The 113,347-nt window shown below is 72.5% G+C and carries 104 protein-coding genes, 2 tRNA genes and 2 pseudogenes (1 of these 108 cut by a window edge); 55 read left to right on the forward strand and 53 right to left on the reverse strand.

Translation table 11 applies throughout. From position 1 onward, the window contains the following. Window positions 1-129: 129 nt before the first annotated feature. From ACYVP9_RS14570 to ACYVP9_RS14625, 12 genes are all read right to left on the reverse strand, one after another. Complete coding sequence (locus ACYVP9_RS14570) at window positions 130-1,083, reverse strand: Gfo/Idh/MocA family protein (RefSeq protein WP_460605627.1); 954 nt, start codon at window positions 1,081-1,083, stop codon at window positions 130-132. A 10-nt stretch (window positions 1,084-1,093) separates the two neighbouring features. Next, entirely contained in the window at window positions 1,094-1,795 is a 702-nt protein-coding gene (locus ACYVP9_RS14575; protein WP_460605628.1) for a hypothetical protein, read from the reverse strand. Window positions 1,796-1,918: 123 nt separating this feature from the next. Further along, window positions 1,919-2,938, reverse strand: a complete 1,020-nt coding sequence (locus tag ACYVP9_RS14580; protein WP_460605629.1) for a hypothetical protein — start codon at window positions 2,936-2,938, stop codon at window positions 1,919-1,921. Between the two features lie 34 nt (window positions 2,939-2,972). Further along, window positions 2,973-4,100 (reverse strand): ABC transporter substrate-binding protein, encoded by a 1,128-nt coding sequence (locus ACYVP9_RS14585; protein WP_460605631.1) that lies wholly within the window; start codon window positions 4,098-4,100, stop codon window positions 2,973-2,975. Between the two features lie 91 nt (window positions 4,101-4,191). Continuing rightward, entirely contained in the window at window positions 4,192-4,968 is a 777-nt protein-coding gene (locus ACYVP9_RS14590) for an ABC transporter permease (RefSeq protein ID WP_460605633.1), read from the reverse strand. Beyond that, window positions 4,965-5,819, reverse strand: a complete 855-nt coding sequence (locus ACYVP9_RS14595) for an ABC transporter ATP-binding protein (RefSeq protein WP_460605634.1) — start codon at window positions 5,817-5,819, stop codon at window positions 4,965-4,967. The genes ACYVP9_RS14590 and ACYVP9_RS14595 overlap by 4 nt, the downstream gene beginning before the upstream one ends. Beyond that, entirely contained in the window at window positions 5,816-6,718 is a 903-nt protein-coding gene (locus ACYVP9_RS14600) for an ABC transporter permease (protein WP_460605635.1), read from the reverse strand. Before ACYVP9_RS14600 ends, ACYVP9_RS14595 begins: the two co-directional genes overlap by 4 nt. A 59-nt stretch (window positions 6,719-6,777) precedes the next feature. After that, the gene (locus ACYVP9_RS14605; protein ID WP_460605637.1) at window positions 6,778-7,809 is read right to left on the reverse strand and encodes an LLM class F420-dependent oxidoreductase; all 1,032 of its coding nucleotides are present in this window, start codon (window positions 7,807-7,809) and stop codon (window positions 6,778-6,780) included. 8 nt (window positions 7,810-7,817) lie between these two features. Further along, window positions 7,818-9,224: a dihydropyrimidinase gene (hydA, locus tag ACYVP9_RS14610; protein WP_460605638.1), complete on the reverse strand. Its 1,407-nt coding sequence runs from the start codon at window positions 9,222-9,224 to the stop codon at window positions 7,818-7,820. A gap of 64 nt (window positions 9,225-9,288) precedes the next feature. Beyond that, window positions 9,289-10,137, reverse strand: a complete 849-nt coding sequence (locus tag ACYVP9_RS14615) for a carbon-nitrogen hydrolase family protein (RefSeq protein ID WP_460605640.1) — start codon at window positions 10,135-10,137, stop codon at window positions 9,289-9,291. Window positions 10,138-10,205: 68 nt separating this feature from the next. Then, entirely contained in the window at window positions 10,206-11,567 is a 1,362-nt protein-coding gene (locus ACYVP9_RS14620) for an aspartate aminotransferase family protein (RefSeq protein WP_460605641.1), read from the reverse strand. Then, on the reverse strand, window positions 11,567-13,054 hold the full coding sequence (locus ACYVP9_RS14625; RefSeq protein WP_460605642.1) for a CoA-acylating methylmalonate-semialdehyde dehydrogenase: 1,488 nt from the start codon (window positions 13,052-13,054) through the stop codon (window positions 11,567-11,569). Before ACYVP9_RS14625 ends, ACYVP9_RS14620 begins: the two co-directional genes overlap by 1 nt. 90 nt (window positions 13,055-13,144) lie before the next feature. On the opposite strand from ACYVP9_RS14625, the gene ACYVP9_RS14630 reads away from it, so the two are divergent. Continuing rightward, entirely contained in the window at window positions 13,145-14,254 is a 1,110-nt protein-coding gene (locus tag ACYVP9_RS14630; RefSeq protein WP_460605643.1) for a PucR family transcriptional regulator, read from the forward strand. A gap of 33 nt (window positions 14,255-14,287) precedes the next feature. On the opposite strand, the gene ACYVP9_RS14635 is transcribed toward ACYVP9_RS14630, so the two are convergent. Further along, window positions 14,288-15,781: a phospholipase D-like domain-containing protein gene (locus ACYVP9_RS14635; protein ID WP_460605644.1), complete on the reverse strand. Its 1,494-nt coding sequence runs from the start codon at window positions 15,779-15,781 to the stop codon at window positions 14,288-14,290. A gap of 82 nt (window positions 15,782-15,863) precedes the next feature. Here ACYVP9_RS14635 and ACYVP9_RS14640 point away from each other — a divergent pair, with 82 nt between their 5' ends. Continuing rightward, window positions 15,864-16,046 (forward strand): hypothetical protein, encoded by a 183-nt coding sequence (locus tag ACYVP9_RS14640; RefSeq protein WP_460605645.1) that lies wholly within the window; start codon window positions 15,864-15,866, stop codon window positions 16,044-16,046. Window positions 16,047-16,091: 45 nt separating this feature from the next. Then, the gene (locus ACYVP9_RS14645; protein WP_460605646.1) at window positions 16,092-16,808 is read left to right on the forward strand and encodes an NrtR DNA-binding winged helix domain-containing protein; all 717 of its coding nucleotides are present in this window, start codon (window positions 16,092-16,094) and stop codon (window positions 16,806-16,808) included. A gap of 97 nt (window positions 16,809-16,905) precedes the next feature. Here ACYVP9_RS14645 and cspE read toward each other — a convergent pair whose 3' ends face one another. Further along, entirely contained in the window at window positions 16,906-17,109 is a 204-nt protein-coding gene (gene cspE / locus ACYVP9_RS14650; RefSeq protein WP_460605647.1) for a cold-shock protein, read from the reverse strand. A gap of 300 nt (window positions 17,110-17,409) precedes the next feature. Between cspE and ACYVP9_RS14655 the strand changes: the two genes are divergently transcribed. Together ACYVP9_RS14655 and ACYVP9_RS14660 are read left to right on the forward strand one after the other, a co-directional pair. Next, the gene (locus ACYVP9_RS14655; RefSeq protein WP_460605648.1) at window positions 17,410-18,396 is read left to right on the forward strand and encodes a hypothetical protein; all 987 of its coding nucleotides are present in this window, start codon (window positions 17,410-17,412) and stop codon (window positions 18,394-18,396) included. A 38-nt stretch (window positions 18,397-18,434) separates the two neighbouring features. Further along, entirely contained in the window at window positions 18,435-20,513 is a 2,079-nt protein-coding gene (locus ACYVP9_RS14660) for a RecQ family ATP-dependent DNA helicase (protein WP_460605649.1), read from the forward strand. Window position 20,514: 1 nt separating this feature from the next. Here the strand turns inward: ACYVP9_RS14660 and ACYVP9_RS14665 are convergent, their stop codons facing one another. Beyond that, window positions 20,515-20,943, reverse strand: coding sequence for a PPOX class F420-dependent oxidoreductase (locus ACYVP9_RS14665; RefSeq protein WP_460605650.1), 429 nt, complete (start codon window positions 20,941-20,943; stop codon window positions 20,515-20,517). Window positions 20,944-21,117: 174 nt separating this feature from the next. Here ACYVP9_RS14665 and ACYVP9_RS14670 point away from each other — a divergent pair, with 174 nt between their 5' ends. Then, window positions 21,118-22,302 carry an MFS transporter gene (locus ACYVP9_RS14670; RefSeq protein WP_460605651.1) on the forward strand — a complete coding sequence of 395 codons (1,185 nt, stop codon included), beginning with the start codon at window positions 21,118-21,120 and terminating at the stop codon, window positions 22,300-22,302. Between the two features lie 38 nt (window positions 22,303-22,340). Then, on the forward strand, window positions 22,341-23,324 hold the full coding sequence (locus ACYVP9_RS14675) for a YihY/virulence factor BrkB family protein (RefSeq protein ID WP_460605915.1): 984 nt from the start codon (window positions 22,341-22,343) through the stop codon (window positions 23,322-23,324). On the opposite strand, the gene ACYVP9_RS14680 is transcribed toward ACYVP9_RS14675, so the two are convergent. Both ACYVP9_RS14680 and ACYVP9_RS14685 read right to left on the reverse strand, forming a co-directional pair. Continuing rightward, complete coding sequence (locus ACYVP9_RS14680; RefSeq protein ID WP_460605652.1) at window positions 23,312-24,082, reverse strand: lysostaphin resistance A-like protein; 771 nt, start codon at window positions 24,080-24,082, stop codon at window positions 23,312-23,314. The two genes, ACYVP9_RS14675 and ACYVP9_RS14680, sit on opposite strands and share 13 nt — an antisense overlap. Window positions 24,083-24,087: 5 nt before the next feature. After that, window positions 24,088-24,984 carry a Rossmann-fold NAD(P)-binding domain-containing protein gene (locus tag ACYVP9_RS14685; protein WP_460605653.1) on the reverse strand — a complete coding sequence of 299 codons (897 nt, stop codon included), beginning with the start codon at window positions 24,982-24,984 and terminating at the stop codon, window positions 24,088-24,090. Between the two features lie 85 nt (window positions 24,985-25,069). Between ACYVP9_RS14685 and ACYVP9_RS14690 the strand changes: the two genes are divergently transcribed. The 4 genes from ACYVP9_RS14690 to ACYVP9_RS14705 all read left to right on the forward strand — a co-directional run bounded on the left by ACYVP9_RS14690 (window position 25,070) and on the right by ACYVP9_RS14705 (window position 28,704). Then, window positions 25,070-26,305: an acyl-CoA dehydrogenase family protein gene (locus tag ACYVP9_RS14690; protein ID WP_460605654.1), complete on the forward strand. Its 1,236-nt coding sequence runs from the start codon at window positions 25,070-25,072 to the stop codon at window positions 26,303-26,305. 34 nt (window positions 26,306-26,339) lie between these two features. After that, window positions 26,340-26,594, forward strand: coding sequence for a hypothetical protein (locus ACYVP9_RS14695; protein ID WP_460605655.1), 255 nt, complete (start codon window positions 26,340-26,342; stop codon window positions 26,592-26,594). A gap of 132 nt (window positions 26,595-26,726) precedes the next feature. Continuing rightward, the gene (locus ACYVP9_RS14700) at window positions 26,727-28,385 is read left to right on the forward strand and encodes a sodium:solute symporter family protein (protein ID WP_460605656.1); all 1,659 of its coding nucleotides are present in this window, start codon (window positions 26,727-26,729) and stop codon (window positions 28,383-28,385) included. A 13-nt stretch (window positions 28,386-28,398) separates the two neighbouring features. Continuing rightward, entirely contained in the window at window positions 28,399-28,704 is a 306-nt protein-coding gene (locus ACYVP9_RS14705) for a hypothetical protein (RefSeq protein WP_460605657.1), read from the forward strand. Window positions 28,705-28,713: 9 nt separating this feature from the next. On the opposite strand, the gene ACYVP9_RS14710 is transcribed toward ACYVP9_RS14705, so the two are convergent. The 4 genes from ACYVP9_RS14710 to ACYVP9_RS14725 are packed head-to-tail and all read right to left on the reverse strand — an operon-like array spanning window position 28,714 to window position 32,510. Then, a complete protein-coding gene (locus ACYVP9_RS14710) occupies window positions 28,714-29,130 on the reverse strand; it encodes a rhodanese-like domain-containing protein (protein WP_460605658.1) in 417 nt (138 codons plus the stop codon). Continuing rightward, a complete protein-coding gene (locus ACYVP9_RS14715; protein WP_460605659.1) occupies window positions 29,127-29,657 on the reverse strand; it encodes a cysteine dioxygenase in 531 nt (176 codons plus the stop codon). Before ACYVP9_RS14715 ends, ACYVP9_RS14710 begins: the two co-directional genes overlap by 4 nt. Window positions 29,658-29,710: 53 nt before the next feature. After that, window positions 29,711-31,594 carry a prolyl oligopeptidase family serine peptidase gene (locus tag ACYVP9_RS14720; RefSeq protein ID WP_460605660.1) on the reverse strand — a complete coding sequence of 628 codons (1,884 nt, stop codon included), beginning with the start codon at window positions 31,592-31,594 and terminating at the stop codon, window positions 29,711-29,713. A gap of 37 nt (window positions 31,595-31,631) precedes the next feature. Continuing rightward, window positions 31,632-32,510: a serine/threonine-protein kinase gene (locus ACYVP9_RS14725; protein ID WP_460605661.1), complete on the reverse strand. Its 879-nt coding sequence runs from the start codon at window positions 32,508-32,510 to the stop codon at window positions 31,632-31,634. Window positions 32,511-32,527: 17 nt separating this feature from the next. On the opposite strand from ACYVP9_RS14725, the pseudogene ACYVP9_RS14730 reads away from it, so the two are divergent. Next, window positions 32,528-32,572 (forward strand): annotated as a pseudogene (locus tag ACYVP9_RS14730) (hypothetical protein); the annotation flags it as partial. Here ACYVP9_RS14730 and ACYVP9_RS14735 read toward each other — a convergent pair. Continuing rightward, the gene (locus tag ACYVP9_RS14735) at window positions 32,560-33,036 is read right to left on the reverse strand and encodes a universal stress protein (protein WP_460605662.1); all 477 of its coding nucleotides are present in this window, start codon (window positions 33,034-33,036) and stop codon (window positions 32,560-32,562) included. The pseudogene ACYVP9_RS14730 and the gene ACYVP9_RS14735 overlap by 13 nt on opposite strands. A gap of 7 nt (window positions 33,037-33,043) precedes the next feature. After that, window positions 33,044-35,539, reverse strand: coding sequence for a LamG-like jellyroll fold domain-containing protein (locus ACYVP9_RS14740; RefSeq protein WP_460605663.1), 2,496 nt, complete (start codon window positions 35,537-35,539; stop codon window positions 33,044-33,046). Window positions 35,540-35,724: 185 nt separating this feature from the next. On the opposite strand from ACYVP9_RS14740, the pseudogene ACYVP9_RS14745 reads away from it, so the two are divergent. The 20 genes and pseudogenes from ACYVP9_RS14745 to lat all read left to right on the forward strand — a co-directional run. Then, window positions 35,725-36,480: pseudogene (locus ACYVP9_RS14745) on the forward strand (DeoR/GlpR family DNA-binding transcription regulator); the annotation flags it as partial. Window positions 36,481-36,587: 107 nt separating this feature from the next. Next, complete coding sequence (locus ACYVP9_RS14750) at window positions 36,588-37,676, forward strand: ABC transporter substrate-binding protein (RefSeq protein WP_460605664.1); 1,089 nt, start codon at window positions 36,588-36,590, stop codon at window positions 37,674-37,676. Next, window positions 37,676-39,286, forward strand: a complete 1,611-nt coding sequence (locus ACYVP9_RS14755; RefSeq protein WP_460605665.1) for a sugar ABC transporter ATP-binding protein — start codon at window positions 37,676-37,678, stop codon at window positions 39,284-39,286. Before ACYVP9_RS14750 ends, ACYVP9_RS14755 begins: the two co-directional genes overlap by 1 nt. Continuing rightward, the gene (locus ACYVP9_RS14760; protein ID WP_460605666.1) at window positions 39,279-40,247 is read left to right on the forward strand and encodes an ABC transporter permease; all 969 of its coding nucleotides are present in this window, start codon (window positions 39,279-39,281) and stop codon (window positions 40,245-40,247) included. The genes ACYVP9_RS14755 and ACYVP9_RS14760 overlap by 8 nt, the downstream gene beginning before the upstream one ends. Further along, on the forward strand, window positions 40,244-41,269 hold the full coding sequence (locus ACYVP9_RS14765) for an ABC transporter permease (RefSeq protein ID WP_460605667.1): 1,026 nt from the start codon (window positions 40,244-40,246) through the stop codon (window positions 41,267-41,269). Before ACYVP9_RS14760 ends, ACYVP9_RS14765 begins: the two co-directional genes overlap by 4 nt. An 11-nt stretch (window positions 41,270-41,280) precedes the next feature. Then, window positions 41,281-42,309: a galactose-1-phosphate uridylyltransferase gene (galT, locus tag ACYVP9_RS14770; RefSeq protein WP_460605916.1), complete on the forward strand. Its 1,029-nt coding sequence runs from the start codon at window positions 41,281-41,283 to the stop codon at window positions 42,307-42,309. After that, window positions 42,306-43,373 (forward strand): galactokinase, encoded by a 1,068-nt coding sequence (gene galK / locus ACYVP9_RS14775; protein WP_460605668.1) that lies wholly within the window; start codon window positions 42,306-42,308, stop codon window positions 43,371-43,373. Before galT ends, galK begins: the two co-directional genes overlap by 4 nt. A gap of 146 nt (window positions 43,374-43,519) precedes the next feature. Beyond that, on the forward strand, window positions 43,520-44,479 hold the full coding sequence (locus ACYVP9_RS14780) for an alpha/beta fold hydrolase (RefSeq protein WP_460605669.1): 960 nt from the start codon (window positions 43,520-43,522) through the stop codon (window positions 44,477-44,479). Continuing rightward, window positions 44,479-44,910, forward strand: coding sequence for an SRPBCC family protein (locus tag ACYVP9_RS14785; protein WP_460605670.1), 432 nt, complete (start codon window positions 44,479-44,481; stop codon window positions 44,908-44,910). The genes ACYVP9_RS14780 and ACYVP9_RS14785 overlap by 1 nt, the downstream gene beginning before the upstream one ends. A gap of 141 nt (window positions 44,911-45,051) precedes the next feature. Beyond that, window positions 45,052-45,852: a PP2C family protein-serine/threonine phosphatase gene (locus ACYVP9_RS14790; protein WP_460605671.1), complete on the forward strand. Its 801-nt coding sequence runs from the start codon at window positions 45,052-45,054 to the stop codon at window positions 45,850-45,852. A gap of 25 nt (window positions 45,853-45,877) precedes the next feature. Next, the gene (locus tag ACYVP9_RS14795; protein ID WP_460605672.1) at window positions 45,878-47,347 is read left to right on the forward strand and encodes an FHA domain-containing protein; all 1,470 of its coding nucleotides are present in this window, start codon (window positions 45,878-45,880) and stop codon (window positions 47,345-47,347) included. 1 nt (window position 47,348) lies between these two features. Further along, complete coding sequence (locus ACYVP9_RS14800) at window positions 47,349-48,836, forward strand: serine/threonine-protein kinase (protein ID WP_460605673.1); 1,488 nt, start codon at window positions 47,349-47,351, stop codon at window positions 48,834-48,836. Beyond that, complete coding sequence (locus tag ACYVP9_RS14805) at window positions 48,833-49,627, forward strand: hypothetical protein (RefSeq protein ID WP_460605674.1); 795 nt, start codon at window positions 48,833-48,835, stop codon at window positions 49,625-49,627. Before ACYVP9_RS14800 ends, ACYVP9_RS14805 begins: the two co-directional genes overlap by 4 nt. 164 nt (window positions 49,628-49,791) lie before the next feature. Next, complete coding sequence (locus ACYVP9_RS14810; protein ID WP_460605675.1) at window positions 49,792-56,013, forward strand: Ig-like domain-containing protein; 6,222 nt, start codon at window positions 49,792-49,794, stop codon at window positions 56,011-56,013. Continuing rightward, window positions 56,004-56,975 carry an AAA family ATPase gene (locus ACYVP9_RS14815; RefSeq protein ID WP_460605676.1) on the forward strand — a complete coding sequence of 324 codons (972 nt, stop codon included), beginning with the start codon at window positions 56,004-56,006 and terminating at the stop codon, window positions 56,973-56,975. Before ACYVP9_RS14810 ends, ACYVP9_RS14815 begins: the two co-directional genes overlap by 10 nt. Window positions 56,976-56,979: 4 nt before the next feature. Continuing rightward, on the forward strand, window positions 56,980-58,224 hold the full coding sequence (locus ACYVP9_RS14820) for a DUF58 domain-containing protein (RefSeq protein ID WP_460605677.1): 1,245 nt from the start codon (window positions 56,980-56,982) through the stop codon (window positions 58,222-58,224). Then, window positions 58,221-60,590, forward strand: coding sequence for a transglutaminase domain-containing protein (locus ACYVP9_RS14825; RefSeq protein ID WP_460605678.1), 2,370 nt, complete (start codon window positions 58,221-58,223; stop codon window positions 60,588-60,590). Before ACYVP9_RS14820 ends, ACYVP9_RS14825 begins: the two co-directional genes overlap by 4 nt. A 75-nt stretch (window positions 60,591-60,665) precedes the next feature. Further along, window positions 60,666-61,355, forward strand: coding sequence for an SGNH/GDSL hydrolase family protein (locus ACYVP9_RS14830; protein ID WP_460605679.1), 690 nt, complete (start codon window positions 60,666-60,668; stop codon window positions 61,353-61,355). 9 nt (window positions 61,356-61,364) lie between these two features. Then, window positions 61,365-61,820 carry an Lrp/AsnC family transcriptional regulator gene (locus ACYVP9_RS14835; protein WP_460605680.1) on the forward strand — a complete coding sequence of 152 codons (456 nt, stop codon included), beginning with the start codon at window positions 61,365-61,367 and terminating at the stop codon, window positions 61,818-61,820. A gap of 56 nt (window positions 61,821-61,876) precedes the next feature. Continuing rightward, window positions 61,877-63,190 carry an L-lysine 6-transaminase gene (gene lat, locus ACYVP9_RS14840; protein WP_460605917.1) on the forward strand — a complete coding sequence of 438 codons (1,314 nt, stop codon included), beginning with the start codon at window positions 61,877-61,879 and terminating at the stop codon, window positions 63,188-63,190. Window positions 63,191-63,248: 58 nt separating this feature from the next. Here the strand turns inward: lat and ACYVP9_RS14845 are convergent, their stop codons facing one another. Beyond that, window positions 63,249-63,482: a hypothetical protein gene (locus tag ACYVP9_RS14845; protein ID WP_460605681.1), complete on the reverse strand. Its 234-nt coding sequence runs from the start codon at window positions 63,480-63,482 to the stop codon at window positions 63,249-63,251. Window positions 63,483-63,569: 87 nt separating this feature from the next. Between ACYVP9_RS14845 and ACYVP9_RS14850 the strand changes: the two genes are divergently transcribed. Further along, window positions 63,570-64,076, forward strand: coding sequence for a pyridoxamine 5'-phosphate oxidase family protein (locus ACYVP9_RS14850; RefSeq protein ID WP_460605682.1), 507 nt, complete (start codon window positions 63,570-63,572; stop codon window positions 64,074-64,076). An 11-nt stretch (window positions 64,077-64,087) separates the two neighbouring features. Here the strand turns inward: ACYVP9_RS14850 and ACYVP9_RS14855 are convergent, their stop codons facing one another. After that, window positions 64,088-64,564, reverse strand: coding sequence for a DUF3253 domain-containing protein (locus ACYVP9_RS14855; RefSeq protein WP_460605683.1), 477 nt, complete (start codon window positions 64,562-64,564; stop codon window positions 64,088-64,090). A 92-nt stretch (window positions 64,565-64,656) separates the two neighbouring features. Between ACYVP9_RS14855 and ACYVP9_RS14860 the strand changes: the two genes are divergently transcribed. Both ACYVP9_RS14860 and ACYVP9_RS14865 read left to right on the forward strand, forming a co-directional pair. Further along, window positions 64,657-65,229 carry a DinB family protein gene (locus tag ACYVP9_RS14860; protein WP_460605684.1) on the forward strand — a complete coding sequence of 191 codons (573 nt, stop codon included), beginning with the start codon at window positions 64,657-64,659 and terminating at the stop codon, window positions 65,227-65,229. 39 nt (window positions 65,230-65,268) lie between these two features. Continuing rightward, entirely contained in the window at window positions 65,269-66,501 is a 1,233-nt protein-coding gene (locus ACYVP9_RS14865; RefSeq protein ID WP_460605685.1) for a NupC/NupG family nucleoside CNT transporter, read from the forward strand. Window positions 66,502-66,702: 201 nt separating this feature from the next. Here ACYVP9_RS14865 and ACYVP9_RS14870 read toward each other — a convergent pair whose 3' ends face one another. After that, a complete protein-coding gene (locus ACYVP9_RS14870; protein WP_460605918.1) occupies window positions 66,703-68,874 on the reverse strand; it encodes a thiamine pyrophosphate-dependent enzyme in 2,172 nt (723 codons plus the stop codon). Window positions 68,875-68,915: 41 nt separating this feature from the next. On the opposite strand from ACYVP9_RS14870, the gene ACYVP9_RS14875 reads away from it, so the two are divergent. Then, window positions 68,916-69,362, forward strand: coding sequence for a MarR family transcriptional regulator (locus ACYVP9_RS14875; protein WP_460605686.1), 447 nt, complete (start codon window positions 68,916-68,918; stop codon window positions 69,360-69,362). Next, window positions 69,363-70,628: an MFS transporter gene (locus ACYVP9_RS14880; protein ID WP_460605687.1), complete on the forward strand. Its 1,266-nt coding sequence runs from the start codon at window positions 69,363-69,365 to the stop codon at window positions 70,626-70,628. 3 nt (window positions 70,629-70,631) lie between these two features. Here the strand turns inward: ACYVP9_RS14880 and ACYVP9_RS14885 are convergent, their stop codons facing one another. Further along, window positions 70,632-71,003 (reverse strand): DoxX family protein, encoded by a 372-nt coding sequence (locus ACYVP9_RS14885; protein WP_460605688.1) that lies wholly within the window; start codon window positions 71,001-71,003, stop codon window positions 70,632-70,634. Between the two features lie 98 nt (window positions 71,004-71,101). Here ACYVP9_RS14885 and ACYVP9_RS14890 point away from each other — a divergent pair, with 98 nt between their 5' ends. Next, window positions 71,102-73,096: a serine/threonine protein kinase gene (locus ACYVP9_RS14890; RefSeq protein WP_460605689.1), complete on the forward strand. Its 1,995-nt coding sequence runs from the start codon at window positions 71,102-71,104 to the stop codon at window positions 73,094-73,096. On the opposite strand, the gene ACYVP9_RS14895 is transcribed toward ACYVP9_RS14890, so the two are convergent. From ACYVP9_RS14895 to ACYVP9_RS14915, 5 genes are read right to left on the reverse strand one after another with little or no spacing between them, the layout of a single operon-like run. Next, window positions 73,081-73,905, reverse strand: coding sequence for an ankyrin repeat domain-containing protein (locus tag ACYVP9_RS14895; protein WP_460605690.1), 825 nt, complete (start codon window positions 73,903-73,905; stop codon window positions 73,081-73,083). The genes ACYVP9_RS14890 and ACYVP9_RS14895 overlap by 16 nt on opposite strands. A gap of 45 nt (window positions 73,906-73,950) precedes the next feature. Further along, window positions 73,951-76,353: a transglutaminase-like domain-containing protein gene (locus ACYVP9_RS14900; RefSeq protein ID WP_460605691.1), complete on the reverse strand. Its 2,403-nt coding sequence runs from the start codon at window positions 76,351-76,353 to the stop codon at window positions 73,951-73,953. Continuing rightward, entirely contained in the window at window positions 76,350-77,489 is a 1,140-nt protein-coding gene (locus ACYVP9_RS14905; protein ID WP_460605692.1) for a DUF58 domain-containing protein, read from the reverse strand. The genes ACYVP9_RS14900 and ACYVP9_RS14905 overlap by 4 nt, the downstream gene beginning before the upstream one ends. 7 nt (window positions 77,490-77,496) lie before the next feature. Further along, window positions 77,497-78,468, reverse strand: a complete 972-nt coding sequence (locus tag ACYVP9_RS14910; protein ID WP_460605693.1) for an AAA family ATPase — start codon at window positions 78,466-78,468, stop codon at window positions 77,497-77,499. Between the two features lie 18 nt (window positions 78,469-78,486). Further along, window positions 78,487-81,870: a fibronectin type III domain-containing protein gene (locus ACYVP9_RS14915; protein WP_460605694.1), complete on the reverse strand. Its 3,384-nt coding sequence runs from the start codon at window positions 81,868-81,870 to the stop codon at window positions 78,487-78,489. Window positions 81,871-82,387: 517 nt separating this feature from the next. Here ACYVP9_RS14915 and ctaD point away from each other — a divergent pair. Together ctaD and serB are read left to right on the forward strand one after the other, a co-directional pair. After that, window positions 82,388-84,058, forward strand: a complete 1,671-nt coding sequence (ctaD, locus tag ACYVP9_RS14920; protein WP_460605919.1) for an aa3-type cytochrome oxidase subunit I — start codon at window positions 82,388-82,390, stop codon at window positions 84,056-84,058. Between the two features lie 48 nt (window positions 84,059-84,106). After that, complete coding sequence (gene serB, locus ACYVP9_RS14925) at window positions 84,107-85,309, forward strand: phosphoserine phosphatase SerB (RefSeq protein WP_460605695.1); 1,203 nt, start codon at window positions 84,107-84,109, stop codon at window positions 85,307-85,309. On the opposite strand, the gene ACYVP9_RS14930 is transcribed toward serB, so the two are convergent. From ACYVP9_RS14930 to ACYVP9_RS14955, 6 genes are all read right to left on the reverse strand, one after another. After that, entirely contained in the window at window positions 85,303-85,923 is a 621-nt protein-coding gene (locus ACYVP9_RS14930) for a hypothetical protein (protein WP_460605696.1), read from the reverse strand. The genes serB and ACYVP9_RS14930 overlap by 7 nt on opposite strands. Window positions 85,924-85,979: 56 nt before the next feature. Beyond that, complete coding sequence (locus tag ACYVP9_RS14935; RefSeq protein ID WP_460605697.1) at window positions 85,980-86,675, reverse strand: hypothetical protein; 696 nt, start codon at window positions 86,673-86,675, stop codon at window positions 85,980-85,982. An 82-nt stretch (window positions 86,676-86,757) separates the two neighbouring features. After that, complete coding sequence (locus tag ACYVP9_RS14940; RefSeq protein WP_460605698.1) at window positions 86,758-87,333, reverse strand: hypothetical protein; 576 nt, start codon at window positions 87,331-87,333, stop codon at window positions 86,758-86,760. Between the two features lie 10 nt (window positions 87,334-87,343). Then, window positions 87,344-87,910, reverse strand: coding sequence for a nicotinamidase (locus tag ACYVP9_RS14945; RefSeq protein ID WP_460605699.1), 567 nt, complete (start codon window positions 87,908-87,910; stop codon window positions 87,344-87,346). 18 nt (window positions 87,911-87,928) lie between these two features. Continuing rightward, complete coding sequence (locus ACYVP9_RS14950; protein ID WP_460605700.1) at window positions 87,929-89,200, reverse strand: nicotinate phosphoribosyltransferase; 1,272 nt, start codon at window positions 89,198-89,200, stop codon at window positions 87,929-87,931. Window positions 89,201-89,231: 31 nt separating this feature from the next. Continuing rightward, window positions 89,232-89,792 (reverse strand): hypothetical protein, encoded by a 561-nt coding sequence (locus tag ACYVP9_RS14955; protein WP_460605701.1) that lies wholly within the window; start codon window positions 89,790-89,792, stop codon window positions 89,232-89,234. Between ACYVP9_RS14955 and clpS the strand changes: the two genes are divergently transcribed. The 8 genes from clpS to ACYVP9_RS14995 all read left to right on the forward strand — a co-directional run bounded on the left by clpS (window position 89,791) and on the right by ACYVP9_RS14995 (window position 94,679). Further along, on the forward strand, window positions 89,791-90,099 hold the full coding sequence (gene clpS, locus ACYVP9_RS14960; protein ID WP_460605702.1) for an ATP-dependent Clp protease adaptor ClpS: 309 nt from the start codon (window positions 89,791-89,793) through the stop codon (window positions 90,097-90,099). The two genes, ACYVP9_RS14955 and clpS, sit on opposite strands and share 2 nt — an antisense overlap. Then, complete coding sequence (locus tag ACYVP9_RS14965) at window positions 90,096-90,557, forward strand: DUF2017 family protein (RefSeq protein WP_460605703.1); 462 nt, start codon at window positions 90,096-90,098, stop codon at window positions 90,555-90,557. Before clpS ends, ACYVP9_RS14965 begins: the two co-directional genes overlap by 4 nt. Window positions 90,558-90,615: 58 nt before the next feature. Next, window positions 90,616-91,023, forward strand: coding sequence for a M67 family metallopeptidase (locus ACYVP9_RS14970; protein WP_460605704.1), 408 nt, complete (start codon window positions 90,616-90,618; stop codon window positions 91,021-91,023). Between the two features lie 70 nt (window positions 91,024-91,093). Further along, entirely contained in the window at window positions 91,094-91,369 is a 276-nt protein-coding gene (locus ACYVP9_RS14975; RefSeq protein WP_460605705.1) for a ubiquitin family protein, read from the forward strand. Window positions 91,370-91,403: 34 nt separating this feature from the next. Beyond that, window positions 91,404-92,363 carry a PLP-dependent cysteine synthase family protein gene (locus ACYVP9_RS14980; RefSeq protein WP_460605706.1) on the forward strand — a complete coding sequence of 320 codons (960 nt, stop codon included), beginning with the start codon at window positions 91,404-91,406 and terminating at the stop codon, window positions 92,361-92,363. A 23-nt stretch (window positions 92,364-92,386) separates the two neighbouring features. Next, a complete protein-coding gene (locus ACYVP9_RS14985) occupies window positions 92,387-93,058 on the forward strand; it encodes a rhomboid family intramembrane serine protease (RefSeq protein WP_460605707.1) in 672 nt (223 codons plus the stop codon). A gap of 29 nt (window positions 93,059-93,087) precedes the next feature. Continuing rightward, window positions 93,088-93,861, forward strand: a complete 774-nt coding sequence (gene murI, locus ACYVP9_RS14990; protein ID WP_460605920.1) for a glutamate racemase — start codon at window positions 93,088-93,090, stop codon at window positions 93,859-93,861. 65 nt (window positions 93,862-93,926) lie between these two features. Next, on the forward strand, window positions 93,927-94,679 hold the full coding sequence (locus tag ACYVP9_RS14995; RefSeq protein WP_460605708.1) for an MBL fold metallo-hydrolase: 753 nt from the start codon (window positions 93,927-93,929) through the stop codon (window positions 94,677-94,679). 9 nt (window positions 94,680-94,688) lie between these two features. On the opposite strand, the gene ACYVP9_RS15000 is transcribed toward ACYVP9_RS14995, so the two are convergent. Both ACYVP9_RS15000 and ACYVP9_RS15005 read right to left on the reverse strand, forming a co-directional pair. After that, on the reverse strand, window positions 94,689-95,093 hold the full coding sequence (locus tag ACYVP9_RS15000; RefSeq protein WP_460605709.1) for a YjbQ family protein: 405 nt from the start codon (window positions 95,091-95,093) through the stop codon (window positions 94,689-94,691). 34 nt (window positions 95,094-95,127) lie between these two features. After that, entirely contained in the window at window positions 95,128-95,304 is a 177-nt protein-coding gene (locus ACYVP9_RS15005) for a hypothetical protein (RefSeq protein WP_460605710.1), read from the reverse strand. 97 nt (window positions 95,305-95,401) lie between these two features. Between ACYVP9_RS15005 and ACYVP9_RS15010 the strand changes: the two genes are divergently transcribed. After that, on the forward strand, window positions 95,402-96,310 hold the full coding sequence (locus ACYVP9_RS15010) for a LysR family transcriptional regulator (protein WP_460605711.1): 909 nt from the start codon (window positions 95,402-95,404) through the stop codon (window positions 96,308-96,310). A 42-nt stretch (window positions 96,311-96,352) separates the two neighbouring features. After that, entirely contained in the window at window positions 96,353-99,577 is a 3,225-nt protein-coding gene (locus ACYVP9_RS15015) for a BTAD domain-containing putative transcriptional regulator (protein ID WP_460605712.1), read from the forward strand. On the opposite strand, the gene ACYVP9_RS15020 is transcribed toward ACYVP9_RS15015, so the two are convergent. The 8 genes from ACYVP9_RS15020 to ACYVP9_RS15055 form a co-directional block, all read right to left on the reverse strand. Continuing rightward, the gene (locus ACYVP9_RS15020) at window positions 99,559-100,389 is read right to left on the reverse strand and encodes an ABC transporter permease (RefSeq protein WP_460605713.1); all 831 of its coding nucleotides are present in this window, start codon (window positions 100,387-100,389) and stop codon (window positions 99,559-99,561) included. The genes ACYVP9_RS15015 and ACYVP9_RS15020 overlap by 19 nt on opposite strands. Continuing rightward, the gene (locus ACYVP9_RS15025) at window positions 100,386-101,378 is read right to left on the reverse strand and encodes a DrrA family ABC transporter ATP-binding protein (protein WP_460605714.1); all 993 of its coding nucleotides are present in this window, start codon (window positions 101,376-101,378) and stop codon (window positions 100,386-100,388) included. Before ACYVP9_RS15025 ends, ACYVP9_RS15020 begins: the two co-directional genes overlap by 4 nt. A 121-nt stretch (window positions 101,379-101,499) precedes the next feature. Continuing rightward, entirely contained in the window at window positions 101,500-102,897 is a 1,398-nt protein-coding gene (locus ACYVP9_RS15030; RefSeq protein WP_460605715.1) for an FtsX-like permease family protein, read from the reverse strand. After that, entirely contained in the window at window positions 102,894-103,631 is a 738-nt protein-coding gene (locus tag ACYVP9_RS15035) for an ABC transporter ATP-binding protein (RefSeq protein ID WP_460605716.1), read from the reverse strand. The genes ACYVP9_RS15030 and ACYVP9_RS15035 overlap by 4 nt, the downstream gene beginning before the upstream one ends. A 75-nt stretch (window positions 103,632-103,706) precedes the next feature. Then, window positions 103,707-104,360, reverse strand: a complete 654-nt coding sequence (locus tag ACYVP9_RS15040; RefSeq protein ID WP_460605717.1) for a transcriptional regulator — start codon at window positions 104,358-104,360, stop codon at window positions 103,707-103,709. Continuing rightward, window positions 104,357-105,544 (reverse strand): sensor histidine kinase, encoded by a 1,188-nt coding sequence (locus ACYVP9_RS15045; protein ID WP_460605718.1) that lies wholly within the window; start codon window positions 105,542-105,544, stop codon window positions 104,357-104,359. Before ACYVP9_RS15045 ends, ACYVP9_RS15040 begins: the two co-directional genes overlap by 4 nt. 42 nt (window positions 105,545-105,586) lie before the next feature. Further along, window positions 105,587-106,333 carry a YqjF family protein gene (locus ACYVP9_RS15050; protein ID WP_460605719.1) on the reverse strand — a complete coding sequence of 249 codons (747 nt, stop codon included), beginning with the start codon at window positions 106,331-106,333 and terminating at the stop codon, window positions 105,587-105,589. Beyond that, window positions 106,330-107,559 carry an NAD(P)/FAD-dependent oxidoreductase gene (locus ACYVP9_RS15055; RefSeq protein ID WP_460605720.1) on the reverse strand — a complete coding sequence of 410 codons (1,230 nt, stop codon included), beginning with the start codon at window positions 107,557-107,559 and terminating at the stop codon, window positions 106,330-106,332. The genes ACYVP9_RS15050 and ACYVP9_RS15055 overlap by 4 nt, the downstream gene beginning before the upstream one ends. Before the next feature lie 67 nt (window positions 107,560-107,626). On the opposite strand from ACYVP9_RS15055, the gene rph reads away from it, so the two are divergent. Further along, window positions 107,627-108,349: a ribonuclease PH gene (gene rph / locus ACYVP9_RS15060; RefSeq protein WP_460605721.1), complete on the forward strand. Its 723-nt coding sequence runs from the start codon at window positions 107,627-107,629 to the stop codon at window positions 108,347-108,349. After that, window positions 108,346-108,951 (forward strand): non-canonical purine NTP pyrophosphatase, encoded by a 606-nt coding sequence (rdgB, locus tag ACYVP9_RS15065; RefSeq protein WP_460605722.1) that lies wholly within the window; start codon window positions 108,346-108,348, stop codon window positions 108,949-108,951. Before rph ends, rdgB begins: the two co-directional genes overlap by 4 nt. A gap of 49 nt (window positions 108,952-109,000) precedes the next feature. On the opposite strand, the gene ACYVP9_RS15070 is transcribed toward rdgB, so the two are convergent. Both ACYVP9_RS15070 and ACYVP9_RS15075 read right to left on the reverse strand, forming a co-directional pair. Then, window positions 109,001-109,076, reverse strand: a tRNA-Lys gene (locus tag ACYVP9_RS15070). 112 nt (window positions 109,077-109,188) lie between these two features. Next, window positions 109,189-109,383 carry a hypothetical protein gene (locus tag ACYVP9_RS15075; RefSeq protein WP_460605723.1) on the reverse strand — a complete coding sequence of 65 codons (195 nt, stop codon included), beginning with the start codon at window positions 109,381-109,383 and terminating at the stop codon, window positions 109,189-109,191. Between the two features lie 68 nt (window positions 109,384-109,451). On the opposite strand from ACYVP9_RS15075, the gene ACYVP9_RS15080 reads away from it, so the two are divergent. Next, window positions 109,452-110,384: a LysR family transcriptional regulator gene (locus ACYVP9_RS15080; protein WP_460605724.1), complete on the forward strand. Its 933-nt coding sequence runs from the start codon at window positions 109,452-109,454 to the stop codon at window positions 110,382-110,384. Between the two features lie 37 nt (window positions 110,385-110,421). On the opposite strand, the gene ACYVP9_RS15085 is transcribed toward ACYVP9_RS15080, so the two are convergent. Continuing rightward, a tRNA-His gene (locus ACYVP9_RS15085) sits at window positions 110,422-110,494 on the reverse strand. A gap of 49 nt (window positions 110,495-110,543) precedes the next feature. After that, window positions 110,544-111,188, reverse strand: coding sequence for an oligoribonuclease (gene orn / locus ACYVP9_RS15090; RefSeq protein WP_460605725.1), 645 nt, complete (start codon window positions 111,186-111,188; stop codon window positions 110,544-110,546). Window positions 111,189-111,264: 76 nt separating this feature from the next. Between orn and ACYVP9_RS15095 the strand changes: the two genes are divergently transcribed. Continuing rightward, the gene (locus ACYVP9_RS15095) at window positions 111,265-111,570 is read left to right on the forward strand and encodes a 4a-hydroxytetrahydrobiopterin dehydratase (protein ID WP_460605726.1); all 306 of its coding nucleotides are present in this window, start codon (window positions 111,265-111,267) and stop codon (window positions 111,568-111,570) included. Here ACYVP9_RS15095 and ACYVP9_RS15100 read toward each other — a convergent pair. Next, window positions 111,567-112,196: a TetR family transcriptional regulator gene (locus ACYVP9_RS15100; RefSeq protein ID WP_460605727.1), complete on the reverse strand. Its 630-nt coding sequence runs from the start codon at window positions 112,194-112,196 to the stop codon at window positions 111,567-111,569. The two genes, ACYVP9_RS15095 and ACYVP9_RS15100, sit on opposite strands and share 4 nt — an antisense overlap. Before the next feature lie 180 nt (window positions 112,197-112,376). On the opposite strand from ACYVP9_RS15100, the gene ACYVP9_RS15105 reads away from it, so the two are divergent. After that, window positions 112,377-113,347, forward strand: partial view of a ferredoxin reductase gene (locus tag ACYVP9_RS15105; RefSeq protein WP_460605728.1) — the 5' portion only. Its footprint extends 139 nt past the window's final position; 971 of the gene's 1,110 nt are visible here — the first part of the coding sequence; its start codon is at window positions 112,377-112,379; the stop codon falls past the right edge of the window.

Here is a 113,347-nt window from a genome sequence, read left to right on the forward strand (position 1 = left end):
GCCGACGGGCCGAGCGCCGACGGGCCGAGCGCCGACGGGCCGAGCGCCGACGGGCCGAGCGCCGACGGGCCGAGCGCCGACGGGCCGAGCGCCGACGGGCCGAGCGCCGACGGATCAGAGGCCGACGGGTCAGAGGCCGACCGCGCGCCGCACGAGGTCGAGCGCGACCGACTGTGCGAGCCCGTCGACGGGAACGGTGTGACGCGGCTCGGCGGCGCCGCGGACGACGTCCTGGACGTGGGTGACGGCGTGGGTGAACGCGGTGCGCTCGTCGGCGGGGATCGTCTCGACGACCTCACCGCGGCGCACCAGCCGGACGGCGTCGCCGGGCTTCGGGTGGAACGGGTTGTCGATCTCCAACGTCGCCGCCGAGCCGATGATGCGGGTCGCGGTCGAGGCGGGTCGCTGCAGGCTGCACGACAGCACGAGGCGGCGGTCGCCAGGGAAGTCGAGCACGGCCGTCGTCGACAGGTCGATGCCGTTGTCGGCGAGCACGGCGCTGCCGTGGGCGGCCGTCGGCTCGGACCCGAGCAGCAGTCGGCCGAGTCGCACCGGGTAGCAGCCGACGTCGTACAGCGCGCCGCCGCCGGTGTCGTTGAGCCTGATGTTGGTGTCGCCGGAGACGGTGAAGTGGAACTCCGAGACCACCTGCAGCGGCTCCCCGAGTTCGGTGAGCAGCGCGGCGACGCGCTCGGACTGCGGGTGGAACGGGAAGACGAAGGCCTCCCACACCCGGGCGGCGGGTTCGAGGGTGTCGACGAGACGCGTCACGTCGGCGGCGTCGAGCCCGAGAGGCTTCTCGCACAGCACGGCCTTGCCCGCGGCTGCGGCCTTGAGGGCCCACTCGACGTGCTGGTCGTTCGGCAACGCGACGTAGACGACGTCGACGTCGGGGTCGGCGAGGACGCCCTCGTAGTCGGTACCCCCGCCGACGCCGCTCTCGCGCGCCCACTGCTGGGCGCGTTCCGGCGACCGGCTGCCCACCACGTGCGCCACCCCGCCCGCCGCCGCGACCGCCGGGAGCAACGAACTACGGGCGATCTTGGCGGTGCCGAGGACGCCCCAGCGCACGGGTGAGCTCACCCGATCGACGCTACTTGACGACGCTGCGGGAGTTGGCGCCGAAGGTGGAGCCGACCTCTCTCTGCACGATCCGGTAGCGGTATTTCTTGGTGCGGTTGAACGTCCAGGTGTAGCCGCGCGACGCCGTCGCGGTCGCCCGGCGCAACGTCACCCACTTGCCCTTCGCGTTCAGCTGCTGCAGCGCGACAGGGGCGGTGACGGCTTTCGTGTCGTCGAAGTCGTCGAAGCGGGCCGCACGGGCATGGAGCTTGACCTTGGAACCGGACCGGCTGGCCGTCAGGCGGGGCTTGCCGCCGAACTTGATGACGGTCGAGGCGGCAGTCATGGTGCAGGACAGCGCGTTGTAGTCGGCGTCGTAGGCACTGCACGTACTCGCGGTGGTGCGGTAGGTGCCCGGGACGATCGTGAAGGCGTAGACGGATTGCGTGTCGGGCGCGGTGCTGAACAGCCACGACAAGAAGTAGGAGTCCTTGCCACGGACGAGTTGGGTCGAGGCGGACATGTTGTCGTTGCGACAGGCCGCCGGGCCGACGACCGACAGCGGGACCCGCAAGCCGACGACGGTCTGGCCGACGACCACCCGCTTCGGCAGCACGGGCTTGTAGGTGCAGGTCGCGGCCGCGGCGGCGTCCGTCGCGGTGGCGAGAGTCAGTCCGGCCGCGGCCGTGACCAGAGACGTGAGGAGTGAGATCGGGGTGAGGTGTCTGCGCACCCGACGATCATGCGGGCGGGGTCCGACAGAAACCGCCGGAACCGAACGCAGCAGGACGACCGTCCGGACGAATCGGGGCGACGGTCCCGATCTTCGCGAAGCGCCCGGCCGATTTCCGGCGCGCTACCCGGCCACGGCCGCCGCGTAGGCGTCCGACTCGAAGAACGGGGCGAGACGGGACCGGACGAGATGCTCGAGGTCGCCGGTGTCGCGCAGCGTCTCGAGCAGCATGGGCGCGATCTGCTCGAGGGTCTGGCGCAGCTCGTCGGGCGTGAGTCCGAGGTCGCCCAGCAGGTCGGCCACGTCCCGTCCGCCGTAGGTCTCGAACACAGCGTCGACGACGCCGTCGATCAACTGGCCGGTGTACTCGGAGTCGCGGGCGTCGGCGACGATCAGGCGGACGATCTGCGCGAGCTCCCGGAGGTCGCCGGCCGAGGCGTACTCCCGCAGGGCCGCCACGGTCTCGGCGGCCTGCAGGTCCCACAGTTCGAGCGCGGCCTCACGCAGCCGCGCGTCCTGCAGCAGGTCGCGGGTGGCGGCGTTGGTGCGCTTGATGGCGAACTGCGCGCCCTTGCCCGCGGCGTCGCCGATGAAGGTGTCCTGCGTCGCCGTCCGCACCTTGTTCGCCGCGCCGAGACCGATGCCGATGAGCGACTTCGCGCCGGGCAGCTTCTCCATGCGCTCGCGGTTGGCGTTCACGAAATCGGACACGATGCGCCCGACGAACTGCGAGGCGATGTCGCCGACGGCCGGACTCTCGAACATGCGGGCCATGACCTGCTCGTGCAACTGCCGCATCGAGAGGACCTTGGTGACCAGGGCGTCCACGTGCTCGCGCGCGACGACGGCACCGAGTTCGTGGTCGTCGGCGGTGCGCAGGTCGTACACCGCGTCGACCGCGGTGTCGACGATCGACTCGACGAGCGGGCTGCCCGCCGACCCGGCGAGCGCGCGGCGGACGACCGACTTGATCGCGTCCGGGTCGGCGATCGACTCGAGCGGCACACGCGCGCCGATCTCGAAGAGGTCGTCGACGGCCTCGCCGATCAGCGTGGCGAACTCGTCACCGGTGAGGCGGTCGACGATCCAGGCGACCTGGGCGTCGAGCAGCCGGGCGGCGAGATCGGGTGCGGACTCTGGCATCCGCCCAGCATCCCGCACGCCCGGCGCGCGACGGTCAGCTGCCCCCGGCCTTGAGCGTGACCGTGATCGGCTTGTAGTCCTTGCCGGTCACGTCCTCGCCGTCCTTCTTGAGCTCGGCCAGCGCCTTCTCGGTGTACTCGTTCGTGTACGCCAGGCCCTTCGGCGCCCCGGTGAGCACCGTGTCGCCGTCGATGTTCTTCGTGCCCGACGCGATCGTGACGGTCCGGTCCCACGCTGTCTTGTCGACCATGCCGATGCCGTTCGGCGACGGCCAGATCAGCTTGTTGACCTCGTTGGTCTGCCACAGCTGGTGGCTGGCGCCGAGCTTCGAGCCGGCGGCCACGACCAGGTCACGGCACTCCGTGGCGTTCTTGGCGCAGTAGATCCAGCCCTTGTAGCTCGCCTTGAGGAACTTGACCGTCGTGTCCTGGTACTTCTTGTCCTTCAGCTTGGTCGTGTTCGCCCAGATGGCGTCCTGGAGCATCGCGGTGCCCTCGTCGTTCCAGTTGATCGTGTTGAAGTCCGACTGGGTGTAGAGCTTGCCCGTCTTCGGGTTCTTCGCCTCGAGCACCTGCGCGTACTCGTTGTAGATCATCGCCTGCGCGGCGTCGATGTCACCGGACAGCAGGGCGTTCATGTCGAACTGCTGCTGCACGATCTTCACGCCGCTGCCCGGGTCGATGCCCGCCTTCGTCATGCCGGCGAACAGCTCGTACTCGTTGCCGAAGCCCCAGTCGCCCACGGTCTTGCCCTTGAGGTCGGCGGCGGTGGTGATGTTCTTGTTCTTGAACGACACCTGCAGCGTGCCGGAGCGCTGGAAGACCTGACCGACGTCGGTGATCTGCGCGCCCTTCTCGCGCGACTGCAGCGCCTTCGGCACCCACGCGATCGCGTAGTCGGCCTGACCCTTGGCGAGCACGGTCTGCGGCACGATGTCGACGCCGCCCTGCAGGATCGACACGTCGAGCCCGGCGTCCTTGTAGAAGCCCTTCTTCAGCGCGGCGATGTAGCCGGCGAACTGCGCCTGCGTGAACCACTGCAGCTGCAGCTTGACCTTGGTCAGGTCGCCGCCTCCACCTCCGCCGCCTCCGCCGTCACTGTCGCTGCCGCACGCGGCAGTGACGCCGCCGACCGTGAGCACGGCGGCGCCGGTCGCGATCATCTTCCGGATCGAACTGCCCATTGCGTCCCCCAATAGGAGCTGTGATGTGAGTGGTGATGATGGCCGGGCGGCGCTGCCCGCGAAAGGTCTGTCAGCCCGTCACGTCGGCGCGTCCACGCATCGCGACGCGTTCGAGACCGAGCGCGACGACGTAGAACAGCAGACCGAGCAGCACGGCACCCAGCACGGACGCCCACGCGGCGGGATAGTCGGTCGCCGACACCGACGACGTGATGCGCGACCCGAGCCCGTCCTTGAGCCCGCCGAAGTACTCGGTGACCACCGACGCGATCACCGCGAGCGAGGCGGCGATGCGCAGGCCGGTGAAGAAGTACGGCAGCGCGGTGGGGATGCGGATGGTGCGCAACACGTCGGTGCCCGACGCCGCGTAGCTGGCCATGAGCTCGGCGTGCACCGGCCGCAGCCGTTTCAAGCCGCGGGCCACGTTCGTGAAGATCGGGACGAACGCAGCGACGGCGACGACGATGCGCCGCGGCATGGCCGAGGTCGACGAGTACATATTGTTCAGCAGCGGGGCCAGCGCGACGATCGGCATCGCGGCCAGAGCGGCGACCAGCGGCGTCACCAGTTCGTCGACCACGCGGATGCGGGTCGCGAGCGCCGCGGCGAGCACCGCGACGGCGCCACCCAGTACGAGCCCGACGAGCGCGTTCGTGCCCGAGCGCTCGGCGGCCTCGAGAATGCGGGAGAAGTTGCGGGTGAAGGCGCTCCAGATGTCCGTCGGCGCGGGCAGCACGAACGACTCGATGTCGCGCCAGCGCACGAGCGCCTGCCAGGCGAGCAGGAACAGCACGCCGAACGCCAGCGGCGGCGCGACGTTGGACGCCACGCGCCGCGCGGCGGTCACAAGGCACCCTTCGCGAGGTCGGGGACGGCGTCGGACGTCTCGCGGCCGCGCAGCGCCTCGCGCACCTTCGTGATCGCGGCGTAGAACTCGGGCGCCTCGCGGATCTCGGTGCCGGTGCGCGCCGATCCGTCCGCCCGGTGCCGCAGGCCGACGGGCACGATCGAGGCGATCCGTCCGGGGCGCGGGGACATGACGACCACGCGGTCGGACAGGTAGACGGCCTCGGGGATCGAGTGGGTCACGAACACCACCGCCGCCGACGTCTCGCCGGCGATGCGGACCAGTTCGTCCTGCATGCGCTCGCGGGTCATCTCGTCCAGGGCGCCGAAGGGCTCGTCCATCAGCAGCAGCGCGGGCTTCTCGGCCAGCGCGCGGGCGATGGCGACGCGCTGCTGCATGCCGCCGGACAACTGCGGCGGACGCTGTCGCGCGAAGTCGGACAGGCCGACCATCTCGAGCAGCTCCTGCGCGCGCGCCCGCCGCTTGCCCTTGTCGACCCCGTGCAGCTCGAGCGGCAGCTCGACGTTCGCCTGCACGGTGCGCCAGTCGAGCAGGCCCGCCTGCTGGAACGCGAAGCCGTACTCGCGTCCGAGCCGGGCGGCCTTGGCCGTCCGCCCGTTGACGGTGACCGCACCGGATGTCGGCGGCAACAGATCGGCGATCACCCGCAGCAGCGTCGACTTGCCGCATCCGGACGGTCCGATGAGCGACACGAACTCGCCCGCGCGGACGGTCAGGTCGATGTCGGACAGCGCCTGCACCGTCCCCGACTTCGTGGTGAAGGTCTTGGCGACGTCCCGCAGGACGACAGCGTCGGTGCCGGTGGCGGTGTCGCCCCGGGTATCGGTCATGACGACTCCGTCTTGAAGCGGCGCAGGCCGAGGTCGAACAGGCTGACGATGGCGGCGGCGACGAGGCCGAGCACGGCCGCGCCGATGACCGCGGTGTAGACGCGGGACGGGTCGCCCGTGGCGCCGGTCGAGTAGCTGATGATCAGGCGACCGATGCCCCCCTCGAGGCCGATGGAGATCTCGGCGACGACCTGGCCGACGACGGCGCCGGCCGCGGCCAGCCGCAGCGCGGGCACGAGGTAGGAGACCGAGGCCGGCAGCTTGAGCCGTACCAGCGTCGGCCACCAGCCCGCGTTCGCGGCGCGGAAGTACTCGCGGTGCACGGCGGCCGGCGACTTCAGGCCGCGCACCATGCCGACCGCGACCGGGAAGAACGCGAGGTAGGCGGCGATCAACGACGCCGACATCCAGGTGCGCCAGGGGATGGGCCCGAAGCTCGACCCGTCGCCCCAGTTCGTGACCAGCGGGGCGAGCGCGATGAGGGGAACGGTCTGGCTGAGGACCACGTAGGGCAGCAGGGCCTTCTCGAACAGCCCGACGGCGTCCATGAGCAGGGCCAGCAGCAATCCGACGGCGACGCCGAGCACGAACCCGGCGCCCGCCCACGCGAGCGAGTGCCACGCGGCCGAGAACACCGAGTCGAACACCGTCGGCGGGGCGTCGAGCGACAGCACGGACCCGCCGACCTCGGGTGCCCCGAACGCGTCCCAGATGCGGCCCAGGCTGGGCATGGCGGCGTCGGTGGTGCGCGGCAGCAGGCGCACGCCGCCGACGCTCACGCCGTCGGCCGGCCCGAACGACTTGTACAGCTCCCAGATCGCGAGCACGAGCACGAAGCCCAGCACCGCGAACGCCGCGCGCCGCAACCAGCCGAGGCCGGTGGCCCGGGTGGGCCGCATCCGGCGTGCCGCTGCCGGCGCCGGCGGCGCGTCGCGCGTGGGTCGTGACGTCACCGACGTCAACTCCTGGCCGCCTTGCGCACGTTGACCGCGGGCATGACCTTGTCGCCGTACGCGGCGAGGGTCTCGTTCTTCGCGTCGTGCTGCAGGTAGACGGCGAACTGGTCGACCCCCAGCGCCCGCAGCTCCTCGAGCCGAGCGACCTGATGCTCGACCGGGCCGACCAGGCAGAACCGGTCGACGATCTCGTCCGGCACGAAATCGGTGTGCGTGTTGCCGGCCTTGCCGTGCGAGTTGTAGTCGTAACCCTGCCGGCCGGCGATGTAGTCGCTCAGCGCGCGGGGGATGGCGGCACCGTCGGCCCCGTACCGCCCGACGATGTCGGCGACGTGGTTGCCCACCATGCCGCCGAACCACCGGCACTGGTCGCGGCCGTGCTGCAGGCCGTCCTCGGTGCCGTCGGTGACGTACGCCGGCGCCGCGACGCAGATGGTGATCGACTCGGGGTCGCGTCCGGCGTCGGCGGCCGCCTTGCGGACGGCCGCGATCGACCAGGCGGTGATGTCGGGGTCGGCGAGCTGCAGGATGAACCCGTCACCGACCTCGCCGGTGAGCGCGAGCGCCTTGGGCCCGTACGCGGCCACCCACACCGGCAGGTGCGACCCCTCGGACCACGGGAACTGCAGCGTGTTGCCCTTGTACTCGACCGCCTCGCCGTTGGCGAGACCGCGGATGACGCCGATCGACTCGCGCAGCGTCTTCAGCGTGACCGGGGCGCCGTTGATGACGCGAACGGCCGAGTCGCCGCGGCCGATGCCGCAGACGGTGCGGTTGCCGAACATCTCGTTGAGCGTGGCGAACAGGGACGCGGTGACCGTCCAGTCGCGGGTGGCCGGGTTCGTCACCATCGGGCCGACGACGATTTTGCGCGTCGACGCGAGAATCTGGCTGTAGACGACGTACGGCTCCTGCCACAGCAGGTGCGAGTCGAACGTCCACGCGTGCGAGAAGCCGTACGTCTCCGCCTGCCGCACGAGCTCGATCACCCGTGCGGCGGGCGGATCGTTCTGCAGGACGACGCCGAAGTCCATCTATCGCCTCAGATCAGGTTCTGGGACAGGCCGCGCTTCACGAACGCGCCGTGGCCCTTGCGTCCGACGTAACCGGTCTCGTCCTTGACCACCTCGCCGCGCGAGAGCACGAGGTCGACGTGGCCGTCGATCTCCCAGCCCTCCCAGGCGGAGTAGTCGATGTTCATGTGGTGCGTCTTGTCCAGTCCGATGGAGGTGTGGCCGTTCGGGTCGTAGACGACGATGTCGGCGTCGGCGCCCGCGGCGATGACACCCTTCTTGCCGTACATCCCGAACATGCGGGCCGGGGACGTCGAGGTGACGTCGACCCACCGCTCGAGGCTGATGCGGCCGTCCTTGACGCCCTGGAACAGCAGGTCCATGCGGTGCTCGACGGTGCCCATGCCGTTCGGGATCTTCGAGAAGTCCTGCAGGCCCAGTTCCTTCTGGTCCTTCATGCAGAAAGGACAGTGGTCGGTCGAGACGGACGTGACGTCGCCGGTGCGGATGAACTTCCAGAGCTCGTCCTGGTGGCCCTCGGACCGCTTGCGCAGCGGCGGCGAGCACACCCACTTCGCGCCCTCGAAGCCCTCGGCACCGAGCTGTTCCTCGAGCGAGAGGTACAGGTACTGCGGGCACGTCTCGCCGAACACGTTCTGCCCGGCGTTGCGGGCCTCGGCGATGCGGGCGAGCGCCTGCCCGGCCGACACGTGGACGATGTAGAGCGGCGTGCCGACGACCTCGGACAGCATGATCGCGCGGTGCGTGGCCTCCTGCTCCATCTGCCACGGGCGCGTCAGCCCGTGGTTCACCGGCGAGGTCTCACCCCGCTCGATCGCCTGCTGCACGAAGACGTCGATGGCCGAGCCGTTCTCCGCGTGCATCATGATCAGCGCGCCGTTGCCGGCGGCCGTCTGCATGGCCCGCACGATCTGGCCGTCGCTCGACAGGAACACGCCCGGGTAGGCCATGAACAGCTTGAAGCTGGTCACGCCCTCGTCGACGAGCTCGTCCATCGCCTTCAGCGACTCGTCGTTCACGTCGCCGATGATCTGGTGGAACGCGTAGTCGATCGCGCAGTTGCCGGCGGCTTTCTCGTGCCACACCTGCAGGCGGTCCTGCACGCGCTGGCCGACCGTCTGCACGGCCATGTCGATGATCGTGGTCGTGCCGCCCCACGCGGCCGCGCGGGTGCCGGTCTCGAACGTGTCGCACGCCTCGGTGCCGCCGAACGGCATCTCCATGTGGGTGTGCGCGTCGATGCCGCCGGGGATGACGTACTTGCCGGTGGCGTCGATCGTCCGGTCGGGCTGCAGGTCGGGCAACGCGCCCGGCGCGAGCACGGCGGCGATGGTCTCGCCGTCGACGAGGACGTCCTGGTGGGCGGTGCCGGTGGACGAGACGACCGTCCCGCCGGTGATCAGTGTTCTGCTCATGGCTTGACCTCGCTTCGCTCGGCCAGCGAAGCACGACACTGTGACATCGATCCGTTCACTGCGTTCACGGCTGAGCAATCCTGGTGTAGGAGTCGGGACGGCGGTCACGGTAGAACTGCCAGTCGTCGCGCATCTGCTGCACGAGGTCCATGTCGAGCTCGCGGACGAGCAGCTCCTCCTTGTCGGCCGAGCCGCGCTCGCCGACGAAGTTGCCGCGCGGGTCGATCACCTGGCTGGTGCCGTAGAAGTCGACGGCCAGGTCGCCGTACTCGTTGTCCTCACGGCCGACCCGGTTGGGCTGCAGCACGAAGTAGCCGTTGGCCACCGCGGCGCACGGGCCCTCGACCTCCCACAACCGGTTGGACAGTCCCGGCTTGGTGGCGTTGGGGTTGAACACGATGTGCGCGCCGTTGAGGCCCAGCTCGCGCCAGCCCTCGGGGAAGTGCCGGTCGTAGCAGATGTAGGTGCCGACCTTGCCGACGGCGGTGTCGAACACCGGGTAGCCGAGGTTGCCGGGGCGGAAGTAGAACTTCTCCCAGAACCGGTCCAGGTGAGGCAGGTGGTGCTTGCGGTACTTGCCGAGGATCGTGCCGTCGGCGTCGACCACGACGGTGGTGTTGTAGTAGACGCCGGTCTGCTCCTCCTCGTAGATCGGCAGCACCATGACCTGGCCGAGCTCCTCGGCGAGCGCGGCGAAGCGCTGCACGATCGGACCGTCCGCCGGCTCCGCGTAGCGGTAGTACTTCTGGTCCTGCGTGATGCCGAAGTACGGGCCGTAGAACAGCTCCTGGAAGCACATGACCTGCGCTCCCTGCTCGGCGGCGTCGCGGGCGAACTGCTCGTGCCGGTCGAGCATCGACTCCTTGTCGCCGGTCCAGGTGGTCTGCGAGATCGCAGCGATCACCTTCGTCATCCGTGCCTCCTCGGCGGGTTCGTGTGCAGTGTGGTGCGGCGAGATTTCAGCCAGGTGTCGCTGACGTCCTATGCGCCGTAGTACGAGTCGGCCACCTCGAGCGCGTCGTCGAGCATCGCCAGCCCGTCGCGCACCTCCTGCTCGGTGATCGTGCAGGGCGGCACGACGTGGGTGCGGTTGAAGTGGGTCATCGGCCACAATCCGCGCTTCTTGCACGCGGCCGCGAACTCGTTCATCGGCTTGGCGTCGCCGCCGCTCGCGTTGTACGGCACCAGTGGCGCGTGCGTGTCGGCGTCGCGGACGAGCTCGACGGCCCAGAAGACGCCCAGGCCGCGCACCTCGCCGACGGACGGGTGCTTCTCGGCGATCTTCGCCAGCTCCGGTCCGATGACGTCGGCGCCCAGCGCGCGGACGTGCTCGAGGATGCCCTCGTCCTCGAAGATGCGGATGGACGCGACCGCGGTCGCGCACGCCAGCGGGTGTCCGGAGTACGTGAGCCCGCCGGGGTAGACGCGCTCGTCGAACGTGCGCGCGATGCGCTCGCTGATCGCGACGCCGCCGAGGGGGACGTAGCCGGAGTTGACGCCCTTCGCGAACGCGATGAGGTCGGGGACGACGCCCCAGTGGTCGACGGCGAACCACTCGCCGCAGCGGCCGAAGCCGGCCATGACCTCGTCGGCGATGTAGACGATGCCGAACTCGTCGCAGATGGCGCGGACGCCCTCGAGGTAGCCGTCCGGCGGCACGAGGATGCCGTTCGTCCCCACGACCGTCTCGAGGATGATCGCGGCGACCGTGTGCGCCCCCTCGACCATGAGCGTGTCGCGCAGGTGCTGCAGCGCGCGCTCGCACTCCTGCTCGGGCGTCTCGCTGTGGAACGCCGAGCGGTACGGGTACGGACCCCAGAAGTGGACGATGCCCGGCATCGCCGGCTCGGCGCCCCAGCGCCGCGGGTCGCCGGTGAGCGTGATCGCCCCGGCGGTGGCGCCGTGGTAGCTGCGATAGGTGGCGAGCACCTTCTGCCGTCCGGTGTGCAGCTTCGCCATGCGCATCGCGTTCTCGACGGCCTCCGCGCCGCCGTTGGTGAAGAACACCCGGTTCAGGTCGCCGGGGGCGCGCTCGGCGATCAACCGCGCCGCCTCGCTGCGGGCGTCGTTCGCGAACGTGGGCGCGATGGTCGTGAGCTTCCCGGCGTACTCGCGGATGGCCTCGATCATCCGCGGGTGGCTGTAACCGAGGTTGGCGTTGATCAGCTGGCTCGAGAAGTCGAGATAGCGCGTTCCCGCGTAATCCTCGAAGTACGCGCCCTCGGCGCTCTTGATCGGCAGCGGGTCGATCAACGCCTGCGCCGACCACGAGTGGAACACGTGCGCGCGGTCGAGCTCGCGCACCCGCGCCTCGTCGGTGGGCAGTCCGTCCAGCGCGCTCATCAGCGCGTCCTCGGGAAGCCGAGGTCGACGGTGGACGTCGCCGGGTCGGGCCACCGCTGGGTGACCACCTTGCCGCGGGTATAGAAGTCGACGCCCTCGGGCCCGTACATGTGGTGGTCGCCGAACAGCGAGCCCTTCCAACCCCCGAAGGAGTAGTACGCCACCGGGACGGGGATGGGCACGTTGATGCCGACCATGCCGACCTCGACGTCGAACTGGAACTGCCGGGCGGCACCGCCGTCACGGGTGAAGATCGCGACACCGTTGCCGTACTCGTGCTCGTTCACCAGCTTCAGTGCCTCGTCGTACGTCCCGGCGCGCACGACCGACAGCACCGGGCCGAAGATCTCGTCGGTGTAGACGGTCATGTCGGCGGTGACGTTGTCGAGCAGCGTCGTGCCCAGGTAGAAGCCGTCGGACGGCACGTCCGCCTCGCGACCGTCGACGACGACCGTCGCGCCCGCGTCGGCGCCCGCGCCGATGTAGCCGGCGACCTTGTCGCGGTGCTCGGCGGTGATGAGCGGACCCATCTGCGAGTCGGGGTCGGCGCCGTCGCCGATGCGCAGCTTGGGCAGCCTCGCCGCGATGGCGTCGACCAGCTTGTCGCCGGCGTCGCCGACCGCGACGGCCACCGAGATCGCCATGCAGCGCTCGCCCGCGGCGCCGTAGGCCGCCGAGACCGCCGAGTCGGCGGCCAGGTCGATGTCGGCGTCGGGCAGCACGATCATGTGGTTCTTGGCGCCACCGAGCGCCTGCACGCGCTTGCCGTTGCGGGTGCCGGTCTCGTAGATGTACTTCGCGATGGGCGTCGAGCCGACGAAGCTGACGGCCGCGACGTCGGGGTGCGACAGCAGGCCGTCGACCGCCTCCTTGTCGCCCTGGACGACGGTGAAGACGCCGTCGGGCAGGCCGGCCTCCTTCCACGTCTCGGCCAGCCACAGCGAGGCGGACGGGTCCTTCTCGGACGGCTTGAGCACGAACGCGTTGCCGGTGGCGATCGCGTTGGCGGCCATCCACAGCGGCACCATCGCGGGGAAGTTGAAGGGCGTGATGCCGGCGACCACGCCGAGCGGCTGGCGGATCGAGTAGACGTCGACGCCGGCCGCCGCCTGCTCGCTGAACCCGCCCTTCATCAGCTCCGGCACGCCGCAGGCGTACTCGACGTTCTCGAGCGCCCGGGCGATCTCACCCTCGGCGTCCGACAGCACCTTGCCGTGCTCGGCGGTGACGATCTTGGCCAGCTCGCCGGTGCGGGCGTGCAGCAGCTCGCGGAACGCGAACAGCACCGCCGAGCGGCGCGACAGCGACGCCTGGCGCCATTCGGCGGCCGCCGCCTTCGCGCTCGCGACCGCGGCCTGCAGCTCGGACGCCGAGGCGAGGTCGACCTCGCCGGTCTGCTCGCCGGTGGCGGGGTTGAACACCGGCCCGGTGCGGCCGGAGGTGCCGGCGACGCGCGCGCCGTCGATCCAGTGGGTGATGCGATCCATGCGAGCACGCTAGGCCCGTCACCCGGTCAGCGGAACCGGACATGTCGTCGGATCGTCCGCGCGTCGCCGACGTTCTGTAAGGTCCGCTGCGTGCTGCCGACGCTGCGCCGCGTGCTCGAGCTGCCCGAACTGCGCGACGGTGCCCCGGTCCTGCGGGCCGGGGCGGCCGGGCTCGACCAGCCCGTCCGCTGGGTCCACGTCGCCGAGGTCACCGACATCGCGCCGCTGCTCGAGGGCGGCGAGCTCATCCTCACCACGGGCATCGCGCTGCCGGCCGCCGCGCGCGCCCAGCGGCAGTACGTGCGCGACCTCGCCGGGGCCGGCGTCCGCGGGGTGGTGGTCGAACTCGGGCGGCGGTTCCGCGGCTCGCTGCCCGACCCGCTCGTCGGGGCCGCCGAGGACGCCGACCTCCCGCTCGTCGAGCTGCACCGCGAGGTGCGCTTCGTGGCCGTCACGCAGGCCGTCCACGCCGTGATCCTGGACGTCCGGATGCGCGAGATCGCCGCCCAGGACGACCGGCAGCGGCACCGCACCGTCCTCACCGGCCTGCTCCACGGCCGGACGCCGCCGCTGTCCGGCGAGCGATGGACCGCCGCGGTCCTGCGCGGACCGGCCCCGCTCGCCCCCGCGGCGCTGCGCGAGCTGGCCGACGCCGCCGCCGACACGCTGGGGGCGGACGCCGTCGTCGCCCTGCTCGACGACGCGCACGTCGGGGTGCTGCTGTCCGGCGACCCGTCCGCCCTCGACGGCCTGGACCGGCTCGCCGACCCGGGCCTCGTCGTCGGCATCGGGTTCACCGTGACCGACGCATCGCGCGCCGGCGCGTCGCTGCGCGAGGCGGTGCGGGTGGCCGACCTCGCGCCCGCCGCCGGCTGCCACCGGGCGCCCGACCTGCGGCTCGCCGGCCTGCTGCACCAGCTGCGCGACCACCCGGCGGTGGCCGAGTACGTCGAGCGAGAACTCGGCGCGCTGCTCGCCCGTCCGGACGTCGACACGCTGTTGCCGACCCTGGCCGCGTACTGCCGCTGCGGGGGCAGCAAGACCGACGCCGCCGCCGAGCTGTTCATCTCGCGGGCCGCGCTCTACGACCGGCTGCGCCGCCTCGAGGCCGTGCTCGGTGTCGACCTCGCCGAGGCCGGCGCCGTCGTCGGCCTGCACGTCGCGCTGCTGGCCCGCGAGGCACGTGCGGACGGCGGATAGCCGACCCCGCCCGTCCGCCCGGACGGGCACCCGTCAGCGGCCGTCGACCCGGCTGAGCACCCACTCGGCCGGCGCGAACGAGGCCGGCTCGCCGGCGACGCGCCACGTCGTCGCGGGGACGTCGGCCGGCAGCCACGCGGCGTTCCACACGCCCAGCGAGCGGTCGAGGTCGCCGAGGTCCAGCGCGAGCTCGGGGGTGAGCTCGCAGCGCAGGTGCTCGGCCCACACCTTCACCCGCAGGTCGCGCACGAGCGTGGTGGCCGTCTCGACCGAAGAACTGATCTCGCAGTCGACGCCGGCCATCGAGCGGCTGAACAGGTTCGCCGAGCCGATGTTGGCGTAGACGTCGTCGACGAGCAGCAGTTTGGCGTGAACGGTGCAGTGCTCGACGCGGTAGACGACCACGTTGCCGCGCCGCTCGGGGTCGAGACGGTCGATCAGCTTGGTGCGCAGGTCCTTGTTGACGACCTTGTTGATGGCGAGCTGCGAGGGCCCGGGGTCCTCGGGGTCGCGGCGTCCGGACCCGACGAGCATCACCTTGACCCCGCGGGCGGCGGCGTCGCGCAGGTACGGGTAGAGCTCGAAGCCGTCCCGTCCGCCGGTGTACTCGTGCAGGTACTGGTCCTCGAGATAGACGTAGCGCCGGGCCCGCGAGATCGCGTGGCTGACGGTGTCGAAGATCTCCTGCACGCCACGGGCGGGCAGGGCGTCCCAGCTCGCGCCGCGGCCGGGGACGATCGAGGCCAGCTTGGTGTCCGAGATCGAGCGCAGCACCCGCACCGATGTCTGCGCGGCCACCTCGGCCGGCGCCGGCTTCTGCTCGCGGGCGACGTCGGGAGTGGGCGCCGCCGGGGGGTTGATGGGCGGCAGCGGGTGCCGGGACAGCCGCAGTGACGGGCGGACGGGCAGGGTGGCCGCCTCGTGCCAGCGCCGCACGAGCACGTCGTGGGCGCGGGCGGCCGCCGGCCCGCGCAGCCGGACGACGATGTCGTGCCAGCCCCAGCGGTTGCCCTTGAGCCGCAACGTGTCGTGCGGGGCGGCGTCCTTGCGGGGCACCTCGAGGTCGATGCCACCCACGAAGGCGGTGACCTCGCCGCCGCGGGTGATCACGACGGTCTTCTGGTGGTTGGACCCCAGGCGGGGCCCGGAGTAGTCGATGAGCGCGTGCCCGGCCTGCCCCGGCAGCGCGTTGAACTCCCGGCACACCTTCGCGTTGCTGCGGAACCCGGCCAGGCCGGGGAACGGCGCGAAGAACGCCGAGACCTTTCCGGCCAGCAGCAGGCGGACGTCGACGCCGTCGGCCGCCAGCGCGGCCAGCTGCTCGGGCAGGTGCGGCGAACCGTCGACCAGCCGCAGGTCCGGATCGAGGCCGAGGCCGCCGATGAGCACCTCGTCCCCGGCTCCGAGGCCCGTCAGCTGCTCGTGCAGGGCCGCGAAGTACGGGGCTCCGTCGATGATCGGGTGCCACTCGCTGTCGGCATCGAAGGTGGGGCAGTCCGCCGTGGGCGGGGGGAAGTACTCCGGCACTGTTCCATTGTCCCGGCTCGGAGCCCGCTGTGGCGAGTCGGAGGGATGTGGACGGCGCGCCGGAGCTGGGTAGGCCCTCGGCATGACCGAGTACCCCACCCCCGCCCGCGGCGAACCGTCCGAGCCGCCGGACGAGACCCGGGTCGAGAACCGGGCCGCAGAACTGCTCCCCGAGGAGCTGGCCGCCGGCACCGATGATCCCGTCGACGAGGCCCGCATCCTGCTCGAGGACTCCGACCGGCGCACCGAGGAGGCGTCGGGCTGAGCGCGCCGGGTTTCCGTCCGGCCATATTTGCGTGATACTGCGCTAATGGCACGGACGAACGCTTCCCAGGGATCACGGTCGAGCAGCGGACGCCGGCCGGCCGCCAGGACCCCGAAGAACGCCGGGTCCGGCGGGTTCGCGGGCGCCGCCCGCCCCTATCTGACGGTCGACGTGGCCATGCTGGGGCTGATCGACGACGGGTCCGGCGGATGGGCGCTGAGTGTGCTCGAGGTGAAGCGGGACGGCGGCGGGTGGATCCTGCCGGGCGTTCTCGTCGGCGAGGGCGAGCGGCTGGCCGCCGCGGCGAGCCGGGCCCTGGCCGAGGCCGCGGGGCTGCCGGGTGTGCCGCCCGCCTCGGCGCGTCAGCTGCGGGTGCTCGACGCCCCCGACCGGGACGACCGGGGGTGGGTCATGTCGGTCGGACACGTCGTGGTCGCCACGGACGAGCAGTGGGAGGGCCGCGGCCCGTCGACCCGCGTCGTCGCGGCGTCGTCGCCCGGGCGGCTGCCCTACGGCCACGGCGAGATCGTCGCCGCCGCCGTCGCCGACCTGCAGGCCCGCTACGCCGCCGCTCCCGACCCGGACGGCCTGCTGGGCGACTCGTTCACGCTGCGCGACCTGCGCCTGGTGCACGAGGCGATCGCCGGCCACGAGCTGCAGCGCGACACCTTCCGCCGCTCGATGGAGCCGATGCTGGCCAGCACCGGTGACGTGCTCGTGGGCGGCCGCGGCCGTCCGGCGGAGCTGTTCACCCGCGCCTGAGCCGCGCACCGCGGCCCGGTCGCCCCGCGCACCGTGGCCCGGATACGACGAACGCCCCGCACCGTGAGGTGCGGGGCGCTCGTGATGCGCGTGCAAATCAGACGGCGCGCACGTTCTGGGCCTGCGGGCCCTTCTGGCCCTGGGTGACCTCGAACTCGACGCGCTGGTTGTCCTCGAGGCTCTTGTAGCCGTCACCACCGATGCCGGAGTAGTGGACGAAGACGTCCGCTCCGCCGTCGTCGGGGGCGATGAAGCCGAACCCCTTCTCGGAGTTGAACCACTTGACCGTGCCCTGCGTCATGCTTTGGTGCCTTTCACCGATCTACGGAAAGGACGCCGCACCTCGCGGCGCCCCCGGTCCGCCCCACTTGCCTTGCCCGTGGATCAGGTGAAGACATGAAGTGCTGGAGACCGCGGGGAGCATAACAGCCGACACAGGCCGTCCCGCTACATTCGCGACCAACGAATCCGGGGCCGGGCAGGCGCCTCCGGGACGCCGATGAGGAAGGACGTGGGAACGGTGGGGCTGCGAAGCTCGGGCAGAGGCAGCCGGCAGACGGTCTTCCTGCACGTCGGCTCGCCGCAGGCAGGGACCGCGCTGGTGCAGACGACGCTCTGGGAGCGGCGGGACGAGCTGGCGGCCGCAGGGATCCGGTATCCGCTCGAACACCCGGGCGAGCACGTCGACGTCGCCATGGACGTGCGTCGCGCGCCGTTGGGCGGACGGTGGGACCCGGCCTGGGACGACGCCTGGGGCAGGGTCGCCGCGCGCATCACCGCCGGCCCGCAGTCGCGGGCCGTCCTGTCGACCGAGCTGCTCGGCGGGGCCGCCCGTCCGCAGATCACCGGCATGGTGGCGGCGGTGGCGCCCGCCGACGTCCACGTGGTCTTCACCGCCCGGGACGTCGCCCGCGCGCTCGCGTCCGACTGGCAGCAGCAGCTCACGCGCGCCCACACGGTCACCTTCGACCGGTTCGTGGACGATCTCGTGCGCCTCGGCCGCGACGCCCCGGCGCCGTTCGGCGAGATGTTCTGGGGCCTGCACGACCCGGTCGAGGTCCTGGCGCCGTGGGCGGACGTCCTCGGCGCCGACCACGTGCACGTGGTGACGGTGCCGCACGCGGACGACCGGGACGAGCTGTGGCGGCGGTTCGCGTCCGTCGTCGGCATCGACGCGTCGATCGCCCACGAATCGGGCGAGGCCGACACGCCGCTGGGGGTCGTCGAGGCCGAGTTGCTGCGGCGGCTCAACGAGCAGGGCCCGCTCGAGAAGCGCCTGACCTGGATGTACGACGGGCTGGCCCGGCTCGAGCTGGCCGAGTGGATCCTGGCCCGGCGGACGTCCGCCCGGCCCCTCACGCTGCCGCAGCGGCACCACGCGTGGGCGCGCGAGCACGGCGAGCGGACGGTCGCGGCGATCGGGAAGGCGGGTTACGACGTCGTCGGCTCGCCGGACGACCTGCGCCCGCAGCTCACCTCCGGCGACCAGCCCGCGGAGCTGTCGGACGCCGAACTGCTCGACGCCTCGGTGGAGACGGTCGCCGCGCTGCTGCTGCGGCTCGGCGTGGTCCAGAACCCGCCGTCCTGACGGGCCTGGGCCCGGAACTGTCGGTGGCGGTCGGCACCATGGGGGACGTGACCGCCACCGTCGATCTCCGTGCCGCCGCCCAGACCCATCTCGAGCGGCTCGCCGGGCCGTCCGCCGCGCTGCGCGACGACCAGTGGCGTGCCATCGAGGCGCTGGTGGCCGAGCGGCGCAAGGCCGTCGTCATCCAGCGCACCGGATGGGGCAAGTCGGCCGTGTACTGGATCGCGGCCGGGTTGCGGCGCTCGCAGGGGTTCGGCCCGACACTCGTCATCTCGCCGCTGCTGGCCCTGATGCGCGACCAGGTGGCGGCCGCCGAGCGCTCGGGGTTGCGGGCGGTCACGCTCAACTCGGCCAACATCGACGACTGGTCCTCGATCGAGGCCGAGATCGCCGCCGATGCCGTCGACGTGCTGCTCATCTCGCCCGAGCGGCTCAACTCCTTCGGTTTCCGGCAGCGCGTGCTGCCGCACCTGGCCCCCCGCATCGGCATGCTCGTCGTCGACGAGGCGCACTGCGTCAGCGACTGGGGTTCCGACTTCCGCGCCGACTACCGCCGCATCAAGGACGTCCTGGCGGGCCTGCCCGAGGGCACGCCGGTGCTGGCGACCACCGCCACCGCCAACGACCGCGTCACCGCCGACGTCGCCGCCCAGCTCGGCACCGACACCCTCACGCTGCGCGGCTCGCTCGATCGCGAGAGCCTCGCGCTGTCGGTCGTCGACACCCCGGACGTGCCGACCGCCTACGCGTGGATCGCCGACGCGCTGGCCGGCGACGGCCTGCCTGGCTCGGGGCTGATCTACACGCTCACCGTCGCCGAGACGACGCGGCTGGCCGACTTCCTGCGCCGGCAGGGCCACGAGGTCGCGCCCTACTCGTCGGCCACCCCGCCCGACGACCGCGCGGCCATCGAGCGGCGGCTGCTCGCGCACGAGCTGCGGGCGGTGGTCGCGACCTCGTCGCTCGGCATGGGCCTCGACCACCCGACGCTCGGGTTCGTGGTGAACCTCGGCGCCCCGGCGTCGCCGATCTCGTACTACCAGCAGGTCGGCCGTGCCGGGCGTGCGCTCGACGTCGCGCAGGCGGTCCTGCTGCCGACCGCCGCCGATGCCCGCATCTGGGCCTACTTCGACTCGACGGCGTTCCCGTCCGAGGACCGCGTGCGCCGGGTGCTGGCGGTGCTCGGCGACGGTCCGGTCAGCCTGCCCCGCATCGAGGCCGACTCCGGCCTGCGGCGCGGCCGGCTCGAGACCCTGCTGAAGGTGCTCGACGTCGAGGGCGCCGTCCAGCGGGTCGACGGCGGGTACGTCGCCACCGGCCGCGAGTGGGTGTACGACGCCGAGCGCTACGCCGGCATCGCCGCGGCCCGCAAGAAGGAACAGGCCGCGATGCTGCGTTACGAGCGGTCCGAGACGTGCCTGATGCAGCAGCTGCGGCACGAGCTCGACGACACGTCCGGCGCGGACTGCGGTCGCTGCGCGGTGTGCACCGGCCGGTTGCCGGCTCCGGGCGGTTCGCCGTCACCCGACACGGTCAAGGCCGCGTTCGCGCACCTGCGGGCGCAGACCACCGTGCTCGAGCCCCGCAAGATGTGGCCCTCGGGCGCTCCCCGGCGCGGCAAGATCGCCGAGTCGGCGCGGGCCGAACCGGGCCGCGCACTCGCGGTGGCCGAGGACCCCGCCTGGTCGGCGTGCGTCGAGGCCGCGTTCGCCCGCGACGAGCCGATCGGGCAGGAGCTGTTCGACGGCGTCGTCGCCACCCTGTCGCGGTGGGGGTGGCCCGCCGGCCGCCCGGCCTGGGTCACCTGGGTGCCGTCGCGCACCCGTCCGACGTTGCTGGCCGATCTCGCCGCCCGGCTCGCCGAGCTGGGCCGCATGACCGTCGCGACCCCGCTGGCGGCCACGGGCCCCGGCTTCCAGTCCGACACCACCACCAACGTCGACGCCGCGGCCCGCGCGCTCACCCGGCTGTCCGTCGACGGTGAGGTGCCGCCGGGGCCGGTGCTGCTGCTCGACGACGTCACCCGCAGCGGGTTCAGCTTCACCGTCGCCGCGGCCCTGCTGCGCGAGAACGGCGCGGGTCCGGTCTACCCGCTCGCGCTGCACAAGACCTTCTGAGTCAGCGGCCGCCCGGGGCCCAGGGTCCGACGCCGCCGATGCGCTCGATGTCGTAGTGCACGAGGAACCCGTCCTGCGGCGGGGCGGGGAAGCCGGCGTCCGGTCCGACGTAGAGCTTGGCGAGCCGGTCGAGCAGCGGCCAGGCGCGGTCGGTGTGCTCCACCCGGGCGCGGGCGTTGACCACGGCGTACGGATGCATGAACTCGCCCGGCGTCGCCGGCGCTAGGAACGAGAGCACCGCTCGCGGCTCGCGTTCGAGATTGCGGATCTTGGCGTAGCGGCCCAGGTGGGCGGTGACGAGGTGGTCGTCCTCGATGCCGACCCAGACGACCGTGACCTGGGGGCTGCCGTCCGGGTTGACGGTGCTGAGGTGCACGTAGGGACCGGACTCGACGAGTTCCCGCAGCTCGGCGGGCAGCGCGATGGTCATGGTCGGACGAACGCACGACGCGGCCGTCCGCTTCCCGTCACCGGCGTCGGCGGCCGACGCGGTCGGATCGGCCGGCGCGCCGTGCACAGGTCGGGCTCCCGCGGACGCGTGGCGAGGTCCACGGAATACGCCACCCGCGGGTGGGGCTCACAGCGCGCACCTACCGTTGATCGCGTGACCACCACCGTCGAACGGACCACACCCAACCTGCGCGTGCTCGGGTTCGTGATGGCCGTCGCGTGCGGTGTGACGGTGGCCAACCTCTACTACGCGCAGCCGCTGCTCGACCTGATCTCGCGTGACCTCGGCGTCGGGCAGGGCACGGCCACCACGGTCGTCACCCTCACCCAGATCGGCTACGTGCTCGGGCTCGTGCTGGTGCTGCCGACCGGTGACCTCGTCGAGAACCGCCGCCTGATCACCCGGACGCTCGTGGGCACCGCCGCCGCGCTCGTGCTGGCCGGGGTGTCGCCGGTGTTCGGCGTGTTCCTGGCCGCCTCGGTCCTGGTGGGCCTGACGTCGGTGGTCGCGCAGATCGTCGTGCCACTGGCCGCGCACCTCGCGCCGGAGGCCGAGCGCGGCCGCTTCGTCGGACGGGTCATGAGCGGCCTGCTGCTCGGCATCCTGCTCGCACGGACGTTCTCGAGCCTGCTGGCCGAGGCGTGGGGGTGGCGGTCGGTGTTCTTCGTGTCGGCCGGGCTGACGGTGGTGCTCGCCGCGGTGCTGCTGCGGATGCTGCCCGAGCGGACCCCCGAGCACCAGGACGGCTACGCGTCGCTGCTGCGCTCGGTCGGCAGCATCGTGCGCGAGGAACCGGTGCTGCGCCGGCTGGCACTGAGCCAGGCGTGTCAGTTCGGGGCGTTCACCGCGTTCTGGACCGCGATTGCCTACGAGCTCATCGACGATCACGGGTTCGGGCAGACCGGCGTCGGACTGTTCGCGCTCGCGGGCGCGGCCGGCGTGCTGGCCGCCCCGATCGCCGGCCGCCTCGCCGACCGCGGCCACGGGCGGACGGGACGGCTGGTCGCGCTGGTGCTCGCGGCCGGGGCCATGGTGCTGGCGGGCCTCGGCGACGCCAGCGTCGTGCTGCTGCTCGTCGCGGCCGTCCTGCTCGACCTCGCCGTGCAGGGACACCAGGTGATGAGCCAGCAGGTCGTGTACTCGCTGCGCGCCGACGCGCGCTCGCGCATCAACACCGTCTACATGAGCACGGTCTTCGTGGGCGGCGCCGTCGCGTCGACCGTGACCGGGGTGCTGCACGACACCGCGGGCTGGACGGGTGTGACGGTGTTCGCCGCCGTCCTGCCGCTGCTCGGTGTCGTGCTCTGGCTGACGGGCCGCACGACCGTCGACGGGTAGCGTCGCCTGCAACACGGCGGACGGACGGGCGGGTGGCGGTGTCGATCGTCGAACGGCTCGACCGGTTCCAGCGCACGCACCCGCGGGCCGGCCTGGCGATCGCCGTCTTCTACAAGTTCGCCGACGACCAGGGCAACTACCTCGCGGCGCTGATCACCTACTACGGTTTCCTGTCGATCGTGCCGCTGCTGCTGCTGTCGTCCACGATCCTGAACTTCGTGCTCGAGGGGCATCCCGAGCTGCAACGGGAACTCGTCGACTCGGTGGTCGGGCAGTTCCCGGTGGTGGGCACCCAGCTGTCGGACCCGAACGGGGTCAGCGGCAGCGGCATCGGCATCGCGATCGGCCTGCTCGGCACGCTCTACGGCGGCCTCGGCGCGGCGCAGGCCATCCAGAACGCCATGAACACGATCTGGCGGGTGCCGCGCAACGAGCGTCCGAACCCGCTCACCGGACGGGTGCGGTCGTTGCTGCTGATGGCCCTGCTCGGCCTGTCGATCCTGGGGACCACCGCACTCGCCGCGCTCGGCAGCACCATCGACCTGTTCGGGCCGGTCACCAAGGTGCTCGTCGGCGTCGGGACGCTGGCGATCAACTTCGGGGTGTTCACGGTCGGGTTCCGGCTGGCGACCGCGCGTGGCATCACGCTGCGCCAGACGGTGCCCGGTGCGTTCGTCGCCGCCCTGGTCTGGCAGGTGCTGCAGTACGTCGGCGCGGTCTACATCGGCTCGGTCGTCAGCACGGCGGACGCCGTCAACAGCGTGTTCGCGCTCGTGCTCGGGCTCGTCGCGTGGATCTACCTCGAGGCGCTCGTGGTCGTGCTCGCGGTGGAGTACAACACCGTGCGCTCGCTGAAGCTGTACCCCCGCGCGCTGCTGACGCCGTTCACCGACGAGGTCGAGCTGACCCCCGCCGACGAGCGCAGCTACACCCAGCAGGCCCGGGCGCAGCGCGCCAAGGGCTTCGAACAGATCACCGTCCGCTTCGACCCGCCCGAGACACGGGAGGGTCAGGACGGGTGACCGATGATCGGCGGCAGCGCGAGCAGCATGACCGCCGACCAGGTCAGGTGCGTCAGCATCGAGGCGAGGATGCCCCCGGACGCGCGGCGCTGCAGGCCGAACAGCACCCCCATGACCAGGGCCGCGAACACCAGCATCGGGTTGCCGGTGGCGATGGTGACGATCGCGTAGACGACCACCGAGATGACGATCGGGTGCCTGCGGCCGATGGCGGCGAACAGGGCGCCCCGGAAGAACACCTCCTCGGCCGCACCGTTGAGCAGGGCGACGAACGCGACCAGCGCGAGGTTGCCCTGGTTGGCGTGCTCGAGCACGCCGGCGACGAAGTCACGCAGCGGTTCGATGTACCGGATCACGAAGGCGCCGATCACGAACACGGCCGACGCGGCGAGGCCCAGGAGGATCGGCGTCACGATCGGACGGCGCAGCGACTCGCGGAACGGGATGTAGCCGAGGTGCAGCGGGCCCGACAGGAACCCGCCGACGAACCAGACCAGGGCCACCGCGATGGTGAGCGGATAGAACGCGGGATCGCCGGGGTCGGTGGCGAGCGAGAGGCCGAGCAGCACCGACCCGATCACGAGCGAGACCACCACCACGACGCGGCGGCGCCGGAACGCGCTGTCGGGCTGGTCGTGGTCGCGCGGAACGCGATCGATGAGGGCCGGTGCGATGAGGCCGCGGGCCCGTTGCTGCCACGCCCGTGAACCCGGGACGGGCGGCGCGCCCGGCGGCGTCGGGGTCGGCTCGGACGGCACGGGAGTCACCGTAGGGCCTTCTCGCGCTCCCGGATGGCCCGGCGGACGGCCTCGTCGTAGCCGATGGTGTCGCCGGGCACGACGCGGAGGATGGAGTCGTCGCGGACGATCACCTCGTTGGTCATCGAGTCGACGAGGTTGCGGGCGGTCGGGTAGTCGACGTCGGTGACCAGGGCGAGCCACCGTCCGGACAGGCCCGGCGACAGCAGCGGCACGCTCACCGAGCGCACCTTCTTGCCCATCTGCCGGCCCGCACGGGTGAGCATGTCGATGTACTGCAGCACGTCCGGGCCGCCGATCTCGAACGTCCGGCCGCGGGCGTCCGGGTGCTCGAGCACGCCGACGAGGTAGCGGACGACGTCGTCGAGCGCGATCGGCTGGGTGCGGGTGCGCACCCAGTTCGGCGTGACCATCAGCGGCAGGTGCGCGACGAGCTGGCGGGTGATCTCCCACGAGATGCCACCGTGGCCGACGACGACGGCGGCGCGCAGCACCGTCACCGGCACGCCGCCCTCGCCGAGCACGCTCTCGACCTCGCGCCGCGACCTCAGGTGGTCCGACAGCTCCTCGCGGTCGTCGCCGAGTCCGCCGAGGTACACGATGCGGTCGATGCCGGCCTCGCCCGCCGCCTTGCCGAAGGCGCGGGCCGCCTCGGCGTCCTTCTGCACGAAGTCGGCGCTGCCCAGCGAGTGCACGAGGTAGTACGCCGCGTCGACGCCGTCGAGCGCCCGGCGCAGGCTCTCGGGGTCCTCGACGTCGCCGTGCACCGGCGTGCCGGCCCCCTCGTACTTCTCCGGGTGGCGCGTCATCGCCCGCACCTCGTGCCCGGCGTCGACGAGGGCGGTGGCGAGATGGGAGCCCACGAATCCGGACGCACCGGTGAGCAGAACCTTGCTGGTCATTCCGGCATCGTTCCCGTCCGGCCGTCACGGCTACTGTCCCGGCGCGTGAGAGGTGCCACCGGCCCCGGTACGCCAAGCTGAGGCAGTGACGACCCACTCCCGGCCCGACGAGCAGTCCGACGCTCCCGTCCCGGCGCCGCCGCCCGAGCTGCCCCGCATCTTCCACACCCCGGAGCGGGAGGACCTGCAGCGGCGCGCGCGGGAGTTCGCCGCCACCGAGGTCAAGCCGATCGCCGACGAGTACGACCCGCAGAAGCGCGAGATGCCGCGCTCGCTCGTCGAGGCGATGGGACGCGAGGGTTACTTCGGGATCATGGTCGACGCCGAGCACGGGGGCCTCGGCCTCGGCGTGTTCGAGTACTGCACGGTCGCCGAGGAACTGGCCCGCGCCTGGATGAGCGTCGCGAGCATCATCGCCCGGGCGCAGGGCCTCGGCACCGACCTCAGCGACACCTCGCGGCGCGGGGAGTTGCTGCGCCGCAGCGCCCGTGGCGAGTGGATCGGCGCCGCCGGCTTCTCCGAGCCGGACGCCGGCTCCGACCTCGCCGCCGTCAGCACCCGCGCCGAGCTCGACGGCGACGAGTACGTGATCACCGGGGAGAAGCGCTGGATCGGCAACGCGAAGGCCGCGCACTTCATCCAGCTGCTGTGCCGCACCCACGACCCCGAGCCCGGGGAGAAGCGCGCCGCCGGTCTGGCGACGGTCATCGTCGAGAAGACGCCGGACGAGTTCCCGCCCGGCCTCACCGGCACGACCATCGACAAGATCGGCTATCACGGCTTCACGACGTGGAACCTCGTCTTCGACGGGCTGCGGGTGCCGGCGGCCAACAAGGTCGACGGGCAGGGCACGGCCGCGTTCCGCGACACGCAGAAGTGGCTGAACATCGCCCGGGTCCACACGGCCGCCCGCGCCGTCGGGCTCGCGCGGGCCGCCGTCGAGGACAGCGTGCTCTACCTGCAGGAGCGCGAGCAGTTCGGACGGCCGATCGCCGACTTCCAGGCGCTGCGGTTCATGCTCGCCACCATGGCGTCGCGCGTCGAGCAGGCTCGGGCGTTCTACCAGCAGGTCGCCGACCGGCTCGACCGCGGCGAACCGTGCGAGCGCGAGTCGGCGATGGTCAAGCTGGTGGCGACCGAGATGGCCGTCGAGGTCACCGGCGACGCGATGCAGCTGCACGGCGGCAACGGCTACACCACCGAGCGGCAGGTCGAGCGCTACTGGCGCGACGCGAGGCTCACCACCATCTTCGAGGGCACCAGCCAGATCCAGCAGAAGATCGTGGCCGACTCGCTGCTGCCGCGCAGCGAACTCGGCTGACGACCGTCCGCGCCGGGCATGGCAGGGTGAGCGCATGTCCCTCTCCCGCAAGCTCGGCGTCGTGCTCGCCGCGACCGGTGCCGCCCACTTCGTCAAGCCCGACCTCTTCCGCGAGGTCACCGCCATGGCGTTCCCCGACAACACCGACCAGGCCATCCAGCAGAACGGCGGCATCGAGACCGCGATCGGCCTCGGCCTGCTGCTGCCGGGGCTGAACAAGGCGGCCAAGCTCGGGCTCGTCGGCTACCTCGGCTGGCTGGGATACAACGCGGCGCAGGCCCAGAAGTAACCCGGAGCCGCCTCGCAGCGGGTGAGGCGGCGGCTGTGCATCGGCTCGGCGACCTGGGTAGGACAGCCCGTCAGGGCGCTTGATCATCAGCGGGCCGCCGGTCCGCGCCGTGCGCCGGTACGGAGACGGCCTGTGCTGCGGCTGCACCCGAGCGTGCTCGACATCGTCCTGCTGGCGATCTACTTCGTGGCCGTTCTCGGCATCGGCTTCGCCGCCCGCCGCTCGGTCGGCACCAGCGCCGACTTCCTGCTCGCCGGACGGGCCCTGCCGGCCTGGGTCACCGGTCTGGCGTTCGTCAGCGCCAACCTCGGCGCGACCGAGATCCTCGGCATGGCCGCGAACGGCGCCCAGTACGGCGTCGCAACGGTGCACTACTACTGGATCGGCGCCGTGCCGGCGATGGTGTTCCTCGGCATCGTGATGATGCCGTTCTACTTCCGGTCCAAGGTGCGCTCCGTGCCGGAGTTCCTCAAGGTCCGGTACAACAGCTCGACCCACGTGCTCAACGCCGTGACCTTCGCGGTGTCGGCCGTGCTCATCGCCGGCGTCAACCTCTTCGCGCTGGCCATCGTGCTGCAGAGCCTGCTCGGCGTGAACCTCTACGTCGGCATCGTGGTCTCGGCCGTGTTCGTGCTCGCCTACATCGGCGCGGGTGGCCTGTCGTCGGCGATCTACGGCGAGGTGCTGCAGTTCTTCGTCATCCTCGCCGGACTCATCCCGCTCACCATCGCCGCCGTCGTGCACGTGGGTGGCTTCAACGACCTCGGTGACAAGGTCATCAAGGCGTTCGCGGGCAACGACACCGCCCTGCACGCCTGGGCGGGCACCGGCATCGGCGCCGACCCCCAGAACCCCATCGGGTCGAACTTCATCGGCATCGTGCTCGGGCTCGGGTTCGTGCTGTCGTTCGGCTACTGGACCACCAACTTCGCCGAGGTGCAGCGCGCGCTCGCCGCCAAGGACGAGTCGGCCGGACGGCGCACCCCGCTCATCGCCGCCTACCCCAAGCTGTTCATCCCCGCGGTCACGATCATCCCGGGCATGGTCGCCGTGGCGTTGAACCCGAAGTTCGGCACCGGCGGCGACAATCTCACCTACAACGACGCCATCCCGGCGCTGATGGGCGACCTGCTGCCCAGCGGCGTGCTCGGCATCGCCATCACCGGCCTGTTCGCGTCGTTCATGGCGGGGGTCGCGGCGAACGTCAGCTCGCTGAACACCGTGGTCACCTACGACCTGCTCGAGCCCTACCTGGCGAAGGGCCGCAGCGACCAGTGGTACCTGCGCGCGGGGCGTCTGGTGACGTTCGTCGGCATCGTGATCGCGGTGTTCACGGCGATCCTGGCGTCGCACTTCAACAACATCATGACCTACCTGCAGTCGCTGTTCAGCATCTTCAACGCGCCGATCTTCGCGACGTTCGTCCTGGGCATGTTCTGGCGCCGGACGTCGGCGTGGGGTGGCTTCTGGGGCCTGCTCGCCGGGGTGGTCAGCGGCGCGACGACCTTCCTGCTCTACCAGACCGACGTGTTCACGGCGTCGTCCGACATCTACGCCACGTTCGTCCAGGCCGGCGTGGCGTTCGCCGTCGACATCGTGGTGACGCTGGCCGTCACCGCGGTCACGACCCGTCCCGACCCGGCCGCCCTGGGCGACATCGTCTACTCGCGCGAGACCGGGCGCCGCGAACGCAGTGAGAAGCGGGCCCGCCAGAAGTGGTGGGAGCGACCGGCCCTGCTCGGCGGTGGCGCGCTCGCCATCGGCCTCGTCCTCAACATCGTGTTCGCGTGACAGGAGCCCGGCGATGACCGACATGACGAAGAAGCCGGACGGCGGAGACGCGAGCCGCATCTCCAAGCTGTTCGACATCCGCCTCGTGGTGGGCGGGCTGCTCGCGATCTACGGGGTGATCCTGCTCGTCAAGGGACTGTTCGACACCGATGCCGAGATCGAGAAGGCGGCCGGCCTGCACCTGAACCTGTGGACGGGGGCCGGCATGCTCGCCGTCGGGCTGCTCATGCTGCTGTGGATGCGCCTTCGTCCGCTGCAGCCGCCGGACCCGGACGAGCTGACCGAGGAGTCCGGACCGGGGGAGTCGCGCGCCGAGTGAGCTCGGGCGTCAGTGCGAGAAGTAGGCCGGCGGTTCGCCGCCGGGCTGGGTGGGCAGGCCGGCTGCGGCCCAGGCGCGGAACCCGCCGACCACGTCGGTCGCCGGCACCCCGATCGAGTTGAGCGCGTCGGCGGCGAGCGACGAGGTGTAGCCCTCCTCGCAGATGACGACCCAGCGACGCCCGGGGACGGCCTCGTCGAGGCGCGCGTCCGACTCGGGGTGCAGCCGCCATTCGAGGTGGTTGCGCTCGACGACCTGCGCGCCGGGCACCTCGCCGTCGCGCCGGCGTTGCCACATCGGACGGATGTCGACGAGGCCGGCCCCGTCGGCGACGGCGGCCGCCGCCTGGCGCGGGTCGAGTCGGTCGAGACGGGAACGGGCGTCGGCGAGCAGGTCGTCGACGGAGCGGAATCGGGCGGACGTCACGATGCCTGTCGTACCACGCCCGGGTCGAACTCGGCCTCGGGGTCGTCCGTCGCCAGCGTGGCGATGCGCTCGAGGCGGCCCTCGGCGAGGTCGTAGAAGTTCATCGCCGTCAACGGCGCGGAGTAGGCGTGCACGCTGATCGCGGGCTCGTCACCGAGGTTGCGGACGTCGTGCACGTAGCGCGGGCCGAACCGGGTGGCGGAGCCGGCCGTCCGCCGGTGGTCGACCAGGCCGCCGTGGGCGGCGACGGTCTCGGTCAGTTCGCCCTGCAGCACCGTGAACGCCCCGGACGACCCGCCGTGGTCGTGCAGCTGCGTGCCCTGGGTGGGCAGCCAGCTGATGAGCCACACGTCGACCCGCCGGTCGCGGTAGATGCGCTGGTGCCAGCGCTGCTCGGCGTCGTAGTCGATGTGCGGGTGGTACTTGCCCGCGACCACCTCGTCGGCCCAGTAGCGGGCGAAGGCGGCGAGCTCGGCGGGCGGCAGGATGCGTCCCGCGGCGCTGCGGGACGGCATGCGGACGGTCACCGGGCCATCGTGACCCAGCAATCCCCACTTTGTCCAGTTCGTAGGTCGGGAAACTATACGTAGCGTCCGAACCAGTCGAGGATCGCGTCGAAGCGGGCGACGCGGTGGCTCGGCAGGCCGCTGCGGGACAGCTCGTGACCCTCGCCCGGGAACAGCAGGAACTCCACCGTGGCCCCGCGCTTGCGCAGCGAGACGTACAGCCGCTGCGCCTGCTCGACGGGACAGCGCCAGTCGTGCTCGGAGTGCACGATCAGCAGCGGGGTGCCGATGTGCTCGGCGTAGGTGAACGGGCTCTGCCGGCGACGCTGCTCGGGGTCGGTGCCGTACAGCGCGTCGGCGAACTCCCAGCCGATGTCGCTCGAGCCCTCGAAACTGTCGATGGCGTTGACGGCGCGCTCGCTGACCGCCGCACGGAACCGGTCGGTGTGTCCCACCAGCCACGTGGTCATGAACCCGCCGTGCGAGCCGCCGAGCACGCCCACCCGGTCGGCGTCGAGGTCGGGCCGCTCGAGCGCGGCGTCGAGCAGGGCCAGCAGGTCGGCGGCCGACTTCTCGCCGACGTCGCCCACGATGTACGACCCGTACGCCTGGCCGTAGCCGGACGAGCCGCGCGGGTTCGTGTACACGACCGCGTAGCCGGCGCGCGCGTAGACCTGCGCCTCGTCGAGCAGCGTCCAGCCGTAGGCGGCGAAGGGGCCGCCGTGGATCATCAGCAGCACCGGGTGCGGGCCGTCGCCCTCGGGCGTCACGACGAACCCGTGCAGCTCGGTACCGTCCGCGGCCGTGGCGGTGAAATCGTCCAGCGGTCGGACGAGCCCGTCCGTCGCGAACGAGGTGAGCGGTACGACACGGTCGCCGTCGACCCGTGCGAGTTCGCCTGCCGTCGCCGGGTCGGCGTAGGTGACCACGGTGGTGCCACCCTCGTGCGCCACGCCCTGGACGGTGCGGTGGCCACCGCTGACGGTGGTGAGGCCCCCGGCCGACCACTGCAGCAGCTCGACGGCGCCGCGGTTCTCGGCCGGCGCGAGCACGCCGTCGTCGGTGACGACGGGCGCGCCGACGATGTGCACCGTCTCGGCGTCGGTCAGCCGCTCGACGCTGCCGCCGGCGACCCGGAACAGCCCCTCGTTGTTGGCCACCCAGCCGCTGACGCCCATCTCGACGCCGGTCGTCACGAGCGTCGTGTCGTCGAGCCAGGCCGGCGCGTCGAGCCAGCGGGTGCCATCGCTGACGCGGGTGGCCTCACCGCCGTCGGGGGACACCGTGAACACGTCGTGCACCCAGTCGGTCTCGCGGTCGTCGTGCCGCCGGGACACGAACGCGATGCGGCTGCCGTCGGGCGACCAGGCGGGTGCGGTGTCGTCCCACTCGCCCTCGGTGATCTGCCGGGCCTCGGGCTCGTCGGCGGTGACGTCGACGACGAACACGTGGTGGCGGCGGTCGAGCACGAAGCCGACGTTGTCGGTGCGGTACTGCAGGCCGGTGATGCGGCGCGGCGGCTCCTTCTCCGGCGGGATCTTCTCGCCCTGAGCGTCCTCGCCGGTGCCGTAGCGGCCGTCGGCCGGCACGCGGACGGCGAACGCGACGCGCGTGGAATCGGGTGACCAGCGCGGCGCGCCCGCGCCACCGGGCAGGTCCGTGAGTTCGCGGGCATCGCCGCCGCCGGCGTTCAGGACGTGCAGCTGGGGCTTGTCGCGGCTGCCCTTGCGCAGGAAGGCGATCAGCCGGCCGTCCGGTGACCACTCGGGCGCGCTGTCGTGGTCGCCGTGCGTCAGCCGGCGGACGTCCGAGCCGTCGGTGGCGACGAGCCAGAGCGAGCTGCGGTACTCGTCGGCGTCGAGGTCGGGCCGGGTGACCGCGACGACGGCCCGGGCGCCGTCGGGGGAGAGGGTCGGCGGGCCGAGAGTGACGAGCTTCGCGATGTCGGCAGGGAGCATTCCGTCACGCTATGCCCCCGGTCGGACGGTTCGGTGCTCAGCCGGTGGCGACGCGGGTGCGGGGCCAGCCCTCGCTGCGTTCGATGCGGCCGAGCTCCTCGGCCAGCCACGCCGGGGTCGGTGGACGGTGGGCGGGGTCGGGCGACATCGCCCACGTCAGCAGGTCCGACATCGCCAGCGGAACGCCCGGCCCGACGATCGGCCGCACCTGGCCGCTCAGCACGCGGACGATGACCGTGGCCGGCGACTCGCCGACGTACTCGCGGAACGCGGCCTGTCCGGCGATGACCTCGTAGAGGGTCGCCGCCAACCCGTAGACGTCGCTGGCCGGCGTCGGCTCGCGGCCCTCGAGCAACTCCGGCGCCGTGTGCGCGGTGGTGGCGAGCTGCGCGGCACGGGCGCGGTCGGTGGCGACCGGCGTCGCCTCGTCGAAACCGGTGAGAACGGGCTCGCCCGCCGCGGTCAGCAGGACGGTGCTCGGACGCACGTCGCAGTGCAGCACGCCCGCGCGATGGACCGCGTCGAGTGCGCCGGCGAGCTTGATGCCGGTGGCGACGGCCTCCTGGACCGGGGTGAGCGCGCCCTGCGCCACGCGTTCGGCGAGCGACCCGGCGCACAGGTCGAGCACCAGTGCCGGCCGCCCGTCACCGAGCACGACCGTCTCGTAGAGCGTGACCACGTGCGGGTGACCTGCCAGGGCCGTCAGCAACCGGGCCTGGTCGCGCAGGGCGTCGGAGACCCACGCGGGGGTGCCGTCGGCCGGCAGCTTGACCGCGACCGGCGTACCGGTCGTGCGCTCGCGACCGCCGAGCACGGTGAAGCGCTCGCCGGCGCGCAGCACCGTCAGCGAGTCGAAGCGTTCGGACAGGTCACCGATGCGTGTCCTGCTCCGCGCGCCACTGGTCGCGAATGCCATAAGGTCCCCACCTCTCGGTGAGCTCATCTTACGTACATTTCACCCGCTGTCACGGCACGACGGTGACCGGCCAGGCGGCGTCCTTCACCAGCCGAGCGGCCAGCGAGCCGACGAAGCGGTGACCGGCCTGTGTCGAGGCGCCGACCACGATCGCGTCGACGCGCAGCTGCTCGGCGACGGTGATGATCTCCTTGTACGGGTTGCCCGAACGTTCGACGAACTCCGGCTCGATGCCGACGTAGGTCGCGCCCTCGGTGACGAGGTCCCGCACCTCGCGGGCGAGGTCCTCCTGGGCCTCGATCGCGGCACCGGCGGTGGCGGCGACGCCGCCGGCGAACCCCGCCGTGCGGACGAAGACCGTCACGAGACGGGCACCCTGCCGGCGCGCCAGGCCGGCCGCGTACGCGCCGGCCCGCAACGACGTGTCGGAGCCGTCGATGCCGACGAGGATGCGGGTCGGGCCGTCGGTGCCGAGCTCGAATCCCGAGGTCACGGGTCGATTCTGCTCCCGGCGGCCCGACCGCATCAGGCGGTCACCCCAGGTCGGCGACGTCGGACGCGGAGAGCGCCCGGTTCCAGACCCGCACGTCGTCGAGCGCGCCGGGCCAGTAGTCGGCGGGATTGCCGCCGTACTGGCCCCGCCCGATCGTCAGCGGGCCGGTGGCGGAGTCGCCGATGCACTGCTGGTGCACCTGCTGCTGCGCCTTGCCGTCGACGTAGAGCGTGTACGTACCTGCGCTCGCGTCGTGCACGCCGACCAGGTGGTACCAGCGGCCGGTCTCGGGGGCGGTGTCGGACAGCGCGCGTCCGCCGACGGTCGAGAACGCGAACCGGTTGTCGGCCTGCGAGTACTGCAGGAAGAACGCGCTCGCGCCGTTGCCGTCCTCGCCGACCGCGGTGGCGAAATGGCCGGTGCTGTCGAGCTTCACCCACGCGCCGACGCTGAAGTTGCCGGACGTGTCGACGACGGTGCCCTGCGTCTGCGCGGACTGCGTGCTGCCGTCCAGCTGCAGGGCCGTGCCCGCGTGACCGGGTACCCAGGACGGATCGCCGGTGACGGTGGCGTCGTGGTCGCCGGCGTCGTCGTGGGCGACGGTGCCGCTGCCCTCGTCGAGCTCGTACGACGCGACCGGGGCCTGCTGCCCGGCCGGGTACGTCGGGCCGTTCGGGTCGGAGTAGGCGGACGGCGCCGCCGCGATCACGGCTCGGTTGGCTTTCCGGACCTGCGCGCCGTCCATCTTCAGGACCCGCCGGTCGTAGGTCCAGAGCCCGTTGACCTCGTTCTCGACATCGGTGATCTGGGTGTAGATGCCCGCGCTCACGCCGCACTGCTGTTCGACCTTCAACAGCCGTTGCTGCGCCTGGACGTACTTCTCGGTCAGCGTCGCGGAATCGGGCTCCATCTCGTAGGCGCCGGGCGGTCCGGGCCACACGTGACCGTCGACGACGAGGCCGAAACCGCCGTACTCGCCGTCGATCGAGATGCGGTCCGCGAAGCTCGGCGGTGTCCCGGGACCCACGTAGGTGTGGTCGTCGTAGACGTCGCCGGCACCGCTGTCGGGGGCGGAATAGCAGCAGTTGACGCCGCTCTGGGCGTCGACGAGCCGGGTCGGGTCCCACGCCTTGACCTGCTGGGCGATCGGCTTGGGGTCGAACTCGCCCCAGCCCTCGTTGAACGGAACCCACGCGATGATCGACGTCTCGCTGCGGTGCTGGTCGATCATCCGCTTGAGCTCGCGCCGGTACTCGGCCTTCGCCGCGTCGGACGGGGTCTTGATGTCCATCGCGGGCATGTCCTGCCACACCATGAGCCCCAGCTTGTCTGCCCAGTAGTACCAGCGGGCGGGCTCGACCTTGATGTGCTTGCGGACGGAGTTGAAACCGAGCTGCTTGTGCTGGGCGAGGTCGAACTCGAGTGCCGCGTCGGTCGGGGCGGTGTAGATCCCGTCGGGCCAGAACCCCTGGTCGAGCGTGGCCATCGCGAACACGGGCTTGCCGTTGAGCATGAGGTGCGCCCGTCCGCGGGCGTCCTTGTGCATGCTCACCGACCGCAGACCTGCGTACGAGCCGACGGTGTCGACGGCCTTGCCGCGGTGCTTCACCACGACGCTCAGGTCGTAGAGGAACGGGTCGTTCGGTGACCAGAGGTGGGGCTTCGCGAACGCGACCGTGACCGTGCTGCCCGCGGCACCGCTCGCCCGGGCGATCCGCTTGCCCTTCGACGAGGCCGTCACGACGACGGTGTCGCCGCTGCGGGCGCCGACGACGACGGGCCTGACGCGCAGCGTCTTGCGGGCGACGTCCGGGGTGATGACGAGCGAGTCGACGTGCGTGTACCCGACCGGTTCCATCCATACCGTCTGCCAGATGCCCGAGGTCGGTGTGTAGAAGATGCCGCCCGGATCGTTGCGCTGCTTGCCGATCGGCTGGCCGCCGGCGTCGGTGGGATCGCTGACGCCGACCAGGATCTCCTGCGTGCCGCCCTTGTGGACGGCGCTGGTGATGTCGGCACTGAACGCGTCGTAGCCGCCGAGGTGGTGGGCGACCTTGACGCCGTTGACCCACACCGTGGTGTCGTAGTCGACCGCGCCGAAGTGCAGCAGCAGGTGCTTGCCGTTCCAGCTCTTCGGGACGGTGACCGTCCGGCGGTACCACATGCGGTCCTCGTGCCGCATGATCCCGGACAGCGCCGACTCGACCGGGTAGGGCACGAGGATGCGCTCGGCCAGCTTCTGGCCGACCGGCGGTTTCTCACCGGCCTCGGCGCCGGCGAACTGCCACACGCCGTTCAGGTTCTGCCAGGCCTTGCGGGTCAGCTGCGGACGCGGGTACTCGGGCAGGGCGTTGTCAGGACCGACCTGCGACGTCCACGGCGTGGAGATGGGAGGGGTCTTCGCGTGCCACTGGGGCGCTGCCGCGGCGGGGGCCGCGCCGAGCGCCGCGGGCGCGGCAGCGGCGACGAGCGCGGCTGCGGCGGCGAGCGCCGCTCTCGCCGACAGGCGTCGGCGGCGAGAATGGGAGGAGGTCACGAGCTTCGCCAATCGTTCCGAATCGGACAGGGGGATGGCTCCGTAACCAACTCGCCCCGATCGGTCGTGTCAAGAGTTGATCGATTGCTGATCGATGGCCGCAGGGTTACGCTCGCGCCGATCATCCGATGGTCCGGTCGCCCGGACGGTCGGCGGGAACCTTCCACGACCCCTGGCGGTGCCCCATGTTCACGGCCGAGCGCCGGCAGGCGATCGTCGAACTCGTCCGCGCCAACGGCGCGGTCTCGCTGCGCGAGCTGGCGGACGCGGTCGACACCTCCGAGGTCACCGTCCGGCGCGACGTCCGTGCCCTCGAGGAGCAGGGCGTCCTCGACCGGCGCCGGGGCGGGGCCGTGTGGCCCGGCGGGCTGTCGCACGAACAGAGCTACCGCCAGAAGCGCTCGGTCGCGTCCGAGGAGAAGGCGGCGATCGGGGCCCACGCGGCGCGCCTGGTGCAGGAGGGCGACGCGATCGTCGTCGGCGGCGGCAGTACGACGCAGGAGTTCGCGCGCTGCCTCGCCCGCATCGCCGACCTGACGGTCGTGACGAACTCGCTGCTGGTCGCGCAGGCGCTCATCGACGCGAAGGCGGAGGTGGTGCTGACCGGCGGTTCGGTGCGCAAGTCGACCCACGCCCTGATCGGCAGCGCGGCCGAGAAGGCGCTGGCCGGGCTGCGGGTGCGATGCGCCTTCCTCAGCGGCAACGGGCTGACGCCCGAGCGCGGGCTCTCGACGCCGAACATGCACGTGGCCAGCGTCGACCAGGCGATCGTCCGATCGGCGCAGCAGGTGGTCGTGCTCGCCGACCACACCAAGCTCGGCGTCGACACGATGTTCGAGACGGTGCCGACCGACCAGATCGCCGTTCTCGTGACGGACGGCGGTGCCGACCAGGAGTCGCTGGACCAGTTCACGGCCGCGGGCGTGGATGTCCAGGTCGCGACCGTGATCTGATCGAAACACTGTCGTCTATTGACCGAAACTGATCGGAAGCGTTCACTGACCCCACCAACGGTGGGACGACGAGGAGTGAACGACGGATGGTCTCCATGCGGATGCGGAGCGGGGGGTCGGCCGTGGCCGTCCTCGCCGCGGCGGCGGTGACGCTGGCCGGTTGCGCGAAGAGCGCTGACCAGGGCGGCGGCCCCGACAACACGGACGTGAACAACAGCGCGGCCGCGCAGCAGGTGCAGTCGACCGGCGCCGCGGGCCCGGGCTGCACCTACACCAAGTACGGCGCCCCGAAGCTGGACCTCAAGAACGTGACGGTCGGCTTCTCGCAGTCGGAGTCGACGAGCAACCCCTTCCGCGCGACCGAGACCAAATCGATCACCGACGAGGCCAAGCGGCTGGGCATCAAGCTCATCCAGCGCAACGCGAACGCCAACGTCGCGCAGCAGAACACCGACATCCAGGGCATGATCGCGCAGGGCGCCAAGGTGCTCATCGTGGCGCCCGAGAACTCCGACGGTCTCGCGCCGGCGCTCAACCAGGCCAAGGCCAAGAAGATCCCGGTGCTGACCATCGACCGCACCGTGCAGGGAACGGCCTGCAAGGACTTCGTCGGCTTCATCGGCTCGGACTTCTACGGGCAGGCGAAGATCGCCGCCGACGACCTCGCCGCTGCCATCGGCGGCAAGGGCGACGTCGCCGTCCTGCAGGGCACCTCGGGCAACAACGTCGCGCAGGAACGCACCAAGGGTTTCGAGGACCAGATCAAGGCGAAGTACTCGGGCGTCAAGATCGTGGCCTCGCAGACCGCCAACTTCGACCAGGCCACCGGTCAGAAGGTCACCGCACAGATCCTGCAGAGCAACCCCGGCATCAAGGGGATCTACGCGCAGAACGACACCATGGCGCTCGGCGCGATCCAGGCCATCCGCGCGGCCGGCAAGAAGCCCGGAACCGACATCAAGGTGGTCGGCATCGACGGCATCCGGCAGGCCGTCCAATACGTCGCGAACGGCACGATGTACAGCGACGTCGAGACCAACCCGCGCTTCGGCCCGCTCGCCTTCAAGGCCCTGCAGGACTTCTACGCGGGCGGCGACGGCGTCTCGACCAAGGTGATCATCAAGGACCAGCACTTCACCAAGGACAACGCCGCGGACGCCCTCAAGGAGGGCCGGGTCTACTGATGGACCTCGCGAAGCCGGACCAGCAGGCCCCGGCAGCGCGCGAGAACGTTCTCGAGGTCGTGGACGTCGACAAGCACTTCGTCGGCGTCCACGCCCTGCGAGGGGTGTCGTTCGCGCTGCGCGCGGGTGAGGTGCACGCGCTCGTCGGTGAGAACGGCGCGGGCAAGTCGACCCTGATCAAGGTCATGACGGGCGTCTACCGCCCCGACGGCGGCGCGGTGCGCTTCGCCGGCCGGGACGTCGACTTCCACAGCCCGCTCGACGCCCAGGACGCGGGCCTCTCGACCATCTACCAGGAGGTCAACCTCGTCCCGCTGATGAGCGTGGCCCGCAACCTGTTCCTCAACCGGGAACCGCGGCGCTTCGGGGTCGTCGACTCCGGACGGATGAAGCGCGAGGCACGTCGCGTCCTGCTGGACTTCGGCATCGACGTGAACGTGTCCCGTCCGCTGCGGACGCTGGGGCTCGGCGCCCAGCAGATGGTGGCGATCGCGCGGGCCGTCCAGCTCGAGGCCCGCGTGGTCATCATGGACGAGCCCACGTCGTCGCTCGAGGCCCGCGAGGTCGAGACGCTGTTCCGCGTCATCGAGCGGTTGAAGGCCCAGGGCATCGCCATCGTCTACGTGAGCCACCGTCTGGACGAGCTGTACCGCATCTGCGACCGCGCCACGATCATGCGCGACGGCCGCGTCGTCCACGTCGGCGAGATCGCCGACCTCGACCGGATGCGTCTCGTCGCGCTGATGCTCGGCCGGGACGTCGCCGAGGTGAAGCGCGGCGGCGCCACCGCATTCGGCGAGGGCCACGACGCCGGTGAGCAGCCGGTGCTGCGGGCCACCGGGTTGACGCGCCGGCACGACCTGCACGACGTGAGCCTCGAGATCCGTCCGGGTGAGGTCGTCGGGCTGGGCGGTCTGCTCGGCTCAGGGCGCAGCGAGACGGCGAAGGCCATCGCCGGGGCGCTGCCCGTCGACTCGGGCAGTGTCGAGGTCGCCGGACGCCGGGTCACGGCCCGCTCGACCGCGCGGGCGATCAAGGACGGCGTCGTGATGCTGCCCGAGGACCGCAAAAGCGAGGGCATCATCCCGAACCTGTCGGTGCGCGAGAACATCGTGCTCGCCGCGTTGCCGCGCATCTCCCGCCTCGGGCTGATCAACCGGGCGAAACAGGACGAGATCGTCGACCTGTTCATGGATCGGCTCAAGATCAAGGCGTCGAGCCCCGACCAGAAGGTCGCGGAGCTGTCCGGCGGGAACCAGCAGAAGGTCATGCTCGCGCGGTGGCTGTGCCTGCGACCGAAGGTGCTGCTGCTGGACGAGCCCACCCGGGGCATCGACGTGGGCGCCAAGGCCGAGGTGCAGGCAGTGATCGACGAGCTCGCTGCGGACGGCCTCGGCGTCATGCTCATCTCGTCCGAGCTGGACGAACTGCTCGAGGGCTCCGACCGCATCGTCGTCCTGAAGGACGGCCGCGTGATCGACCGGCTCGAGGGCGACGACGTCAACGAGACCTCCCTGATGAACGCGCTGGCCGTCGAGTCCGGTGACACGGCCGATGGCACCGCCGGTGACAGGGCCGGCGACATGACGAAGGAGGACGGCCGTGGCTGAGCTGACCGTCGGCCGGCGCCGCCCGGTGGACGTCGACGCCGCCCTGCGCGGACTGCAGCGGTACGGCGTCTATGCCGCCCTGCTGCTGCTCCTGGTCGTCGACATCGTGACGATCGACAATTTCGCAACTCTGAGCAATCTCAAGGTGCAGCTCGACCAGGCCGTTCCGGTGCTGGTCATCGCCCTCGGTATGGCGCTGGTCATCGGCACGGAGGGCATCGACCTGTCGGTGGGCGCCGTCATCGCCCTGTCGTCGGCCTTCGTCCCGCTCTACCTCGGCTACGGGGCCGGCGTCTCGATCGTCGCCGCGTTGCTCGCCGGCGCGGCCGTCGGCGCCGTGGCCGGCTTCATGGTCGCCGTCGTGGGCGTACAGCCGATCGTGGCCACGCTGTCGCTGATGATCGGCGTCCGCGGCATCGCGGTCATCGTCAACGGCGCGTCGGCGAAGCAGGTGCTCGACCCCACCATCCTCGGCCTCGGATCGAACGAGGTGTCCGGCGTACCGCTGATGGCGTGGCTGGCGCTCGTGCTCGTACTGCTCGTCGGTTTCACGGTGCGGTACACCCGCTTCGGCCGACAACTCGTCGCGATCGGTGACAACCGGCGCGCGAGCCAGCTCGCCGGCCTCCCCGTCAAGCGCATCCTGCTCGCGGTCTACGTGATCTCGGGGTTGTGCGCCGCGTTCGCCGGACTGCTCATCACCGGCTACGGCGCGGAGGCCGACCCGTCGAACTACGGCATCAACTACGAGCTGAGCGCCATCACGGCCGTGGTCGTCGGCGGCACGCCGCTGTCGGGCGGCAGGATCCGCGTGCTCGGCACGGTGGCCGGTGCGCTCTTCATGCAGTTGCTCACCGCGACACTCGTGCAGAACGACGTCGCGAACTCGTACGCGCAGATCGTGGAGGCCGCCATCATCTGCGGTGCGGTCTACCTCGCGCGGGGAAGGGCCGGACGATGACCGGACTGCTCACCAAGGACGGCGTCCCCGCCGGACCGGCCGGCGCCACCGCACCGACCACGGTGACGGAGACGCGCACGGAGCAGGTCACCCGGCTGCTGCGCGAGCAGGGCGGCGTGGCCGTCCTCGCGATCGTGTTCGTCTGCGCGTCGCTGTTCTCGGACGGGTTCTTCGACTGGGGCAACCTGCAGAGCATCCTCGTCGGCAACGCCTACGTGGCGCTGCTCGCGCTGGGGATGACGTTCGTCATCATCTCCGGCGGTATCGACCTGTCCGTGGGGTCGATGTTCGCCCTCGGCGGTGTGCTCGCCGGCTGGGGCGCGAACAACGGCGGCTGGGTCGTCGCGGTCCTGCTGCCGATCGGGGTCGGCTGCGTGTGGGGTCTCGTACAGGGCCTGCTGATCGCGAAGGCGGGGCTGGCGCCGTTCATCGTCACCCTGGCGGGACTGCTCGGCGCCCGCGGCCTGTTGCAGGCCATCTCGGACGAGGGCAACAAGACCTACGTCGTGCCGCAGGACTCGTTCTTCCTGCACCTCGGGGACGGGACGTGGATCCCGGTACTCACCGTCGTCGTGCTGTTCGCGCTGGGCGGGGTGCTGCTGCTGCGCACCCGCTACGGACAGTCGCTGTTCGCGCTCGGCGGCAACGAGAACGCGGCCGTGCTGATGGGCGTGCCGGTGCTGCGCAACAAGGTGCTGGTCTACGTGTTGTCCGCGGGCGTCGCCGCCACCGCCGGCATGCTGAACGCGTCCCGGCTGCAGTCGGGTGTCACCAACATCGGCGTCGGGTACGAACTGACCGCGATCGCGGCCGTCATCATCGGCGGGACACTGCTGACCGGCGGCGCGGGATCGGTGATCGGCACCGCTGCGGGTGTATTGTTGTTAGCGATAACACAGAATCTGATCGGGGTGCATCTCTCGCAGTACGGGTCCTCGGCGTCGGACGCGGTCAACGGCGCATTCCTGGCCGTGGTCGTCGTGCTGCAGACCCTGCTGACGAGAGCGGAGCGCATCGAGTGACCGCGGTTCACCTGCTCAGGACGCCGACCCGGCTGTCCGACGGTCGCATGCTGGTCTATTACGACGAGCATCCGGTCGATCGCACCGCTCACCCCGACGCGCGCGAGCTCGAGCCGATCACGAGCAGCAGCGAGCTGCGGCGTGACCCGCTCACGGGTGAGACCGTTATCATCGCGTCCCACCGGCAGAACCGCACCAACCTGCCGAGCACCGACCAGTGCCCGCTGTGCCCGACGACCGGCGGGTTCGCGACCGAGATCCCGGCACCGTCCTACGACGTCGTCGTGTTCGAGAACCGCTTCCCGTCCTTGGCCGGCGACACCGGGCGGTGCGAGGTCGTGTGCTTCAGCGACGACCACGACGCCTCGTTCGCATCGCTGCCCGGCTCCCGGGTGCGCACCATCGTCGACGCGTGGGCCGACCGCACCGCCGAACTCGCGCGGGTGCCGAGCGTGGAGCACGTGTTCCCGTTCGAGAACCGCGGCCGCGAGATCGGCGCGACCATCAGTCACCCGCACGGCCAGATCTACGCCTATCCGTTCGTGGCCCCGCGGTGGCGGACCATGCTCGAGCAGGCACGCGAACACCGCGATCGGACCGGTCACAACCTGTTCGCCGACGTCCTCGCCGACGAGCAGCGCGACGGCCGCCGTGTCGTCGCGAGCAGCGAGCACTGGACGGCGTACGTGCCGCAGGCGGCCCGCTGGCCGGTCGAACTGCACGTCGTCCCGCACCGCCGGGCGCGGGACCTGACGGAGTTGGACGACGCGGAACGCGACGACTTCGCCGAGCTCTATCCCGGCCTGCTGCGGCGGCTCGACGCCCTCTACGGCGTGCCGCTGCCGTACGTCGCGGCCTGGTACCAGGCGCCGGTGTCGTGGGGGCGCGACGACGCCTACCTGCACCTTCAGGTCTTCTCGACGCGCCGCGCGGCGGACAAGCTGAAGTACCTCGCGGGATCCGAGTCGGCCATGGGCGTGTTCATCAACGACGTCGTTCCGGAGAGCATGGCCGAGCGACTGCGGGCCGCCACCCCGTGAGCGCGGTCGTGTGGCGGGCTCCGGGTCGCGTCAACCTCATCGGCGAGCACACCGACTACAACGACGGGTTCGTGCTGCCCTTCGCGCTGCCCCTCGGAGTCACCGCGGCGGTCTCGCCCCGCGAAGACGATGTCGTGACCGTGCGCAGCGACGGGTGGGACGACACCGTCGAGCTGCGGTCGCCGCAGCCCGGGTCGGTCGACGGGTGGGCGGCCTACGCCGCCGGCGCCGTCTGGGCGTGCGACGCGGGCGGGGCGGACGTGCACCTCTCGTCCGACCTGCCGGTCGGTGCGGGACTGTCGTCGTCCGCGGCGGTCGAGTGTGCCGTCGTGGGCGCACTGGCCGAGGCCCGTGCACTCGGGCTGACACCTGCGGAACTCGTCCGGCGGGCGCACCGGGCCGAGACCGAGTTCGTCGGTGTGCCCGTGGGCGTGCTCGACCAGTCGGCCGTGGTGCACGCGAGCGAGGGACACGCGCTGTTCCTGGACACTCGAAGCGGTGAGCACCGGCCGGTGCCGCTGCCTCTCGCCGACGCCGGCCTCGCGGTGCTGGTGATGGACACCCGTGCTCCCCACCGCCTCGTCGACGGCGAATATGCGCGGCGCCGCGCAGAATGCGAACGGGCCTGCGCCGAGCTCGGGGTCCCCGCCCTGCGGGATGCCGACGCGGACGCGGTCGCGACGCTGGCCGACGACACCCTGCGGCGACGGGCCCGGCACATCGTGACCGAGAACGCGCGCGTTCTCGACACCGTCGCGCGGCTCGAGAGCGGGGACGTCCGGGGCATCGCCGACCTGCTCACGGCGTCCCATGCGTCGTTGCGCGACGACTACGAGGTGTCGAGCCGCGAACTGGATCTCGCCGTCGACACCGCCCTCGGGTCCGGGGCCCTCGGCGCCCGCATGACCGGCGGCGGGTTCGGCGGCAGCGCCGTCGCACTGCTCGACTCCGAGCGCGCCGACGCCGTCGGCGAGGCCGTCGCGAAGGCGTTCGCCGACGCCGGGTTCGCCGCGCCGCACTGCTTCGCCGTCGTCCCGTCCGAGGGTGCCCACCCCGTCCGCTGACCCCCTCCGTCGCCTTCCCGGCCGGATCGGTCGTGATGCGCCGGCGTGTCCGCAACCGTTCGGGCCGGGAAGCGGGCCGTCCGGGGGGAACGTGGCGGTCGCTACGTCGGCGCGCGGGTACATGCTGTCGCGGATACCGTGACCGGATGACCGCAACGACCACGGCGCCGCCCCGACTGCAGGGCCGGGCGGGTGAGCTCCCCGCGGGGATGACGACCCACCGGCTCGCCGACGGCACCGTGATCGCCCTCGTCGACAGCGGTCCGCGCGACGCCGAGGTCACCGTCGTGCTGGTGCCCGGGTGGTCGCAGGACCACGTGAGCTGGGAGGACGTCACCGCCCTGCTGCGGGCACAGCGTCCGGAGCTGCGCGTGATCGTGCCCGAGGCCCGCGGCCACGGCCGGTCGGACGCCGGGCCTCGCGGCAGCGCCACCATCGACCAGCTGGCCGAGGACGTCGTCCACGTGATCGGGGCGCGCGCGCCGCACGGGGACCTCGTGCTCGCCGGCCACTCGCTCGGCGGCCCGATCCTGATCTCGCTCGCCGCGCGGCACCCGCAGCTGATCGAGCGCCGGGTCCGCGGGGTGGCGCTGGTGGCCACCAGCGGCGCCGGGCTCGGCAAGGACCTGTTCGGCCTGCACGGCGCGGTCACCGCCCCGGCGATGCGCGTCACCGCCGCCGTCGCCGCGGTACGGGCACTGTCACGGGGCCGACGGAACCTGCGCCGTCCCGAACTGATCGCGTGGGCGATCCGTGCGGGGTTCTACGGTCCCGGTGCCGGTTCGGCGCGCAACCGGCGCCGGACGGCCGGCCAGACGTCGCGCGCGCACCCCGCGACGACCGCACAGCTCGTCGCCGAGATGATGCGCTTCGACCGGCTCGCCGAGCTCACCGCCTTGAACCGGCCGAGCACCGTCGTGCTCGCCGGCACGAAGGACGGGCTGTGCCCGATGGCGCACTCCCGCGCGCTCGCCGACGCGATGCCCGACGCCGAACTGATCGTCTACCCGAACGCCGGGCACATGCTGCCCTTCGAGCGCGCGTCCGAGGTCGCGGACGTCCTCGTCCGGCTCGCCGACACACCCGTTCCGCAGAAGGAGAAGTGATGGCCCGCGGCACCGCCACCGTCGTCGTCCCCGGCCCGCGCGAGCGGGTCTTCGCGCTGTTCGCCGACCGCGAGAACTACGGCGACCTCGTCGCCCCCGTGAGCTGCACCCTGGTGCGCGTGGGCCGCACCGAGCGGCAGGGCGTCGGCGCCGTGCACCGCATCGGCGTCGGGCCCGCGGGCCTGCGCGAGGAGATCGTCGCGCTCGAGCCGGGGCGCAGCTTCACCTACAAGGCGGTGACGCCGCTGCCGGTCAAGCACTGGATCGGCACCGTCGAGTTCCACGACCACCCGAAGGGCACCCGCGTCGACTACTCCCTCGACATCGAGGGTTTCGTGCCGCTGCCGGCGCCCGTGGTGAAGGCCGCCGCCCGCGGCCTGGCCGCCGGTCTCGCGCGCGGCGTCGCCAAGCGGGTCGCGACCGAGGCGTGACGGCCCGCACCAGCACCCCCGCTGAGGACGTGCGGCGCGGCTGACCCCGGCCGCGTGGCGACCCCGGCAGGGTTGTGGATACCGTCGGCGTTCACACGAACGCCACCGGAACACCCACCGGAGCGCCCCAGCGGAGGTCCCATGCTGACGATGACGTCGGGCTCGGCCACGCACGCGGGCAAGGTGCGCACGTCCAACGAGGACAGCCTGCTGGTGTCCGACCACTTCGTCGCCGTCGCGGACGGCCTCGGCGGTCACGCCGCGGGCGAGGTGGCCAGCCAGATCGCCGTCGACCGGCTGCGACAGCTCGACGAGCTCGCCCACCACGTCGACGCCGTCCGTCCGGACGACGTGGTCTCCGCCATCGCCGACGCCAACGCGCTGATCATCGACGAGATGCGCCGCGACGCCGAGCACGAGGGCATGGGCACCACCGTCACCGGCCTCGGCATCGTCGAGCTGGGCGGGGCCGCGCACGTCGCGGTGTTCAACGTCGGTGATTCACGCGTCTACCGCCTGGTCGACGACCGGTTCGAGCAGGTGACCGTCGACCACTCCGAGGTCGAGGAACTGCGCGCGGCCGGCATCATCAGCGCCGCCGACGCGGCCGTGCACCCGCGCCGCAACGTGGTCACCCGCTGCCTCGGCAGCATCCCGGCGCCGACGCCCGACCTGTGGGTCTATCCGCCGCGGGCGCGGGAGCGGTACCTGCTCTGCTCGGACGGTCTCACGAACGAGGTCGACGACGAGGCGCTCGCCGCCACCCTGCGCGCGCACGACGACCCGGACGCCGCCGCCCAGAGCCTCGTCGAGCAGGCCCTCGAGCACGGCGGACGCGACAACGTCACCGTGATCGTCGTCGACCTGCGCTCCGACCGCGCCGACGACGACGCCGCGGTCGACGGCGACACCGCGCCACGCCCGGCCCCGACCGACCAGTGACCGACGTGCCCGAGGACCGCCACGCATGACCACGCCCGACGCCGGCCCGCCCGCACCCACCCGTGCGCCCGTGCTCACCTTCGTGCCGGGGGCATGGCTCGCGGTCGTGTCCGACGACCTCGCGCTCCTGCTGGACGTGACCCCCAGCCACCCCGTGCTCGGCGCCTGCTGGAACGCCGCCGCCCGCGGCATCGGCGTCGACGGCGTGCTCGCGGCGCTGGCGCAGGCCGGCGGCATCACCGACTTCGCCCTGGTCGGCGCCACCGGTGACGGCGGCACCCGCGTCGTCGTCAGCGGCAGCGCCCGCGTCGAGCTCGCCGGGCCGCAGCCGGCCGTGCTCAGCGCCACGGACGGCCCGCGGGACGAGCGGTTCGGCGGCCGGCTCGCCGTCCGCCTCGCCGGCCCGGACACCGCGGGCCCCGCCGGTCCCGGCGCTGCGCTGCCCGTCGTCAAGGCGATCGTGCCCGCCGCCGCCGTCGGACGCGGCGTCGACGCGGCCACACCGGTCGCCGTTCCGCCCCCCGCCGCCCCCGCGCCCCCGACTCCGGCGCGCGAGCCCGTCGCCGTGCCGCCGGTCGGCAACGACACGATGCCGCCGTCGAACTTCGACTCCGGCCTCATCGACTCGCTGCCGTGGCGCACCCCGCCCAGCTTCGACACCGGCGACGCGCCCGAGCCGCCGGCGCAGCCCGAGCCCGCCCCCGCCCCGCCGCCCGCTGCCCCGCAGAGCTGGGGTGCGACCGCCGATGCGGACAACCCGTGGGCCGGGTACGCCGCCCCGGGTCCGCCGCCGATGTCGTCGCCGCCGGGTCCGCCGCCGATGTCGTCGCCGCCGGGTCCGCCGCCGATGTCGTCGCCGCCGGGTCCGCCGCCGATGTCGTCGCCGCCCCCGGACAATCCCTGGGCCCCGCGCACATCGCAGACCCCGCAGACCCCGCAGGCGGCGCCCGCACCCCCGGCGCCCGCCGGACCCCCCGCCGGACCCCCCGCTCCGTCGACCGACCCGACCCCGGCCCCGCCGTCCGGCAACGGCGGCGTCCCGACGGTGCATGCGTTCGCCTGCCCGCGGCAGCACCTGAACCCGCCGTCGGCGAGCACCTGCCGCGTCTGCGGCGAGCCGATCCCCCCGCAGGAGGGGTTCCTGGCACCCCGTCCGTCGCTGGGCGTGCTGCGCCTGTCGACCGGCGACACCGTGCCGCTGGACCGCGACGTCGTGCTGGGCCGAGCCCCGTTCCACGCCGACGAGAGTTCGGCGTCGCGTCCGCATCTCGTGCAGCTGGCGAGCCCCGACAACGACATCTCGCGCAGCCACCTGCGGGTGAACCTGGAGAACTGGTTCGTGCAGGTCACCGACCTCGACTCGACCAACGGCACCGTCGTGACGCTGCCCGACCAGGCGCCGGTGCGGCTGCGTCCGCACGATCCGTTCACGATCCTGCCGGGCACCGTCGTGAACATCGCCGACGAGGTCACGCTGCGCTACGAACTCTCGTGAGATGAGCCGTCCCCCCGAGCTGCCCGGCTTCCGGTTCGAGCGCCCGCTCGGCTCGGGCGGCTACTCGGACGTCTACCTCTACCGGCAGCAGCTGCCGGCGCGCCTGGTGGCGGTGAAGGTGCTGCGCGCGTCCGGTCTCGACGCCGCGCACCGGCCCCGCTTCACCGCCGAGGCCAACGCGATGGCGGGCCTGGCCGACCATCCGAACATCGTGTCGGTGTTCTCGGCGTCGATCAGCGACGACGGCCGTCCGTACCTCGTCATGCAGTACTACTCGCAGCCCAACCTGTCGGTGCGGGCGGCGAGCGAGCGGCTGGCGGTGGCCGAGGTGCTGCGCGTCGGCATCCAGATCGCGAGCGCGGTCGAGACCGCGCACCGCGCCGGCATCCTGCACCGCGACATCAAGCCCGCGAACCTGCTCATCAGCCAGTACGGCGCCCCCGGACTCACCGACTTCGGCATCGCCGGGCAGCTCGCCGACATCGGCAGCGCCCACGACGAGGACCACGGTGTCTCGGTGCCGTGGGCGGCGCCCGAGGTGCTGTACGCGACCGGCCCGACGAGCATCCGCTCGGACGTGTACTCGCTGGCCGCGACGCTGTGGCACCTGCTCGTCGGACGGTCGCCGTTCGAGGAGCGGGGCGGCGACAACTCGACGTTCGCGCTGATGCGGCGGGTGCGCGACATGCCGCCGCCGGTCACGGGACGTCCGGACGTGCCCCCGTCCCTCGACCGGTTGCTGCGGCAGTCGATGGCCAAGGACCCCGCGGCGCGGCCGGGTTCCGCGATCGAGGTGGCGCGGCGGCTGCAGGCCGTCGAACTCGAGCTGTCGCTGCCGCGCACCGAGATCGTCGTGACCACGGACGCGGATGCGGCCGGTCCCGCGGTGCCGCCGCCGGCCCACTACTCGACCGCGCCGTCGACGGTCGCCCGCCCGCTGTCGGTGACGGCGCAGCAACCGCCGCCGGCGGCCGGCGTCACCGGGCCCACCCACGACCGGCCGGTCCCGCCGACGAACGTCCGGCCGGGACGTCACGATCCTCAGGCGGACGGTGCGCCGCCGCGCCCCCGGCGCACCGGCGCCGTGGTCGCGGCCGTTGCCGCGGTGGTGGTCGTCGCGGGTGGTGTCGCGCTCGCCGTCAGCGCCGGCGGCGACGACGACCCGGGACCGCGCAGCACGGTCAGCCAACCCCCGGGGACCCAGAACGCCGGCCTGCCCGGCCAGGACATCCCGCCCGGCCGTCCGACCGTCAGCGGACGCCAGGACGGCGAACGGCTGGTCTTCACCTGGCGCTACTCGGCCCGCCGGTCGGACGACACCTACCAGTGGCGCGAGACCACGGGGGCGCGACGCCGGGGCGTCACTGAACAGCCCCGGCTGGCGCTGCGCGCCCGTCCGGGAGACCGTCGTACGTGTGTCGAGGTCAAGGTCATCAGGGCCGACGGCACGAACGCGTCCGCTACCTTCTCCCCGGAGGGGTGTACATGACCGAATCCAGTACCAGCCAGACACCGGTCGTCGCCGACGGCGACGGCGGTGACGGCGGTGACGGCGGTGACGCCGTCCGGCTGCCGCGGGTGACCGTCGAGTTCTGCGGCGAGCTGTTCGAGGTCGACCCGTCCGAACCGTTCGTCATCGGGCGCGAGGGCCAGCTCGAGATCGACGACAACCCGTACCTGCACCGCAAGTTCCTGCAGGTCAGCGAGTCCGGCTCGCTGTGGTGGCTGGCCAACGTGGGCAGCGCGCTCACCGCCACCGTCGCCGACGAGCAGGGCTCGATGCAGGCCTGGCTCGCGCCCGGCGCGCAGCTGCCGATCGTGTTCGACAAGACCGTCATCTGGTTCACGGCCGGCCCGACGACCTACGAGCTGTCGATCATGGTGTCGGAGTCGCCGTTCCAGCAGGTCACCGAGACGACCGCGGACGCGAAGGGCCAGGAGACCATCGGCCCGATGACGTTCACGCCCGATCAGCACCTGCTGATCCTGGCGTTGTGCGAGTCGATGCTGCGCGACGGCGCCCGCGGTGCGGGCAGCATCCCGAGTTCCGCCGACGCCGCCAAGCGGCTGGGCTGGAAGATCACCAAGTTCAACCGCAAGCTCGACAACGTGTGCGAGAAGCTCACCCGCGCCGGCATCCGCGGCCTGCACGGCGGCCCGGAGAAGCTGGCCGTGAACCGGCGCGCCCGGCTCGTCGAGTACGCGCTGGCCGCGCGCCTGGTCGAACGCTCCGACCTCGACCTGCTGGACGGCCTGGCCCAGGATCCCGAGGCCGACTGACCCGGTCCCGCCGGTCGCCTTCCACGGCGAGTCGGTGGCCGGACGGTGCGTTTCTGCCACCAACTCGCCGTAGGAGACGCTGCAGGCGACGGTGAAGCGTCTGGTCCGTCCGGGTTACGGTGTTCGCCGGACGTGAGTTGTCGGTGGGGTGAAGGGGCGGGGCGATGCTGTTCGTGCGCCGCCACCGCACCGCCGTCGCGCTCGGCGTCGTCGCCGTTCTCGTCGCGGGGCTGCTGGTCGTGCTGGCGCTGCAGTCGGACGGGTACGAGTCGCGGCACGTCGACCTCAACGACGGCGGCATCTGGGTCACCAGCGACGCGGACGGCCTGTTCGGCCGCCTCAACAAGCCCGCCGGTTCCCTCGACCTCGCGCTGAACCCGCCCGGCGGCGCGCAGTCGTCCTACCAGCTCGACGTGCGCCAGGCCGGCGCGGCGGTGGCCGCGTGGGACCAGGCGAGCGGCAAGCTGCTGCCCGTCAACGTCGCGACCGGACGGGCGGACGACGCGCAGGCCGTGCCCGTGTCGGCGGACGAGGGCGTCGCGCTCGCCGGCGGCACCATGGCCGTGCTCGACCCCGCCGTCGGCAAGGTGTGGGCCAAGCGGGTCGACGAGGCCGTCGGGCTCGGGTCGCTCGCCGAGCTGGACCCGTCCGCCAAGGCCGCGTTCGCGTTCCCCAAGCGCGACCAGCAGGGCACCCGCGGCGGGGCGGTCGCGGTCGGCACCGACGGTGTCGTCTACGCGGCCAGCAGCGCCGGCGACGTCGCCACCAGCGCCCCCACCGCGCGCGGGTTCGCCCGTCCGGACCTCACCCGGGTCGCCGGCCGGCTCGAGAGCGTGCAGATCACGGTCGTCGGCGACCGTCCGGTCGTCCTCGACGCGGCCAAGGGCACGGTCTACCTGCCGGGCGGACGGAAGACGGCGCTGCCCGAGGACGCCGACGCCCGGCTGCAGGAACCGTCCGCCGGCGGGTCGGACGTGATCGTCGCGAGCCGCACCCGGCTGTACTCGGTCCCGCTCGCGGGCGGGAAGCCCACCGTCCTGTTCAGCGGCGCGAACGGCAGGCCGGCGGCGCCGACGTGGCTCGGCGACTGCGTGCACGCGGCGTGGTCGGGGGAGCCGGGCGTGTACGCGCGCTCGTGCGGCGGGGCGGGCGCGCGGCGCATCGAGCTGCCGAACGCGCGCGTGTTCGAGCAGCCGGTGTTCCGCGTCAACCGCAACGCGATCGTGCTCAACGACCTCGCACTGGGCAACGTCTACGACCTGGACAGCCGCCGCGAGGTCGACAACTGGTCGCAGATCAAGCCGCCGCCGCTGGTCAAGCCGAACAACGACGACAAGAAGGACCAGAACACCGACGCCGCGCGCGACCTGCCGCCGAAGGCGGTCGACGACACGTGGGGCGCTCGTCCGGGCCGCACCACCGTGCTGCACGTACTGGACAACGACTCCGACCCGCAGGGGCGCATCCTGTCCATCACGCGATTGAGTGCGGTCAGCGACCCGGACGCGCGGGTGGCGGTCGCCCCGGACGGTCAGTCGGTCGAGGTCACGCTGCCCACGACCGACGCGCGGGACGTCCGCTTCAAGTACACCGTCGACGACGGCCGCAACGGCACCGGGCAGGCGAGCGTCGAGGTGCAGGTGCGCACGCCGTCGCAGAACGAGCCGCCCAGGCTCCGCTACGGGTTCCAGCAGCGCGCCTTCACCGTGGGCGCCGGCGGCACGCTCGACCTGCCCGCCCTGGACGATTGGCGCGACTTCGACGGCGACCCGCTCGTCATCCCGACCGCGAAGATCGACACCGGGTCGGTGACCGTCGCCCCGTCCGGACGGTTGAACTACGTCGCCCCGGGCACCGGCGCGAGCACCGCGATCGCCTACGACGTCACGGACGGCCGGTCCGACGCCAAGGTGCAGCGCGTCCCGGTCACCGTGCTCGCCCCGACCAGCGACCGCACGTCGCCGCCGGTCGCGCAGCCCGACATCGTCCGGGGGCAGGTCGGCAAACCGATCACCGTGACGCCACTGGCCAACGACCTGCCCGGCGCCGACCCGTCCAACCCCAGCGCCGATCTCGGCATCGCCGGCACCATCCCGAGCCCGGCGGGCACGAAGGTCGACACCGACCTCAAGAGCGGCACGGTCACGGTGGTCGCGTCGCGCGCCGGCACGTTCGGGCTGACGTACACCGCGTCCTTCGGCAACGCGAAGTTCGACCGCGCTCCGATCCGCGTCGACGTCGCGCCGCCGCCGTCGTCCGCGCAGCCGCCGACCGCCGTGCCCGACACCGGGGTGCTGTACGGCCAGACCGCGGCGACCATCGACGTGCTCGCCAACGACTACGACCCTGCGGGCGGTGTGCTGGTCGTGCAGCGTGCCGACGCCGTCTCCGACGACCAGCTGAGCGTGGCCGTCGTGTCCGGACGCTTCCTGCGCGTCGGGGCGCGCGTGCCCGACCTGACCACCAACCCGCAGGTCGTGCGTTACACGATCACCAACGGCCTGACGGCGCCGGTGCAGGGCGAGCTGACGGTCACGCAGGTGTCGGCGCCGGACGACGACGTGCCGCTCGCCGTCGACGACTACGCGACCGTCCGCTCGGGCGACTCGGCGCTGGTGCCGGTGCTCGACAACGACATCGACCCGACCGGCGCGACGCTCGGCCTGCTCGACGACGTGCCCGGCGCGCCGAGCAGCGGCGCGCTGCGCGTGAGCGACGCGGCGGGTCGCAACGGCACCCCCACCCGCACCGGCTCGGCCTGGGTCGGCGACCGGCAGGTGCGGTTCGCGGCGCCGACGGTCACGTCACCGACCGAGGTCACGGTCGCGTACGTGGCGACGAATCCGGCCGGCGGACGGGCGGCCGGCACGCTGCACGTCACTGTCACCCCGCCGCCGTCGACACGGAACCCGAACCAGTCGCCCGCCGCCGAGCCGGTCGACTCGCGCGCGGTGAGCGGGCAGACCGTCCGCATCCGCATCCCGACGACGGGCGTCGATCCTGACGGCGACACCGCCGACGTCGTCGCCATCACGTCCGCGCCCACGCTCGGCCGCATCGTCTCGATCGGCGCGAACTCGATCACCTACGAGGCGTTCCCGACCTCGTCGGGTACGGACCGGTTCGGGTACGAGGTGTCGGACGCCTACGGCGCGACCTCGACCAGCACGGTGTCGGTGGGTGTCGGGCAGGTCGCGGTGCCGCAGCCGCCCGTCGCCGTCGACGACACGATCACCGCCGCCCCCGGGGCGAAGGTCCGCGTCGACGTGCTCGCCAACGACGTCGTGGCGCCGGAGGACGCCGTCTCGATCGGTGACCTCGGCCGCCTCAACACCGACGTCCCCACCCGGGTGCGCCGGGTGGCCGCCGGCGGCCCCATCGAGATCACCGCGCGCCCGGGCGACGGCGAGTCGGTGACCGTGCAGTACTCGATCTCGGACGGTTCGGCCGACCCGTCCGTGGCGACCGTGACGGTGCGCAGCCGCAAGGGCTACCTGCCACCACCGACCGTGCAGGACGTGCCGGCCACCCCGGCCCCGGACGCCCGCACCGTCACCGTCGACGTGCTGCGCACCGCGAGCGACCCGCAGCAGCTGCCGCTCTCGGTCGCGAAGGTCTACGCGACGGGGGCGGTCGTCCGCGGCGGCAAGGTCACCGTGCCGGTCACGTCCCGCGTGCAGAACATCGTGTTCGCCGTCGAGAACAGCGAGGGCGCGGTGGCGGCTGCCGTGATCCACGTGCCGGCCGCGGGAACCGGCGCGCCGTACGTGAAGCCCGGGCAGCTGATCCGCGTCGACCGCAACGGCAGCCGCACCATCGACCTCGCCGACCACGTCGTCGACCCCGCCGGACGGCCCGTCCGCCTCACGACCGCCGACCGGTTGTCGGCGGCGCCCGCGGACGGGCTGCGGTTGACGTCCTCGAGCCCGACGTCGCTGACCCTGACCGGCACGAACGGGTACGTGGGGCCGGCGGCCATCACCTTCGAGGTGACCGACGGCGCCACTCTCGACGACCCGGACGGACGGCTCGCCCTGCTCACGCTGCAGGTGCAGGTCGGCGAGGACACGCCCGTCATCCGGTGCCCGTCCGCGCCGCTGCCCGTGGTCGGCGGCGGTCCCGACCTGCGGCTGGACATCACGACGCTGTGCCACGTCTGGCTCGGTGACCGGCGCAACCTCGCCGATCTCGACTACACCGCGACGTGGACCGACCGGCCCGACGACGTCGCGCTGGCGGGCAGCGGCGGGTCGGTCGTCACCCTGCGCGCCGGCGGGTCGTCGAAACCCGGGCAGCAGGGCCAGTTGCGGATCACGGCCGACGGCACCGACGCCAAGCCGTCCTCACTTCGCGTGGTCGTGCGCAAACTCGGTCCGCCGAGCATGTCGGCGGTTCGGGTCGACGGGGTGCGCGCCGGAACGACCGTCACCCGCGACCTCACCGGGTCGGTGAGCTCGCCGCTGCGCGACCCCGACATCCGCGTGCTCGGCGCGACCCGGGTCTCCGGTCAGCCCGCCCGCGTGACGACGTCGGGATCGCGGGTGAGCATCACCCCGGCGCGCGGCAGCAGCGGCGTGATGGTGTTCGACGTGGTGGGCAGCGACGTGCCCGAGCGCAACCGCACCGACCGCCAGTTCCGCGGCCGCATCACGCTCGTCGTGCTCAACGTGCCCGATGCCCCCGGCGCACCGCAGGCCGGACGCACGGTGCTCAGCGAGTCGGTCGTGCTGTCGTGGCCGACGCCCGCCGCCAACGGCGCGCCCATCGACGGCTACCGGGTCTCGTGGCCCGGCGGGTCGCAGAACTGCGCCGCCTCGCCGTGCCGCATCACCGGGCTGCAGAACGGACAGCGGTACGCCTTCACCGTGCAGGCGCACAACGCCGTCGGCTATTCGAAGCCGAGCCCGCGGCTGTCGCCGCCCGCCCGTCCCGACAAGCTGCCCGCGGCGGTGGCGGCGGTGCGCACCTCGAACCCGCAGGACGGCCGCATCACCGTCTCGTGGCGGGCCGTCGACAACGGTGCCTCGGCGACGCGCACATACCTGGTGACCTGGTCCGGGGGCGGGTCGCGGACGGTCGCGGGTTCGGCCCGTTCGGTCGTCGCCCAGGGCCTGGACAACCACAACGTCTACACGTTCACGGTCGTCGCGCGGAACGAACTCGGCGCCGGTCCGCCGGCCAGTGCGCGCGGGCAGTCGGCGGGTGCGCCGGCGACCCCGGGCAACGTGAACGTCCAGTACGCCGACGCTGCCGGCTCCGACACCCGCACCGTGCGGGTGAGCTGGAACGCGAGCGACGCCAACGGCCCGACGCCGACGACGTACACGGTCACCCGCGACGGCACCGCGATCTGCCGCGCGACCACGCAGACGTCCTGCACCGACACCCCGCGCTCGGGCCGCACCTACCGGTACTCGGTCGTCGCGACCAACGGTGCGGGCAAACGGTCGTCCGCGGGCAGCGCGTCGTTCGTCGTGGCCGGCACGCCGGGACAGCCGGCGAACGTGAACGCCCGCGCGACGAACAACGACGGCGAGCTGACGGTCACGTACACCGCGCCACAGCCGAACGGCCAGCAGCCGCGCATCGAGTGCCGCACCTCGACCAGTGGGTCGTGCGGCACGTGGACGCCGCCCGCCGCCGGGACGAACGACACCCGGACGATCGGCGGGCTGCCGAACGGGGCCAGCGTGGTCGTCTACCTCAAGGCCTGCAACGAACAGCAGTGCGGCGTGGAGGGGGCGTCAGCGCCCGCGGGTACGAACGGCCCGCCCAATGCCCCCGCGGTCAACTGTTCGCGCAGCGGGCAGACGATCACCTGGACCTGGAACCAGCCCGCGCCCGTCAACGGCCGTCCGGTGACGGCGTACCAGCTCGGCGGTGTGTCGAACGACCGCAACGGACGGACGTCCTACTCGGAGTCGTTCCCGCGCGACGGCAACGCGCGCACGCTGACCGTCACCTCGATCGACGACCGCAAGGAGGCCGGCGGCCAGGGCAGCGCGACGTGCAACGCGCAGGACCCACCACCACCACCGGACCCCGCCACCCTGACGGTCCTCATGGGTGATCACACGGTTCAGTCGGGTTGCTCGAGTGGGTGCAGCTATTTCAAGGCGCGTATCGCGAATGGCGAACCCAACACGAACTACCGCATTCGGTTCGTCGGCAACCCCGGCGGGTTCACGCGGTCGTACGGGGACGCGGACGACGGCTATCAGTACCTCCGAACGGATGGCAACGGCAACGGAGAGAAGCAGTACACCGGCTTCTGGGGTGCGCCCGACAGCGGTGGCACAGGCACGGTGACCGGCTCTGTCCTGAACGGCGGCATCCCCGACGACACCTGCAGTGGCGACTGGAAGAACACCGGAGGATGCCAATGAGTGCACCCGATCCCGCGACTTGGTTCGCGCAGACGTTCCGCCTCATGGCCGACAACATCGGCCAGGCGGTGAAGGGCAAGCAGCGCCCGATCGAGTACGCGCTGACCTGCCTGCTCACCGAGGGACACCTGCTGCTCGAGGACTACCCGGGCACCGGCAAGACCATGCTCGCGAAGGCGCTGGCGGCGACCGTCCAGGGCAGCAACAGCCGCATCCAGTTCACGCCCGACCTGCTGCCGTCCGACGTGACCGGCGTGACGATCTACGAGCAGCGCGAGCAGACCTTCCGCTTCCACGAGGGTCCGATCTTCGCCACCATCGTGCTGGCGGACGAGATCAACCGGGCGTCGCCGAAGACGCAGTCGGCGCTGCTCGAGGTGATGGAGGAGGGGCGGGTCACCGTCGACGGCACCGCGCACCCGGTGGGCCGTCCGTTCATGGTGATCGCGACGCAGAACCCCATCGAGCAGGCCGGTACGTACCGCTTGCCCGAGGCGCAGCTCGACCGTTTCCTGATGAAGACGTCACTCGGCTACCCCGATCACGAGGCGACCGTCGCCGTCCTCGCCGAGGCCGCGACGCGCGACCGGTCGGCGTCGATCGAACCCGTCATCACCGCCGACGTCGTCGCGCAGATGAGCCAGATGGCCGACCGCACGCACGTCGATCCCGCGATCCTCGGCTACGTGGCGCGGCTGGCCGAGCAGTCGCGCAGCCACGCCTCCGTCAAGCTCGGCCTGTCGGTGCGGGGGTGTCTCGCGCTGGTGCGCTGCGCGAAGACCTGGGCGATGGCGAACGGCCGCGGGTTCGTCGTGCCCGACGACGTCAAGGTGCTCGCCGGGCCCGTGATGGGTCACCGCGTGCTGCTCGACGCCGAGGCGCAGTTCGGCGGCACGACCGTCGACGAGGTCGTCGAGCAGGTGCTCGACTCGGTCCCGCCGCCCTCGCAGCGGGTCGCCTGACGCGATGACCGAACCGGACGTCTCCCTGCCCCGCCGTGTCGCGCGCTCCGCGCGGACGGCGTGGTCGTTCGTGCGTCCGGTGCTCGCGGTGGTCAGCCGTCTCGGGTGGACGGTGCTCGTGATCGGGCTGGGGGCGTGGGTGGCCGGCTACGTGCTCGGCTGGGCCGAGCTGATCGTCGCGGGCCTGGCCTGCCTCGTCACGCTGCTGCTGTGCGTGCTGATGACGATCGGGCGCACCCGGCTGACGGTGCGGCTCGAACTCGCGCCGCGCCGGGTGGTCATGGGCAATCCGGCCGCAGGTCGCCTGGTGATCACCAATCGCTCACGCGCCCGGCTGCTGCCGCTGCACCTCGAGCTGCCGATCGGCTCGTCGCGGGCGACGTTCCCGCTGCGCCGGCTGCGCATGGGCGAGGTGCAGGACGAGAGCTTCTCGCTCGCCACGACCCGCCGCGGCGTGATCCCCGTGGGCCCGGCGACGACGGTGCGGGGCGACCCGTTCGGGCTGTTGCGACGGTCGGTGCCGTGGAGCGGGACGATCGAGTTGATGGTGCACCCGATGACCGTCGCGCTCGAGTCGCTGGGTGCCGGCGTGCTGCGCGACCTCGAGGGGCAGACGACCAACGAGGTGTCGACGAGCGATCTCGCGTTCCACACCCTGCGGGAGTACGCCCCCGGCGACGACCGCCGCTACATCGCCTGGCGCGCCTCGGCGCGCATGAGCGCCGCGGGTGGGGAGACGACGCTGCTGGTGCGGCAGTTCCTCGACACCCGGCGCTCGCACCTCTGCGCCGTCGTCGACGGCACGCGCGCCGCCTACGCCGACGAGATCGACTTCGAGACCGCGGTCTCGGTGGCGGCGTCGGTCGTCCGCCGGGCCGGCGAGGACGACGTCGACACCACCGTGCTCGCCGCCCAGAGCCTGTTCACCCCCGCGGCGCCCGGCGGAGCCGCGCTGGCCATGGACGCCTTCGCCCGCGCCGAACTCGGGTCCGGCGCCGACCTGCCGGCCCTCGCCCGGCACGCCGCCCGCATCGCGCCCGACACCACCGTGGCGCTGCTGGTCACCGGCGCGCGGACGGGGTTCGCCGACCTGCAGCGCGCGGCCACGCACTTCCCGTCCGAGGTCAACGTCGTGGCCGTGCGGGTCGACCCCACCGAACCCGCGGGCATCACCGCGATCGGCACGCTCGTCGTGCTGCGCCTGCCGCAGCTCTCGGGACTGCGGGCGCTGCTGGGGGCGTCGGCGTGACCGGCCCCCGCGAACACCCGACCGGCGGACGGCGCAGTGCCCGCCGCCTCGTCGCCGACCCGCGCGCCGGTGCCGTCCGGCCGCCCGCGCTCGCACTGCGCGACCTCGTCGACGCGGCGTTCGTCCTGCTGCTCACCGGGGTGGCGCTCTACGGTTTCCGCACCACCTTCAGCGGGCACGCGTATCTGGTCGCCGGCCTCGGTGCGAGCGTGCTGGGCGTCGTCCTCACCTCGCTGGTCACGCTGCTGCGCAAACCGGTCTGGCTGGTGGCGCCGCTGCTGCCGGTCGGCTACTACCTGTTCGCCGGTGCACTCGTGTTCCGCGACGAGGCGACCGGCGGGGTGCTGCCGTCCGGGGACGTGCTGCGCGACGCGAGCACCGTGCTCATAGACGGTTGGAAACAACTACTGACCACGCTGCCACCCGTGGCGGCGGACGGGCCGCTGCTCGCGGTCCCGTACGTGATCGGGCTCGTCGCCGCGGCGACGTCGGCCGCCGTCGCGCAGCGGACGACCACCCGGCTCTGGCCGGCGGCGCCCCCGGCGCTCGCGCTGATCGGCGTGATCCTGCTCGGCACCGTCGAGCCGGCCGCCCGCGCGTGGCAGGGCATAGCGTTCGGCGTGGTGCTGGTCTGCTGGGCCGCCGTCCGCCACCCGGGGGCGAAGCCGCTGCGTCTCGGCGTCACCCCGGGCGGGCCGCAGCGACTGGTCATCGGACTGCTCGTGCTCGGCGTGGCGGGCGCGTCCGCGGCGGTGTTGCAGCCCTACGTCGCCGGTCACGACCGGCATCGGGTCGTGCTGCGCGACTACGTCGAACCGCCGTTCGACATCGCCGCGTACCCCAGCCCCCTCGTCGGCTTCCGCAAGTTCACCAAGGACGCGCGGTTGCTGTACGACCAGACGCTGTTCACCGTGCGTGGACTGCCCGCCGGCACTCCCGTGCGCATCGCGACGCTCGACTCGTACGACGGCACGGTCTGGGGAGCCACCAACGCCACCGTGCCGACGGCGCCGGGCGACCCGCTCGACGCGTTCCAGCGCGTCGGTTCGCGCATCGACGTGCCGGCGGCGCCCGGGCGGACTGTCGACGCGTCGGTCACGATCGCGGCGCCGTACGCGGCAGCGTCCGACCTGAATCCCTGGGTGCCCGGCGCCGGCACCTTGCGTGCGATCTCCTTCGCCGGAGGGCCGGCGGACGGCCTGGCCGACCAGTTCCGCTACAACCTCGCGACCGGATCGGGTGTCACGTCCGCGCGGCTGGCGGCGGGCGACCGGTACGACCTGCGCACCGTCGTGGCCGGGCCGGACCTGCCGAAGGACGCCACTCCGGCGGGCGAACCCACCCTGGACTCCGGGGCCATCGCCTTCGTGGGGGCGCGGGCCCAGCAGTGGTCGGGCAAGGTCGCCGACGTCCGGTCGAAGATCGTGGCCGTCGGCCGGTACATGCGCGATCGCGGCGCCTACAGCGACGGTGGTGCCGGCGAGGCGCAGTACCTCCCGGGACACAGCACCGGCCGCCTCACCGCGTTCCTCAACGCGCCGCAGCTGGTCGGCGACGACGAGCAGTACGCCGCCGCGTACGCGCTGATCTGCAACTACCTCGGCATGCCCGCGCGGGTGGTGCTGCTCGCCGAGCCCGGCAGCGGCGGACGGGTCGAGGGACGCGACGTGCACACCGCCGTCGAGGTGCACGTGCGCACCGGTGACCGCACCGAGTGGGCACTGATCCCGCGCAGCCGTTTCATGCCCGACGAGAACAAGAAGCCCGACAAGCAGCCGCCGCAGACCCAGCAGGACGCGCGCGCCGCCGTCGTGCCCCCACCCAATCCGGTGCAGCCGCCGAGCACGCTCGACGACCCCGACCGTCCGGACCAGAACACGCAACGGCTCGCGCGGACGGCCGACGACGAGCAGGGAGTGCTGTCGGGCTGGTTCGGCGACGTGCTGCGCTGGGTCGGCGTCCCGCTGCTCGTCGTGGCGCTGCTGTGCGCCCTGATCGTCGGCGTCAAGTGGCGGCGGCGGTCACTGCGTCGCACCCGTGGCGCGGTCGCCAACCGCTTCGACGCAGGCTGGCGGGAGTTCCTCGACACCGCCCAGGACGTCGGTGCGCGCGTTCCCCGCGGGCGCACCCGCCGCGAGCAGGCCGAGGTCCTGACCGGGCGCACCGCGCGGGCCACCCCACTGGCCGACGGCGCCGACCGAGGCGTCTTCGACGCCGGCGACCCGCCACCGGAGGCGGTCGCCGCGTACTGGCGCGAGGTCGACGCCGCGCGGCACGAGCTGGTCCGCTCCGCGGGCCGGCTCGGACGGGTGCGCGCCGCGCTCAACCTGCGCTCGCTGCGCCGTCCCACCCGGGCCACCGTCTGACCCGGACCCCGCCCACGGTTCCGGAGCGGGCGTCCCGGGGGAGAACGTGATCGTGGAGCGGACGGACAGGGGCGCATGACCACCTTCGACTACTCGAACCTCAGCGACCGCACCCGTGGACCGTTCCTGACGGCGGCGGGCTGGGTGCTGCCGGGCATCCGGCGGGTGCACGAGCAGGGCCGGCCGTACGCCGCCGCCTGGCGCCGCGACAACCTCGCCGCGCTCGAGCAGGGCGGCCCGCTGTGGGTCGCGCTCGGCGACTCGCTCACCCAGGGCATCGGCGCGTCCGCCCACGACCGCGGCTGGGTCGGGCAGGTGCGCGACCGGCTCGCGGCCGAGGGACGTCCGCACCGGGTCGTGAACCTCGGCGTCAGCGGCGCCCGCGTCGAGGACCTGATCGAACGGCAGCTGCCCGTGCTGGAGACCCTGGACGCCGCCCTGGTGACGGTGATGATCGGCTCGAACGACGTGCTGTGGCGCAAGTACCGCCGCGGGCTCGTCGAGCGGTTCGAGACGATGCTGGCGCGGTTGCCCCAGGGCACGGTCGTGACCACGCTGCCCAACCCGACGCCCACCGCGGCGGCGGTCAACCGCAGCATCGAGCGGGCCGCGCGTGACCGCGGGCTCGTGGTGGCCGAGCTGCGCGACCCCCGCACGACGAGCTGGCGCGGCAAACTGGCCGCCGACCACTTCCACCCGAACGACCGCGGGTACGAGGGCCTGGCCGCGGTCGTCGGCGACGCCGTCCTGCGCTCCGGGCGATAGGGTCCGCGCGTGCCCGCGCTCGACGACGACATCGACCGAGCACTCGTGGCCGCGCTGCGGGCCGACGGCCGCAGCACGCTCAAGGTGCTGGCCGAGCGGACGGGGCTGTCGGTGTCGGCCGTGCAGGCGCGGGTGCGGCGGCTCGAGTCGTCCGGGGTGATCCGCAACTACACGGCGGTCGTCGATCCCGAGGCGCTCGGCCTGCCGCTCGCCGCCCTCGTCGCGATCACGCCGCTCGACCCGGCGCAGCCCGACGACGCGCCCGAACGGCTCGCCGGCCTGTCCGAGATCGAGGCCTGCCACTCGGTCGCGGGCGACGACGCGTACGTGCTGTTCGTCCGCGTCGCGTCGCCGCCGGCGCTCGAGCAGCTCATCCGCGAGATCCGGCGGCGGGCCAACGTGTCGACCCGCACCACCGTCGTCCTGCAGACTTTCTTCGATCGTCCGGGCGGGCTACCGGAATAGTTCCGGCAGTCGAGGTGACAGGCCGGAAATTCACGCGTTACCCTCGGCGCATGACGATGATGCGAGACACCCACGTCGCACCCACCGACGTCCACGCGACCATCGCCCGGCACATGCTCGCCGACGGCTACGAGATGGTGCTCGACCTCGAACGCTCGTCCGGGACGACCCTCGTCGACGCGCGCGACGGCCGCGAGTACCTCGACCTGTTCACCTTCTTCGCCTCGTCCGCCCTGGGCATGAACCACCCCGAGCTGGCCTCCGACGACGCCCGCGCCGAGCTCGGCGCCGTCGCGGTCAACAAGCCGTCCAACTCCGACGTCTACACCGTGCCGATGGCACGCTTCGTCGAGACGTTCGCGCGCGTGCTCGGCGACCCGGCCCTGCCGCACCTGTTCTTCGTCGACGGCGGAGCGCTCGCGGTCGAGAACGCGCTCAAGGTCGCCTTCGACTGGAAGTCGCGCTGGAACGAGGCGCACGGCATCAGCCCCGAGCTGGGCACCAAGGTGCTGCACCTGCAGAAGGCCTTCCACGGCCGCAGCGGCTACACGATGAGCCTCACCAACACCGACCCGAACAAGGTCGCCCGCTTCCCCAAGTTCGACTGGCCGCGCATCCCGTCGCCGTCGATCAACGGCAACGACGACGTCGAGGCCGCCGAGCGCGAGGCGCTCGCCGCCGCCCGGCAGGCGTTCGAGGCGCACCCGCACGACATCGCCTGCTTCATCGCCGAGCCGATCCAGGGCGAGGGCGGCGACAACCACTTCCGTCCCGAGTTCCTGCAGGCCGTGCAGGCGCTGTGCCGCGAGTTCGACGCGCTGTTCGTCATGGACGAGGTGCAGACCGGCGTCGGCATGACCGGCACCGCGTGGGCCTACCAGCAGCTGGGCGTGCAGCCCGACGTCGTCGCGTTCGGCAAGAAGGCCCAGGTCTGCGGCGTCATGGCCGGCGGACGGGTCGACGAGGTCCCCGACAACGTCTTCCGCGTCTCCTCGCGCATCAACTCGACCTGGGGCGGCAACCTCACCGACATGGTGCGCGCCCGCCGCATCCTCGAGGTCGTCGAGCGCGACAACCTGATCGAGCGCGCCGGCGCCGTCGGACAGCACCTGCTGCACGAGCTCACCACGCTGGCCGAGAAGCACGCGTCGGTCACCGACGTCCGCGGCCGCGGACTGATGTGCGCGATCACCCTGCCGTCCGCCGAGCTGCGCGACGAGGTCGTCACGCGCATGCGCGAGCAGGAGAACGTGCTCGTGCTCGGCTGCGGCGTCGCGGCGCTGCGGGTGCGTCCGCCGCTCACCGTCACGGTCGAGGAGATCGACCGCGGCCTGGCCGCGCTCGACCGCGTCCTGTCGTCGCTGGCCTGAGTCCGGCCTGCGGCGGGCGGGCGCGCTTCAGGGCGCGGCCCGCCCTGCCGGCAGCGGCTCAGGCCTGACCGAGTTCGCGCATCAACTCGTCGCGCCGCGCGTACAGCGGCTGCAGCAGCGCGTAGTTCTCCTGGGCCATGGTGAGGTCGGCGGCGACCTCGGCGCTGTCCATGCCCGCCACGTCGTCGCCACCGGTGTCGGCGAACGCGGCGTCCGCCTCGCCGCCGAGCGTGCGGATCTGGTCGTTGACGTCGGCCAGCTGCTTCTGCAGCTCGTCCTTCGATGCGGCCACGGTGGGCTCCTTCCGGGTGTGCCTGTGCGTTGCACACCACCCTGCCCGTCCGGCGTGGCTTCCGTGCATCCGGGGCAAGGTTGCGGCATGACCGACACAGAGCGCACCCAGTCCGACGAGGTGGCCAAGGTCGCCGACCTCGCGCGCGGCATCCGCATCGCCATGCTCACCACCGTCGACACCGAGGGCAAGCTCACCGCCCGCCCGATGGCCCAACAGGAGGTCGAGTTCGACGGCGACCTGTGGTTCTTCGTCGAGGCCGACTCACGGACGGCGGCGAACATCAACGGCAACGCGAACACCGGCGTGACGCTGTCGTCCGACAGCACGTGGATCTCGCTGTCGGGGCACGCCGAGATCGTCCGCGACGTCGCGAAGGCGAAGGACCTCTGGAACCCGTGGGTCGAGGCGTGGTTGCCCGAGGGTCCCGAGGACCCGAACGTCGTGCTGATCAAGTTCACGGCCGCGTCGGCGGAGTACTGGGACACCCCGGGCGGCAAGGTCGCGTCCATCGCGAGCTTCGTGAAGGCCAAGCTCACCGGCAAGCGCTACGAGGGCGGCGAGAACGAGTCGGTCCGGCTTCCCAACTCCTAGAAGCCCAACACCTAGAAGCTCGTTCCCCGGCCGATACGCGTCGGCCCGCGCACGCCGCGCGGGTCGACGCGTTCGCCTTTCTGCCGCACCTCGACCACGCCGTCGTCGTGCAGGACCGCGACGACGGCGCGCACGTCGTCCATCACGCCGCGCCAGCGCTCGCCACCGACGACCCGCGCGATGTCGCTCGGACAGATCGTCTTCTCCGGGTCGCGGTGCCGCAGCAGCGCCCGCGCCGTTGCCGCGACGCGGGTCGCGAGACCGTCCGGAGACGGTTCCTCCCACCACGGTTCGCCCCGCTCGCCGAGCGCGACCTTCGCGTCCTGCACCCGCGGACGCGCGACGGCGGGGTCGTCGCGGACGGCACGGCGCGCCGACATCAGCTCGTCCACCAGTTCCTGCCGGAGCTTCTCCGGGATGCGCGGATCGGTCGCGCGCCAGCGGCGTCCGTCGACGACGATCCAGCGGCCATCGTCGGTGCGTTCCACGCCGGTGGTCTTCCCGCGGTGAATGAGGAAGCAACGCTTCCGCTTGCCGGTGTTGACTGTCGCCACCACGACGGCGAAGGGGAGGCACCACCATGTTCGGTCCGGGCAAGCACAGCGAGTCCGAGGTCCTGGTCGGCTACATCGAGGCGCAGTTGGTCTCGCTGCGGGCCTCCGCGTACGGCCTCACCGACGAGCAGGCGCGGCAGACGCCGTGCCGCAGCACGCTGTCCGTCGGCGGGTTGATCAAGCACGTGACCTGGGTGATGCGCGGACGCGAGCGCGATCGTCGGGACCCGACCGCCCTGCCGGACGAATCCATGGCCGCCGAGTTCACGGGCAGTTTCGCGCTCACCGCGGACGAGACCCTCGAGGGCGTGCTCGCCGAGTTCGACGCCGCATGCGAGGCCTACCTGGCCGACATCCGTTCCGTCGACCCCGGCGAGGCGATGGTCGCGCCGCCGGCGCCCTGGGACGGCGTGTTCACCCCGACCGACTCGGTGCAGCGCTTCGCGCTCGGCCACCACATCGAGGAGTTCGCGCGCCATGCCGGGCACGCCGACATCGTCCGCGAGCAGATCGACGGCGCGGGTGCCGCGTCACTGCTGATGGCGGTCGAGGGGCGCGAGGGCAACGACTTCGTCCAACCCTGGACGCCGGCCGGCTGAGCCGTTACGCGGCAGCGTCCGGGTGGGTAACGCCTGCCGGTGAGCATCCTGCACGGAGTTCTCGCGCTCGTCGTGCTGCTGGGCATCGCCTTCCTGTTCTCGGACGGCAAGCGCCGCATCAACCTGCGCACGGTGCTGGGCGCGCTCGCGATCCAGGTCGTGTTCGCGTTCCTGGTGCTGCGGTGGTCGCCGGGGCGCTCGGCCCTGAATTGGTTGTCCGAGCAGGTGCAGAAGCTCATCGGCTACGCCGAGGAAGGCACCAAGTTCCTCTTCGGCCCGCTCACCGAGGCCGGCGGCAAGAACGAGACCATCTTCGCGCTGAGCGTGCTGCCGGTGATCGTGTTCTTCGGGGCGCTCATCCAGTTGCTCTTCTACCTGCGGGTCGTGCAGTACGTCGCGTGGGCGGTCGGCGGAGCGATCCGCTGGCTGCTGCGCACCACGCGCATCGAGTCCTTCTTCGCCTCGGTGGTGATCATCCTCGGGCAGAGCGAGGCGCCGCTGATGATCGCGCCGTACCTGCCGAGGATCAGCAGGCAGGAACTGTTCGCGGTCATGACCGGCGGGTTCGCCGCGGCCGCGGGCTCGACGCTCGTCGGCTACTCGTTGCTGGGCGCGCCGCTGCCGTACCTGCTCGCGGCGAGTGTCATGAACGCGCCCGCCTCGCTCATGATGGCGAAGATCATGATGCCGACGCGCGAGGAGGACGTCGCGGAGGCGGACGAGCTCGACGTCCGCAAGGTCCGCGACGAGGAGTCGGCCAACGTCATCGACGCGCTCGGCCGCGGCGCGCTCGCCGGTGGACGCATCGCCGTCACCGTCGGCGCGCTGCTCATCGCGTTCGTCGCCGTCATCGCCATGCTGAACGCGATCGTCCACGGCATCGGCACGTGGTTCGGAAGCGACGACCTGTCGTTCCAGAAGCTGCTCGGCTGGATCTTCTCGCCGCTCGCCTGGCTGCTCGGCGTTCCGTGGCACGAGGCGACGCAGGCGGCGACCTACATCGGCGAGAAGACCGTCCTCAACGAGTTCGTCGCCTACAGCGACTTCGGGCCGCAGGTCGACGCGCTGTCGCCGCAGACGGTCGTCATCGTCACCTTCGCCCTGGCCGGGTTCGCCAACTTCGCCTCGATCGCGATCCAGATCGGCACCCTCGGCAGCCTCGCCGCCGAACGGCGGGCCGAGGTCGCGAAGCTGGGCCTGCGTGCCCTGCTGGCCGGCAGCCTGGCCAACCTGGCCAACGCCGCCGTGGCCGGCGCCGTCATCGCCCGGTAGCCGCGGGCAGTACTTCGAGCCCCGCCCGTCCCGGGTTTGCACCTGCCGAAGTCGTCAACGCCTCCGATTCGGCCGAGTTGGCGTCCTTGGCAGGTGCAAAGTCGGGCGGACGGTGCGGGTTTGCACCTGCCGAAGTCGTCAACGCCTCCGATTCGGCCGAGTTGGCGTCCTTGGCAGGTGCAAAGTCGGGCGGACGGTGGTTCAGCGGGAGAGCAGCTCGCGGGCGGCGGACTCGATGTCGGCCTCCGACAGCAACACCAGGTTGGCGGCATCGCCGAGCGGGATGTAGCTGTCGCGTCCGGTGACGCGCGCGACGTGACCGCCGAACCGGGCGTCGACGAGACCGGCGAGCACGCCCTCGCCCACCCCACCGGACGGTCGGGTCTCGTCGGCGACCAGGACCCGTCCGGTGTCGGACGCGGCCGCGAGAACGTCCGCCATGGGCAGCGGGGCGAGCCAGCGCAGATCGAGCACCCGGACGCCGATGCCCTCACGCGCCAATCGCGCGGAAACGCGCAAACTCATGCGGACGCCGTTGCCGAACGTGACGATCGTCAGGTCGGAGCCGTCGCCGTGCCGCCGGGCCGACCCGATCGGTGCCTCGCCGTCGGGGGAGTAGCTGCCGAGCCAGCCGCGGTCGCCGGGCTCGTGCAGGTCCTTCTCGTGGTACAGCGCGATGGGCTCGAGGAACACGCTGACCTGCCCCGTCTCGGCCGCCGCGGCGAGGCAGGCACGCAGCATGGGCGCCGCGTCGTCGGGTCGTGACGGCACCGCGACGACGATGCCCGGGATGTCGCGCAGTACGCCGACCGCGTTGTCGTTGTGGAAGTGCCCGCCGAAGCCCTTCTGGTACGCCAGGCCCGCCACGCGGACGACCATCGGGTTCGTGAACGCGCCGGCGGAGAAGAAGCGCAGCGACGCCGCCTCACCGCGCAGCTGGTCCTCGGCGTTGTGCAGGTAGGCGAGGTACTGGATCTCGGGCACCGGCAGCATCCCCGAGACGCCCAGCCCCAGCGCGAACCCGAGGATCGACTGCTCGTCCAGCAGGGTGTCGAAGACGCGGGGCGCCCCGAAGCGCTGCTGCAGTCCACGGGTGAGCCCGTAGACGCCGCCCTTGCGGCCGACGTCCTCGCCGAAGACCAGCATCTCCGGACGGGCCGCGAGCGCATCGGTCAGCGCGGCGTTGATGCTCTGCGCGAGGGTCATGGGGCCGGCGTCCTCGGGCAGCCGGCCGGCGAACACCCGGGTGCGTGCGCCCGTCGCCGCGAGCGGGATGGTCGCCGCCGTCGGACGCGGCGCGAGCGGCGCGACGACCTCGTCGGCCGTCGTCAGGGAGGGCGTCCCCTCGAGTTCGACCACGAGGTCCTCGAGTCGTGCCGCGACCTCGTCGTAGCGGGACGCCAACCCGGCGGCGCCCAGCCGGCGGGCGAGGGCGAGCAACGGATCGCGGGCACGACCGGCGGCGATCTCGGCCGCGGTGCGGTACCCGGCCTCGACGTCCGTGCCCGCGTGCCCCAGGTAGCGCACGGTGCGCAGGTGCAGAAGTACCGGACGCCGCGTGCGGCGCACGGTGTCGACCGCGTCCCGGGCCACGGCGAAGGCGCCGTCCGGGTCGTCGCCGTCGGCGCTGACGTACGTGACCCCCGGACGCTGCGCGGCCCGCGCCACCCACCCGTCCGGCGTCGGGACGGAGATGCCCAGGCCGTTGTCCTCGCACACGAACAGCAGCGGCAGCGGCAGTCCCTGCGCGGCGCTGTACCCGGCGGCGTTGAGGGCGCCCGCGGCGGTGGAGTGGTTCAGCGAGGCGTCTCCGAACGAGCAGACCGTCACGGCGTCCGCGGGCCACCGGCAGGGGACGCCGAGCCGCGTCGCGCGGGCGACCGACAGGGCGACGCCGAGGGCGCGCGGCAGGTGCGAGGCGATCGTGGACGTCTGCGGCACGACGGCCAGCGACGCGTCGCCCCACACCTTGTGCCGCCCGCCGGACGCGGCGTCCGCCGTGCTCGCGAGCATGCTCAGCAGCACCGCGCGCAGTGCGTCGTCGAGCGACCGGCCCGCCTGCAGGGCGCGCGCGACGAAGAAGCCGCCGGAGCGGTAGTGCAGCAACGCGGGATCGGTCGGTCGCAGCGCGGCCGCGACGTACGCGTTCGACTCGTGTCCCGCTGACCCGATCGTGTAGTAGCCGCGGCCCCGCTCGCGCATCCGCCGCGCCTGGATGTCGAGCAGGCGGCTGGCGGCCATGGCGTCGAACAGCTCGAGACCGAGCGGGTCGCTGCCGGGATCCGTGCCCGGTGGCAACTCCGAGAGGGCGCGGCGGACGCGCTGGTCGAGATCGTCGTGCGGAGACGCTGCGGCCGTGCTCACACCTCGCATCATGCCTTGCGAGATACATAAGCGAGTTATATTTTGGTCTTATGAGTTTGCGCCTGTCGGACGTCCGCGCGCTCGCCGCCGGACTCGACCGGCTGACCATCTGGCTGCGCCGGCAGGCGAGCAACGAGGTCAGCGCCTCGACCATCACCACGCTCGACCGGCTGCGTACCGAAGGCCCGTTGCGGGTGTCCGAGCTGGCCGTCCGCGAGGGCATGACGCAGCCGGGCGTGACGCTCCTGGTCAACCGGTTGGCCGAGGCGGGGTACGCCGAACGGCTGCCCGACCCGACCGACCGGCGCGCCACGCTCGTGCGCATCACCCGAGCGGGCACCGGCGTCCTCACCCGCCGCGAGGCCCAGCGCGCCGAGATCCTGCGCGACCGGCTCGCCCAGCTCGACGAGCGCGACCGTGAGCTCATCGCCGCCGCCCTGCCCGCCATCGAGCGGCTCGTTGCGACGGGTCACACCACCGATCCGAAGAAGGTCTGAATGTCTGCGCACAGTCACCACGACGTCGCGGAGAACGCCAGCCCGTTCCGCCAGCCGAAGGCGGTCTGGGCGGTCGCGTTCGCCTGCGTCATCTCGTTCATGGGCATCGGCCTGGTCGACCCGATCCTGCCGTCGCTGCGCGACAAGCTCGGCGCCACGCCCGATCAGATCTCGCTGCTGTTCACCAGCTACCTCGTCGTCACCGCCGTGGCCATGCTGGTCACCGGCTGGGTGTCCAGCCGGCTCGGCGCCAAGCGCACGCTGATCGCGGGCCTCACCCTCATCGTCCTGTTCGCGGCCGCGGCGGGTGCCAGCGGTTCCATCGACGGCATCGTCGGCTTCCGCGCCGGCTGGGGACTGGGCAACGCCCTGTTCATCGCGACCTCGCTGGCGGTCATCGTCGGTTCGGCCTCGGGGGGCTTCGGCGGCGCGATCATCCTGTACGAGACGGCGCTCGGCATCGGCATCGCGCTCGGCCCGCTGGTGGGTGGCGAGCTGGGTTCCATCAGCTGGCGCGGCCCGTTCTTCGGCGTCGCCGTCCTCATGGCCATCGCCCTGATCGCCACGATCGTGCTGCTGCCCGCCACGCCGACGCCGCACCGCAAGGAACGGCTCAGCGAGCCCATCCGCGCGCTGCGTCACCGCGCGCTCGCGACGACCAGTGGTGTCGGCCTGCTCTACAACTGGGGCTTCTTCACCCTGCTCGGCTACTCGCCGTTCCTCATGGGCGACCTGTCCCCGCAGCAGCTCGGTCTCGTGTTCTGCGGCTGGGGGCTGCTCGTGGCCGCGTTCGCGGTGTGGGGTGCGCCGTGGTTGCGCGCCCGGTTCGGCACCGCCGGCACGCTGTACGGCAACTTCGTCCTCATGGCCGCCGACCTCGCGGTCATCGCGATCTGGCACGACCGCCCGTCCGTCGTCATCGTCGCGGTGATCGTCGCCGGCGTGTTCATCGGTGTGAACAACACGCTCGTCACCACCGCCGTCATGAGCATCGCCCCGGTCGAACGCCCGGTCGCGTCCGCCACCTACGGCTTCGTCCGCTTCATCGGCGGCGGGCTGGCCCCGTTCGTCGCCGCCAAGCTGGTGACGCACTTCAACGCGACCGTGCCGTTCCTGCTCGGCGCCGGCACCGTGCTCGTCGCGGCGGTGCTGCTGGCGACCGTGCACTCCGCGCTCGTGGCGGCCGACCGGGGAGAGGCCCCGGGCGAACAGCCCGGGCTCGACGACGACGTCGCGGCCGAACCCGTCACGGCCGGCGTCCGCTGAGCGTTACGACTCGCGTCGCACCCGCAGCGCCCAGGCGATGAGCGGCAGTTGCATCGGCAGGCGCAGCACGGTTCCCGCGCGGTACGCGCGGGAATCGCTGCGTCGGGCGTCCAACGCCATCTGCACGTTGCCCGGCAGCACGGCGACGAACAGGCCCGCCGCGGCGAGCGCGCCGTGGCGGCGGGTGGCGGGGGAGAGCACCGCGGCCGCGACCGCGAGCTCCACGGCCCCCGAGCCGAACGTCCAGGTGCGGGGCGGTCCCGGCAGCTGCTCGGGGATCATCGCGTCGTAGATGCCCGGCACCGCGAAGTGCGACGCACCGGCGCCGGCCAGCAACGCCGCCAGGGCGAGGGCTCGGGTGCGGGGTCCGTTCACGCCGCACACCTTCTCACGACCCGCGCGCCGACGCCCGGTGCCGGACGGTCACGCGTTGCTACCCTCCACCTCCAGGGCAGCTTCGGGAGGTAACCGCCGTGACGCGACCGCGTCGCCCGAACGCCGCCGCGCGCGAGCTGTTCCCCGGCTACGCCGAGATCTCCGAGCTCGGGGCCGCGACCGCCTCGACCGTGTTCGCGGGCCGGGACGCCGCCTCCGGTCTCCCCGTCGTGCTGATCGTCGCCGACCTGCAGGCCGTGCCGCCGCACGTGGCAGAGGCGTTCGACCGCGACGTCCGCGCCCTGGTGCAGCTGCCGCGGCAACCGGGTCTGGTGCCGCTGCTGCGCGCCTACCGCACCGCGGACGACTTCGTCGTCTTCGTCGAGCAACCGTTCCCCCAGTCGTTCGCGGACGTGGTCCGCGACGGCCGTGCCGTGCCCGTGGCAGACGCTGCGCGGGTGGGCGTCGTCATCGGTGCGGCGCTCGAGCAGGCCCACCGCGCCGGGCTCGCCCACGGCGACGTCTCGGTGGCCCGCATCCGCATCGGCGACGACGGGCGTCCGGCGCTCGACGGTTTCGCGCTGGCCCGGCTGCAGGTGCCGGACGAGCTGCCGTCGCACGTCGCGCCGGAACTGTCCCGCGGCGACGGTCCGGTGCCGGCCACCGACGTGCACGGTCTCGCGTGCGCCCTGCACGAGATGATCACCGGACGGCCGCCGCTCGGCGCCCCCGCGCTCGCGCCCGGCGGTCTCACCGAGCTGCTCGCGCGTGCGCTTGCGCACGACCCGGCCGCGCGGCCGACGATGGCCGAGTTCGTCGCCGGCCTCACGTTCGTAGGGGCGGACGGGGACACGCCGCCGGCGTCCGTCGCACCGCGGGCCCGGCACGCCGCGCCGGACGAGACCGACACCCGGACGGACGGTGCCTCCGTCCCGGCGTCGACGGCCGCCGCGGACGACGACTGGTCGAGCCCCACGCTGTCCCGACACGCCGCTGAGCCGGACGAGCCGGTGGAGGGGGAGGCGCCCGCCGAGACGGAGGCGCAGGACGAGCCGTTCGAGCAGGTCGCCGCGGCCGGGGCCGAGACCCTCGACCCGTTGCCGGTGTCCGGCGCCGTCATGCAGGCCGAACCGGAGGCAGAGCCGGAGCCGAAGCCCGAACCCGAGCCCGAGCCCGAGCCCGAACCCGAGCCCGAACCGAAGCCCGAACCGGAGAGAACGCCGGAGCCGTCACCTCCCCAGGCGGAGGTCACGGTCCGGCGCTCCGACCTGCCCGCGGAGTTCCGGGCCGCCCCGCCGCTGTCACCCGCCGAGCCGCCCGCCGAACCGCCCGCCGAGCCAACCGCCGAGCCACCTGTCGCCCCGTCCGACGATCTCCGCGAGCCGCCGCCGGCGGACGCGACCGTCCGCCGCTCGGACCTGCCCGACGTGCCGCTCGCCCCGCCCGGCCCGGCGGACGACCGGATCGACGAGCCACCACCCCCGCCCGACGCGACGCTGCTGCGCTCGCCGTTCCGCGACGTCCCGCAGGCACCTCCCTCGTCGCCGCCCGCGGACGAGCAGACCGTGTCGCGCGGCTCGCTGTCCGGGGTGCCGCAGGCGCCGCCGTCCGGCCGGACACCGGGACTGCCGCCACAACCGCCACGTCCGGGGCACGGCGCGGCCGGGTTCGACCCGCTGCAGACCGTGGTGCGGGCCGGGCTCCAGCGCCCGGACAACGCCGAGCAGGCTCCCGCGGCCTGGCCGCCACCGTCCTCGTCCGCCCCGCAGTCCCCGCCCGACCTGCTGATCGATCCCGCCGCGTTGCGGCGCAAGATCACGATCCGGTCCGGCGGTTCGTCCCTGAGCGTCGACGAGCAACGGGTCGTCGTTCGCGCATGGTTGCGCAAAACCGAGCTCGCCTGGAACGACGTGCTGGGTTTCGAACCGCGGATGTCGGGTGTGGACGCCTCGGGCAGCGGCGGCCACCTCGTCGCGATCACGCGCAACGGCCCCGTGGAACTCCCGGCCACGAAACGGTCTCTGGCCGACCTGCGCTATCTGCACGCCCTGCTCGAGGCCTACCGCCGGCGGGCCGCTCAACCCCCGGCCTGACCACCGAACAGCGCGCGGGTGATCGGCAGGTCCAGATCGGCGACGCTGGTGCCCCACGCGTTCGGCTGCCGCGGGTCGGCACCGGCGTCGAGCAGCATCCGGCCGATCTCGACGGCTCGTTCGTCGTCGGAAGAGGACATCAGGGCCACGAACAACGCGGTGTTGCCGTCCCGGTCGACCGCGTTCGGGGACGCGCCCTCGAGGAGCAGGTAGCTCACCAGTTCGAGATGGCCTCGGACCGCCGCGGTGTGCAGCGCGGTGTAGCCCGACCGGTCGACGGGGTCCTGCGCGTCGATGTGCGCGCCGGCGCGCAGGGCACGCTTCACCTGGCGCTTGCTCCCCTCGCTCGCGCCCGAGATCAGCGACACCACGGGGTCGTCCATGTGGGCGAGAATCCGGTCCAGGGGGTCGCCCTCGAGCGGGCCCGGCGGCGGCGCCGACGACGGCGGTGCGGCGGCGCCCGATCCCTTGCCCCGGGCCCGTTGCGCGCCGGCCCGCTCGAGCGCCAGCTGCAGCAACTCCGCCGATTCGACGTGACCGGACAGGTCGGGCACGTCGGCGAGGTCGTCGGGGACGCCGGCGCGCCCACCCGCGCTGAGCATGAACCGTTGCTCACCGACCCACACCGACGTCGCCCCCATCGCGAACCGGGTGCGGGCGTAGCGCACCGATGCCACCGGCGCCTCGGCGAGGGTGCGGCCCTTGCCGTCGAGGATGCGCATCCGCTTTCCGTCGATGACGACCCACCCGGAGTTCGCCTTCGGTCGCAGCCCCTGCCAGACCGCCACGCAGGCCACGAAACGCTTCATACCCTCCATCCTGCTGCGCGGCGCGGCGTGCCGGGAGGGGGACCGCTACCCGCGTCGCCCGCGGCGCGGTCGCAAGTCCGCGAGCAGCCGACGGCGCCGCGACAACGTCCGCCGGACGGCCGCGCGCAGCAGGTCCTGGTCGCGCCAGGCCGCGGCGGCGTCCTCGTCGCGCACGACGGCGCGGGTGCTGAACAACGCGACGTTGGCGGCGTTGCCCACGCTGCCGGCGCGATGACCGGGCTCGGGCCCGAAGCGGTCGGACGTCGCGCGCGCGACCTCGCTGCTCGTCAGGCCCTGCAGGCCGGACAGTCCGCTGTCGCCGAGCACGTCCAGGGTCTCCTGCCATGCCCCCACGAGCCGTTCGCGCGGGTCGGCGAGCTCCCGCCGACGCCGGGTGCGGCGCCGATTGCGCAGCACCAGCGCGACCGGCACCGCGATCGCGATCAGGACGACGACGGCCGCGAGCACCAGCCACAGCACCGCCGACGGGGCGCGGGCGGACGGCACGTCGCTCTTCGGCCCGACCGCATTGCCCGCGTCGGACGGCACCTGGGTCACGAGCGCGTTCTGGGTCGACGACGGCGAGGCGGACGGCGTCGGACGCGCGCTGGCGCTCGGCGCCGGCGCCGGCTGTGTGTAGCGCGAGGGCGCCGCGTCGACGACGACCCAGCCCCGTCCGCGCACGAGCACCTCGGACCACGTCCAGGCCTGCCGGGACTGCACCTGGTAGGTGCCCGCCTCGACCGTCGCGCCCTCGCCGGTGCCCACCCGGAACCCGGTGACGACCCGCGCCGGCACGTTCTGCGCCCGGGCGAGCAAGGTGACGAGGGTCGCGTACTGCTCGGGGGTGGCGGCCCGCGCCGACCCCAGGATCGACGCGAGCACGCCGGCGAAGGTGTTGCCGCCGATGCGCGGGTTGTCGTCGGACGGGCTCGGGCTGGGTGTGGGCACGCCCGAGGGACGCGACGACGGTCGGCGTGACGGCGCGGTGCTCGTCGCGGACGGGCGCGCGGCGCTCGTGGTCGCGCCGCCCGAGAGCGTGTAGTTCGTACGGAAGTCGCGCACCAGCGCCTGCAGGAACCGCAGCGGGGGAGCGCCGACGGTGTTCGTCTCCGCCTGCAGCGCGGAGATGACGGTGCCGATGGACGACCGCACCGACGCGGGCAGCGACGTCGCCGACGGCGGGGCGGACGTGCCCGGCAGCGCACCCGCGGGCAGCGACTCCACCGCCGTCGGGGTGGTCGACGAGATGACGCGATAGCTCTGGCCCGCGCGCAACGACTCGGCCGGCACGATCATGCCGCTCTGCTGGTCGGTGTTGATCGCCGTGCCCAGCACGTCACGTGGCCGGTACTGGAACGGCATCCACGGAGTCTGCGCGAACGTGCCGTCCTCGACCGTGTACCGCTGCGTCACGAGCGGGCCGCGGCCACGGGCGTCGGGGTCCGGGTCGGCCGGGATCACCCCGCCGGACGGCCGGAACTCGCGCGAGAACGACCACGAGTCCCCGTCGTAGGAGTCGACGTCGGCGATGGCGACGTACCGCGACGCCGTCCGGTCGAAGGTCACCGCGAACAGCCGACGTCCGGCGTCGGACGGATCCTCCGGACGCAGCCCCGCGACGAACGCCACCGGGGTCAGCGGACGTCCGGTGTCGAGCGGCGGCGTGCGCTGCGCCGTGGCGGGCGAACCTCCGAGCGCGCCCGACTGCACGACGAACGCCGCGGCCAGGGACACGACCACGGCGACCGCGGTGCCGATGGCGAGACCGCGCAGCGGCAGCACGCCCTCGGCCTGCAGCGCCTCGGCGTCGTCGTCCTGCTCCAGCCAGGTCTGGGCCACCCGCAGCAGCAGCAGCGTCACCAGCAGCGCACCGGCGAGCAGCGCGTCGTAGCGGCGGTTGTCGTCGGGACCGGCGATGGCCCTCGTCGTGGCCGCGTAGGCGAGGCCGAAGGTCACGAGGGCAGTGGCGTACGGGACGACCGACTGCCAGCCGCGGCCGATGCACTCGCCGATGATGGCGCCGCACAGCCAGCACAGCGCGACGGGCGCGACCAGCAGCGCGCGCGGGCTGACGAGCGGCAGCGCGAACGTCAGCACCTGCGACGGCCCGTGCACGAGCCCGGTCCAGAGCTGGTCGAGGGCACCGGGCGCGCGCAGCGTCACCAGGGTCGTGAAGAAGGCGAAGCCGACCACGTCGACCAGGGCGGTCAGCCACAGCGACCGCACGCCGACGGCGATGACGACCACCGGCAGCAGCACCGACAACAGCGCGGTCCCCACGAGCGGGACGGCCATGACGGCCGCCGGGAACGCGCGCAGCCACGGCGCGCTCGCGAGCACGCACGCCACGAGGGCGAGCGGCAGCACGAGCAGCGGCACCGTGCGCCGCACGATCGCGCGCGAGCGCGGCACGGGCGTCGCGGCCGGACGGGTCGTGGTCGTCACCGGGCGACCTCGAGGTTCCACGCCGCGCACGCGTCCGCGGCGTCGGCGGCGACGATCACCCGCACGCCGCGCGGCTGGGGGGCGGGCCCCTGGTGGTCGGGATCGATCGAGATCAGGGTCAACCGCTCGAAGCGGCGGCGCAGTGACGCGAGCGCCGGCAGGTCGGTGGTGTCGAGCTCGCCGGTCACGACCACCAGCGAGGTGCCGCCGCGTGCCTGGCGCAGGGTCAGCAGCGCGGCCCGCAGCGTGCCCAGCGGGGTGGCCTTCAGACCGGTGAGGTGGTCGATCAGCGGGGTCACCTCGCGCACCCGCGGACCGCCGACAACGGTGCGGTCGGTGGTTCGCAGTTCGACCGGGGCGCGTCCGGACGAACAGGCCACCACCATCGAGGCCACGACGTCGACGGCCTCCTCGAAGGACGCCTCGGTATAGCGGGACGGCCGCTGGTCGAACAGCACCACCGAGTACGGCTGCGAGGTGTCGACGTTGTGACGGACCAGCAGGCGTCCGGCCCGGGCGGACGAACGCCAGTGCACCAGCCGGAGGTCGTCGCCCTCGACGTACTCGCGCAGGCGGTGGAACGTCACGTTGCCCTGCGGGGACGAGTCGGACGACGGCCCGTCGAGGTGGCGGGTGATGCCGACGGGCGGAGGGCGCACCGGCAGCACCTTCGGGTACACCCAGATGCGCGCGGGCTCGGCGTAGAGGCGGCGCAGTCGGAACAGATCGAACGCGTCGCGGCGGGTCAGCTCGAGCGGTGGCACGTCGAAGATGCCGCGCCGGGTCGTCGGCAGCCGGTACGCGCGGTTGCCGTGCTCGCCGCGGCGCAGCCGGGGGATGACGGTGCGCACCCGATGCGCGCCGAACGGCTGGGTGGCGACGGTGACGCCGTGGTTGCGTCGTCCGCGGTTGGCGAACGACAGCAGCGCGATGGCCGGGTCGCCCTTGGGCACACGCGGGGGCTGGATCTCGCGGTCCACCGTCAGCCGCGAGGGTTGCGACACGACCCCGAAGCCGAGGACGACGATCGCGAGCAGGCCGAGGCCGATCAGGTCGAACGCCAGCCAGTCGAGGACGAGGCCGAGCGCCAGCGCGGCGCCGCCCGCGAGCAGCGCCGCGACCCCGAAACGCGTCATCGGACGGTCACTGGCTCGACACGAGCGCCCGCGGCACCGGGACCGTCTGCACCGCGCGGGTGACGAGCTCGAGCCCCGTCCGCCCTTGCAGTTCCGCGTCGGGCTGCAGGATCACACGGTGGGCGAGCACGACCGGCGCCATGGCCTTCACGTCCTCGGGCAGCACGTACGGACGGCCGTCGACGGCCGCCGACGCGCGCGCCGCCCGCAGCAGCGCGAGGCTGCCGCGCGGCGAGACGCCCAGCCGCAACTCCGACATCGTGCGGGTGGCGGCGGAGATCGACACGATGTACTGCTCGAGCGCGGGAGCGACCTCGACCTGGCGCACCGCGTCGATCATCGCGCTCACGGCGCCGGCGTCGAGCACCGGCGACAGCCGTCCGACGGTCGCGCCCATCTTCTGCGTCCGCAGCACCTCGGCCTCGGCGTCGGCGCTCGGGTACCCGACCGAGAGCTTCATGAGGAAGCGGTCGAGCTGCGCCTCCGGGAGGATGTACGTGCCCTCCATGTCGATGGGGTTCTGCGTCGCGACGACCATGAACGGACGGGGCAGCTCGTGCCCGACACCGTCGATGCTGAGGACGCCCTCCTCCATGACCTCGAGCAGCGCCGACTGCGTCTTGGGCGACGCCCGGTTGATCTCGTCGGCGAGGACGATGTTCGCGAACACCGGTCCGGGTTTGAACTCGAAATGCTGGGTGCCCTGGTTGTAGATCGACACGCCGGTGACGTCGGACGGCAGCAGGTCGGGCGTGAACTGCACCCGGTGCCACGCCAGCGAGAGCGACGAGGCGAGCGCGCGGGCCAGTGACGTCTTGCCGGTGCCGGGCACGTCCTCGAGCAGCAGGTGTCCCTCGGCGAGCAGGCACACCACGGCGTTGCGGATGACCTCGGACTTGCCCTGGATGACGTGGCCGATGTTGTCGCACAGCCGGGCGGCGTCCTCGGCGACGCGGGTGACGGGGTCAGGTGCGCTCATCGGTGTGCTCCTCGGCTGTCAGGCGTCGGGTGGGCTGCCGTCGAGCATGATCGGGCCCGAACCGGTGGTCTGACCGTCCGCGTCCGTCCACGTCACGACAACAGTCCAACCGCTCTGACTGGGCGTGGTTGTGCATTTTCCGGCGTACTGGATGGTGGCAGGTGGCTGACCGTCCGTGTCGGCGCACGGGGCCGTGTCGTCCGGTGCGGTCAACGTGTAGGTCCAGTCCGTGCAGTCGGTGAGGGTGCCGCTGACGGCAATGTTCACGCCCTCGGCCTGCGTCGCCCCCCAGGCCGCCGTTACGGAGCCGACGGTGCACACCTTCGGCGGAGGTGGGGGCACGTAGGTGCGCGGTCCACCGACGAGGTCGACCCGCAGCCGGTGCTCGGTGCCGTCGACGGCATCGGTGTAGACAATGCGCACCTGCCAGCCGCTCGTGGTTGCACCGTACTGCTGCACGCAGTCGCCGGCGCTGACGTCGACCTGCTGTTTGAGCGGCTGGGCCGTGCCCTGTTTGAGCGGCTCGGCCGTGCTGCACTCGGTGCCGTCGGGAGCCAGGACCTGGGCGGTCATGGTCGAAACCGCCTCCTGATATTGGCCGTTGTACGAAACCGATGCCGGGCCTGCGTCCGTCCAGGTGACATTGAAATCGGCGGGGGTAAGCCCAGCCGTCGCGGCCGCACCCAGATTGACAGCCGTGCTGACGGCGGGGGAGGGCACGCCACCGAAGTACAGCGGCGGCGCCGCCCCGTCCGACTCGACGAGTGCGGCAGTCACGGTGCAGGACCCGAACAGGCCGAGCGGCAGCTGTCCGATCGTGCGCGTGACGACGGGTCCGGACGACGGATCGAACCCGGCCGCCTCAAGCGGCACCGTCACCTGGCCGCACTGGAGCGCGCTGCTCGAGGTCAGGTCGAAGCGTTCGCCGCCCACGGCCGCGCTCGAAATGCCGGCGATGGTCACCGACAGCTGGCAGGTGAGCAGTCCGGTCGACGGGCAGCTCGCGGTCACGCCGAGGCCCGGCCAGCGCGACCGGGTCGAGATCTGCCCGGCGTCCACGGTGACGGCCGCTTCGGGGTGCCCGGGCGGGCTGACCCGCGCGGTCGCTGCGTAGCGGACACCGGGACGGACGCCGTCGAAGGTGTGGGTGAGCACGCCGCTGCGCCCGTCGACGGTCGTGGTGGAGGTTTGCGCGCCGCCCGGTCCGGTCAGGACGAAGGTGACGGTGGCGCCGACACCGCCGACGGCGGCCAGGGGGTCGTCGCCGAGCGAGAGGCTCAGGGTGGTCGTGGTGGTGCCGCCGGCGTCGACGTCCGCCGGGCTGCTCGCGGACAACCGCAGTGCCGCGGTGTTCGGCGGCGCCCAGCTCGCGACGCAGGCACTCGTGGCCGACGGGGCGCCCACGGACCCGTCCGCCCCGACGCCGACGACCTGGAAGCTCAGCGAGCGACCGAGCAGCGCGCTGCCGCCGCGCAGCGCGGCGCCGGGCTGGGTGCGGGTGGTCGGGTCGGCCGGCACCTCGAGCGTGGCCGGCGCCGCCGACAGGCCGCGGCCGTCGCAGTACTGCGGGATGACCCGCCAGGTGCTCGCCGGGACGCAGTCGTCCGACTGCGCACCGCACGATCGCCAGTCGACCGTCCAGGTGCCGGTCGCGTCGGCGCGGGCGGTGACGGCGGTGGCCGCGCCGGGACCCTCGGGGCCGGTCGTGACCTGGATGGGGGCCGACGCGGTGCCCTTGCCGTTGAGGTAGGCCGTCACGCGCAGCTCGTAGCGCGTGGACGGATACAGGCCGGTCAGGTTCACGCCCTGCTGCCCCTGGACGGTCACCGACGCCGGCGCGGACGGGGCGTCACCGCTGAGCGTGCTGACCTCGACCACATAGGTGGAGGGGATGCAGTCGCCGCGGTCGGTGACCGGGTAGGTCCAGCTCAACTGCACCGACCGCGATCCCGGCACGGGCTGGCCGAACGCCGGGATGTGCGGCTTCTGCGAGGTCGCGGTGCAGTCGACGGACGTGTTCACCGGCTGGGCCGGCGTGGCGACGGCCTTCGGCGGGCCCTGCTTCGGCGGCCGCTGGGACGGGTCGTCGCCGCGGCGGCTGCGGGCCAGCGCCTCGGCGCCGCCGCCGGCGTTCACGTTGATGGCCGAACTCTTCTGGATGCGCACCGGCCCGCGGCTGCCGTCGGTGAAGATGCCCACCGCCAGCAGGTGGTTGGGCGAGTTCACGATCACGCGCGGGCCGCGGGCGACGACGGTGGAGTCGGCGAAGCCGGACGCCTCGATACGGCGCCCGCCCTGGGAGGCCACCGGGTAGCTGCCCATGCCGTCGAGCCGCTGCACCCGACCGGCGGCGTCGATCTGCAACAACCCACCGTCGCCGGTGTCGACGGTGTAGAGGCGGCCGTTGCTGACGGCCGGCGGCACGAGCACGGCGTCGCGGGCGAGTCCACGCAGCGGCGTCGGCCCGCGCAGGTCCGTGCCGTCGGCGCCGACGGACACCAGGCTCCAGCCGTCCGTGCCGTGCATCAGCCAGTTCAACCGGGTGGCGCTGTCGTGGGCCGGCAGGATCGTGTCGAGACCGGCGGGTGCGGTGACGGCCCGGTCGAGCAGGACCTGATCGCCCCGGTACACCCGCACCCGCTCCCGGTCGGCGATGCCGACGGTGCCCGCGACCCTGGCGGACGTCGGGGTGCCGTCGTAGGTCGGGCCCAGCGTGCGCGACCCGTCGTCGGCCGACACCAGCGCGGCCGGTCCCGACACGTCGCCGACCTGCTGCATCGCCAGCGTCGAACCCGGCACGCTGTCCGGGCGCACCGAGAGCCTGCGCAGCGAGCGGTCGGTGCCGGTGCCGGCGAGCAGCCAGAGGTCGTCGCCGGCGGTCGCCGCCGCTCCGGCGCCGGTCGAGACCGGCTGCGGCATCGAGCGGAAGGCCCGCGGCTTGACCGCAGCCGTGCTGGACGCCCGCTGCACGGTCGCGGCGTTGACGACGTAGGTCGACGTCCCCGTCGGACCGGTCTGGGCGATGTAGGCGAAGTTGCGGGCGGCCAGGGCGACGGCACCGGTCGCGCCCGCCCGCCGGGGCAACGGCACACCGCCGTCCGTCTTGATCACGAACCCGGTGGCGTCGACCATGTTGAACTCGCCGGTCACGCGGTTGAGCAGCAGCGTGCCGTCGGAGGTGGGGACGACCCCGACCCGGTCGGCGCGGCTCGCGCCGACCTGCTGGGCGGCATCGACGAGGCGGACGGTCGGACGTCCGGTCGCCAGGTCGACGGCCACGGGCGCGACCTGGTCGGCCAGGAAGACGGAGCCGCCGAACAGATCGAAGCTGCGGGCCTCGTCCGGCTTGACGACGAGCGAGACGACGGCGACGGCGCCGGCGACGAGCAGCAGCGCCAGCACGAGGCACACTGCCTGGCGTCGGGGAGGGGCGGCGGACGAGGTCTCGGCGCGCGGATCGGCCCGGAACGCGGCATGCTTGGCCGCAGCACCGGACGCGCGACGCGTCGACCTGCCCAACACTGCTCGTGACCCCCAGGTGTGGTTGCGACCGTGCCCGCCCGGCAGCGGACCGGCGGGCCCGCACGACGACGGGCCCGTACGTGGGACCTGCCGTCACACCCATGTGCGAGCAGCGTTAAGAGAATAACTGACGAAACGTGAATTTCACCCCACGGATGGGCCCACCCCGCCCACCCCGGCGTCGTACGCGGGGCTATTCTCGGCTCAGGCCCGGGGTGACCCGGGACGGCGCGCCGCGACACCGGCCGCCGGCGCATCACAGCAAGGGGATCGCGTGACCACCACCGCCGAGCCGCCACCGGCCGGGGCCGAGTCGACGGGCCTCACCGGGCCGCAGCCGATCGTCGCCCGTCCGTTCCCGACGCGTGCGACCAGCAGGGGCTCCTACCTCAGCAACATGCTGCGGACCACGGACCCCAAGGTCATCGGCCGTATGTACCTCGTGACGTCGTTCGTGTTCTTCGCGATCGGCGGCGTGATGGCGCTGCTGATGCGCATCGAGCTGGCCCGGCCGGGACGGCAGTACCTGTCCCAGGAGCAGTACAACCAGCTGTTCACGATGCACGGCACGATCATGCTGCTGTTCTTCGCGACGCCGATCCTCTTCGCGTTCGCCAACCTCGTGCTGCCGCTGCAGATCGGTTCTCCGGACGTCGCCTTCCCGCGCCTGAACGCCTTCAGCTACTGGCTCTACCTCTTCGGTGCGATCACCTCGACCTCGGGCTTCTTCACCCCGAACGGCGCGGCCGACTTCGGGTGGTATGCCTACTCGCCGCTGACCAACGCCGTGAACTCGCCCGGCGCCGGCGCCGACCTCTGGATCATGGGCCTGGCCATCTCGGGCCTGGGCACCATCCTCGGTGGCGTCAACATGGTGACCACGGTCATCACCCTGCGGGCCCCCGGCATGACGATGTTCCGGATGCCGATCTTCACCTGGAACATCCTGGTGACGAGCCTGCTGATCCTGCTCGCCTTCCCGATCCTGACCGCCGCGCTGCTCGTGCTCTACGTCGACCGGCACATGGGGTCGGTGGTGTTCGAGGCCGACAACGGTGGCGCCATCCTGTGGCAGCACCTGTTCTGGTTCTTCGGGCACCCCGAGGTCTACATCGTGGCGTTGCCGTTCTTCGGCATCGTCACCGAGATCATCCCGGTCTTCAGCCGCAAGCCGCTGTTCGGCTACAAGGGCATGATCCTGGCGACGCTGTCGATCGCCGCGCTGTCGCTGACCGTGTGGGCGCACCACATGTTCACCACCGGCGCGGTGCTACTGCCGTTCTTCTCGGTGATGACGTTCCTGATCGCCGTCCCCACCGGCATCAAGTTCTTCAACTGGATCGGCTCGATGTGGCGCGGATCGATCACCTTCGAGTCGCCGATGCTGTTCTCGGTCGGCTTCATGGTGACGTTCCTGTTCGGCGGCCTCACCGGTGTGCTGCTGGCCAGCCCGCCGGTCGACTTCCACGTCGCCGACAGCTACTTCGTCATCGCGCACTTCCACTACGTGCTGTTCGGCACGATCGTGTTCGCGGTGTACGCGGGCGTCTACTTCTGGTTCCCGAAGTTCACCGGCCGCTACCTCGACGAGCGCCTGGGCAAGTTCCACTTCTGGCTCACGTTCGTGGGCTTCCACATGACGTTCCTCGTGCAGCACTGGCTCGGTGCCGAGGGCATGCCTCGCCGCTACGTCGATTACCTGCCGGGTGACGGCTTCACCGGCCTGAACACCTTCTCGACCATCGGGTCGTTCGTGCTCGGCGCCTCGCTGCTGCCGTTCATCTACAACTGCTACAAGTCCTACCGCTACGGCGAGATCGTCACCGCCGACGACCCGTGGGGCTTCGGCAACTCGCTCGAGTGGGCCACGTCCTCCCCGCCGCCGCGGCACAACTTCACGTCGATCCCGGCGATCCGGTCCGAGCGCCCGGCGTTCGAGGCGCACTACCCGCACCTCATCGAGCGGCTCGAGCGTGAGGCGCACGCCGGCGGGCGCAAGCACAAGAACCCCCAGCCCGCACTGGCGAACGGCCGCGCCGGCCAGAAGGACCCGACTCCGGGCGGCTGACGCGGCACCGGCCCCGCGCCGGTCCGCGTCGCCCGGCGACGCTCCTCCATGCAGCCCACCTCGGTGCTGGCCACCCTGACCGGTCGCGACCGGCCAGGGGTCACGTCCTCCTTCTTCGCGTCGCTGGCCGCCCACGACGTCGACGTCCGCGACGTCGAGCAGGTGGTCATCCGCGACCGGCTCGTGCTGGCGGTGCTGTTCGACCTGCGCGGTGACGCGACCGCGCTGCGGTCGTCGGTGACGCGGGCGGCGCACGCGCTCGGCATGGAGTGCGAGGTCGCGATCGCCGACGAGCCCCGCCCGTCCCGCTCCGAGCGCGGGTCGCGCCAGCACGTGATCGTCATCGGACGGCCCCTGCGGCCCGGCGGCGTGAGCCACGTGGCCCAGCGCATCGCCGACGTCGAGGCGAACATCGAGTCGATGACCCAGCTGTCGAGCGAACCCGCCTCGAGCATCGAGATGATCGTGCGCGCACCCGACCCCGTCGCGCTGCGGGCGGGTCTGGTGCGGGCGGCGGACGAGACCGGCCTCGACATCGCCGTCGAGCCGGCCGGCCTGCGTCGCCGGGCCAAGCGGCTGGTGGTCATGGACGTCGACTCGACCCTCATCCGCGACGAGGCCATCGACGTGCTGGCCGAGCGCGCCGGGGTGGGTGCGCAGGTCGCCGAGATCACCGAGCGGGCGATGTCCGGCGAGCTCGACTTCACCGCGTCGCTGCGGGCCCGCGTCGCCTTGCTGAAGGGCCTGACGCGCGCCGAGCTCGACGCCGTCCGCGACTCCCTCGAACTCACACCGGGCGCTCGGACCTTCGTGCGCACGCTGCGTCGGCTCGGCTTCCACGTGGGTGTCGTCAGCGGCGGGTTCACCTTCGTCACCGACCGGTTCGTCTCCGAACTCGACCTCGACTTCGCCGCCGCGAACGAGCTGGAGATCGTCGACGGCGTCGTCACGGGACGGGTGCTCGGCGACATCGTCGATCGAGCCGGAAAGGCCCGGGCGCTGCGCGACTTCGCGGCCCGCTTCGGCGTCCCCGCCTCGCAGACGGTCGCGGTGGGCGACGGCGCCAACGACATCGACATGCTCGAGGCCGCCGGCCTGGGCGTGGCGTTCAACGCCAAGGCGGCACTGCGCCGCGCCGCCGACACGTCCGTGAACCTGCCCTACCTCGACACGATCCTGTTCGTGCTCGGCATCTCCGCCGAGGACGTCGCCGAGGCCAACGACGACGCGTCCGTCGGTCCGGGTCAGTAACCCCGGACGGGCGCCGGGGACCGCCGGGTGCCGCACAACGCGCCGACGCCCAGCAGCGCGAACCCACCGACCGCCGCCCAGAAGCCGACCGTCGTCGCGCCGAAGTACTCGCCGTACGGCGGGTCGGGCACGTTGCCGCCGGTCACGTCCAGCAGGTCGATGGCCACGAAGGTGAGACCGACCGCCGCGGCGGCGACGAGCGCCCCGATCAGCCGCAGCGCCGGGACGGCCCGGCTCGGCACGTTGGCGGCGAGGGCGAGACCGAAGCAGGCCAGCAGCAACGCCCACGACAACCAGCTGAAGTAGTGCACCGCCACCGGTTCGACGGTCACGTTCGGGTTGATCTCGATGCGCGAGATGACGGTGCCGATCAGGGAGAACGACCCGCTGCGGTCGGTGCCGGCGTGCACCATCCCCTCGTCGAACCACGGCAGGCCGACGAAGCTCGCCAGCACCGCGCCCGCGCCCACCGCGGTGGCGAGGGGGCCGAGCACGCCCACCCGCCTGCGTGCGCCCGCGGGCTGCGCGGCCGGGTGGAAGGACGCCCCGGCAGGGGTCGGCGCGACGGCCGGGTAGTAGGGCTGGGACCACGTCTGCGGCTCGGTGTGCGTCATGCCCCCGACGCTACGAACGCAGTTTGCAGATGTGAATCGGAAGGTCTTCCCAGGCGTCAGGCCCGGCGGCGCGAGCCCGTCACGGCACCGATCGCCATGAGCACCAGCCCACCGGCGACGACGTAGTTGCCGAGACCGTTCTTCAAGTAGTCACCTGCGCCGCTCGAGTCGTCCAGGATCGGCCCGAACACCGTGTACGCGGCGCCGGCCAAGCCGATCACCAGGCCGACGACGCGGAAGGTCGGCGCCGCGCCGGTCGGCAGACAGGCGACGATCGCGCACACCAGCGTGACGCCCAGCAGCACGAAGGCGGCCCACTGGAAGTAGGCCTTGGTCAACGCGAAGTCGTCGAACCGGCCCGCGTCGACCGCGTCCCGGAAGTCGAGGAACTTCCGATCACCGATCTTTCGAAGCCACGCGAACGCGAACAACCCCACCAGCGCCGCGGCCGTGCCCAGAACGGCGAGGATCAACCCGGTCACGCCCACGGCCCGTTCCGGACGCCGCGGCGCCCCATAGGGCGACTGCCCGTACTGCTGCGGCGGCTGGCCGTACTGCTGCCCGTACGTGAGCGGGGACGACTGCGCCTGCCCGTATCCCGGTGATGTCTGGCCGTACTGCTGCTGGCCGTACTGCTGCGCGGGCGGTTGGCCGTACTGCTGCGTCGGCTGATGACCACCCGGCGCCGATCCGGGTCGGGTGAACACGGTCTTCTCGTCGTCCGGCGATCCGGAGGGCGTCCCCTGCGTCATGCGCGAGAACGTAGCCCGCGCGGACGGCCGGGGGCAGACCCTCGCGCGAAGTCGTCCGGTATGCGAGGAAGAAGAGCGTCGCTCAGACCTTGCGCGGGCCGATCGCCGCGCCGACGCCGATGAGCACGAAGCCGGCCACGGCCAGGTAGAACCCGATGCGCGCGTTGCCGAGCCACACCGTGTAGCTGCGCGCGTCGTTGACCTGGACGGCGAGGAAGCTCAGGCCGGCCGCGGCGAACGACGTCACGACGCCGACCACCCGCAGCGCGCGCAGCGCCGGGGACGGGAAGCTCGACCCGACGGCGCACGCGGTGCCGATGACCATGAACGTCCAGGCGAACCAGTTGAAGTAGGCCGTGGCGAAACCGGTGGTGCCCTCGCTGCCCGAGATGTCACCGAAGGTGATGTTGCCGCCGAAGGAGCCGGGCACCTCGACGGCGAACCAGTCGAGCGCCGTGAAGCAGACGATCAGCAGCACGGCGCCGAGCAATGCGCAGACCATGCCCGCGATGCCGAAGCGCTCGTTGCCCTCGGTGCCGAAGGGGTTCTCGTGCCGGTAGCCGGGCTGCGCGACCGGCTGGGCGTAGGGGTCCCGACCGAACTGCGTCGTGGGCTGCTGCGCCGGGTCCCGCCGCGGGTCGTTCGGGTACTGGCTCATGATCCGGACCCTAGCTCTCCAGCGGGGTTCCGACGAGCACGACGCCCGCGTCGCGCAACTCGTCGAGGGCGCCGGCAACGGTCTCGGGAGCGACCCCCGCGGTGAGGTCGAGCCGCACGGTGGTGGCGAAGCCGTGGCGGACGGCGTCGAGCGCGGTCGCCCGCACGCAGTGGTCGGTGGCGATGCCACCGATCTCGACCTGGTCGACGCCACGCTCGCGCAGCCACTCGGCCAGCGGCGTGCCGTCGGCGGTGCCCTCGAACCCGGAGTAGGCCGCGGTGTACTCGCCCTTGTCGAACACGGCCTCGATGCGGGACGTGTCGAACTCCGGGTGCAGGTCCACGCCACCGGTGCCCACCACGCAGTGACGCGGCCAGCTCGACACGTAGTCCGGCGTCTCGGAGAAGTGGTCTCCCGGGTCGATGTGGTGGTCGCGGGTGGCGACGGCGTGGTCGTACCCGCCGTCGGCGAGGCGGGCGCTCATGCGCCGGGCCACCTCGCCGCCACCGGCGACGGCGAGCGACCCGCCCTCGCAGAAGTCGTTCTGGACGTCGACCACGATGACCGCATTCGCCATGCCGTCAGCCTAGAACGGTCAGTCGAACCGGGTCGGGATCGCGGGCTCGCCGCGCGAGAGCTTGAGCCCGTCCCACGGCAGCGTGACGGTGGCGGCCCGCAACCGCTCGCGGGCCTCGTCCAGCGACCCCGGGGCGACGACCTCGCCGCCGCGCACGAGCGGCACCTGCAGCAGCCGCTCGCCCTCACCCGGTTCGACGTCCGTCCGGACGGTGACGATCTCCTCGGTCGCGGTGCCGCTCGGCTTGTGCGCGCGCAGCGCGGTCTTGCGTCCGCCCCTGCTGCTCTTGTGCTCCGAGCGTTTCGCGACCGGACGTCCGTCGACCTCGACGAGCTTGTAGACCATGCCGGCGGTCGGGGCGCCCGAGCCGACCACGACGGCGGTGCCCGCGCCGTAGGTGTCGACGGGGGTCGCGGCGAGGGCGGCGATCGCGTACTCGTCCAGGTCGCCGCTGACGACGATGCGCGTGCCGGTCGCGCCGAGGGAGTCGAGCTGCTCGCGAGCGTGGCGGGCCATGACGCCGAGGTCGCCCGAGTCGATGCGGACGGCACCCAGCCTCGGCCCGGCGACGGCCACGGCGGTCTCGATGCCGCGGGCGATGTCGTAGGTGTCGACCAGCAGCGTGGTGCCGACGCCGAGCGAGTCGATCTGCGCCGCGAACGCGTCGCGCTCGTCGTCGTGCAGCAGCGTGAAGGCGTGGGCCGCCGTGCCGGCGGTCGGCACCCCGTAGCGGCGCGCGGCCTCGAGATTGGACGTCGACGCGAAGCCGGCGAGGTACGCCGCGCGGGCGGACGCGACGGCCGCCTGCTCGTGGGTGCGTCGCGACCCCATCTCGATGATCGGACGGCCCGCCGCCGCGGTGACCATGCGCGCGGCGGCCGCGGCGACGGCGCAGTCGTGGTTGAGGATCGACAGCGTCAGCGTCTCGAGCACCACCGCCTCGGCGAAGGTGCCGGTCACGGTCAGCACCGGCGAACCGGGGAAGTACAGCTCGCCCTCGGGGTAGCCGTCGATGTCGCCGCCGAACCGGTAGCCGACCAGGAATTCCGCCGCCGTGTCGTCGACGACGTCCTGCTCGCGCAGGGCGGTCACCGTGGCCTCGTCGAACCGGAAGTCGCGCAGTGCGTCGAGCAGGCGCCCGGTGCCGGCCACGACCCCGTAGCGGCGGATCTCGGGCAGGCGGCGCGCGAACACCTCGAAGACGCAGTGCCGGTGCGCGGTGCCGTCACGCAGGGCCGATCCGAGCATGGTCAGCTCGTAGCGGTCGGTGAGCAGGGCGGTGCTCGTCATGTCCCGATCGTGTCAGAGGCCGGTGCGGCACTCAGCCGCGGCGCGGCCCGCGGGTGCCCGCCAGAGTCATGAGCAGGAAACCGCCGAAGGCCGCGTACGCCCCGTACGACGCGTTGTGCCACACCGGGTGATCGGCCCCACCGGCCGCTTCCTGCGCGTTGAACAGCTGCGCCAACGCGTAGTAGGTGGCGACCAACCCGAGTGCCCCGGCCAGGAACGCCAGCACCCGGAGCGGGTCGCTGAGGCGCGTCGGCAGGTTCGCGAGCAGGGCCGCGGCGGCGGACACGATCAGCAGGGTCCAGCCGAACCATCCGAAGTAGGCGGCGGCGACGGCCGCGTCCAGCGACGTCGCGTTGGCGTGCAGGTCGGTGCGGGTGAATCCGGTGTCGGCGACGTTCACGCCGTCCTCGACCGTGTACCACTGCAGGCCGCCCTGGGCGGCGAGCACGAGCAGGCCGCCGAGCAGCGTCAGCAGCAGGTTGCCGGAACGCACCTGCAGCCGCGCCGCCGCGCGCTCGTCCTGCGTCCCGGCGGTCACCTCGGCACCGTAGCCCAGCTCCCCGCGCGGCGGCCCGTGCCACGATGGAGTCATGCCGGGCACCCTCAGTCCGCCGCAGGAGGACGTCGACGTCGCGAGCGCGACCGGTGACGTGCTGCCCGATCCGGACCGGCCCTGGATCACGATCGTGTGGAACGACCCGGTCAACCTCATGTCGTACGTGACGCACGTGTTCATGGAGGTGTTCGGGTACGCGAAGCCGAAGGCCGAGAAGCTGATGCTCGACGTGCACCACAAGGGACGCGCCGTGGTCTCGTCCGGCACCCGCGAACGGATGGAGCTCGACGTCAACACCCTTCACGGCTACGGCCTCTGGGCCACGCTCGAACAGCAGACGTGAGACTGCGCGAGAAACCGCTGCGGCTCGAACTGGGTCCCGGCGAGAACAAGCTGCTCGACGGCCTGCTCGACGAGCTCGGGCAGCTGCTCGAGGCCGACGACCCCGACGACGCCGCCCGGCAGCGGTTGTTCCCGTCCGCGTATCCGGACGATGCGGACGCCGAGGCCGAGTACCGCTCGATCACCGAGACCGGCCTGCGCGACGACCGGTTGGCCCGCATCGAGGAGTGTGCGGCGGACCTCGCGGACGGGTCGGCCACGATCGCGCTCGCCGACGAGGCGGCCGTGCGCCGCTGGATCCAGGTGCTCAACGACCTGCGGCTCGCGCTCGGCACCCGCCTCGGCGTCACCGAAGAGCCACCGGAGATCGATCCCGACGACCCGGCCATGCACCCGTGGGCGGTGTACCACTGGCTGACCGCGGTGCAGGACACCGTGGTGAACGCGGTCATGCCCTGACCCACAGTGCGAGCGGGGCGGCCCGGACGCCGAATCCCGACCGGTACGCTCGGAAATCGTGCTGCGCATCGACCGTGCGATCCACGACGAGATCGTGGCCCACGCCCGCCGGGACCATCCGGACGAGGCGTGCGGCGTCGTCGCCGGACCCGAGGGCAGCGACGAACCGCGCCGGTTCGCGCCGATGCTGAACGCGGCCCGCTCGCCGACGTTCTACGAGTTCGACTCGGCCGACCTGCTCGCGCTGTACAAGGAGATGGACGCGAACGACGAGGAACCCGTCGTCGTGTACCACTCGCACACCGCCACCGAGGCCTACCCGTCGCGCACCGACATCAGCTACGCGTCCGAGCCCAACGCTCACTACGTGCTGGTGTCGACCCGCGACGAGGACGCCGTCGAGTTCCGGTCCTTCCGGATCGTCGACGGCGAGGTCACGGAGGAACCGGTGGAGATCCGCGACTGACCGCGGGACGTTTTTCGGCCCGCCGGACGTTCACCCCACAAGCACGCACCCGACCCAGGAGTCCTGACACATGGCCATCGAGGTCAAGATCCCGACCATCCTGCGCACCTACACCGGCGGCGAGAAGACCGTCGAGGGCAAGGGCGACACCCTGACGGCGCTCATCGACGACCTCGACAGCCGGCACGAGGGCATCAAGGGCCGTCTCGTCACCGACGAGGGCGCCCTGCACAAGTTCGTGAACATCTACGTCAACGACGAGGACGTGCGCTTCACCGGCTCCCTCGACACGTCGCTGTCGGACGGCGACTCGGTGACGATCCTCCCCGCCGTCGCGGGCGGCTGATCTCTCGGCGGACCTCCGGAGGGAGGCGGACGGCATGACGCGATACGAGTCGCTGCTCGAGGCGGTCGGGGACACCCCGCTCGTCGGGCTGCCGCGGTTGTCCCCGCGCTGGGACGGCGAGAACCCGGTGCGGCTGTGGGCCAAGCTCGAGGACCGCAACCCGACCGGGTCCATCAAGGACCGCGCCGCGCTGGCGATGATCCGGGCGGCCGAGGCCGAGGGCCGGTTGACCCCGGGCTGCACGATCCTCGAGCCGACGTCCGGCAACACCGGCATCTCGCTGGCCATGGCGGCCAAGCTCGCCGGCTACGGGCTCGTCTGCGTCATGCCCGAGAACACCTCCACCGAGCGGCGGCAGCTGCTCGAGATGTTCGGTGCGCGCATCATCTCCTCGCCGGCCGCGGGCGGCTCGAACCAGGCCGTGGCGACCGCCAAGGAGCTGGCGAAGCAGTATCCCGACTGGGTCATGCTGTACCAGTACGGCAACGCCGCCAACGCCCAGGCCCACTACGAGGGCACCGGTCCCGAGCTGCTGCGCGACCTGCCGACGATCACCCACTTCGTGGCCGGTCTCGGCACCACCGGCACGCTGATGGGCACGGGGCGCTACCTGCGCGAGAAGGTGCCCGACGTGCAGATCGTCGCCGCCGAGCCGCGCTACGGCGACCTCGTCTACGGCCTGCGCAACATCGACGAGGGCTTCGTGCCCGAGCTCTACGACGACACCGTGCTGACCCGGCGGTTCTCGGTCACGTCCTACGACGCGCTGCGCCGCACCCGCGAGCTCATCGAGGGCGAGGGCATCTTCGCGGGCGTGTCCACGGGCGCGATCCTGCACGCCGCGCTGTCGATCGCCGAGAAGATCGGGCCCGACCAGCGCGCCGACGTGGCGTTCGTGGTCTGCGACGGCGGCTGGAAGTACCTGTCGACGGGCGCCTACACCGGCACGCTGCAGCAGGCGGCCGAACGGCTCGAGGGCCAGCTCTGGGCCTAGGGTCCGGGCCTACCCTGAACCCCGTGACCGCCGCCCGCCGCTCGTTCCTGCGCCCCGGCGCCGGTGCGTCGGCGTCGCCCGGGACCCGGCCGGCACCGCAGGGCTGGCGCTACTGGGTCAGCCCGGGCACGTGGCCGGGCGCGTTCGTGCTCATGGTGCTGTTCGCCGGCGTGCTGTGGGCGATCCAGGCCGTCAACGCGGTGCATCCGCTGATCGAGTACGGCCTGCGCCCGCGCGACGCGGTCGGTCTCCGCGGCGTCGTCACCGAACCCTTCCTGCACGGCAGCTGGGACCACCTCGCCTCGAACACGCTGCCGCTGGTGCTCATCGGCTGGGTCGTGCTGCTCGCGGGTGTGCGCGAGTGGCTGGTCGTCAGCGGCGTGGTGGTCGTCGTCGGTGGTCTGCTCACCTGGCTGATCGCACCGGGCAACCAGGTGATCGTCGGGGCGAGCGGGCTCGTGTTCGGCTGGCTGGGATACCTCATCGCCCGCGCCGTCTTCAGCCGCGCGTTCCGCTGGATCGTCTCCGCGGGCATCGTCATGCTCGTGTTCGGCACGCTGCTGTTCGGGCTGCTGCCCACGCAACCCGGCGTCTCCTGGCAGGCGCACGTCTGCGGGTTCGCGGCGGGCATCCTCGTCGCCGCGCTGCTGTACGACCCACGCGGCGGACCCGGCGCCCTGGCCCGGCGCCCGTGAGCGCCGAGCGGGACGCGCCGATCGGCGTCATGGACTCCGGTGTGGGCGGCCTGACGGTGGCCCGCGCCGTGCTCGACCAGCTGCCGCACGAGGCGCTGCACTACGTCGGCGACACCGCGAACAGCCCGTACGGCCCGAAGCCCATCGCCGAGGTGCGCCGGCACGCCCTCGCCGTCATGGACGAGCTGGTCGGCACCGGCGTCAAGGCGCTCGTCATCGCGTGCAACAGCGCGAGCTCCGCCTGCCTGGCCGACGCGCGCGAGCGCTACGACGTGCCCGTCGTCGAGGTGGTGCGGCCGGCCGTCCGCCGCGCCGTGGCCGCGACCCGCAACGGTCGCGTCGGCGTCATCGGCACGGTCGCGACCGTCACCAGCGGCGCCTACCAGGATGCGTTCGGGGCAGCCCCCGACATCGAGGTGACCGCGGCCGCGTGCCCCCGCTTCGCCGAGTTCGTCGAGCGCGGCGTCACCAGCGGACGCCAGCTGCTCGGTCTCGCCGAGGCCTACCTCGCCCCGCTGAACGCGGCCGACGTCGACACCCTCGTGCTCGGCTGCACGCACTACCCCCTGCTGACCGGGTTGCTGTCGGTGGTGATGGGCGACGGCGTCACGCTCGTGTCCAGCGCCGAGGAGACCGCCAAGGACGTCTACCGGATGCTCACCGCGCACGACCTGCTACGCCCCGACGACGCCCCGCCGCCGCAGCACGTGTTCCGCGCGACCGGCGCGCAGGAGCCGTTCCGGCGTCTCGGCCACCGCTTCCTCGGCCCGGAGTTGACGGCGGCCACGACCCGCGTCGGCTGACCCGGCGGCGGCGGTGCGGCCTGAGTATCGTTCGGGCGGACGCCGGAACCGTTGGAGGACCCCGTATGAAGCTCACCGTGCTGGGGTGCTCCGGCAGCCTGCCCGGACCGGACTCCCCGGCGTCGGGCTACCTCGTCGAGGCGGACGGTTTCCGGCTGCTCGTCGACCTCGGCCACGGCGCGTTCGGCGCCCTGCAGCGCTACGTCGACCCGGCCGACGTCGACGCGATCGTCATCACGCACCTGCACGCCGACCACTGCATCGACCTGACCGCCTACGTGGTGGCGCTGCGCTACGGCGGCGCCGGGTACGGGCTGGCCGAGGGGCAGATCCCGCTGATCGGCGTGCCCGGCACGCGCGACCGCATCGAGGCTGCGTACGACCCGCTGGCCCGCAAGCTGTCGCTGCACGAGATCTTCTCGTTCGCCAAGCCCGTCGCCGGTGAGCTGGGGCCGTTCCGCATGTCCTACGCGGGGGTGAACCACCCGGTGCCGACCAACGCCGTCCGCATCGAGCACGACGGTCACGCGCTGGTCTACTCCGGCGACACCGGCGACAGCCCCGCGCTGGTCGACCTGGCCGCGGGGGCGGACGTGCTGCTGTGCGAGGCGTCCGTCGGCCCGGACGAGGTCCTCATCCCCGACCTGCACATGACCGGCGCGATGGCCGGCGAGCACGCCCACAAGGCGGGCGTCGAGCGGTTGATCGTCACGCACGTGCCGCCGTGGAACTCGCGCGAGGTGGCGGCCGAGGAGGCCGCCACGGTGTTCGACGGCCCGATCGACATCGCCACGCCGGACGCGGTCTTCGAGATCTGATGTCCCGGCTCAGCCGGCCAGGAACGACAACCGCACCTGCCGCACGGCGTTGTCGACGTTGGTGTCGACGAGGCAGATCGACTGCCAGGTGCCCAGCTGCGTCCGTCCGCCGATCACCGGCACGGTGACGGACGGCGCGATGATCGCCGGCAGCACGTGGTCACGGCCGTGGCCGGGGCTGCCGTGGGCGTGGCGCCACCGCCCGTCGCGCGGCAACAGATCGTCCAGCGCGCTCAGCAGGTCGTCGTCGCTGCCGGCGCCGGTCTCGAGGATGGCCACGCCCGCGGTCGCGTGCGGCACGAAGACGGACAGCAGCCCGTCCTGTTCGTCCGCGACGAACCGGTCGCAGTCGCGGGTGAGGTCGTGAACGGCGGCCGTGCCGCCCGTGCGGACGTCGATGGTCTCGCTGCGCATGACCTCATGGTGCCCGCGAGGGCACCGTGCTCGATCAGGCGGCGCGGGTCCAGTCGACGAGCTCGCGCAGCTTCTGCGTCTCGTCGTCGCTGTAGCGGTCCAGCAGGGCGGCGAGCTCGGTGAGCTCGGCCTGCGAGCGGTACTCGGCCAGTTCGGCGGCGAGCCGCGCGGACCGACGGATGGGACGGCGGGTGAACCGTGTACGGGTCACGATGTGCTCCTTCTTCTCGGTCGACTCCAGTCTCGTCCGCGTGAACCGTTGCGTCCAATGAAGGTTGTCCGGGTCATCCATGCATTAGCGTCATGGAATGGACATTGCGTCGTTGCGCTGGTTCCAGCAGGTCGCCGACGGCGCGACGGTCACCGAGGTCAGCGAGCTCGACCAGGTCAGCCAGAGCGGGGTGTCGCGGGCCCTGGCCCGGCTCGAGCGCGAGGTCGGGGTGCCGCTGCTGCACCGCTCCGGGCGGGTGCTGCGGATGACCCGCGCGGGTGCCACGTTCAAGCGGCACGTCGACAAGGTGCTGCACGACCTCGACGACGGCCTGGCCGCGCTGTCGGAACTCACCTCACCCGACACGGGCACGGTGGTCGTGGCCTACCAGCCGTCGTTCGGCACCTGGCTGGTGCCCGACCTGGTGGCCGCCTTCCGTGCCGAACATCCCGGGGTGCAGTTCGTGCTGCGCCAGATCCGTACCGACACCGGGGCGGTCGTCGCGCGGGGGGACGTCGACCTCGAGATCACCACCCGGCGGCCGTCCGAGGACACCGTGCGCTGGCGTCCGCTGCTGTCGCAGCCGTTGCGGTTGGCCGTCGTCGCCGGGCATGCGCTCGCCGAGGACGGGCCGATCGAGCTCGCCCACGTGCGTGACGAACCGTTCGTGCTGCTGCCGCGCAGCTACGTGCTGCGCGAGACGTCCGAGAACCTGTGCGCCCGCGCCGGGTTCACCCCGCGCGTGGCGTTCGAGGGCGAGGACCTGTCGGCCGTCACCGGGCTGGTCGGCGCCGGGCTCGGGGTGTCCATCGTGCCGGTGCCGTTGAGCCGGCCCAGTCACGCCGCCGTCGCCGGCTCGATCGTCTACCGGCCCATCGCGGACGCGACCGCGAGCCGCCAGATCGGCCTGGTGTGGTCGCGGGAGCGCCGCCTGCTGCCGGCGGCCGCGGCCTTTCGCGCCTTCGCGGTGGCCTGGGCGGCAGGAACGCACGCCGCGCCGCGCTGAGGGCCGGCCGTGAACGCGCAGGGACGTGCCAGAGTGGACGCCGTGCAGATCGGCATCCTCGGACCGCTCGTGGTCCTGGACGACGCGGGGTCGCCGGTCGACGTGCCGGGCACCCGGCTGCGCACCCTGCTCACCCGGCTCGCGCTCGAGCCCGGCCGACCGGTCGGGGTCGAGAGGCTCGCGCTCGTCGTCTGGGGCGACGCGCCGCCCGCCGATCCCACCAATGCGCTGCAGACCCTGGTGTCGCGGTTGCGGCGGGCGCTCGGAGCGACCGGCGCGGTCACGCAGTCGGCCTCCGGCTACGCCCTGGCGGTCGGGTCGGACGGCGTCGACGCCGCCCGCTTCCGCGCCCTCGCCGCCGCGGGCGCCGCGGCCGTGCGCAGTGGCGCGCCCGACGCGCTGGCCACGCTCGACACCGCCCTCGGGCTGTGGCGCGGACCCGCCCTCGCCGACACCCGCGACCGGGCCGACGACCTGCTCGCCTTCGCCGCCGAACTCGACGACCTGCGTCTCACCGCCGTGCTCGATCGCACCGAGGCCCGCCTGGCGGTCGACCCGTCGGCGGTCGATCTCGCCGAGCTCGAGCACCTCGTCGCCGACCACCCGCTGCACGAACGACTGGCCGGCCTGCACGTGCGGGCGCTGGTGTCCGCCGGGCGGGGGGCCGACGCCCTGCGCGCCTACGACGCCGTCCGCCGGCGGCTGGCCGACGAGCTCGGCGTCGACCCGTCCGCCGAACTGCAGCAGCTGCACGTCTCGCTGTTGCGTGGTGACGAGGGCGGACGCGCCCCGCGCCGCACGAACCTCAAGGCGCAGCTCACCAGCTTCGTGGGCCGCGAGGACGAGCTCGCCCGCGTGGTGAAGTCGCTCGGCGAGAACCGCCTGGTCACGTTGGTCGGGCCGGGTGGTGCGGGCAAGACGCGGCTGGCGTCCGAGGCCGGTCACCGCATCGCCGACTCGGCCCCCGACGGTGTCTGGCTGAGCGCGCTCGCGACGGTCACGGACGGCGACGACGTGCCGCAGGCGGTGTTCGGCTCGCTGGGCATCCGCGAGATCCACCTGTTCAACGACCGCCGCGGCGCCCAGCTGACGACCCGCGACGCCACCGACAAGCTGCGTGACGCGCTCGCCGACCGGGCGGCCGTTCTCGTGCTGGACAACTGCGAGCACGTGATCGACGCGACCGCACGGTTGGCCGAACAGCTGCTCAGCGACTGTCCCGACCTGCGGGTGCTCGCGACCAGTCGCGAGCCGCTGGGCATCGTCGGCGAGGCGCTGCTGGCCGTGCCCCCGCTGGGCCAGCCCGCCCCGGAGGCGGGGCCGGTCGATGCGCTCGCCTACCCGGCCGTCCGGCTGTTCGCCGACCGGGCGGGTGCCGTGTCACCCGACTTCGCCGTCTGCGACGCGACGGTCGGGTCGGTCGTCGAGATCGTCCGCCGGCTGGACGGCCTGCCGCTGGCCATCGAGCTCGCCGCGGCCAGGCTGCGCACCCTGCCGGTGGACGAGATCGCCCGGCGCATCGACGACCGGTTCCGGCTGCTCACGGGCGGCAGCCGCACCGCACTGCCCCGCCACCGCACGCTGCGCGCCGTCGTCCAGTGGAGCTGGGAACTGCTCACCGACGCGGAACGGGCGCTGGTCGAGGTGCTGGCCGTGTTCCCCGCCGGCATCACCTCGGCGAGCGCGACGGCCGTGCACCCGGACGGCGTACCCGCGGACGAGGTCGAGGACATCCTCGCCTCGCTCATCGACAAGTCCCTGCTGCAGCCGATCGACGGCGGACGCCGGCTGCGCATGCTCGAGACCATCCGCGAGTACGGGCTCGAGCAGTTGTCCGACCGGGGCGAGCTCGCGGCCGCGCGGGAACGGCACGCCCGCCACTTCCGTGAGGTGCTGGCCGAGGCGGAGCCCTACCTCACCACGCGCGACCAGCTGCCGTGGTTCGCCCTGCTCACCGCCGAGCGGGAGAACATCCTCGCCGCCCTGCGGCACTACTGCGACGTCGGCGACGCCGACGCCGCGCTGCGCATCGCCGTGGCGCTCGGCGGCTACGGGATGATGCTCGGCGAGCACGCCGACATCGCCGGCTGGGCGCGGGCGGCCCTCGAGGTGCCCGGTGGCGAGGACGCCGAGTTGCGCCTGATGACCCGGGCGTTGCTGGCGATCAATTCGACGGCGGCGGGGGACGGGGGCGCCGACGCCGACTGGATGCCGCAGCTGCGCGAGATCGTGGCCGAGCTGCGCGGAATCGATCGCGACCTCGCGAACCCGATGCTCAGCCTGATGCGACCGGTCATGGCGTTCTTCGTCGGCGACAACGAGCTCGCCCAGCAGTGGTCCGACGAGGCAATGGCCAGCGACAGCGCCTGGGTGCGGGCGGCCACGCGCATGTTCCGCGCGGGGTTCGCCGAGAACAACGCCGCGACGGACGTCGCGCGCACCGAGACCGCCCTGGCGCTCGAGGAGTTCGAGCAGCTGGGCGAGCGCTGGGGCCTCGCGAGTGTATTGCGCAATGTTGCGCAATTACGCACGCTCGACGGTGATCTGGAAGGCGCCGTCGAGGCGTACGAGCGGGCGCTGTCGCTCATGGACGAGATGGGCTCGCGCGACGACGAGGTGTTCATCTACGCGCGGCTGGCCGACCTGGCGTTGCGCAGGGGGGACGACGCGGCGGCGCGCGCCTACCTGACGACACGGCCGATGCGCGAGACCGAGGACAGTCCCGGTCTCGACACCGTGTTCGTGCTCGCCGCCGTGGGCGACGTCGAGCACCGACTCGGGTCCGAGGCGGAGGGGCGGCGCAAGATCGAGGACGCGCTGTCCAGGCTCGGGACCCTGCCCCGCGAGCACCCGGCGCAGGGTCACATGCGCGCGTTGACGTACGCGGTGGCGGCCCGCCTCGCGGTGGTCGACGGCGATCTCGACCGCGCCGCCGACCTCGCCGACAGGTCGCTCCAGGCGGCCGCCGGCACGCGCGATCTGCCGATCGTGTCGCTGCCCGCGGTGCTGCTCGCCCGCCTCGCCGCCGTCGACGACCCGAGACGCGGCGCGCGGATGCTGGGTGCGGCAGCGGTCCTGCGCGGCGGCGACGACCGGACGGACCTCGAGGTCGCGGCGCTGACGACCGACCTGCGCGCCGCCCTCGGCGACGAGGGTTTCGCCGAGGCCTACGACACAGGGCGAGTGCTGCCCGCGGAGGCGGCACTCGCCCTGTTCGGCGTGACGTTCGACGTGCCGGGCGTGCTCGATCAGGAGCGCTTGCGGTAGGCCCGCATCGTCAGCGGCACGAAGACCGCCAGCAGCCCGAGCATCCAGGCCAGGGTGATGAGCAGGTTCGTGGCGACCGGGCCACCGACCATCAGTCCCCGCATCGAGTCGACGAGCCGCGTGATCGGGTTGACGTGGTTCCACGCCTGCAGCCAGCCGGGCATCGTGTCCGGGTTCGCGAACACGCTACTGCCGAACGACAGCGGGAAGATCAGCAGGAACATCACGCCCTGTACCGAACCCGACGTCCGCGCCTTGAGCCCCACCCACAGCGACACCCAGCAGAAGCAGAGCGCGAACGAGATGGCGACGACGACCGCGGCGAGCAGGCCGGCGAGGTTCGTGTCGAGGCGGAAGCCGATCGCGAAGCCGAACCCGAGCGTCACCACGCACAGGATCAGGTAGCGCGCGAAATCGGCGAACACTGCTCCGACCAGCGGGGCCGACCGCGCGATGGGCAGCGCCCGGAACCGGTCGAACACCCCCTTCTCGATGTCGGCGTTCATGTTCTGGCCGAGCGCGATGCTGCCCAGGGCGATGCCCTGGCCGAGCAGGCCCGGCAGCAGGTACTGCAGGTAGGCGTGCCGGTCGCCGCCGCCGAGCGCGCCGCCGAAGACGTACACGAACAGCAGGATGAAGATGAGCGGCTGGATGGTCACGTCGATCAGCTGTTCGGGCGTGCGCATCGTCTTGATCAGGTTGCGCTTCGCCAGTACCACGGCGTGGCGCAGGGTGCGGACGGGGGAGTTCGTTGCGCTGGTGCGCGACGGGACGCTCGGGGCGGACATCGGCTTCTCCAGGGTGGTGGTCATGCCGCGGCCTCCTCGCCGGTTCGCACGGCGTCGGTGGCCTTCGCGCCGGTGAGGGTGAAGAACACCTCGTCGAGGCTGGGCAGGTGCAGCGACAGCTCGGTGACGGCGATGCCGGCCTCGTGCAGGCGGGCCACGACGGTGGGCAGGGCCTCGTCGCCGGAGACGGGCACGCTGAGCGTGTCCCTGCCGTCCGGCTCGGGGGCGGCGTCCGCGATGCCGGTGAGGATCGCCCCGACCCGGTCGAGATCGGACGGCTCGCTCGGGCGCACGGTGAGCCGCTGGCCACCCACGACCCGCTTCAGTCCGAGCGGGGTGTCGTGCGCGATGACGCGGCCCTTGTCGATCACCGAGATCTCGTCGGCGAGCGCGTCCGCCTCGTCGAGGTACTGCGTGGTCAGCAGCACGGTCGACCCGTCGCCGACGAGGTTGCGGACGACGTCCCACATCGCCTCGCGCTTCGACGGGTCGAGGCCCGTCGTCGGTTCGTCGAGGAAGATCACGGCCGGACGGCCGACGAGTGAGGCGGCGAGGTCGAGGCGCCGCCGCATGCCGCCCGAGTAGGTCTTCGCGACACGGTCCGCGGCGTCGGCGAGGTCGAACCACTCGAGCAGCTCGGTCGCGCGTCGCGTCGCCTCCTTCGCGCGCATGTCGAGCAACTGGCCGATCATGCGCAGGTTCTGCATGCCGGTGAGGTCGTCGTCGACGGACGCGAACTGGCCGGTCAGCCCGACCGACTCCCGCACCTGCTGCGCCTGGGTGGCGACGTCGAAGCCCGCAACGCGCGCGGAGCCCGAGTCGGCCTGCAGCAGGGTGGCGAGGATGCGGACGGCGGTGGTCTTGCCGGCGCCGTTCGGCCCGAGGACGCCGAGCACGCTGCCCTCGGCGGCGGCGAGGTCGACACCGGCGAGGGCCTGGGTGGCGGTCTTTCCCGAGCCGAAGCGCTTCGTGAGCCCTTCGGCCTCGATGGCGTAGGTGGTCGCAGTGGTCATGACAGCACCGTGCCGACCACCGCTGGCACGGCCCTGTCACGCCACTGACATCACCGCTTCCCGGCTGAAACGGCTGCCGACACGCCGGGCGGGAGCCACCACCTCGGCCGGGAAGCGGGCATCAGGGGGCGAGGTAGGCCCGCATGGGCGGCAGCCGCACCGCGTCGCGCACCGGCAGTGCCGCCGCCAGCACGGTGATCGCGCCGACAACGAGGGCGGTGGCGGCGAGCACCGGCCACGGCACGACGAAGGGCACCGGCGCCGCCGTCAGCGTGCCGCCGACCGACTGCGCCCCCGCCCAGCCGAAGCCGAGCCCGAGGACGACGCCGAGCACCGTGGCCGTGGTGCCGACGAGAACGCTGTGCGCGAGCACGACCGTCCGGGTCTGCCGGCCGGTCCGTCCGAGGATCCGGAACAGGGCGGTCTCCCGGCGCCGTGCCCACGTCTCGAAACCGATGGCGTTGCCGAGCGCGACGGCGGCGGTGAGCCCGAGGCAGCACGCCAGCACGAGGACGACGCGGACGACGGTGTCACGGACGTCCGTCGCCAGACCCTGGAACGCCGAACCCTCGTAGTGGGCGGCGACCGCGGCGTCGAAGCACGACACCCCGACGACGAACGTGGTGACGACCGCGACGGCGGCGGCGACGCCGAGCACGGCGCGGCTGCTGCGTTCCGGGTGGCGCACCATCGCCCGTCGTGCCTGGACGAAACCGGGTGTGCGGGGCAGCAGCAGGGCGGTGCCCGACGCCAGTCGGGGAACGATCCGCGGCCCGTACGAGACCACGCCGACGAAGGTGACGATGCCGCCGGCGAGCGCGGGCAGCATGGCCAGCGGCGTCGACCGCGACACGAGCACCGCGGCGATGAGCAGCGCGAGCCCCAGGCCGAGCACGCCCGCGGAGGCGCGCGGCGGCACGGCCAGGGTGCGCGCGACCGCGGCGTCGGCGTCCCCCGAGCGGCGCAGGGCCTCCGCGGGGCGCACCAGGAGCACGCCGCGGGCGCCGCGGCGGACGGCCGCATGGGTGGCGGCGTACTGGCCGAGCAGCGCGATCAGCAGCAGCGGCGACGGCAGGTACGCCGCGCCGGACAGCTGCAGCCCGTCCGACGGGCCGACGGTCGCGGCGAGCACGACGATCGAGACGAGGTGTCCGACCACGGCGCCGGCGACCATGCCGGCGAGCGCTCGGCGCAGCACCGAGCGCACGACGCGGTCCCGTTCGTCCGCTGCGGACGCGCCCAGCAGGCGGCGCAGGGCGATCTCGCGCAGCCGCCCGACGAGGACGATCTCGGTCGCCCCGGTGACGGCGACGGCGGTGACGGTCATGGCCACCGCGACGAAGACGCCCGAGAGCAGGGTGAGGACGATCGCCGCCATCGGGCCGGCGGCGAAGACGGTGCCGCCCACCGCGTCGCCCACCGCGCCCACCTGGGTGACGATCGCGGCCGACTGCGCGGCACCGAGGGCCGAGGTCGACAGCACCACCCACGACGCCCGGCGGGCGGGGGCCGCGCTCACGCCACCACCTCGGACAGGACCAGCCGCGAGAGGGTCGCGGCGTCGGTGGCGGGCAGGTCGTGCCGCACCCGTCCGTCCGCGAGGATCACGACGCGGTCGGCGTGGGCGGCGGCGGTCGCGTCGTGGGTCACCATGATCACCGTGCTGCCCTGCGCCGGGGCGAGGGCGGCGAGCAGGCCGAGCACCGCGCGTCCGGTGCCGAGGTCGAGGTTGCCGGTCGGCTCGTCGGCGAAGACGATGCGCGGCTTGTGCACGAGGGCACGGGCGATGGCGACGCGCTGCTGCTGCCCGCCCGAGATCTCCGCGGGCCGGCGCCGCAGCAGCGCACCGAGCTCCAACTCGTCGACGAGCCGTGCCGACCACGCGCGGTCCGGCCCGTGCATGCCCGCCCCGAGCGTGAAGGGGACCGCGAGGTTCTCCTCGACCGTGAGGTCGTCGAACAGGTTGAACGACTGGAAGACGAAACCCATCGCGTCGCGGCGCACCCGGGTCGCGTCGTCGTCCGAGAGCGACGACAGCTCCAGCGACCCGAGGGTGACCGTGCCGGACGTCGGCCGGTCGAGACCCGCGAGCAGGTGCAGCAGCGTCGACTTGCCCGACCCGGAGGGCCCCATGATCGCGGTGAGACACGCCGGTTGGAAGTGCAGGTCGATGCCGTCGACCGCGGCGACGGTGTGGTCGCCGGTGCCGAACACACGGGTGAGGGCGCTCGCGCGCAGCAGGTTCGAGGTCATGGCAGTGACGCTAGGAACGCCGCGGTGCCGCGCGCATCGGTCCCGAGGACCGGGCCACCGGTACCCCGGTGCCGTTCAGCGCAGCCCGTGGTCGACCGCGAAGACGACGACCTGTACCCGGTCACGCAGGCCGAGCTTGCGCAGCACGCTGCCCACGTGGGTCTTCACGGTCGACTCGCTGAGGTGCACCTCGCGGCCGATCTCGACGTTGGACAACCCCCGCGCGACGAGGCGGAAGATCTCGCGTTCCTTCTCCGTCAGGGTCGCGAACGCCGGCGGCACCGGGGGCGGGGGCGGTGCGAGACCGCCGACCAGACGGGACAGGTCGTCCGGCGCGAGCACGGCATTGCCGGCGTGCACGGTGCGGATCGCGGCGAGCAGGAACTCGGGGCTGCAGTCCTTCAGCAGGAATCCGCTGGCACCGTGCCGGATCGCGGCGGCGGCACGGTCGTCGAGATTGAACGTCGTGAGCACGATGACGCGGACCGTCCTGCGCCGCCGCGCGGACTCGTCCGGGGCGAAGATGCGCCGGCACGCCTCGACGCCGTCCGTGCCGGGCATGCGGATGTCCATGAGGACGACGTCCGGCTCGAGCTCGCGCACCGCCCGCACCGCGGCGTCGCCGTCGGCGACGTCGCCGACGACCTGCAGATCGGGTTGGGTGCCGATCGTCAACGCGAGGCCGGAGCGGAACAGCGCCTGGTCGTCGACCAGCAGGACCGAGATCACCGCCCGGCCCCGAGCGGCAGGTGGGCGGTCGCCACGAAGCGTCCGCGGACGGTGGCCGTGTGCAGCGTCCCGCCGTGCGCGGCGAGGCGCGCGCTGGCGCCCTCGAGGCCGCTGCCGCCCTCGAGCGCCGGCGTCTCGGCGAGCGGGTTGGAAACCCGAACCGTGAAGCCGGACGCGGCCCACACCCGCTCGACGTCGATCGCGCCACCGCCGTGCTTGAGCGCGTTCGTGAGCAGCTCCTGCAGCACCCGGTAGACGGCGGTCGCCGAGCTCGCGTCCAGCTCGACCGGGGTGCCCGTCGTCGTGTCCGTGACCTCGTGCCCGGCTGCGCGCACCCCCGCGACGAGGTCGTCCAGGTCGGCGGCACCGGTGGCGGCCGAGCGGGCCTCGCCCCCGGTGAGCGAGAGCACCTCACGCACCTCGGCGAGCGACGTCCGGCCGACGCCGGCGATGCGCTCGAGGGCGTCCCGGACGAGCGGGTCCGCGTCGGGGACGGCGAGCCGGGCGGCATCGGCCTGCGCCACGATGACCGCGAGCGAGTGCCCGACCACGTCGTGCACCTCGCGGGTGAGCCGGGTGCGGGCGGCCTGCTCCTCGGCGAGCGCCAGCGCGTGCGCCTGCTCGACCCGGTGGGCCGCCTCGTCGCGGCGGTGACGCTGCTCGAGGCGCAGCAGCAGGCCGATCGTCCAGGGCGTGGCGAGCACCGCCATGCCGGCGAGCACCGCCCCGACGACGCCGACGCCGGTCACGCGCTGCAGCACGTCGGCGAAGCCGGGCTCGGCGTCCGCGTTCCGCCGGAACACGGCGACCACCACGGCGGCTGCCGCGGCCGCCGGGATGGACGCCGCCGCCAGCCCCACGACCGTCCGGCTGCCGTGCCGTGCCGCGCAGTACGACACGATCAGGGCGGCGACGTCGAGGCCGCCGAAGGCGATCGCGTCGAGCCCTCCGGACGCCGGCGCGGTCACGAGGTGGAGCAGCCCCGCGACCCAGACCGTGGCGAGGGCCGCGCCCGGACGCGAGCGGGCGAGTGCCGCCGCGACCGCCGCCGCGGCGACGGCGACGAGCCGTCCGGTCGTGACGTCGTGGGCGGCGAGGCTCGCCGCCCAGAGTCCGGCGGCGAGGACGAGGGCGCCGGCCGCGGCGTCGACCACCGCGCCGGCCGGGATCCGTCGCGCCGTCACGTCCGCGACGGTAACCGGCACCCGGGGCCGGGCGCCTCGTCCTCAGGTACCGGACCCGCTGCGCGGGACGAGCCGGGGCAGGGCGAACCGGGAGTGGACGCCGCGCGTCCAGAGCGGGCGCAGCATCTCGCCGGCGGGTTCGACACCGGCGGCTGCGACGAGCCCGTCGTCCAGGTGCAGCAGCTCGGCCGACTGCAGCGGCCACGGTCCGTGGTGGTTCTGCACCCACATGGTGCGGTGGCCGACGCGGGAGTGCATGCCCCACCGGCTGGTCAGGAACACCTCGAGATCGGTCGGTTCCGTGGGCGCGCCGACGCGGACCCGCAGCTCGCTCGTCGGACGCGGCCGTTCCCGCCGCCGCATCCGCCACGTGACGTCGTCCGTGGTGCCGGACGTCGCGATGTGCGCGTAGCGGTAGGGGATGCCGAAGGTGCGCGCGAACGCCACGATCGCGAGCCGGTCGGTGTCGAGGCTGCGGAACACCACGCCGTGGCGACCCTGGTCGTCGACCGAGTACAGGCGGACGTTCCATTCGAGGAACCGCCCGAAGAAGGGCACCGGCACCCGCGGCCCGAAGCCGGCGCCGCTCATGCGGAACGGCACGAGCCCGACGTAGGTCAGCCCGTCGTGCCACACGTCCGGACGGGTGTCCGGTGGGTACAGGTGCGCGACCGAGGCCGGGTCGACCGGCCAGTGCAGGAACAGCAGGTCGAGCCAGTCCTGGGCGAACATCGTCGGCCCGCTCAGCGGTTCGGCCTCGCGCGGGACCCCCGCGTACACGTCGGTCATCGCAGGCCCGCCAGGACCGCCTCGGCCACCCGGCGTCCCGACACGAGCGCACCCTGCAGCGACGAGGTGTCGCGGTGGTCGCCCGCGACGTAGACGCCGTCGCGCACCTGCGGACGGCGGCGCAGCGGCGCGCCGGGCACGACCTTGGGCAGCGCCGCGGCGATCACGTAGGTGGCGACGTGCTCCCAACCGGACGGGTCGCACCCGTACACCGTGCCCGCGTGGCGTCGCGCGGCCCGCTCGGCCGCGGCGGACCCGTCGGTGCCCAGCGCGGTCGACGCGACCAGCGCGTGTCCCGGCGCGTACGAGGGGGCGGCGTCGGTCATGACCGCGGTGTTCACGAGCGGACCTCGCCGGTCGCCGTCGAGGTGCAGCATGCGCCGCGCGGCCGGGGAGGCGGGCGCGCGGTGGTAGAAGGTCGTCAGCGCGTTGAGGCCGGGCGCGGGCGTGCCCACGAGCCGGTGCGCGGTGGTGCCGTCGGTGGCGACGACGACCGCGCGGGCGGTGACGGTGCCGCCGTCGTGCGCGACCGACGTGCCGTCGATCCGGTGCACGCGGGTGCCTGTGAGCACGCCGCCGGCGGGCAGCGCGGACGCGAGCTGGCGGGGGATGGCCTGCATGCCGCGCGCCGGCACGCCCGGCGTGCCGCGCACGAAGGACCGGACGACGAGCTCGGCGAACCGCCGCGAGGTCGCGAGGTCGTCCTCGCCGAACACGCCGGCCAGGAACGGCCGCAGCACGCTCTCGGTGATCTCCCCGTGCACGCCGCGACGGCGCAGGTGCTCGGCGAGGGAGGCGTCCGCCGGCCGCTTGACCCGGCGCACGGGCCCGAAACCGACCGGCGCAGCCCACGCGAGCAGGGCGGCCTTCTCGCGCAGGCTGCCGACGGGAAGACGCAGGTCGGCGGGGAGATCGCGTGGCGAGCGGCGCGGGTCGGCGACGACGAAGCGACCGTCGCCCTTCGCGACGACCGCGCCCGCCTCGAACGTGTGCAGGCGCAGGGCGTCGAGGTCGAGGTCGGCGCGGGCGGCCGGATAGGCGGGGTTGAGCAATTGGAAGCCGCGGTCGAGCAGCATGCCGTCGACCTCGTCGGTGCGCACGCGCCCGCCGACGTCGTCGTCGGCCTCGAGCACGAGCACCGTCCGGCCGGACCCGTGCAGGGTGCGCGCGGCGGCCAGTCCGGCGATGCCGGCACCCACGACCACCACGTCGACGTCGTTCGTCACGCCTGCTGTCCTACCCGCCGCGGGGCCACCTGCCCGGCGCCGATGACGCGGACCATAGGCTCGGTGCATGCCTCGCCCCGACGCGCGCACCAACGACCAGCTCCGGCCCGTGACGATCACCCGTCAGTGGCAGAAGTACGCCGAAGGCTCGGCGTTGATCGAGTTCGGAGACACGAAGGTGCTGTGCTCGGCGTCGGTGACGCAGGGCGTCCCGCGGTGGCGCAAGGGCAGCGGCCTGGGCTGGGTGACGGCCGAGTACTCGATGCTGCCGCGCGCCACGCTCACCCGCAACGACCGCGAGTCGGTGAAGGGCAAGATCGGCGGACGGACGCACGAGATCTCCCGGCTCATCGGCCGCTCGCTGCGGGCCGCCATCGACCTCTCGGCGCTCGGCGAGAACTCGATCTCGATCGACTGCGACGTGCTGCAGGCCGACGGCGGCACCCGCACCGCGGCGATCACCGGCGCCTACGTCGCGCTGTCCGACGCGGTGTCGTGGCTGCGCGACCGCAAGGCGCTCTCGCGTCCGGAGCCGGTTGTGAACTCGATCGCGGCGGTGTCCGTGGGCGTCATCGACGGCGAACCGCGGCTGGACCTCATGTACGAGGAGGACGTGCGCGCCGAGACGGACATGAACGTGGTCGTCACGGGTGCCGGCGAGTTCGTCGAGGTGCAGGGCACCGCCGAGGGTGCCCCGTTCCGCCGCGACGAGCTGGACGCGCTGCTCGACCTGGCGGTCAAGGGGTGCGGCGAGCTCGCCGGCTTCCAGCGGGCGGCGCTCGAGGCATGACCCGGCGGGTGCTGCTGGCGAGCCGCAACGCCAAGAAGCTCGCCGAGATGCGCCGAATCGTCGGCCCGGTGCTGCCGGACGCCGAGATCGTCGGCCTGGACGACGTCGAGGCCTACGACGAGGTGCCCGAGAGCGGCGCGACGTTCGCCGACAACGCCCTCATCAAGGCGCGCGAGGGGTTCCGGCACACGGGGCTGCCGACGGTGGCCGACGACTCGGGGCTGACCGTCGACGCGCTCAACGGCATGCCCGGCATCCACTCCGCCCGCTGGGCCGGCCGGCACGGCGACGACGAGGCCAATCTGCAGCTCGTGCTCGGCCAGCTCGCCGAGATCCCGGACGAGCGGCTCACCGCCGCGTTCGTGTCGACCGTCGCCTACGTCGACGCGGACGGCGAGATCGTCACCGAGGGACGGATGCCGGGTCGGTTGGTGCGTGAGAAGCGTGGCGGCAACGGGTTCGGGTACGACCCGATCTTCGTCCCGGACGGTCACGACGTGACCAGCGCCGAGCTGAGCAGCGAGGCGAAGGACGCGATCAGCCACCGGGGGCAGGCGCTGCGGGCGTTGGCCGAGGCGTTGCGCGGGCGGGTTGTGCGCTGAGCGGCCGTCGGCCGGAAGGTGAGCGCGGGACGTCCCGCGCCGACGAGGGTGGTGCGCCGTCAGGGACTCGAACCCCGAACCCGCTGGTTAAGAGCCAGCTGCTCTGCCAATTGAGCTAACGGCGCAGATCATGCGACCGGCCCACCTCGGTGGGCCGGTCTTCGACACTAGCACGCCCGCGGGGCACCGATTTCACCGGTGCCGCGCGGGCGGACGGTCGTGCCGGAGCCCGTGGGATCAGGCGGCGGGGCGGCGGGTGCGGCGCGCCGCGAGGCGGGCGCGGAGGCCGACGCGGTGGGCGTGGCGCACCTGCGAGCCGGAGAAGGCCTGGGCGTAGGCGAACTTGCTGGTGGCGGCGCTGAACGGGCGCTGGGCGGTGATCACGGTGGGCTCCTGCTGCGTGCTCGAACTGGTGGACGTCGTTGTCGACACCCTCAGTGTGCAACCCGTGTTTATGAAAGAAAATTGCATTCTGATTGAGCCGGGTTGAAGCTGTACTTATGGCAATCGACCCCCGTCGCCTGGTCGTCCTGCGTGCCGTCGACCGCCACGGCGGCGTGGTGGGCGCCGCCGAGGCGCTGCACGTGTCGCCGTCCGCCGTGTCCCAGCAGCTCGCGATGCTCGAGCGGGAGACCGGCTTCGTGCTCGTCGACCGCTCCCGCCGCGGCGGGCAGCGTCCGGTGGAGTTCACGACGGCGGGACGTCGGCTGGTCGCCCACGCCGACGCGCTGGTGCAGGTGCTCGACGACGCCGAGGCCGAGCTGCGCACCCTCGCCGACACCGTCGCCGGCACCGTGACGCTCGCGGCCTTCGTCACCGTGCTGCGCGCGTTCGCCGGAGACGCGATCATCGGCGTGGGGGACAACCACCCGGGCATCGAGCTGTCGGTGCACCAGCTCGACGACTCCACCGCCGTCGACGACGTGCTCGCCGGCCGCACCGACCTCGCGCTCGTCGAGGACGACGCGCAGCGCCGGCGCACGGTGCCCCGCGGCCTGCACTACGAAGCGCTGTTCGACGACCCGTTCCGTGCGGTCGTGCCGATCGCGTGGGCCGAGTTCGACGAGCTCGCCGCGGTGGCCGACCGGCCCTGGATCGACGGGCCCGCCGACAGCGCGGTCGGGCAGGCCATGCGCCGCGTGCGGCACACCACCGGCCTGCGGCTGCCGGCGGCACACCTGTGCCAGGACTTCACCGCCGGGCTGACGCTGGTGTCCGCTGGGTTCGCCGCCGCGCTCGTCCCCCTGCTCGCGCTGCAGTGGGCGCCGCGCGAGCGGGTGCGGGAGGTCGTGCTGCCCGGTCTCGGCGCGCGCCGCATCGGTGTCGTCTACCGCCGGTCGCGCAACGAGCCGACCCCGGTCGTCCGTGCGGTTCTCGACGAGCTGCGCGCGGCGGCCGCTGCCGCTGCCGCCGACGAGCATCCGGGCCGTTAACGGCGTCAGGCCCCGGAGTCCGGGGCCTGACAGACGGGGCGAGCGACGGGGCTCGAACCCGCGACCCCCGCGACCACAACGCGGTGCTCTACCAGCTGAGCTACGCCCGCCATGCCGGCGCAACTGCCGCCGGGCGTGGAGAAGTCTAGCTGGCCGCGTCTACTCGGCTGCGTCCCCCCGGACGGCCTGCGCCGCCGCTCGCGCCTCGTCCAAGGTCGGGCCCGGCTGCGGCACGAAGAGGGTGCGCCGGTAGTAGCGCAGCTCGTCGATGCTCTCGAGGATGTCGTCCAGCGCCCGGTGCGACAACGCCTTGCGCGGCTGCGACTGGTACACCCGCGGGTACCAGCGCTTCGCCAGCTCCTTGATCGACGACACGTCGACCATGCGGTAGTGCAGGTGGGCGTCGAGCTCGTGCATGTCGCGCGCGATGAAGCCGCGGTCGGTGGCGATGGAGTTGCCGCACAGCGGAGCCGTGCGGGCCTCGGGCACGTGCGAGCGGACGTAGTCGAGCGCCAGCTTCTCGGCGTCGGCCAGCGTCACCGTCGACTCGCGCACGGCGGTGGTGAGGCCCGAGGACTCGTGCATGTCGCGGACGAACGGGATCATCCCGTCGAGCAGCTCGTCGGACGCATGGACGATCACGTCCAGGCCGTCGTCCAGCGGGGTCAGCTCTGCGTCGGTGACGACCACGGCCAGTTCGATGAGCGCGTCCTTGTGCAGGTCCAGGCCCGTCATCTCGCAGTCGATCCAGACCAGTGCCGCTGTGTTGCCCGCATTGCCGGGGGTCTCCGCGCGTTCCGCCACGACCCGAGGCTAGCCCGTGGGTGATCGAGACGCGCGTTTCGTCCGTTCCGTGCGATGTCGGCGCTACCGTCGGGTCATGGCGAAGCTGCTCGACCGGACGGCGATCGACGACGGGCTGCGCGCCCTCGACCCCGGATGGACCGGCACTGCCGAGCGGCTCGCGCGCTCGATCGAGTTCGGCGGATTCCTCGACGCGGTGCGCTTCGTGTCCGAACTCGCCCCGCACTGCGAGCGACTCGACCACCACCCCGACCTGGACATCCGCTGGCGCCGGGTCGACGTCGTGCTGAGCACGCACAGCGCCGGCGGCGTGACCGCCAAGGACCTCGAGCTGGCGCGCGTGGTCGACGAGGTCGCCCGCGGGGTCGCCGAGGGGCGCTAGTCCTTGCTGCGCCAGGCCCCCATGCCGAGCACGATGAGGCGCAGCTGCTGCGTGGCCCGGTGCTGGATGAGTTCGGCGTCCTCGGGGTGGCGCTCGTCGATGTCCAGCAGCCGGGTGACGCTGGTGAGCATCGAGCCCACCATCAGGTCGGCGGCCATCTCGAGGTCGTCCGTCGACCAGTCGTAGCCGGTGGTGAGCCGGGCGAGGTCGACGGTCAGATCGCTCGTGAACAGCCGCAGCTCGGTGGCGATGGCCCGGCGGACGGCGCCCACGCCCCCGTAGCGCTCGCGGACGAGGAAGCGGAACTGCTCCTGGTGGTTGCGCACCTGGGCAGCGAGCACGGTGACGGTGTCCTTGATGATGTCGCCGGTCTCGACCCGTCCCTTGCGGGTGTCGCGCAGCATCTGCCGCAGCGGGCGCATGCTCTCGTCGACCAGGTCGACGCCGAGCTCGTCGACGGATGCGTAGTGCCGGTAGAACGCGGTGGGGACGATGCCCGCCTCGCGCGCGACCTCGCGCAGGCTGATGCCGCTGAGGCTGCGCTCGGTGATCAGTCGCAGTGTGACGTCGAGCAACTTGCGGCGGGTGAGCTCCTTGCGCTCGGCGCGCGACCTCGGGTCCCCCACAGGCCGCACCCTACGCGGACGCGGACGTCCCGACGGGGCGAACGCGAAACCGGTGTACACCGGGGGATTGCGTGCCGGACGTGCGGGCCGTCACGCCGTCCTGCGTTGACACGTGTTCGCGGCTTCCGTTCACTAGTGAGTGTACGAATGTGCACCGAAAGCGAGTGGAGGTTCGACCCGATGTCGCTGTTGACTCCGGCGCTCTCGAGCAGGCCGGCGAAGAAGCTGCTCAGCACCCTGGAGGTGCTGGCCACGCCCCACGGTGTCGATCGCTACCTGGAGCTGGTCAACCCCATGCTGACGGTGCGCGAACTGCGCGCCCGGGTCGTCGAGGTGCGGCACGGTTCGCCCGACACGACCACGCTGCTGCTGCGCCCGACCCGGCAGTGGGAGGGCTTCCGTGCGGGCCAGCACGTGCAGGTGTCCGTCGACATCGACGGCGTCCGCCGCCAGAGGTTCTACTCGCCGGCGTGCTCGCAGTACCGCGCGGACGGGCTGCTGGAACTGACGGTCAAGGCCCACCCGCACGGGCTGGTGTCCAACTACCTCTACGCGCATGCGGCACCCGGCATGGTGCTGGGCCTGTCGCAGGCCACCGGCACCTTCACGCTGCCGCAGCCGCGGCCCGAGCGCGTGCTGCTGCTCAGCGGCGGCAGCGGCATCACCCCGGTGATGTCGATGCTGCGGAGCCTGTGCGACGAGGGCTACACCGGCGAGATCGTCTTCCTGCACTACGCGTTCACCGAACGTCACGTCTCGTACCGGCACGAGTTGCGGGCCCTGGCCGGACGGTACGACAACGTCCGTGTCGTCCTCGCCTACACCGAGCAGGAAGAGGGCGGCGACCTGCACGGCCTGTTCCACAAGGGCCACCTGGACGAGGTCGCGCCCTGGTACGCCGACGCCGAGACCTACCTCTGCGGGCCGCCCGGACTGATGAAGTCGATCCGCTCGCACTTCGTCGCCCGCGATCTGGACGACCGCCTGCACACCGAGGACTTCGCGCCCGCACCGGTCGAGGTCGACCCCGAGGACGCCACCGGCACCGTCGCGTTCGCCCGCAGCGGCGCCTCGGCCGACAACAGCGGCAAGACGCTGCTCGAGCAGGCGGAGGACGCCGGCCTGAGCCCCGACTACGGCTGCCGCATGGG

The organism is Jatrophihabitans fulvus, assembly GCF_054781375.1.

Coding starts and splice junctions, on each gene's coding strand:
- ACYVP9_RS14580 (WP_460605629.1), bottom strand. CDS start 2,938: ATGCCAGAGTCCGCACCCGATCTCGCCGCCCGGCTGCTCGACGCCCAG.
- ACYVP9_RS14585 (WP_460605631.1), bottom strand. CDS start 4,100: ATGATCGCGACCGGCGCCGCCGTGCTCACGGTCGGCGGCGTCACTGCC.
- ACYVP9_RS14595 (WP_460605634.1), bottom strand. CDS start 5,819: ATGACCGATACCCGGGGCGACACCGCCACCGGCACCGACGCTGTCGTC.
- ACYVP9_RS14600 (WP_460605635.1), bottom strand. CDS start 6,718: ATGCGGCCCACCCGGGCCACCGGCCTCGGCTGGTTGCGGCGCGCGGCG.
- ACYVP9_RS14605 (WP_460605637.1), bottom strand. CDS start 7,809: ATGGACTTCGGCGTCGTCCTGCAGAACGATCCGCCCGCCGCACGGGTG.
- hydA (WP_460605638.1), bottom strand. CDS start 9,224: ATGAGCAGAACACTGATCACCGGCGGGACGGTCGTCTCGTCCACCGGC.
- ACYVP9_RS14615 (WP_460605640.1), bottom strand. CDS start 10,137: ATGACGAAGGTGATCGCTGCGATCTCGCAGACCACCTGGACCGGCGAC.
- ACYVP9_RS14620 (WP_460605641.1), bottom strand. CDS start 11,567: ATGAGCGCGCTGGACGGACTGCCCACCGACGAGGCGCGGGTGCGCGAG.
- ACYVP9_RS14625 (WP_460605642.1), bottom strand. CDS start 13,054: ATGGATCGCATCACCCACTGGATCGACGGCGCGCGCGTCGCCGGCACC.
- ACYVP9_RS14640 (WP_460605645.1), top strand. CDS start 15,864: ATGACCGAGTACCCCACCCCCGCCCGCGGCGAACCGTCCGAGCCGCCG.
- ACYVP9_RS14645 (WP_460605646.1), top strand. CDS start 16,092: ATGGCACGGACGAACGCTTCCCAGGGATCACGGTCGAGCAGCGGACGC.
- cspE (WP_460605647.1), bottom strand. CDS start 17,109: ATGACGCAGGGCACGGTCAAGTGGTTCAACTCCGAGAAGGGGTTCGGC.
- ACYVP9_RS14660 (WP_460605649.1), top strand. CDS start 18,435: ATGGGGGACGTGACCGCCACCGTCGATCTCCGTGCCGCCGCCCAGACC.
- ACYVP9_RS14665 (WP_460605650.1), bottom strand. CDS start 20,943: ATGACCATCGCGCTGCCCGCCGAGCTGCGGGAACTCGTCGAGTCCGGT.
- ACYVP9_RS14685 (WP_460605653.1), bottom strand. CDS start 24,984: ATGACCAGCAAGGTTCTGCTCACCGGTGCGTCCGGATTCGTGGGCTCC.
- ACYVP9_RS14695 (WP_460605655.1), top strand. CDS start 26,340: ATGTCCCTCTCCCGCAAGCTCGGCGTCGTGCTCGCCGCGACCGGTGCC.
- ACYVP9_RS14705 (WP_460605657.1), top strand. CDS start 28,399: ATGACCGACATGACGAAGAAGCCGGACGGCGGAGACGCGAGCCGCATC.
- ACYVP9_RS14720 (WP_460605660.1), bottom strand. CDS start 31,594: ATGCTCCCTGCCGACATCGCGAAGCTCGTCACTCTCGGCCCGCCGACC.
- ACYVP9_RS14725 (WP_460605661.1), bottom strand. CDS start 32,510: ATGGCATTCGCGACCAGTGGCGCGCGGAGCAGGACACGCATCGGTGAC.
- ACYVP9_RS14735 (WP_460605662.1), bottom strand. CDS start 33,036: ATGCGGTCGGGCCGCCGGGAGCAGAATCGACCCGTGACCTCGGGATTC.
- ACYVP9_RS14750 (WP_460605664.1), top strand. CDS start 36,588: ATGCGGATGCGGAGCGGGGGGTCGGCCGTGGCCGTCCTCGCCGCGGCG.
- ACYVP9_RS14755 (WP_460605665.1), top strand. CDS start 37,676: ATGGACCTCGCGAAGCCGGACCAGCAGGCCCCGGCAGCGCGCGAGAAC.
- ACYVP9_RS14765 (WP_460605667.1), top strand. CDS start 40,244: ATGACCGGACTGCTCACCAAGGACGGCGTCCCCGCCGGACCGGCCGGC.
- ACYVP9_RS14780 (WP_460605669.1), top strand. CDS start 43,520: ATGACCGCAACGACCACGGCGCCGCCCCGACTGCAGGGCCGGGCGGGT.
- ACYVP9_RS14785 (WP_460605670.1), top strand. CDS start 44,479: ATGGCCCGCGGCACCGCCACCGTCGTCGTCCCCGGCCCGCGCGAGCGG.
- ACYVP9_RS14790 (WP_460605671.1), top strand. CDS start 45,052: ATGCTGACGATGACGTCGGGCTCGGCCACGCACGCGGGCAAGGTGCGC.
- ACYVP9_RS14795 (WP_460605672.1), top strand. CDS start 45,878: ATGACCACGCCCGACGCCGGCCCGCCCGCACCCACCCGTGCGCCCGTG.
- ACYVP9_RS14800 (WP_460605673.1), top strand. CDS start 47,349: ATGAGCCGTCCCCCCGAGCTGCCCGGCTTCCGGTTCGAGCGCCCGCTC.
- ACYVP9_RS14805 (WP_460605674.1), top strand. CDS start 48,833: ATGACCGAATCCAGTACCAGCCAGACACCGGTCGTCGCCGACGGCGAC.
- ACYVP9_RS14810 (WP_460605675.1), top strand. CDS start 49,792: ATGCTGTTCGTGCGCCGCCACCGCACCGCCGTCGCGCTCGGCGTCGTC.
- ACYVP9_RS14815 (WP_460605676.1), top strand. CDS start 56,004: ATGCCAATGAGTGCACCCGATCCCGCGACTTGGTTCGCGCAGACGTTC.
- ACYVP9_RS14820 (WP_460605677.1), top strand. CDS start 56,980: ATGACCGAACCGGACGTCTCCCTGCCCCGCCGTGTCGCGCGCTCCGCG.
- ACYVP9_RS14830 (WP_460605679.1), top strand. CDS start 60,666: ATGACCACCTTCGACTACTCGAACCTCAGCGACCGCACCCGTGGACCG.
- lat (WP_460605917.1), top strand. CDS start 61,877: ATGATGCGAGACACCCACGTCGCACCCACCGACGTCCACGCGACCATC.
- ACYVP9_RS14850 (WP_460605682.1), top strand. CDS start 63,570: ATGACCGACACAGAGCGCACCCAGTCCGACGAGGTGGCCAAGGTCGCC.
- ACYVP9_RS14860 (WP_460605684.1), top strand. CDS start 64,657: ATGTTCGGTCCGGGCAAGCACAGCGAGTCCGAGGTCCTGGTCGGCTAC.
- ACYVP9_RS14870 (WP_460605918.1), bottom strand. CDS start 68,874: ATGCGAGGTGTGAGCACGGCCGCAGCGTCTCCGCACGACGATCTCGAC.
- ACYVP9_RS14875 (WP_460605686.1), top strand. CDS start 68,916: ATGAGTTTGCGCCTGTCGGACGTCCGCGCGCTCGCCGCCGGACTCGAC.
- ACYVP9_RS14880 (WP_460605687.1), top strand. CDS start 69,363: ATGTCTGCGCACAGTCACCACGACGTCGCGGAGAACGCCAGCCCGTTC.
- ACYVP9_RS14895 (WP_460605690.1), bottom strand. CDS start 73,905: ATGAAGCGTTTCGTGGCCTGCGTGGCGGTCTGGCAGGGGCTGCGACCG.
- ACYVP9_RS14905 (WP_460605692.1), bottom strand. CDS start 77,489: ATGACGCGTTTCGGGGTCGCGGCGCTGCTCGCGGGCGGCGCCGCGCTG.
- ACYVP9_RS14910 (WP_460605693.1), bottom strand. CDS start 78,468: ATGAGCGCACCTGACCCCGTCACCCGCGTCGCCGAGGACGCCGCCCGG.
- ctaD (WP_460605919.1), top strand. CDS start 82,388: ATGCTGCGGACCACGGACCCCAAGGTCATCGGCCGTATGTACCTCGTG.
- serB (WP_460605695.1), top strand. CDS start 84,107: ATGCAGCCCACCTCGGTGCTGGCCACCCTGACCGGTCGCGACCGGCCA.
- ACYVP9_RS14930 (WP_460605696.1), bottom strand. CDS start 85,923: ATGACGCACACCGAGCCGCAGACGTGGTCCCAGCCCTACTACCCGGCC.
- ACYVP9_RS14935 (WP_460605697.1), bottom strand. CDS start 86,675: ATGACGCAGGGGACGCCCTCCGGATCGCCGGACGACGAGAAGACCGTG.
- ACYVP9_RS14940 (WP_460605698.1), bottom strand. CDS start 87,333: ATGAGCCAGTACCCGAACGACCCGCGGCGGGACCCGGCGCAGCAGCCC.
- ACYVP9_RS14945 (WP_460605699.1), bottom strand. CDS start 87,910: ATGGCGAATGCGGTCATCGTGGTCGACGTCCAGAACGACTTCTGCGAG.
- ACYVP9_RS14950 (WP_460605700.1), bottom strand. CDS start 89,200: ATGACGAGCACCGCCCTGCTCACCGACCGCTACGAGCTGACCATGCTC.
- clpS (WP_460605702.1), top strand. CDS start 89,791: ATGCCGGGCACCCTCAGTCCGCCGCAGGAGGACGTCGACGTCGCGAGC.
- ACYVP9_RS14955 (WP_460605701.1), bottom strand. CDS start 89,792: ATGACTCCATCGTGGCACGGGCCGCCGCGCGGGGAGCTGGGCTACGGT.
- ACYVP9_RS14975 (WP_460605705.1), top strand. CDS start 91,094: ATGGCCATCGAGGTCAAGATCCCGACCATCCTGCGCACCTACACCGGC.
- ACYVP9_RS14980 (WP_460605706.1), top strand. CDS start 91,404: ATGACGCGATACGAGTCGCTGCTCGAGGCGGTCGGGGACACCCCGCTC.
- murI (WP_460605920.1), top strand. CDS start 93,088: ATGGACTCCGGTGTGGGCGGCCTGACGGTGGCCCGCGCCGTGCTCGAC.
- ACYVP9_RS14995 (WP_460605708.1), top strand. CDS start 93,927: ATGAAGCTCACCGTGCTGGGGTGCTCCGGCAGCCTGCCCGGACCGGAC.
- ACYVP9_RS15000 (WP_460605709.1), bottom strand. CDS start 95,093: ATGCGCAGCGAGACCATCGACGTCCGCACGGGCGGCACGGCCGCCGTT.
- ACYVP9_RS15010 (WP_460605711.1), top strand. CDS start 95,402: ATGGACATTGCGTCGTTGCGCTGGTTCCAGCAGGTCGCCGACGGCGCG.
- ACYVP9_RS15020 (WP_460605713.1), bottom strand. CDS start 100,389: ATGACCACCACCCTGGAGAAGCCGATGTCCGCCCCGAGCGTCCCGTCG.
- ACYVP9_RS15025 (WP_460605714.1), bottom strand. CDS start 101,378: ATGACCACTGCGACCACCTACGCCATCGAGGCCGAAGGGCTCACGAAG.
- ACYVP9_RS15035 (WP_460605716.1), bottom strand. CDS start 103,631: ATGACCTCGAACCTGCTGCGCGCGAGCGCCCTCACCCGTGTGTTCGGC.
- ACYVP9_RS15050 (WP_460605719.1), bottom strand. CDS start 106,333: ATGACCGACGTGTACGCGGGGGTCCCGCGCGAGGCCGAACCGCTGAGC.
- rph (WP_460605721.1), top strand. CDS start 107,627: ATGCCTCGCCCCGACGCGCGCACCAACGACCAGCTCCGGCCCGTGACG.
- rdgB (WP_460605722.1), top strand. CDS start 108,346: ATGACCCGGCGGGTGCTGCTGGCGAGCCGCAACGCCAAGAAGCTCGCC.
- ACYVP9_RS15080 (WP_460605724.1), top strand. CDS start 109,452: ATGGCAATCGACCCCCGTCGCCTGGTCGTCCTGCGTGCCGTCGACCGC.
- ACYVP9_RS15095 (WP_460605726.1), top strand. CDS start 111,265: ATGGCGAAGCTGCTCGACCGGACGGCGATCGACGACGGGCTGCGCGCC.